Source organism: Methylomonas aurea (genome assembly GCF_024505045.1).
Classification (GTDB): domain Bacteria; phylum Pseudomonadota; class Gammaproteobacteria; order Methylococcales; family Methylomonadaceae; genus Methylomonas; species Methylomonas aurea.
Window position 1 is genome coordinate 1 of record NZ_JANIBM010000014.1, and the last position, 98,577, is coordinate 98,577.

Genomic DNA, 98,577 nt, shown 5'->3' on the forward strand with positions numbered 1-98,577 from the left:
CACGCTGGACGGCGTGATCGGCCCGCTGAACGAAGCAGTTGACGTGCTAAGTCTGGTCGAACAAGGCGACCTGACCCGCAGCATCAACGGCGACTACAAAGGCCAACTCGGCGACTTCAAAGACACCGTCAACAACACCATCGCCAACCTGTCGAAAACCATCGGCGAAGTGATCATGGCCGCCGACCAACTGACCAATGCCGCCGAACAAATCAGCTCCACCTCGCAATCGCTGTCGCAAGCGGCCAGCGAACAAGCGGCCAGCGTCGAAGAAACCAGCTCCAGCATCGAAGAAATGGCGGCCAGCATCAACCAGAACGCTGAAAACGCCAAAGTCACCGACGGCATGGCCGGCAAAGCCTCCAAAGAAGCGGTGGAAGGCGGCGCAGCCGTGAAACAAACCGTAGACGCGATGAAAGAAATCGCCGCTAAAATCGGCATCATCGACGACATCGCCTACCAAACCAACATGCTGGCCCTGAACGCAGCAATCGAAGCGGCGCGGGCCGGCGACCACGGCAAGGGCTTTGCGGTGGTGGCGGCCGAAGTGCGCAAATTGGCGGAACGCAGCCAAGTGGCGGCGCAGGAAATCGGCGAACTGGCGGGCAGCAGCGTGAAAACGGCGGAAACGGCCGGCAAGTTGCTGGACGAAATCGTGCCCAGCATCGCCAAAACCTCCGACCTGGTGCAAGAGATCGCGGCGGCGTCGCAAGAGCAATCGGCCGGCGTCAGCCAAGTCAACAACGCCATGAACCAAATGAACCAAATCACCCAGCAAAACGCCTCGGCCAGCGAAGAGTTAGCGGCGACGGCGGAAGAAATGACCGGCCAGTCCGAACAACTGCAGTCGCTGATGGCGTTCTTCAAAATCGGCCGCGGTGGTAGCGGCGCGGCGCGGCGCTCCCCAAAAGCCTCGCGGCGGGTGGAAAAGGTAAAACCGGTTTCGCATTCGAGCCCTGACTACGAAGGCGAGGCGGAATTCGACATGAGCCAATTCGAACGTTTCTAAGGGGGTGGGCATGGGGGCGATCGCGACTACATCCAACCAGTTGCCGACGGCAGCCGGATCTCTGGCTGCTGCAGGCCAATATTTGACGTTTGTGCTAGGCGGCGAGGTTTATGCACTGGGGATTTTGAATATCAAGGAAATTATCGATTACGGCCAACTCACCGAAGTGCCGATGATGCCGTCGTTCGTGCGTGGCGTGATTAATTTGCGCGGCAGCGTGGTGCCGGTTATCGACTTGATGGCCAGATTCGGCAAAGGCGTTACGCAAATAGCCAAACGCACCGGGATTGTTATTGTCGAAACTGCCGTCGGCGAGCATGATGAGGGGCATAACCAGGATATCGGCATTATTGTCGACGCGGTGAACGAGGTGGTGGACATCGGTCCGCAAGATATTGAGCCGCCACCCAGTTTCGGCACCGGTATCCGACCGGATTTCATTAGCGGTATGGCGAAACGGGATAACCGCTTCGTGATTTTGTTGAATGTCGGCAAAGTGCTTTCGGTGGATGAGATGGCGGACTTGGGGCAGACCGTTTTCGGACTTGCCCCGGAAGGAACAGGAGAATGAGGGGGATGGTAATGGCCGCCACTAACCATTTGTCCGGCACTGCTCCCGTCTTGCATCAGCATGAATTCGCCTGGATCAGGGACTTCCTCTACAAGCGCGCCGGAATCGTGCTGAACGATAACAAGCAGGCGATGGTGGTGGGGCGCTTGGAGAAGCGACTGCGGCACCACGGTTTGGACAGCTATACCGAATATTTCCGTCTGTTCGGCCGGCCGGGCTTCGAAAACGAAACCACCATGGCGATCGATTTGTTGACCACGAACGAAACCTATTTTTTCCGCGAACCCAAGCATTTCGATTTCCTGACCCAGCATATTCTGCCGCAACATTCGTCTGGCCGGACATTCCGGGTCTGGAGCGCAGCGAGTTCCAGCGGCGAGGAGGCTTATACCATGGCGATGCTACTAGCCAATCAAACCCGGTTCGGCCAGTGGGAAATTGTCGGAACCGATATCTCCAATCGGATCTTGGAAAAGGCTCGGCGCGGCCTATATCCGAACCATGGGGCGGAAAAGATTCCGCAAGCGCTGTTGAAGAAATATTGCTTGAAAGGTACCGGCGATTTCGACGGCTATTTTTTGATCGATCCGGCGTTGCGCAAGCGCGTCAAGTTCGTTTACGCCAATCTGATCGGTAACTTGCCTAACTTGGAAATGTTCGATGTGATTTTTCTACGTAACGTGATGATCTACTTCGACATGGAAACCAAGCAGCGTTTGCTGGAACGTATCACCAACTACCTGTTGCCGGGCGGCTACTTTTTCGTCAGCCATTCGGAGTCGCTAAACGGCATGAAGACCGATTTGCAAATCGTTACGCCGTCCATCTACCGCAAGGCGGCGAACGCTTGAATTCGGGCGCGGCATGAACAAGCCGGAATTCTTTCTAGAGATATTTTTACAGCCGGGCGAGCTGTATTTTGGCGACAGAGAGACTAGGATTAGGACGGTTTTGGGGTCGTGCGTGGCGATCACATTGTGGCACCCGAAATTGTATATCGGCGGTATGTGCCATTTCATGCTGCCGGGAAACCGCAGGCTGAATCGTCGCAAGGGACTTGATGGGCGTTATGCCGACGATGCGTTGTTGATGTTTATGGATGAGTTGAGAGAATCAAACACGGCGCCGAAGGATTACGAAGTGAAAATGTTTGGTGGCGGTGACCAGTTTCCTGGGCAAACTCAATCGGATCGAATTAGCGTACCGGACAGCAATGTGATAGCCGGCAGAACCTTGTTGGCCCATCACGGATTCAAAATTAAAGCCGAACACTTGGGCGGTACCGGCCACCGAAATGTGATTTTCGATTTGTGGAGCGGGCACGTCTGGATGCGGCACGTTTCGAAAGGGTTGGAGCGGGTGCGGGCATGAACGGAAAAAAAATCAGGGTGCTGATCGTCGACGATTCGGCGGTAGTGCGCCAAGTGTTGACTCAGTTATTAAACAAGTCGGCCGACATCGAAGTCATCGGTTCGGTATCGGACCCGATCTTCGCGATGGCTAGAATGAATCAGGATTGGCCGGATGTGGTCGTGTTGGACGTGGAAATGCCGCGGATGGACGGCATTACTTTTCTGAAAAAGATCATGTCGGTGCGGCCGACGCCGGTGGTGATTTGTTCGACCCTCACAGAAAAAGGTGCCGAAACCACGATGCAGGCCTTGTCGGCGGGTGCTACCGGCATCGTCACTAAGCCCAAGGCCGGCTTGAAAGCCTTTTTGGAAGACGATAGCGGCGACATTGTGCATGCGGTGAAAGCGGCAGCCATGACCGATATGCGGCGGATGAAGGCGATGACGATGGCGTCTCACGCCCGGCCAGCGAAACCGTTGGAAGTTACCCCGGCTGCCGCTGGCGCTCAAGCGTCGGCGATGGCGGCGACCACCGACCGCTTGGTGGCCATCGGCACATCCACCGGCGGAACCCAGGCTTTGGAAGTAGTGTTGACCCAGTTGTCGCGGATCGCGCCGGGTATCGTTATCGTGCAGCATATGCCGGAAAAATTTACCGACGCCTTTGCCGCGCGCTTGAACGGCATCTGCGAAATAGAAGTCAAGGAGGCGGTCAGTGGCGACCGGGTTATCCCCGGCCGTGCCTTGATCGCACCGGGCGGCAAACATATGACGGTCAAACGCAGCGGAGCGCAATACGTGGTCGAAGTCCAGGACGGCCCGTTGGTGAATCGGCACCGGCCGTCGGTCGACGTGCTGTTCCGCTCGGTGGCGAAATGGGCCGGCAAGAATGCGTTGGGCATCATCATGACCGGGATGGGCGACGACGGCGCGCGCGGCCTGAAAGAAATGCTGGCGGCTGGCGCCCGTACTGCCGGCCAGGACGAAAAAACGTGCGTCGTGTACGGTATGCCCAAGGAAGCGGTGAAATTGGGTGCGGTGCAACAGGAACTGCCATTGCAGGCAATTGCGAGCCTGATCGAGCAATACGGCAAGTAATTCGTTTCAAAAAACTCAAATTCCGCCGCCGTCTCGGTCATAATTGGCTTTTTATTTCCGGGGGCCGTCATGCGTTATTTACATACGATGGTGCGGGTGAAAGATCTCGCCGAATCGCTCGACTTTTACTGCAACAAATTAGGTCTGGCCGAGGTTCGGCGCATGGAAAGCGAAGCCGGGCGCTTTACTCTGGTGTATTTGGCGGCACCGCAAGACCGGCAAAGCGGTACAGGGAACGATGCACCGCTGCTGGAGCTGACTTACAACTGGGATACGGAAGATTACGGCGGCGGCCGCAATTTCGGCCATGTGGCGTTCGAAGTGGACGATATCTACGCAATCTGTCAAAAGTTGGCCGATCAAGGCGTTACCATCAATCGGCCGCCGCGCGACGGCTACATGGCTTTCATTCGTTCTCCGGACCAGATTTCCATCGAGTTGCTGCAAAAAGGCGCTGCATTGCCGCCGCAAGAGCCTTGGGCGTCTATGGCGAATACCGGCGTTTGGTAAGGCATAGGCCGTTGCTACCGTTAAGCCTGTACATTCATTTTCCGTGGTGTATCCGCAAATGCCCCTATTGCGACTTCAATTCGCACGCCGTTAAAGAGCCGATTCCGGAGCAACTTTATATCGACGCCTTACTGGCCGACTTGCGGTCGGACTTGAGTTTGCTGGCGACGCAGCGCGAAATCGGCAGTATTTTCATGGGCGGCGGAACCCCCAGCTTATTTACGCCGGACGCGCTCGATCGCTTGTTTGTCGGGATAAGGCAGCAGGTCGAATTGGCCGCGGATTGCGAGATTACGCTGGAAGCCAATCCGGGAACCTTCGAGAGCGCCAAATTTGCCGAATTCCGGGCCTTGGGCATCAATCGCCTGTCCATTGGCATCCAGACCTTTTCCGATCGTCACTTGCAAATCCTAGGGCGGGTGCATTCCGCCGCAGAAGCCGCTGCAGCGGTGGAGATTGCAGCAAAGGCCGGATTCGACAACTTCAATCTGGACCTGATGTTCGGTTTGCCGGAACAAACTCCCGAACAGATGCTGGCCGACGTGCAAACCGCGATCGATCTGGCGCCGACGCATATTTCGTTTTACCAGTTGACGCTGGAGCCCAACACCTACTTCCACAAATTTCCGCCCAGTTTGCCGGACGGCGATGCGATATTCTCCGCACAGAAACGCTGCCAGCAATTAATGGCCGACCACGGCTTCCGTCAATATGAAGTTTCGGCTTACGCCAAACCCGGCCGGGAATCGCGGCATAACAAAAACTATTGGCAATTCGGCGATTACCTCGGCATCGGTGCCGGCGCCCATGGCAAAATCAGCCGAAGTTTGCCCGCCGACATTGTGCGTACCGTCAAGCCGAAAAGCCCGGAGCAGTATTTGCGCGGCGGATGGGCCGCAAAACCGGAACCGATTGCGGTAAAACAGTTGCCGCTGGAATATTTGATGAACCAATTGCGCCTGAAGGCCGGCTTCGATTTGGCGCAGTTTCATGCCGCAACCGGTTTGGCTGAACCAAGCTTGCAACCTGGTTTGGCGATTTGTCTGGAACATGGCTTGTTAAGCCGCCAAGAAACGCGCTACACCTGCACGGAGCGGGGTTGGGATTTGCTGGATCTGGTCCTAGAAAAATTTATCGATTAGTGGGGCACGGTTATAATGAGCGCTATTTGATTTTGTAACATTCCCATCATGCTCGATTACCAGAAACAGTTTATTCAGTACGCCTTGGATTGCGGAGTGCTGAAGTTCGGCGAATTTCAATTAAAGTCGGGGCGGATCAGCCCTTATTTTTTCAATACCGGTTTGTTCAATACCGGCGCCCAACTCGACCAGCTAGGCCGGTTTTACGCGCAGACGCTGATTAATGCCGGCGTAGAAGTCGACGTGTTATACGGCCCGGCCTATAAGGGCATCCCGTTGGTCAGTACGACGTCGATCGCTTATTCCCGGTTGAAAGCCGACATCCCGTTTGCCTTCAACCGCAAGGAAGCCAAAGACCATGGCGAGGGCGGCACGCTGGTCGGTGCGCCGCTGCAAGGCAAGGTCTGGATTCTGGACGATGTGATTACCGCCGGGACTTCGGTGCGCGAATCGGTGGATATCATTGGCGCCGCCGGCGCGACCGTTGCCGGCGTCGTGATTGCGTTGGACCGCCAGGAAAAGGGCCAAAACGAGTTGTCGGCGGTGCAGGAAGTGTCGGCCCAATTCGGCGTACCGGTATTGGCGATTATCGGTTTGGCCGACATCATCGAGTTTATCGCTCAAGACCCGGCTTTTGCCGACAAATTGCCGGTGATTCGCGCTTACCGCCAACAATACGGAATTTGAGCCGCGACGCGCGCTACCGGCTAATGCTTGTGGATTATTGGTCTACACTTAGCCGTTACTATCAGCCCCCATATTGAGTACAGTCAGCACAAAGGCGAGCCATGAGAAATCTGGAATTTAAAGATCAGTTGCACGAGTACACGCATTGGCGCGAACAACTGATTCAGGGCATCGAGATGTATCGCGACTGGCGTAATCGCTACCGGTTCAACGATCCGCAAAGTACCGATACCTTGCTCAACATTTTGCAGGGCTTGCATAACGACCGCGTGACGTTGGCGTTCGTCGCCGAGTTTTCCCGCGGCAAGACCGAATTGATCAATTCGCTGTTTTTTGCCGAAACCGGCGTGCGTTTGCTGCCCTCCTCGCCGGGGCGCACTACGATGTCGCCCACCGAATTGTTTTGGGACGAAAAAGGCGGCAGTTACATCCGACTGTTGAATATCGAAAGCCGCTTGGAAGACATCTCGCTGATGGACTACAAGCGCAACCCGGACCGCTGGACCCAGATCGATTTGAACTGTGATTCCCCGACCCAGATGCAGGAAGCGTTCCGCGAGTTGATCGCGACGAAAAAGGTATCTAAGGATGTGGCCGACAAGCTCGGACTCTGGAACGAGCGCGAAGCCGCCGAGCAGGGCATCATCAATCCGGAATTCGTCGAAGTTCCGTGCTGGCGTCACGCTATGATCAGTTTCCCGCATCCGTTGTTGAAAGAGGGTTTGTGCATTTTGGACACTCCGGGCCTGAACGCGTTAGGCACCGAGCCGGAGTTGACCTTGAGCATGCTGCCGAGCGCCCAGGCTATCGTCTTCGTGTTGGCGGCCGACACCGGCGTGACCAAGAGCGATTTGGAAATGTGGAAGAGCCACGTCTGCAGTTCGCGCGGAAACCGCCGCCAGGGCTTGGCCGTGGTGATGAACAAGATCGACTCGATGTGGGACGATTTGGCCGGCGAAACCGGGTACGAGGCCGCGATCCAAAAGCAGATCGAGACTTCGGCGATGATCCTGAATCTGGAAAAAGAGGTTATCTTCCCGGTCTCGGCCAAGCAGGCGCTGCTCGCAAAAGTTAAAGGCGACGATGCTTTGCTGGAAAAGAGCCGGCTGCGGCAACTCGAGAATTACCTGTCCGAAGATATTTTGAATCAACGCCGCGATATTCTGAAAGGCGTGGTGGATAAGGAAATCGGTTTCCTGATCAGCGAGTCGGTCAAGTTGATGGAGGCCAAGATCAACCATGCCCAGAAGCAGTTGGAAGAGTTCAAGCAGGTTGATTTCGAAAACCAGGAATTGACCGGCAAGTTGATGGCGGAAACCCGCGACCGGCAAAACGCCTATATGGCCAACATCGAAAACTTTCAGGCCAGCCGGAAAGTGTTTGCCGTGCAGGCGAAAATGCTGATCGATTCGTTCGCCAAGGAAAAGATCGACGAGATCATTCGCCGTACCAAGGAGGACATGAGCAAAAGCCTGACCACCTACGGCATGAAACAGAACATGCGCAAGCTGTTCGACGAATTGCGCGATTTATTGCAGGATTCGGTGGATTTAACCGAAGAAACTCGGCGCCTGATCAAGGCTATTCATAAGAAATTCCAGGATGAATACGGCTTCAAGGAAATCGAGCCGCAATTGTTCTCGATCAAACAGCACCAATTCGAATTGGAGCAGATTTTCGAGGAAGGCGAAGCGTTCCGCAACAGCGCCAGAACCACAATGACCGAGCAAAGCATCGTGGTCAATAAGCTCTACAACACTTTGATCGCCAAGGCGCGCAACATACTGCAGCAGGCGCAACGCGATGCGATAACCTGGAGCAACAGCGTGTTATCGCCGTTAATGCACCAGATCAAAGACCATAAAAGACAGATCGAAAGCCGATTGGTCATGTTGCGCAAGATCAACGAGTCCAAAGGCGGTTTGGCGGAAAGTATCGCCCAACTGGAAGCCGAGTTGGGGCCGTTGCAAGCCCAGTACCAGGAGTTGCTGGATATCATGAAATCCGTGCATTTGGAGCCTGCGGACTAGCCGGTCTGGCGTTTCGCCAGGCCTTTACCATTCGATTCTGCTCGCGTTGAGCAAATCGTGGAGCCGCTGCCAGTCGAATAGCGGGCCAGGATCCTCCTTGCGTTGCGGGGCAATGTCGCTATGACCGGCAATCCTTTGCGCGGATAAGCCGGGATATGTCGCCAGCAGGGCTGTAACCGCGTCGGCCAATTTCGCGTACTGCGCATCGGTATAGGCTTGCGTGACCGAGCCTTCCAATTCGATCCCGATAGAGAAATCGTTGCAGCGTTCGCGGCCCCGATAATTCGAAACACCGGCATGCCAAGCTCGGCGGTTGAATGGAACGTACTGGCGGATACTACCGTCGCGGCGGATCAGCAAGTGTGCCGATACCTGTAACTGGTGGATCTCCCGGAAATAGGGATCGGCGTTAGGATCGAGCCGGTTACAGAACAACTGATCAATATACGGCCCGCCGAATTGTTCCGGTGGCAAACTGATGCAATGAATCACCAGCAGCGTGATGTCTTGTGCGTCGGGCCTGTCGTCGCAATTCGGGGACGGGACTTGGTGGGCTTGATCCAGATAATGGTCTTGGATTTTCATCGTTGTCGCTCCGGCAATCGCAGCATTGTACCGCGCCCGGATAGGCCACGGCCGTCCGGCTTTGTTTATAATGCTGCCATCGTTTCAGACCGCCAGCCACACCATGCAACCAAACCCTGCAGAAATAGAGCGCTATTTAGCCGAAGATATCGGCGACGGCGATTTGACCGCTAAAATCGTTCCGGAAGCGATACAGGCCAGCGCAACCGTTATTACCCGCGAGGGCATGGTGGTGTGCGGTACTGCTTGGTTCGATGCCGTGTTCGAACGGCTCAGCCCGCAGTTGGCGATCGAATGGCTATGTAGCGACGGCGATTGGGCGGCCGCCGATACGGTGCTGTGCCGTCTGAGCGGCCCGGCCAGGGCTCTGTTGACTGGCGAGCGCACTGCGCTGAATCTGCTGCAAACGCTGTCCGCCACCGCCAGCGTCGCCCGCGAATATGCGAATGCGGTGGCCGGCACCGGCTGTAAAGTGTTGGATACGCGCAAAACCTTGCCCGGATTGCGGCTGGCGCAAAAGTACGCAGTGCAGTGCGGCGGTTGTTTCAATCACCGGATCGGCTTGTTCGACGCCATTTTGATCAAGGAAAACCATATTTTGGCCGCCGGGTCCATTGCAGAAGCGGTGCGTGCCGCCAGGAGCCAGGCAAACGTGCCGGTAGAGGTGGAGGTTGAAAACTTGTACGAGTTCGAGCAGGCTTTGCTGGCAAAGCCGGATCGGGTGATGTTGGACAACTTTAGCTTGCCGGACTTGGTAGTGGCGGTTAGCCGCAATCAGGGGCAAGTCGAATTGGAAGCTTCCGGCAATATCACGCTGCAAAACATCCGTAGCGTCGCTGAAACCGGAGTCGATTTTATTTCGATCGGCGCACTGACCAAAAATATCAAAGCAGTGGATTTATCGATGCGCATCGATATGCGCATCGGCTAATCCGGTCTTGCAAGCGCACTCAGCTGACAGCGTTCAACATCTCGTTTTCATAGAGTCGCAATTTTTTCCAGTTGGCAAATTTGCTGTCGTCGAATTGAGCGTCGTGGTCGATGGCGTGTTCGTAGCAGCTACGGAACAGGCGGGCGGTTCTGAAGGCATGTAATTCGTCATCCGCAGTTACTGTTTCGACGTTGCCGACCTGGAAGGTTTTATTGCGCGACTTGCCGTCTTTCACCCAGAACACCGTGTAGCAAAGATAACTTTTGTCCTTGCGGTGGTCGAATTTAATGGTTCTGGAAACGCCAGTCACTCCGGTCGTGGTTTTGTTTTTCGGCGGTTTCAGAAAGCGGGTTTTACTGCCTTTAAGTACGACCAACATCTGGTCGCGCCAAGTGATGGCCGCCTTCAGCGATTTGGTTTTGCTGCCCCACAACTTGTGGGAAAAATAGCGGCTGCTTTCTTTGCCGCGGCGGACGATACGGACTTGGAAGCCGAATGCGTCGGGTTCAGTGATGTGTTTTACTTTTGCCATACGTCGTAAACCAGGTGTTTGACAACAGCCCGCATAGAGGTGAATAACAATGTACGCAGACCGTCTGTTATTTATGTAAGCCGTGGATTACACGTTAGCGCGAAATTTACTGTCTTGCAAGCGGAATTTGCGGGGATTATTAGGCGATTACCAACTAATTTAGTGTAGAATAGGGTTCAGCCTTCTCGCAGAGGCGGAAAAAATGTCTTAACCTTCTGTTTTATAAATAAATATGGAGAAAAATCGATGAGCGTTTTAGTAGGTAAGCAAGCCCCTGATTTTACAGTTCCTGCGGTGTTGGGCGACGGCCAAATTGTTGACTCTTTCAGCTTTTCTGAAGCAACTCGCGGCAAATATGCGGTACTTTTCTTCTATCCGCTGGACTTTACTTTCGTTTGCCCCAGCGAATTGATTGCTTTGGACCACCGTATCGACGAATTCAAAAGTCGCGGCGTCGAAGTCATCGGTGTTTCCATCGATTCACACTTCACTCACAACGCCTGGCGTAACACTCCGGTCAACCAAGGCGGTATCGGCCCGGTCCGTTATACCCTGGCGGCCGACCTGAAACATACGATCGCACAAGACTACGATGTCGAATCCGCTATCGGCGTGGCTTATCGTGGTAGCTTCCTGATCGACAAGTCCGGTGTTGTTCGTCACCAAGTGGTTAACGACCTCCCTCTGGGCCGTAACTTCGACGAAATGTTGCGCATGGTGGACGCGCTGCAATTCCACGAAGAGCACGGCGAAGTCTGCCCGGCCGGCTGGAACAAAGGCGACGCCGGTATGAGCGCCAACCCAGCGGGTGTGGCTGAATATCTGAGCAAAAATGCTGACAAATTGTAAGCATTAGCCGGCATCGGAAAACGGGGCGTATCGTTGCGGCGATACGCCTTTTTTTTGGCCGACAAAATAGCAGAGGCGACAGTGCTATAGCATAAATGAGGGGCAACTCCTGCCGGAATATTGTCTGTCGATACGGCCGGTGCTAAGGTGTCGACAATGGCATTCGACTTAACTCAACCGCAATCAGCCGATGGCGCAAATTACCGGAATACTGCTAGCGGCGGGCGCGAGTCGGCGCTTCGGCGGCAATAAACTCAGTCATACGCTTCCCAGCGGCTTAGCCGTTGCCGAGCAAGCCTGCCGCAATTTAGCCCAAGCGGTGGATCGGGTGTTGGCGGTGGTGCGTCCAGGGGCTGACGGCGTTGCTGCGATGCTGGAAGCGGCTGGGGCTCGGGTAGTCGTTTGCGAGGGCGCCGATAGCGGCATGGGTGCCAGCCTGGCTTGCGGGATTGCCGCCGGCGCTAGTGCCGATGCCTGGCTGGTCGCTTTGGCAGACATGCCTTGGATTGCGCCGCAAACCGTTGCTTTGGTAGCGGATGCGTTGCGAAACGGCGCGGCAATTGTTGCGCCCTGCCGGGAAGGTCGGCGCGGCCACCCGGTCGGATTTGCCAGGCATTTGGCCACCGATTTGCTCGCTTTGCACGGCGATAACGGTGCGAAAAGCGTGATCGAGCGGCACAGTTCGCAATTGCAATTGGTCGAAGTCGCCGATCCAGGTATTCTGCGCGACGTTGATATGCCAACCGATCTTGTCCAAGTATAAATAACAGCGTGATTCTCGACATACTCGATCTGCAACTTTTGTTGCGCGAACAACGCCGGCCTTACGCGTTGGCCACGGTCACCGAAATTTTGGGCTCTTCGTCGGCAAAGCCGGCGGCGAAAGCGTTGTTGGATCACAACGGTCAGGTCCTGGTCGGGTGGGTTGGCGGCGGATGTGCGCAGTCCATGGTGGCCCGAGCCGCATTGGAGTGTCTGAAAACCGGAGAACCGTGCGTGATCGATATCGATTTAAACGACGAAATATTCGGCGCCGGCATGCCTTGCGGTGGCGCGATGCGGGTGTACGTGGAGCCGGTGCTGCCCAAGCCGCAACTGTGGTTGCTGGGCCACGGCCGCATCGTCGAGGCGGTTTGCGAATTTGCCCATCGGCTTGGCTTCGACGTGATCGTCGACGATCCGCAAGCGTCCACCGACCGCTTTCCGGCTGCGACCAAGCTAATCGACGATGATCTCAGGTATCGGCAACTCCAACCCGGCCCCGGCGATTTCGTCGTGATCGCCACTCACCACAAGGGCGATTACGATGCGCTGAGCCAAGCTTTGCATTCCGAAGCGTGTTACATCGCCTTGGTTTCCAGTCGCAAACGGGCAAAGTTGGTGCTGGATCGATTGGCTGGCGAGGGCTTCCCGCAAGCTGCATTGGCCAAAGTCAGGGCTCCGGCCGGATTGGATTTGGCAGCGAAATCGCCGGAAGAGATCGCGTTGTCCATCGTCAGCGAAATGGTCGCGATTCGCCGCGGCGGCAGCGGCTTGCCGCTGAGTCGGGCACTAGCGCCGGCCTGATCCGCCGACCTTTACCGGTCGCAAACCGGCGTGTAACATCCTCGGCCAATTCCGGTCTAGCTACGATTGTTAACGCATCCAACGAACCCAGGGGAGCGCCAGATGACCATACTCAACATCAACGGCAAAAGCCGAAAAACCCGTTTGCCTCCCGACACGCCGTTATTGTGGCTGTTACGCGACGAATTGGGTTTGACCGGCACTAAGTTCGGTTGCGGTATCTCGATGTGCGGAGCCTGTACCGTGCATATGGACGGCCAGCCGGTCCGCGCTTGCGTGACGCCGATTTCGGCCGCAGAGGGCAAAGCCATCGTTACCATAGAGGCCATAGCTCAGGACGCCGTCGGCAAGAAGGTGCAGGATGCCTGGCTGGATTTATGCGTGCCCCAATGCGGATATTGCCAATCGGGCCAGATCATGGCCGCGACGGCGTTGCTGAAGCAAAAGCCGCAGCCCGACGATGCCGACATCGATAAAGCCATGAGCGGCAATATCTGCCGTTGCGGTACCTACCCTAGAATCAGGGCCGCGATAAAGCAGGCCGCTGCTAAAACGGAGGTGCAGCCATGAACCGCTTGGCTCAGGATTTTGAGACTGCCGGCAGCGGCCCGGCGGCGGGAAGCGACTTAGAAATCGCTAACGTCAGCCGCCGCGAATTTTTGAAGGATTTAGCCTTGACCGGTTTGGTGTTGGCGGTCGGCATGCCGCAGCTTGTGCAAGCCGACGAAACCGCCGCACCGGCGCAAGCCGAAAAATTCGGCGCCGAGGCGATGCCGCACGGTTGGGTCGACAACCCTTTGATATTCGTCGCGATTGCCGCCGACGGCGCCGTGACCATCGTCTGCCACCGCTCGGAAATGGGCCAGGGGGTGCGCACCAGTCTGCCGATGGTGGTCGCCGACGAAATGGAAGCCGATTGGGAGCGGGTCAAGGTGGTGCAAGCGCCCGGCGACGAGGCGCGCTTCGGCAACCAGGATACCGACGGCTCGCGCAGCACCCGCCACTTTTTTCAGCCGATGCGCCGGGTTGGCGCCGCCGCCCGGCACATGCTGGAAACCGCAGCGGCCCGACATTGGCGGGTGGCGATCAGCGAAGTGCGGGCCGAGCGCCACGCCGTTTTGCATATACCGACCGGCCGCACCCTGGATTACGGCGCATTGGCCAAGGCTGCCGCGAAATTGCCGGTACCGGCGCGCGATAGCCTGCGCTTGAAAACTGCCGACCAGTTTCGTTACATCGGCAAGGGCAAGCAAGGTTTGTACGACGGTCGGGACATCGTGTCCGGCGCGGCGCAATACGGTATCGATATTCATTTGAAAGATATGCTGTATGCCGTTGCCGCGCGGCCGCCGGTGCTGGGCGGTAAAGTGGTGAGCTACGACGCCAGTGCGGCCATGAAAGTCCCCGGTGTGGTTAAAGTCGTGGAATTGCCGAGCAGTCCGTTGCCGGCCGATTTCAATCCGCTGGGTGGCGTTGCGGTGATCGCGCGCAATACCTGGGCGGCAATCCAGGGTCGTAAGGCCTTAACGATCGAATGGGACCACGGGCCGCACGCCGTTTACGATTCGGCCGCGTACAAGGCCGAACTGGAAGCTGCGGCCAGGGCGCCGGGCAAAGTGGTGCGGAACGAGGGCGACGTCGATGCTGCGTTGCAAAATGCGGCCAAACGCCTGGAAGCCGAATATTACGCGCCGCATCTGGCGCAGGCGCCGATGGAGCCGCCGGCTGCGACGGTGCGTATCGCCAACGGCGCCTGCGAAGTCTGGACCTGCACCCAAGCGCCGCAACTGACTCGCGAGCGCGTCGCCAAATGGTTGAAATTGCCGGTGGCGAAAGTCACGGTGCACGTCACGCTGCTTGGTGGCGGATTCGGCCGCAAGTCCAAACCGGACTACGTGATCGAAGCGGCTTTGTTGTCCAAGGCAATGCGCGGCAAGCCGGTGAAGATGACCTGGACTCGCGAAGACGATCTGCGCCATTCCTATTTTCATACCGTGTCGCTGGAGCGGCTGGAGGCCGGCCTGGATGCCGCCGGCAAGCCGGTGGCGTGGCTGCACCGCACCGCGGCGCCGTCGATCTCGTCGACCTTCGGACCCGACAGCAAGCAACAAATGCCGGTGGAACTGGGCATGGGCGTTATCAATAATCCGTTCGCGATTCCGAATTTGCGGATCGAGAATCCGCCGGCCGCCGCCCATACCCGGATCGGCTGGTTTCGTTCGGTGTCGAATATCCCGCGCGCGTTCGCGATTCAATCCTTCGTCGCCGAACTGGCCGCCGCGGCCGGACGAGACCACCGCGATTTTCTGCTGGAGCTGCTTGGCCCGGATCGCCGGATCGATCCGCACGACCTGAAAGACATGTGGAACCAGGGCGAATCACCGGTTCTGTATCCGCTGGATACCGGTCGTTTGCGGCGGGTGATCGAAACCGCGACCCGCGAGTCCGGCTGGGGCCGGCCGGCTCAAGCCGGCCGCGGTTTGGGTTTGGCGGCGCATTACAGCTTCGTTACCTACGTGGCGGTGGTGGCTGACGTTGCCGTCGACGCCGGCGGCAGGCTCAGTATCCCGCGGGTGGATATCGCCGTCGATTGCGGGCCGCAAGTCAATCCGGAGCGGATTCGCTCGCAATTGGAGGGGGCCTGCATCATGGGTGTCAGCTTGGCGACGCTGGGCGAAATCAGCTTCAAGGACGGTGCGGTGGTACAGGATAATTTCCATGCCTACCAATTGACCCGGATCGACGACGCCCCGCGCGAAATTCGGGTGCATTTGCTGCCATCGGCGGAATACGACACCCCGCTCGGCGGCGTCGGCGAACCCGGCGTGCCGCCGATTGCGCCGGCCTTGTGCAATGCGATTTTCGCCGCCACCGGCCAGCGCATCCGCCAGTTACCGATTCGCGACCAATTGTTGAAGGATTGAAGCGCTAGCGGTTGCGGTCCAGTTTGCGGTAGCCGATCGCTTCGCTGAGATGGGGAATTTCGATTGCCTTTGCGTCGGCCATGTCGGCGATGGTGCGGGCCAGTTTCAGGATGCGATGGTAGGCGCGATGCGACAGGCCGAATTTCTCCATCGCCTGCTCCAGCAATTGGTGGCCGGCGTCCGTTAGTTTGCATACGGCTTTGACTTCGGCGGCGGTCAGTGCCGCGTTGGGCTTGCCGCTGCGGGCATCAGCGATTTGCCGGGCCGCGACCACCCGGCGGCGGATGGTTTCGCTGCGCTCTTCACCATCTGCCGCACCTTTGCGCAACATTTCCAGCGAAACTCGCGGCACTTCCAGGTGCATGTCGATCCGGTCCAGCAACGGCCCGGAGACTCGCGCCCGGTAGCGGGCGACTTGTTCCGAGGTGCAGCGGCAGCGGCCGGAGGCATCGCCCAGATAGCCGCACGGGCAGGGGTTCATCGCCGCAATCAGTTGGAATCGGGCCGGAAAATCGGCTTGGCGATTGGCGCGGGATATCGTGATATGGCCGGTTTCCAGCGGTTCGCGCAACACTTCCAGCACTTTGCGGTCGAATTCGGGCAGTTCGTCCAAAAACAGCGCGCCGTTATGCGATAGCGAAATTTCGCCGGGTTTGGGGTTACTGCCGCCGCCGACCAGGGCCGCGGCCGAGGCGGTATGGTGCGGTGCCCGAAACGGCGGTTGCCGCCAACGGCCGATATCCAGGCCATGGTCGCTGATCGAGGCGAGCGCGGCGGTTTCCTGGGCTTGTTGTTCGGTCAATTCCGGCAGAATGGTCGGCAGTCGCGCCGCCAACATGGATTTGCCGGTGCCTGGCGGGCCGAGCATCAGCAGGTTATGCTGACCGCTGGCCGCGATTTCCAACGCCCGCTTTACATGGTATTGGCCGTGAACGTCGGCAAAGTCGACGCTGAAGGTCGCGGCGGCGCTGCTTGTGCTTTCGGCGGGTGGCTCGATCGGTTTATTCCCGCTCAAATGCGCGCAAACTTCCAGCAAATGTGCGGCTGGCAGCAAGCCGGCGTCTTTGATCAAAGCCGCCTCGGCAACGCAGCCAACTGGCAGAATCAGTTGCCTATGCGCGTCGCGGCACTGGATCGCCACTGGCAGGGCGCCGGGTATCGGCCGCAGCTCGCCGCCCAGCGACAATTCGCCGATGCACTCGTATTCGGCCAACGAATTTTTCGGGATCTGGCCGGACGCGGCCAAAATTCCCAAGGCGATAGCCAAATCGAAGCGGCCGCCTTCTTTGGGCAGGTCGGCCGGTGCCAGATTGACCGTGATGCGTTGGATCGGAAATTCGAAATGCGAGTTGACGATGGCGCCGCGCACCCGATCCTTGCTTTCCTTTACCGCAGTTTCCGGCAAGCCGACGATGTTCAGCGTCGGCAAACCGTTGCTGACGTGGACCTCCACGGTTACCAACGGCGCGTCGATGCCGGACCGGCCCCGGCTGTAAACCACGGCCAGCGACATCGCTTATTCTGGCGACAGGCGCTGTTCCAGTTCGGCGACGCGTTTTTCCAATTCTTCGAGGCGGGCGCGGGTTTTCGCCAATACGGATTTTTGCACCTCGAATTCTTCGCGGCTGACTAGATCCAGTTTGGCCAAACCGCTTTGCAGCAAGGCGTGGACGTTTTTTTCGACATCGTCCTTCAGGTTGGTCAAACCGGGCGGAATGGCGCCGGCGATACGCTCGGCTAGGTTGTCAATGGCTTTGGGATCGAACATGGTCATCACTCTTGGTCAATAAAGGGGTTGGGTGTCGGTAAATGGTCTCGGCAAATCTTGTCGGTATCATCGCGGTCCAGCGGTTGTTCGGTCAAGCCGCATTGGTAATGGTGCTGTTCCACTTGGAAATAATGGCAGGAGCGGCATAAACCGAAACTTTTGGATTGGTTGACTTTTTGCAATAAGCCTAGCGCATTTTGCAAAGCCTCGCCGACGCTGTCCACTTCCTGGCGGCTGATGCGCGATTCGGCTTGCTTGAAGATATCCAACGGTCTCAGTTCATCGATCAAGCGTTTGCCGGCGGCGGTCAAACTTAGATGGAAAATGCGGCCGTCCAGCATGTCGACCGACTTTTCCAGATATTGTTTGCGTTCCAGGATTTGGATGCTTTGCGATACGGTGCCCTTGGTCAGGCCCAGATACTCGGCAACCGCGGAATGCGTATTGCTGTAGCGATTGCAGCGGGCCAAGTACTCCAGGACCTGGCCGTGAACCGGTTGTAAGCCGATGGTTGCGTATTTCCTGCGTTCTTCCGAACGCAACAGCGCGCTGATCCGCTCGATCAGCTTGAAGGTTTCTAATTCGTGCATCGGCCCGATTTTAACACAGGCCGGCCGGACAGCCTTTAACTGTGGCCGGCCTGTGTCGGATAATCGGACTAAAATCAGTCGAGTTTATCCATCCGATCGCTCCAACTCAGGTTGTCGCGGACGAAATAGCGGTATTCGGACCGCTTCTGCCGATTCAACACATACAACGAACGGCCGATGCCGCGGCGGCGGAAGCCGCCGTTTTCCTTGTCGACGATTTGGTCGCGCCAGGCGCCGAAATTGACGTAGGTGAAATTCTTGCGCGTCGGGCTGTCGATATCGGCCTCGGCTTGCAGCGGGATGTGGGTATGCCCCTCGCCGTGGATTTGAAAGCCCTGTTTCAATAAAGCTTCTTGAAAGGTTGGGAAGGCCAGCAGGTTTTTCAAACTGGCGCCGTCCTCGCTATACACCGAACTTGGCCGGACTTTTTCCAGCCAGTCCAGCACTTTCAGCACGCCGCGCACGAACTGCAATTGAATCCGCGACTGCAAAAGCGATTCGGTCAACTTCAGCCAATATCTGGCCAGCCTCAGACCCAGACGTTGCGAGCTTGGCGCGCTGGCCAGCGTGTAGTCCCAGCTCAGCCAGTCCTTCAATGCGCTGAACAACTCGTTTTCGATGATGGTGCGAACCCTGGCGTCGGTCGATGATCGGCTGGTTTCTTGCAAGATCCGGCTCACAGCGGCCGAGTTCGGTCGGTAAAGGTCCAATTCGTCCAGGATCCGCTTGATGCGTGTCAGATTCGGCGCTGTCGCCCCGGGCTCGTTGAATGCTTCAGCCAATTTGGTCTTGCTGTGCCAGATGAAGGTGGACAACACGCCGGCTGCCACCGTGTCGCCGAAACAGGCCTCGGTAAACGGCCGGTAATTAAGCTTTTGCCAGGCTTTGGCTGCCCAGCCGTCCTTGGTATTCCAGCCCGGAACATCGGCAGTCGCGCTAATCGCCAGAGAATTGCTGCGGTCGCGCCATTGGCCGTGAGTGACGAACAGCCGTAAATCGGCGTCGCCCCAGTAAAACGGCAGCCACGGCACGCTGTCGGTGGCTTTGAAACGATTGGCGTCGCCGAAATACATGTTGCCGATCCAGGCCCGGTATTCCGGTTTCAGACTGGAAACAGGCTGGCCCAGGCAGTCCTCGTAAAACCGCCGCAGCACCTCGGGATCGGCGAATATTTCCTTGTCGTGGTTGCCGAGCAATACCAGAACGTTAAGGTCCACGTTCGGGTTTTGATCCTTTAAGTCGCCGGGGAGCTGTTTCAGGTGGTAGAAAAATCCGCCCGACTGCTCTCCTTTTGCAGGTGGCCGGTCGTGTAGTAGCAAAATCCCGTCCATGATCTTGTGCAGGCATTCCTTGAATTGCGGATTGCTGCGTTGCCACGGGTAAACCCCGGCTTCAGCCCAAACCGAGGTACGGATCATATCCACGACATCGCCGTCCAATATCAGCGTCAACTCGTCGATGTCTTGATTTTGGCAAGTATCGGTCAAATCGGCGAAAAACTCCGCCCAGACCGTTTCTTCGGCACTTTGGTTACCGACCGTGCCGTCGGTGAAATGTACGTCGCTGATCACGACGCAAAGCCGGTTCGAGGCCTTGCCGGAACCGGCCGTCGCCGGCTGCAGCGTATCCAGCGTTAGTTGCAGGTCTTGTTCGGTGATTGTCATCGTTTGCTACCTCAATTCCGGTGTTTGTTCAAAAATTCGACGAAGCGCGGAAACACGTCTTGCGCGGCGTTCTTGCCCATGATCACGTCGGCATGGCCGTAATCCGGAATCACGGCCAGCTCGTGGCGGCCCGGTACGATTTTTTCCAGGCGCTGGTGGCAGACGATGTTGGAGTCGCGGAACAGGGCGTTGTCCTGGCCGGCGACCAGCAGGCACGGGGTCTGAATGTCGGCGGCATCGGCCAAGTAGTTGTCCGGCAGGCTACGGTAGCGCGGTTCGTTGGGCAGATACTTGACGGCGGTGTTGCCGGCATTGACCATTTTCAACACGTGGCGGTAGTAATTGACGGCACTGCCGCCGAACAGGTCACCGCAGCGGCGATGGGTGACGTCATGCAGATTCTCGTGTTTGTACAGCACCGGAAAACCCCAACCCCACATGAAACTCAGCATGTGGCATTCCGGCGAATCGCATTCGTGGTGGAAGGCCGAGATCGCCATCGCCAGCAATTTGCCGGCGCCGAAGCCGGGGTCGCGCCGCCAATGCGGATTCAGATAATCCACGCCCAACAGGTAATCGGCGGCCAACGGCCCCAAATACAGTTTGATTTTGGCCGGCAGCGGCACGCACGGCGTCAGCGATACGCCGTTGGCGATCAGGCTGCGGATGCCGGTCACGGCCTTGCCGAACAGGCTCATACTAAACGCCAGTGCGCCGAAACAATGGCTGATCACATGGATCCTTGCGTCCGGGCCGACGGCTTGGCGTACGGTCGAGATCGCAGCCGGCATGTCGTACAACGCCAGATCGTCGACGTTGTAACGGTGGCGTTGCAGGTTGTACGAATAGCGGTTGCTGATCCGGCCGTCCAGGGTCCAGACGTCGGTATAGCCCTGGTCCAGCAGATAGCTGGTCAGGTTGTAGTGTTCCGGCATGATGAACATGTCGCTGGCGGCAGTCAGGCCCGGAACCAAAACCACCACGTCGTTGCTCGGCGCCCGCTTGAAGCGCAACAGGCTCAAGCCCAGCCGGTCGGCGGTAGTGAACGGGTGGGTCGATATTTCGGCGTCCTTGACGCCTTCCAGCGTATACAACGGAATTTCGCGGACGAAGGCGCCCATTTTCGGCGTCAGCGCCGGTTTATAGACTTCCCACAAGGCGCCGAGGAAAAAGCCGCCGAAGCGTTCTACGGCGTGCAGCCGGTCGGCTACGCTATCGCCGCTGGCGCGGATCGTGGTCAATTGTTTGGCGAAGTCCATGATCTCGATGTGCAGGATACCGGTGGCGTAGACCTTGGCCTTGGCTTCCTGGTCGGTTTCGACGTGGCCTTTGAACAGATTGGTGAACAAGGTCGTGGTATCGGCCCACAGGTCTGGCCCGACGTTGTCCTGGATTTGTTTGGCGCCGCTCAGCGTCAGCTTTTGGCCGTTGCTGTCGGTGAAAAACAGCCGGTACAGCATTTGTTTGCGGTTAGCGTCGGCGCTGTCGACGAACAGGTTGAACACGCCCTGGTCGACAATGCGGCGGCCGCCGACCAGATCGCCCTCCACCCAGCCGATGGCGGCGGCTTGGTGGCGATCGTTTTCCAAAAAGGTATCCAGATCGTCGCTCTGGATAGTCAGATGAAACATGAAGTAATGGCCGTCGGCCTTGCCTTGGTCGTAACCGTCCTGAAACGCGGTTTGGCCCGGGCTGAGATAGCCTTTCATTTCTTCGGTGAATTCGAACGAGGTTTTTACAGTGGAGTCAGTCATGTCGGTGTCCTCTGGCGATGGGGTTATACGCCCAAGCTGGCGTCGGGTGCGATGCCGGTGATGCCTTCGGCGATCCACTCGGCGGTAGCGGAGATAGTGGCGATCGGATTGGCGCCGACTGCGCTCGGCAGGATCGAGCCGTCGGCTATGTATAGGCCTTGGTAACCGAAGGCCTGGCCGCGGCTGCGCGGGTCGGCGGAGACCACGCCTTTCTCCGCCGAGTCGGCCAGGATGCAACCGCCCAACGGGTGCACCGTTACGTTGTGTTTGACCGGCAATTCCCAAGTCGGCAACGGCAAAAACAGCTTACCTCTAATAAAGGTATTGAAGCGTTTGCCGGCGTCCAGGATGGCCTGGTAGAGGTTCATGCTGCTGTCTTGCGGCCAATCCAGGTCGATGCGGCCTTCTTGGTTCAGGGTCAAGCGGCCGTCGCCGTTATCCAAACCCATGCAGAGCAGTACGCCGCTTTTCGAAGACAGATCGTCTTTCAGGATTTCGTGTAGCGAAAATCCCAACGAACCGTTCCAGACCCCGCTGACCAGATATTTTTTCAGCCAGGCAATTAACGCCTTCGCCGCGCGGACCAGTTTGCGCAGTAAACTGGTGGGAAACGCTCCCTCGATATACCAGGCTAAAGTCGCCGGGTAGGAAGCGTCCTCCAGTATGAAGGCGCGATCGCGCTGGAAACGGTCGAACAGGTGGTAGTCGGTGTATTGGGTAATCACCGGGCCGTAGTTCGGGTCGGCTTCCTTTTTACCTTCGATTGCGAACGACAGAAAATCGCCGTTGCCGGAAAACCAGCGGCCCAGTTGCGCGCTTAATTTGGGCAAGGTGCGGTGAATGTCGCGGCAGCGCAGCAACAGCTCGTTGGTGCCGAAGGTGCCGGCCGATACGACCACGCGCCGCGCGGTAACGGTTTGCACTGTGTCTGCTTCCAAGTCGCGGAATTCGACCCGATAGCCGTATTCGCCGCCGGCTTGCGGATCGTCGCTGCCGTCGGCGCCGAGCGGGACGATTTTCTCGGCTTGGCGGTCGGTTTGGATTTGGCCGCCGTGGTGGTGTTCGCCGGCGTAGAGGTAGTTCAGGTCCAGCGTGTTTTTGGAATGGGTGTTGCAGCCGATGTCGCACTCGCCGCAATAGGTGCAGGAGGTTTGGGTGGCGCCGTAGCGGTTTTTCTCCTGGAGGCCGATGGCCAGCGGTTGCTCTCGGCCGTTGTAGCTGTAATCGTTGCCGAAAAATACGCAAATGTCGGCCAGCTTACTGGTGCGGTTGTCGTGGGCGGCGAATTCCTGAAACAGTTCGGTGCGGACGATTTTGCGGCGCGGATCGGTTTGCCAGGACGGTACCGGCCGCGCGCCCAGCACTTGCTTGGCCACCCGGTAATAAGGCTGTAACGTGTCTCGGTTTATCGCCGCGGGCCAGCCTTGTTCGAAGACGTGGGCTGGCGGCTCCAAAAACACGTTGGCGTAAATCAGCGAGCCGCCGCCTAGCCCGGCCGAAATCACCGCATCCATTTTTTTGTAGTTGCGGATGTCGAACAGCCCGCGCAATTTCTTGTCCTGAATGTGCTTGGGCCGCTTCACCGCATTGCCGTCGATGCTCCAGAAGCTGTCGGCAATTTGTTTCGGTGAGCGGGCGAAAGACGCCATCGGATAGCGCCGTCCGCGCTCCAGCAGCAAGACCTTGTTGCCCCATTTTTGCGCCAAGCGGCAAAAATTGATGGAGCCGCCGAAGCCGCTGCCGATGATGATGGCTTCGTAATCTAAATCCGGACCGGCCATTGATACCTCCTCGAGAAAGATTTTTTATTATTATTGGAATGGGCCGAGTCCGTCTGTTAACTAATTAACTTGTAAAAAGCCCAGTATTACAAAGCCTTGCACAATGGTCAGTCGACTCGGTCGAGCCAGTATAGACCAATTGGCAATTGACTTCGATGGTTAACTATGAAGCTCGCCGGCGCCGATTCCGGCCGGCGGCGCTATACTGCAGGCACGAATAGCAATCCGTCAGGAGCAAGGTATGAAAAAGATAGTGGTGGACAATCCGGTAGTGGAAATCGACGGCGATGAGATGACCAGGATTATCTGGCGTTTCATCAAGGACAAATTGATCCTGCCTTATCTGGAATTGCCGATCGAATATTACGATTTGGGCATCGAGCAGCGCGATGCCACCGACGACCAAGTCACGATCGATGCCGCCAACGCGATCAAAAAACACGGCGTCGGCATCAAATGCGCGACGATTACACCGGACGAGGCCCGAGTAAAAGAGTTCGGCCTGAAAAAAATGTACAAATCGCCGAACGGGACGATCCGCAATATCCTGGACGGTACCGTATTTCGCGAACCTATCATCTGCAAAAACGTGCCGCGTCTGGTGCCGAACTGGACGCAGCCGATTTGTATCGGCCGCCATGCCTTTGGCGACCAATATCGCGCCACCGATTTCGTCACCAAGGGCAAAGGCAAATTGACGATCAGTTTTAAACCGGACGACGGCGGCCCGGAGCAAAGCCATGAGGTCTATCATTTCGATGGCGACGGCGTGGCGCTGGCGATGTATAACACCGACGAATCGATCGCCGGTTTCGCCCGTAGTTGTTTCAACGTCGCGCTGGACCGGGGCTGGCCGCTATACCTGTCCACCAAAAACACGATCCTGAAAAAATACGATGGCCGCTTCAAAGACATTTTCGAACAGATTTACCAGGACGAATATAAAGCCCAATTCGCCGCCAAAGGTATTGTTTACGAGCACAAATTGATCGACGACATGGTCGCGTCGGCGCTGAAATGGAACGGCGCTTTCGTCTGGGCCTGTAAAAATTACGACGGCGACGTGCAATCGGATACCGTCGCCCAAGGTTTCGGTTCGTTGGGTCTGATGACATCGACGCTGGTAACGCCGGACGGCATGACGATGGAGGCAGAAGCCGCGCATGGCACCGTCACCCGCCATTACCGGCTGCACCAGCAAGGCAAGCAGACTTCGACCAATCCGATCGCGTCGATCTTCGCCTGGACCCGCGGGCTGGCCTTTCGCGGCAAACTGGATGGCAACGCCCAACTGATCGATTTTTGCCATACCCTGGAAAAGGTCTGCGTCGATACCGTCGAGTCCGGGCTGATGACCAAAGATTTGGCCGTGTGCATACACGGCGACGCGGTAGACGACTCGCAATATTTATCCACCGAGGCTTTTTTGGCGGCATTGCAAACGAATTTGGAACGCAGTTTGGCGTTGTAACCGGTTTCCGACCGGCCGAAACGGCGAAAAAATTTTTTCAGCCACGGATTTCGCCGTTTTTGCGTTATCGATTGATTTGCTTAATAAATATCGATTCGAAATTTTTTTGACTTGTTTCAGAACGTGATTCAGCACAACTAATCAGGCAAATTTCACAGTGTTTATCCGGAAAATGGTGCTATTATCGCGCGACCTGATTGGGAGTGCCGCCTTTTCGCCGTTCTGGCGATGCCGTTGCCGAACCGGGTACTGTAGCAATCCGATAAATGTTCTCCGCGGGAGTGGTTTGGCGACAAGGGGTGTTCAGGGAAAGTCCAGACTTTTCCGTAAAACCTGGCCGCCGGATAGAGGGGCTGACCGGAAACTTACAGTTGGAACGACCAACAATTTCCAGGAATCGCGCCGCCCACAGCCTCCTCGCGCTAGCAGGCTAAGGACGAATCCGAGCCTGGCTTAGCGAGACGAGACTTCATGACTTCTGCCAATCCCCACTTGCTTCATCTGAAATACCGCCCCGATATCGATGGCTTACGCGCCGTCGCGGTGCTTTCCGTCGTCGTTTTTCATGCTTTTCCCAATGGGTTGAAAGGCGGATTTATCGGTGTCGACATTTTCTTCGTTATTTCCGGTTACCTGATTTCCAGCATCATTTTTCAGAACCTGGAAAAAGGGACTTTCAGTTTTGGCGAATTCTACGCCCGCCGGGTCAAGCGCATCTTTCCTTCGCTGATTCTGGTCCTGGCCGCGAGTTACGCCTTCGGCTGGTTTGCGCTGTTTGCCGACGAATACAAAGAGCTAGGCAAGCATATCGCTGCCGGCGCCGGCTTTGTTTCCAACTTTGTGTTGTGGGGCGAAGACGGTTATTTCGATTATTCGGCGGAAACCAAGCCGCTGCTGCATTTGTGGAGCTTGGGGATAGAAGAGCAGTTTTATATCGTTTGGCCCTTTCTGATTTGGCTGGCTTGGCGGCGGAATTTCAACATATTGACCGTCACTGTTCTGGTGGCGCTGGTGTCCTTTTATCTGAACATGCGGGGGATACGCTTTGATAGCGTGGCCACGTTCTATTCGCCGCAGACCCGTTTTTGGGAGTTGTTGTGCGGCAGTATGTTGGCCTGGCTCGCGCTGTACCGGAAAGGTGCTTATGCGCCTTTCCGGGCCAAACTCGATGCCTGGTTGGCGAGCGTGGTGTATCGCGAGACGCACGAAGCGGACGGCAAGACTCTGGCCAACGCCTTGTCGTTTATCGGCTTGTTTTTGTTGGTTTACGGATTTTCCATCATCAACCGCAATTTTTACTTCCCCGGTAAATGGGCTGTGATTCCGATGCTGGGTGCGGTACTGATCATCTCGGCCGGGCCGCAAGCCTGGTTCAACCGGATTGTTTTGTCTAACCGCCTGGCGGTCTGGGTCGGCGTGATCAGTTTTCCGCTTTATCTGTGGCATTGGCCTTTACTGTCGTTTGCGCGGGTTCTGGAAACGGAAGTGCCCAGTGTCAATATACGTTTGGTCGCGGTGGCGCTGTCCGTGGTGTTGGCCTGGCTGACATACCGCTTGGTCGAGCAGCCGATACGTTTCGGCAAGGGTAATAAATCCAAAACGGTTGTGCTGATGGGGATGATGTTGATCATCGGCAATATCGGTTACTTCTCTTACTTGAAAGACGGCTTCGAGTTTCGCCAAGCCGACGCGTCCAGTAAGACCAAGTTGTTTGCAGACGTCAAAGGCACGGTGTTGTTTAATACGCCGGACGATTGGGTTGACGACATCTGCAAAGCGGAATTGGGCGCCAGTTACGACTATCTGATTTGCCGCTTTACGACTTCGACCCCGAAAACCTTGGTCGTCGGCGACAGCCACGCCGCGCAATTCGTTTACGACTCGATATCGAAAGGTGTCAACGATCTGGCGTTAGTGGCAGTAAATGGCTGTCTGCCCTTTGCCGATTTGGTCGCTATCAACCCGTACGAAGAGTTCTCGGAGAAAGCCTCGCGCTGCAAAGTCGTGATGCCGATCGTGCTAAAAGTACTCAGGGATTTTCCGTCGATCCAGCAAGTGGTGTTTGCCACCCGCGGGGCGATGTACGTTGACGGCTCTGGCTATGGCGACATCGAGAAGAAAAATACCTACCGCATCATCAAAGACCCGAACGACTTGCTACCGGAAAATTACAACCGATTTATTTCCGGCTATGTGGCGTCGATTAACGAGATTCTGAAATTCGGCAAACAGGTCATTTTCGTCGAGGACGTTCCGGAAATCGGCGTCGAAGCCAGAAGTTGCGTCGAAGACCGGCCGATAAAAATTACCGACAAAGTGCGGCCGGATTGCAACGTCCCGCGCAAATCTTTCGACCAGAGAAATACTAACTACCGCCATGCGGTCGGCTCGATCAATGCCGCGACCGAAAACCGGATCAAGATTTTCCCGGCCTACGAATATTTGTGCGACGAGTCGTCGTGCGGAGCCGGCCTGGAAGACGACGTTTCCTACTTTTACGACGACGACCATCTGTCCCTGCGCGGCAGCCATTATATTTTCGGCAAATTCTCCGAGTGGCTGGCAAAAGCGTCTTCTCCGTCCTCTAACAATTAGCTTTCCTTTAATTCTCCCCCCTAACGCGGCCGGCTCGGCGCCGGCCGCGCACTGTTTTTAGAGCAAGCCACCGCGTCCAACCGCAGCGGTCAGCGCACAATCAGCACGTCGCATTTCGAATCGGCCAGAATGTGGCGGGTTACGCTGCCGATCAACATTTCTTTGACGATGGATTGGCCGTGTTTACCCATCACGATCAAGTCCGCCTGAAACTCCGCTTCCTTGGCCAGAATTACCGCGGCCGGATTGCCCGGCTCGACCAGACGCATAAAGCAGTCCCGCCCGCTGGCAGTCTGTTGCATCAGATTGCCTATCCGGCTGTAGGCATGTTGTCTGGCCTCTTCGCAGTAACGCAGCAATTCCGCATCGAGTTGGTCGACGATATGGCGTTCGCCGGCGAACGGTAGCGTAAAGGCGTGAATCAGCCAAACTTCGGCGCCGGGTGCGATAAGCAATGCGGTTTTCAATGCTGCTGCGGAATGCGGCGAGAAGTCCACCGGCACCAGTACCCGGCGGTATGCTGCCTGTGCCGGTCGTTTCACGACCAACACCGAGCCTTGGTAGACCTGCAGCAGCCGGTCAGTTGTCGAACCCAGCAACATGTCGCGGATCGGGTTGGCGCCGTGGGCGCCCAACACCAGCAAATCGGCGCGTTCGGCGGCCGACAGGATTTCGTCGAATATCCCGCCGATTTTGACCCGCGAAACCGCGACCACTTGCGTTTTCAGCGCGATTTCGGCCCTGACCGCTTCAAGCCTATGCTGGGCGTCCGCCACGAGTTTGGCTTCGGCGGCATCGTGCGAACGAATCAATTCGGCTACCGAATTCAAGGAAGTCTCGTCTACTACGTGCAGTAACTTCAGCACGCCGTTATGGGTGGCCGCCAGCAGGGCGGCCTGGTGCGCCGCATTGTCGGCGTCGTTGGAAAAGTCGACGGCGGCCAATAGCGAGCGTGGGGCGGAAAACGGCCGTTGCTGCAGCGTCGGTAGCGATTCGGCGCGTGCGGCGGCCGTGGCTATGTGGCGTTTTAATCGTTTTGCGCCGCGGAGCACTGCTTTTTCGAACTCCGCCACGACAAACACGCTGGCTCCGGCTACTAAGACTCTTGTCCATTCTTCGATGGACAGATCGGTGGAACCGAATAAAGCCTGTAGCGGCTCCGCGTGGGTGTAGGCCAACTGCAGCAATGCGCAGGCCGCTATGGCGATCAGCACGTAGCGGTTGCCGAACAGTCCTTCCAGCGACAGAGCGGATTTGTAAATATACCGGCTGTTGAGCAGGTAGAACATCTCCGCGGCGACGACCGAACTGACCGCCATGGTGCGTGCCGTTTCCAAACTGGAGCCGCGTTCGATTTCCCATAAAAACAAACCGAGCGAGCCAGCCATGATCAACGCGGAAACCATCAGAACCCGCCAGGCGAAAAACCAGGACAACAAGGACTCTTCGGGGCTGCGCGGCGGTCGGCGCATCGCGTCGCGTTCCGGATGTTCGAAGGCCAACGCCAAACCCAGCGTGCTCGATGTGGCCATATTGATCCACAATACCTGAGCCGGCGTCAGCGGTAAGGTCAATTGGAACAGAATGGCCGCGATCACGACTAGCGCTTCGCCGCCGTTGGTCGGCAGCATGAACAGCACGAATTTGCGAATATTGTCGTAAATGCCGCGGCCTTCGCGCACCGCGTTGGCGATGGTGGCGAAATTGTCGTCGGCTAGGACCATGTCAGCCGCTTCCTTGGCGACTTCGGTGCCCTTCAAACCCATCGCCACGCCGACGTCGGCCCGTTTCAACGCCGGCGCGTCGTTGACGCCGTCGCCGGTCATCGCCACTACCTGGCCGCTGGCCTGCAAGGCCTGCACCAGGCGCAACTTGTGTTCCGGGCTAGCGCGGGCGAATACGTCGGCATCGTTGACGACCTCGCGCAATTGCGCATCGTCCATCGTTTCGATATCGGCGCCGGTCAGGGCCGAAAGATTGCGGCCGATACCGAGTTGCGCGCCGATGGCGCGGGCGGTATCGACGTGGTCGCCGGTGATCATCTTGATCTTGATGCCGGCGCGTTGACAGGCCGCCACTGCCGAAATCGCCTCGTCGCGGGGCGGATCGATAATGCCGACCAGGCAAAGCAATTCGAAACCGCCGTCCAGATCTGCGAAGTTGATCTCGGGCTGGCCGGATGCGGCGGGTTTGGCGGCAATTGCCAGCAGGCGCAGGCCGAGTGCCGCTGCTTCGCCGGCGGCTTGCTGCCAGTATTCGGCATTTAGCGGCGCGGCATCGGTGCCGTGTTGTCGGTTGCACATCGCCAAAATCCGCTCCGGTGCGCCTTTGGCGTAAATGGTCGCTTGGCTCTCGCGGTTTCGGTTCAGCGTGGCCATCAGCCTGTGTTCGGATTCGAACGGGATCACGTCGGCACGCGGATGGTTGCTGCGGGTCCAGGCAAGGTCGGCGCCGGTTTTGACGGCGAAGGCCAATAATGCCCCTTCGGTCGGATCGCCCTCTATCTGCCAGATGCCTTCGGGGTTTTTACGCAGTTCGGCGTCGTTGCACAATATTGCGGCACGGGCGATCTGCTGCAATTCCGGGTATTGCTCGCCGGTCGCCGGTTCGCCGTGCAAAAAGATGCCGCCCTCGGGAGAGTAGCCGGCGCCGCCGATTTCGAAAACCCTTGCCGTCGTGATCAGCCGCTGCACCGTCATTTCGTTTCGGGTCAACGTGCCGGTTTTATCCGAGCAGATGACGGTCACGGAGCCCAGCGTTTCCACTGCCGGTAAGTGGCGGATGATGGCGTTGTGTCTGGCCATGCGTTTCATGCCGAGCGCCAGCGTGATGGTCATGATTGCGGGCAGGCCTTCCGGGATTGCCGAAGCGGCCAACGCTACCGCCATCATGAACATTTCCTGCGGCGAATGACCGTGCCAGAGCACGCCGATTACGAATGTCGCCGCGGACATGATAACGATGACCAGTGCCAACCAGTGGCCGAAACCGGTGATCTGGCGCAGCAAGGGCGTGGTTACCGCCTGCACGTTTTCCAGCATCGTACTGATGCGGCCAAGTTCGCTATTGATGCCGGTGGCGACCACGATTCCGGTCGCCTGCCCGGACGCCACCAGCGTTCCGGAATAGAGCAGGCAGAGCCGGTCGGCCAGCAATGCATCGGCCGCTACCGGGTCTGGGGTTTTCTCCACCGCTTCGGACTCTCCGGTCAGGATGGCTTCGTTGACGCGCAGCCCCTTGCAGGTGATCAAGCGCAGGTCTGCCGGCACCTTATCGCCGGACGCCAGCAGGACCAAATCGCCGGGCACCAACGCGTCCGCTTCGGTTTCGATGCGTGCGCCGTTCCGGATCACGCTGGTGCGTAGCGACAACATATGCCGTATCGCGTCCATCGCTTGCTCGGCTCTACCCTCCTGGATGAAGCCGATGACGGCGTTGACCAGAACGGCGGCCAGCAGCACGCCGGTATCGACCAAGTCGCCGAGCAAAGCCGTTGTCGCTGCGGCCGCTAACATGATGTATATCAATGCGTTGTGGAATTGCATTAAAAAGCGTAGCCATGCCGGTCGGGCGCGCCGGCTCGGTAAACGGTTCCGGCCAAACAGCTTCTGGCGCTTGTGGGCTTCGTCGCTTGCTAGGCCGCGGCGGCGGTCTGTGTCGAGTCGTGCCAGAGCTTCGTCTGCGGATACAGCGTGCCAGTCGGTCTGTTTCAAATTAGCAAATTGTTGGGGGGACATAAGGCACTCCTGATGGAATTAACCGGGATTAAGACGTTGCCATCAAGCCCGCCGAGAACGTGCTCGGAGCGCTTAAGGGGGGGCGGTAACTTCCAGGACAGGAGGTTGCGATTACATCCCTATCGGCTTGATGGCGGCGCTCCTTGCCGCGGGTACCTGCCTGTCGAGCAACCGCCTCCTGATCGGCAGCTTACTTCCACAGTAGTTTATTATCGGTGTCCAGTCTATTCCGAAAAGCTTTCAGAAACCTTTCAATGGCTTTTGTTGCGATTTCGTAACCCATGAAACTGCGAAATTCCAAACTAGCGTAACTCCCCGAGAAATCGGTTTGTCAAATGCCCGGTTTCCTTTTAGAGTTTGTGCTGAGTGGCGCGAGGCCGGCCCTTCGCCATCGCGCTTAAATCGGCAGCGGCCGACAGACTTTATCGACTCGGAACAGACATGGAAGAACATCATCGCGAAAACGGCCGCTTTGGTTTATATGCACTAAGTTTGCTTTATCTGGCATTAACGGTGTGGTCAGCCGCGGGGGTCGGGCAATCGCCGGCGGCCGGCGACGCCTTGTCTTACCTGGCGCCGGCCGGGTTCGGCCTGATCGCATGGTACAGCGGCTACGCGGCGCTGAAACGTTACCGGGGCGGTTTCTGGTTTGTTGCCGGCAGCCTGCTGTTGGCTTTGGCGGTACTGATGCTGACGGTGCTGTACGAGGGTTACCGTACCGCCGATCCCAACACCATGTTAGGGGCTGGAGTAGTCGCCGCGCTGGCGACGGTGGCGGCTTTACCGCTACTTTGGCGCGGCCACCAGCGCCACCGGCGTTGGTGGCGGGCCGCCCACGGCTTTGCCGAATTCGAACTGGCGGCCGCGCTGAGTCCGGAGCCGGCCGCTTCTGCCGAAAATGCCCCGCCTTTACTCTATCCGCCGCAAAGCAGTTGGCGTTTGCTGTGGTTGATGCTGTTCAGCGCGACGCTGTATGCACCGTTTCTAATGTACCGAATTGCCGGCGATATCGCCGTATTGGCCGGCTCGCGCTTGAATCCGAGGCGCTGCGCCTGGCAGATGCTGATTCCGCTTTACAACTTCAACGTGTTCTACCAAGTAGCCGCGGAAGCCGGGCGGTTGGGGCAAGCGCGCGGGATGGCTTTCAAGATATCGCCGGCGCTGTTGGCCTTGCTGTTGGTTGTTGCGACTTTAGGTAATTTCGCGATGCCGCAGTTTTTGTTTCTGCTCAGTTGCGTGTTGGCGTCCATACCTTGGTTGGTGTTGAATGGCTGGATGAATCGACTGCGCACTGCGCAGCCGGCACAGTGGCGGGCTCCTCCCGGCCGTTATAGTTGGCGCCAACGCAGCGTGTTTCTGGCAGGCGCGCCCCTTATCGCAATGGCTTTGTTGGGCAGCAAAACCGAGTTCGCTTACTTCAGCGCCCCGGCTTTGGCGGCGGAGCAGCGGGTTTCCGGGCCAGGAGCCGATTATGTCTTGACGATACCCGACCGCCACTGGCGCGTGGTCGAGCGCGGGACTCTGTACCCCGATACCGACCTCGAGCTGGTCAATCGCGCCAGCGGCGAGTGGGTTGTGGTACGCATCAGCCCCAGCCAGCAGCAAACCCTGGACGGTTTCGTCGACCAGCGCCAGGCTTTGGTCGCCGCCAATTGGAACGATTACGAGATGCAGGAGGCGAGGCACTTCGCGGACGGCAGCGACAATATCCCGATGTCGTTGGCGCGTTACAACCACAAGGGGCCGGTCGCATCGCGGGATTCGCCGCTGCTGGTTGCGACCGTATTGACGCCCGAGCGGGTATTCGAAGTGGTCGCCCATGCAGGCAACCTGCCGAACGCCAGCGCGGCGCAATTGGTCGACAGTTTTCGGTTGGTTGCCGCCGGGGAGAGATCATGAGGGTGTTCTTGTTGGCCGCGCTGTGCTGGTGGCTCGGCTCGGCTTGTGCGGCGGCTGCCGGGCGCGATTTGAAATTGGCGGGCTATGCGCCGGATCTGGTGCGCTGGGCGCCGCTGGCGAAGCATCGGGACTACGCGGCGCTGGCGCCGGCGGCTGCGCGGATTGCGGAGCTGAAACAGCTCGGTTACGGCAGCGTGGCCGTCGACGAAACCCACCAGCTTTATCTCGGCCGCGACCGCCGGGTGGAGGAAACCGTCAGCGTCGCTCAGTTGTATTTGACGGCAAAAGGCATAGAGAGCGACGGCAACAACGGCTTTTGGCTGGACGCCAACCACCAGCGCGCCGAAATCGAAGCCGCTTATGTGGTGCAGCCGGACGGCGCTATTGCCGACATCGACCCGAGCACGCTGCAACTCAACAACCAGAATGTCTACAATATTTTTACCGACACCGTCTACGTGACGGTGCCGTTTGCCCAGCTCCGGCCGGGTAGTATCGCCGTGTTGCGCTATAAGATCGTGTCGGACCGCAATAAGTTACCGATGCCGTGGGCGCGCAACTTGTTTCCGGCCAATTTTTACCCGCTGGAACGTTTTCGCACAGAAGTCCGCTGGGACGCTGCGGCGCAGCCGCCAGCGTGGCAGACCGACTACCCGAAGCTGGATTGCCGGCAAGGCAAGCAGGAATTGGTTTGCGCGACGACGGCCGCCGCTGCGCCCCTTCCGGTCGACAACCAGATGCCGTCCGCTTTCGACGTTTTGCCGGTATTAGTGCTGGCCGAGTCCTCCAGTTGGGCGGCGGTCGCCGCCGGTATGGAGAAACTGGCCGAGCCGGCCTTGAGTCGCGACGGCAGCGTCGCAGACTTGGCGCTGCGATTGCGCGGCGATGCCCGCGATGTTAAAGAAATCGTCAGCCGCTTGAGTGGCTTCGTCTCGCGCGAGATCCGTTACGTCGGACTGGAACGGGGCAAGGGCGGCGTCATTCCCAGGCCGACCGCGGCGACGTTGGAACGCCGCTTCGGCGATTGCAAGGATAAAACCATGCTATTCGTCGATCTCGCGCGCAACGCCGGACTGGACGCGTATCCGGTGCTGGCTTCGACCGGACGGATGTCGCTGGCCAAACTGTTGTTGCCGAGCGGCGTTTACTTCAACCATATGCTGGCCTGCGTCAAATCGGTGCAGGCCGGCGAAATCTGCGTGGACTTGACCGATCCCGACACCGGCGGCGGCCATTTGCCTTACGCCTTGCAGGGTGCAGTGGCTTTGGCGGTCGGGCGCGATGCTATCGCGCCGCATAATCTGGCCAGCGAAACCTTCACCTGGGTGGCGCAAACCACGGCCGATAACCGGTTGCACGCGGACGGCAGCGTGCTGGAAAGCCTGGCTCGAACTTACGATACCCATTGGGCGGCGGAAGTGCGGCGGGCGTTGGCGGTCAAGTCGCAGGAAGAGCGCGTGCGCTGGCTGCAGGACGATTACCGCTCGGTGATGGGGGACAAAGCGAAACCGGCGTTCAGCGTCCAAGGATTGGAAACGCCCGATTCCGGCATAACGCTGGCGTCGACCGCCGAATACCGCAACGTGTTCGATCCGGCTTTGCTGAAAATCTACCGCGACTACGAGCCCTGGCTGAATTCGTTGGCGAAGGACGTCAGGTCCCGTAATCAATATTATCCGTATTCGTTCAAGGGCATCCATTACCGCAGCGAAATCCGCTACCGCTTGCCGGACGGGAAAAGTGTCGGCAACATCGGCCCGAAAGCCGATTACCTGTCGCGCTGGGGTTCCCTGCACCGGTATTACCGCCAGGACGGCGACAGCGTCACCGCTTACACCGATCTGCAAATGCCGCGGGCCGAAGTGCCGGTCGACAAATTTGCCGAGTTCAACCGCTTTCTGGAACTCGCCGGCCAGGAAACCCGGATCTCGTTCAGCCTCAGAGCCCGGAGTCCGGCGGCCAACTGAGCTCGGTTTTGCCGGCACTGCCGTTTTGAAAATCCTGCCGCGACACGGTAGGCTAGCAGGCAAAGCCCAATGGACCACGCCTCGTATGACTGGAAAAAAACTGCTAATCCCTTCCGCGCTGGTGCTGGCCGCCATTGCTTTTACCTATGCTCGCCGCCCGCCGCCGCTGGAAGTCGACACCTATACCTTGGCCGAGGGCGAAGTGCGGGCCAGCGTCTCCAATACCCGGGTCGGTACCGTCAAAGCCTGTCGCCGGGCCTACCTGGCGCCGGCCACCGGCGGCCAGGTTGCAGCGTTGCACGTCAAGGAAGGGGATAAGGTCGGGCAAGGTCAGGTGTTGTTGGAAGTCTGGAATCAGGACTTGAAGGCGCAGGTCGCATTACAAAAGGCGCAAATCCAAGCCAGTCGGGCCAGTGCCGATCAAGCCTGCCAATTGGCCGGCGGTGCCGAGCGCGAGGCGGTGCGGATGACAAAATTACAGCAGCGGAATAACGTGGTGTCGGAAGAGCAGGTCGATAAGTCGCAAACCGGCGGCAAGTCGCAACGAGCGGCCTGCCGTGCCGCGTTGCAGAATATCGGCGTAGCCGAAGCGCAATTGGGCGTCGCCGAAGCCGCGGTGCAGCGCACCCTGGTCAAGGCACCGTTCGATGGCACGGTTGCGGAAGTCAATGCCGAATTGGGCGAATTCGTCACGCCGTCGCCGCCCGGCATTCCGACGCTGCCGCCGATCGATTTGCTGGATGTCAGTTGCCTGACTGTGTCGGCGCCGATCGATGAAGTCGATGTGGCCCGGATTAGAACCGGCATGCCGGCTTGCGTCTCGCTCGACGCGTTTACGGACAAACGCTGTTCCGGCGTCGTGACCAGGGTTGCGCCTTATGTACTGGAAAAGGAGAAGCAGGCGCGGACCGTGGAAGTGGAAGTGACCTTGCGCGATCCGAAAGATCTGGCCGAATTGCTGCCCGGTTACAGTGCCGACATCGAAGTGTTGCTGGCCAGCAAGGACAAAGCGCTGCGTCTGCCGGCCGAAGCCATTCTGGAAGGCAATCGGGTATTGCTGGTCGGTGCCGATAACGTGCTGCGGGAACGCCGCTTCGAAGCCGGTTTGGCCAACTGGAATTACACCGAAGTATTGAGCGGGTTGCAGGCCGGCGATCGGGTGGTGCTGTCGCTGGGCAAGGAAGGCGTGACCGCCGGCGCGACGGTACGCGCCAAGCCATGATCCGGCTCAGCGGCATCGAACGCCGGTTCCAGGTCGGCGAACAGACCGTGCATGCCCTGAACGGCATCGATCTGGCCGTCGCCGTCGGCGAGTACGTGTCGGTGATGGGGCCATCCGGTTCCGGCAAGTCGACCTTGCTGAACATCATCGCCTTGCTGGACCAGCCTTCAGCCGGCCAATACTATCTGAACGGCCGCGATGTTACGCGCCAAACCGACAACGAATTGGCCCATACTCGACGCGATAACATCGGCTTCGTCTTTCAATTCTTTCACTTGATTCCGCGGTTGACCGCGGCCGAGAACATTGAGCTGCCGATGATTCTGGCCGGGATAGCCCCCAAACAGCGCCGCGAGCGGGTACGGCAGGCTCTGGCCGAGGTCAACCTGAGCGATCGCGCCGAACATCGGCCCAACCAATTGTCCGGCGGCCAGTTACAGCGTATCGCGATTGCGCGGGCCATGGTCATGCGGCCGCCGATTCTATTGGCCGACGAACCGACCGGCAATCTCGACAGCAAGGCTGGCCAGGACATCATTCATCTGCTGGAAGACCTGAACCGGCAGGGAGTGACGCTGATGGTGATTACCCATGACCAGCAAATCGGCGGACGCGCCGGGCGCCAACTGCGGCTGGTTGACGGCCGGTTGGTTGCTGAAGGGCTTTAGCGAAGAAACGGCAATAAAACGCCGAAAACGACGATCAGCGCCGCACCGAGCAAAGCGCTATGGGCCGGAATTTGGCCGAATAGCGCTATGGCCCAAACCAGGCTCAAAACCGGCGCCAAATAGCCGATCGAACTGACCAGCGCGGCCGGCGCCCGCTGATAGGCGCGGGTCATAAAATGTTGGGCGCCGCTGCCGAACAGGCCGACCAGCAATAGCAAGCCCCAGACCGGGTAGGCCAGCGGCAGCGTGGCGCCGAACGCCGCGAAATACGCCGCGTGCAATGGCAGTGCAACCAGGCAGAAATAAAAAATCACCGTTTGCGGCGGGTTGCTGCGGCCGGCCCGGGCCACCATCAGATAGGCCAGCGCCGACAACAGTCCGGAGAGTAAAGCCATGGACTGGCCCAGCAGATTGTGGCTGTCGTGAATATCGAACAACAAGGATACGCCGCTAAACGCGCCGACAATCGCCAACCAAGCCCGCAGCGAGTTGCGCTGGCCCAATATCGGCGGCCCCAACAGCGCGACAAACACACCGCTGCTGGCGGTCAAAAACGCGCTCTCGCCGGGGCCGATACGGACGATAGCGGCAAATGACAGCATCAACGCCGAAGCGCCGAACAGTCCGCGCAACCAGAGCGAGGGCCGGCCGTCGCCGAGCAGGGCCTTGGTCCGGCCGCGAAACAAAGCCGGTAACAGCAATATCAGCAAATTGGCCAGGATCCGGAAAAAACTGATCACGCCCGCCGGTAGTGTGGCATCGAATACGCGGATGGCATAAACGCTGGCATTCATCAGCGAAAACAACAGGCACGCCAGCACCATATCCAGCAGGCCGCGGCGAATTGCGGATTTGGCGGTTGGCGGCGGGAAAATAGCCTTCACGCCGTTCCTGGTTTATGCGGGACTGGCTCCCTCGCGCGGTGCGCTGGCGGGTTTGGCAATGTGGCGGGGCGAGATTCCAAAATATTTGCTGAAGGCAGCGCTGAAATTACTGGCGTGATTATATCCGACAAATTCGGCGACGGCATCGATATGGCCGGCGCGAGTTTGCAGCAAGCGGTAAGCCTTATGCATTCTAATATCCAGCACTATTCCGTACGGGGTATTATCGAAATAATGGTGGAATAGTTTCTTTAATTTGCATTGATTGGTTCCGACCCGTTTCGCTAACTGCGCGACCGGCGGCGGCGCGCGAAATTCGTTAATTAAAATAGCGCGCGCCGCGTAGGCCAGAGCTCGGTCTTTTTCGGTAAATCGGTAAGCGCTATCGGCAGTATATTGCCAGAGGTGGTGCATTTCGGCGGCTAATATCGACATGGCTTGGCCGTGTATGAACATGCGTTTCAAAGGCGGCGGAATATTGCATCCGGCTAATTGGTTGGCGGCGATTAAAGCCGAATTTGAGATAGGTTTATAACTTAATAAATTGACGCCGCCTTTATTAAATAAACGCGCCGCGGCATTTTCTCCAATATATTGGTCAAGCCGGGTTTTCGTCAGCGAAAAACGCAATTGCACCAGTTCGGTATCGGCCTGGTATTGGCGTTCGCCGTTACTGCAATTGAAGGCAGTGATCGAGGTGTAGCCTTCGCTGAAGACGATTTCATCGCCGCCGCGCTCGACGAAGCGGGAACGGCCTTGCATGCCCAACGTGACTACCAGGCGCGGTTCCTGCCGGTCGATCCGGGTCGCGACGGCCAGGTCCCGGTTCGGCCGGTAGCGGGTTTCGATAAAGCTTAGGTCGGCGTCGAGTTGAAATACCGCGGTATGGCCGCGGCCCAGCTGCTCCGGTAACGATTGTATTAATTGGTCCGGCAATTGTTGGGCCGGTAAATCCTGTTGATCGATTTTATAATGCCCGCTAGTTTTGGCGGCAGCTTCCAGCATAAATACCAGACCTTATTAAACTGTGTTATTTGGCGTAATTTTCGGCAGTTTTGTGGCGATTAATAGCGGGAAATGTTTATACCATAAAAAATTACCTGGGCTGATAGTTTGGCTGACGGCGATTAAATTAATTTCTCGGGGTTATTTAATGGGAAACCTATCCGTTCGTGCTTCGACAAATTCAGCACGAACGGATAATGCTCTGATTTATAAGGGTTGCCGTTCGCACTGAGTTAAGCGAAGTGCAATTTTTAGAGGTTCCCCTAATAATTGACGGCTGTGTCTTGGCGACAGGTTTCCAGTCGTGATCGTTACCGATCAAGTGTGAAGGCAGGCCTGAACGGTCCGCTATTTCGCAAAACCCGACTTGTTGGTCCGCGCGGCGTTTGCGGCGTGCGATGGCTCCGGCTTGGGGTAAACTGTCGCCAACACCGTATCGGCAAGGGTCATGCTGCAGCGAGATTTACTGATTCAGGCCGTCAAGGCCATCCGCACCCAACCGTTGCGCGCCGCACTGATCATTTTGGCGATGAGCATCGGCGTGGCGGCGGTCAACGTATTGACCGCGTTGGGCGACAGCGCCCGGCGCTATGTGGTGCATGAATTCGAATCGCTGGGTACGCATCTGGTCATCGTGCTGCCCGGCCGCAACGAAACCACCGGCGGCCATCCGCCGCTGTTCGGCGAAACGCCGCGCGATTTGACGCTGGACGACGCCGCGGCCTTATTCCGCAGCCGGCAAGTTGCCGCGATCGCCCCGGTCAGCATCGGTTCGGCGCCGGTGTCGGTGGCAGGACTGGAGCGGGAAACCAATATCATGGGTTCGACCCATTCGTTATTGCGGGTCCGGCATCTAGCAATGGCGCAAGGCGTGTTTTTACCGGAAGCCGAAGCGGATAAAGAGATGCCGGTCTGCGTAATCGGCAAAAAAATCGCCGACGAGCTATTTGCCCGGCGTAAGGCCGTGGGGGAATGGCTGCGCATCAACGACCGTCGCTTCCGGGTCGTCGGCGTGTTGGCCAAGGAAGGTCAGTCGATAGGCACCGGATTCGACGAGCTGGTGATCGTGCCGGTGGCCTCGGCGCAGGCCTTGTTCGACAGCCATTCGTTGTTTCGGATATTGATCGAAGCCCATTCCGAAGCGGCGATGCATAAAGCGGTCGACGAAGTGCGAGCGATCATCAAACTGCGCCACGAAGGGGAGGACGATGTGACCATCATTACTCAAGACAGTGTGGTCAATACCTTCGATAAAATCCTGACCGCATTGACCTTGACCGTGGCCGGCATTGCCGCAGTTAGCCTGGCCGTGGCCGGCGTGTTGGTCATGAACGTGATGTTGGTCAGCGTCAGCCAGCGTACCGCCGAAATCGGCCTGCTGAAGGCGTTGGGCGCGACACGCGGCCAATTGTTGCGCTGGTTTCTGGGCGAAGCTGCATTGCTGTCGTTGGCCGGTGCATTGTGCGGCAGTCTGCTGGGGCGGATCGGCATCGAAGCGCTGCAATGGTGGTTTCCGAACTTTCCGGTGGCCTTGCCTGCTTGGGCGATGTTGGCGGCACTGGCGGTGGCGCTGGCGACCGGATTGGTGTTCGGCGTGATGCCGGCCCGCAAAGCGGCGGCCCTGGAGCCGGTTGCGGCATTGAGTAGGCGCTGAGCGATGGTGTGGCAGGATTTGTTCAAACTCGCGCTCGGCAGCATCAGCAGTCATAGGCAGCGCTCGTTGCTGACGGCGTTGGGGCTGATCATCGGTATTGCCGCGGTCGTGATCTTGACCTCGATCGGCCGCGGCGTCCACGGCTTCGTCTTAGGCGAGTTTACCCAGTTCGGCACGCATTTGTTGGCGGTTTACCCCGGCAAGACCACTACTTTCGGTTTGTCCGGCGCGACCATCAGTACGGTCAGGCCGCTGACGGCGGCCGATGCCGAAAGCCTGCATTCGGTCGAATATGTGCTGGCGGCGATGCCTTTAGTACAAGGCAATGCCCGGATCGAAGCCGGCGACAAACAGCGGCGCAGCAATGTATTCGGCGTCGGTGCGGCATTGCCGCAAGTGTGGCGGATCGGCGTCGATATCGGCCGCTTTCTACCCGACGAAGGCGCCGATAACGCCAGGCCGTTCGCGGTCCTCGGCAGCAAGGTGCGGCAGGAATTGTTCGGCGACGCCAGCCCTTTGGGACAACGCATTCGTATCGGCAGCGACCGGTTCCGGGTAATTGGCGTGATGCGCAGCAAGGGGCAGATGCTGGGCTTCGATCTGGACGACATGGTGTTCATTCCCAGCGCCAGAGCGATGGAGATGTTCGATCGCCAGGGGTTGATGGAAATCGACGTGCTGTATCGCGCGGACGTCAGCGCCGAGCGAGTCGAGCAGGCTGTCAGGCAGCGGTTGTTGGCCCGCCATGGTGCGGAGGATTTTACGATCGTGACCCAGAACCAGATGCTGGAAAAAATGGATTCGGTGTTGAGCGTACTGACTCTGGCGGTGGCGGCTTTGGGCGGAATCTCGTTGTTGGTGGGCTCGGTCGGCATCTTGACGATCATGACTATCGCCGTCTCGGAGCGGGTGTCGGAAATCGGCTTGTTGCGCGCGATCGGCGCCGAGCGCGCCACGATATTCCGTTTGTTTCTTGCCGAAGCGGTATTGCTCAGTCTGGCCGGCGGTGCCGGCGGGGTGGGGTTGGGTGTCGGCGCCGTGAAATTGGTGGGCTTGTTGCTGCCGGCTTTGCCGGTGCAATTGGCCTGGAATTACATCGCGCTGGCGTTTGCCGTGTCGTTGGTGATCGGCGCTGTAGCCGGAGTAGCGCCGGCGATAAAAGCGGCGCGATTGAATCCGTTGGATGCCCTACGCGCCGAATGAGGTCAAGGCCGCTAAATTCGACCGTTACAGCTGATCCCGAAATTCCCGCACTATGCCATCGAATTATGGCGGCTTAGCACGCAGGCTAGTATTTCTCTGTTGGTTTCATGATAATTGCGCGCGGTCTGAGTGGCCGGATTTTTTAGAGCCTTTCTAAGCTTGGATCGCCGTTATGGCAACTGAGTCTACGAGAAAATCGTGGCTCGCTTGCTTTCAAAATACTTACATGGAACAGGATTAGTCATTTATGAGAACCATAACCAAAACTTCTTTAGCGATTATCGGCGGTTTGGCGCTGGCAGCGAATGCCGGAGCGGCCTGGAGTTCGCCGACGCAGGCCACGGCGTTGATCGACTGGAGTTCGTTAACGATCAAGACCGTCGGTTTGGGCGACGTCGCGCCGACTTACACGTTAAGCGGACTGGGCGGCAATTCCAACTCGAACACCAGCGACTGGTTGCGTTGGAGCAGCGATACCTCGACTTCTGGTAACGTGTTCGGCGCCGGGGTGGGCGGCAGCGGCCAAGGTAATGGTGCCGCTGGAGCGCAACGCAGCGCCAATTTCACGATATCCGGCAGCGGTTTTTTGATGTTGTCGGCAAACTATTCGCTTAGCGGCGAAATCACCGGCATCAACTGTTATGAGTATTATTCCTGCTACAACGCTAACACGGCTAATGCCAGCGTCAGTTTCGATTTGAGCAACGTCTCGGCGGGCGGCGCACAAAGCCACCAGTCTCACTCTGCACAGTCGCTGAGTTTGGGCAATTACTGGCAATCGCCGCTAACCTCCGACAGTAAGCAGGGCGTGCTCTCGGTGGGGGTTATCGTCAATAACGGCGACGTCGTGAGCTTTTCAGCGGCAGTTGCTGTTTGGGCGGCCGATACTTCAAGTGGTCAGGCCCAATTACCGGGTGGCGGCAGTGTCGTGTTGAGTAACGGTTACGGCTCGGTGACAACTACACTGGTGAATCCGCCTTTGCATTTTCAGTTGACGGCTGTACCCTTGCCGGCTAGCGCATCGCTGTTGGGTACCGCTCTGGTTGGCTTGTTGGGCCTTGGTCGTAAGCGGCAATCATTAGCCGTTTAACGCCACAGCCCCGCGGGGCGCCGTCTCAAATGGCGCTTCGCAGGGCTCCTGCGGCGGCTGATCTCGGCTATGCTTATCCGGCTTTCGATCATCCGAAAATGAGGCCATTATGTTGAACATCAATAACTACTACGAGCGGCTGGTCATCGACCGATTGTGGAAACTTGCCGAGCAGGCCGACCAGTCTTTCAGCCAGGCATTTCAGGAGGATGTCGCCTGTCTGGCCTTGAACCGATTGCCGCCGTGCTATGTACGAAATACCATCGATAAAGGGATTAACGTCAGCGAGGCGCAGTATCTGGAAATGGTTGCAGCGGTTGACAAGGCGATCGAGCAGGCGATGGGGTTGGTGTTACGCCGGCCGCGCCAGGACCGGGAGCAATGAGCCTTGAGGCATTGGTTGACGGTGTTTGGCTTCGGGGCTTGCGTTGTGGCGTGCGACGGTACGCAGCGGGATGCAACTACGGTTGATGCCGCATAAAAAAATAAGCCGGTTTACGATGCGCCGGTTGAGCCGTTGGATCAAGCCGAACAGGCGGAAAAGCAGGTGTTCGACGGCGCGGAGAAGCAGAAAAAGCAGGCTGACGAGCTGTGAGAATGGCCGGCCCCGCCGGATTGGAACCGACGGGGCGGGGTTTGTGGATTATTTCAATTTCGGGCAGTCGATATAGTCTGGATGCGCGGAAATAACCACGGCAACGCGGTGCTTTTGGTCCGCCGTGTTATCGGGTCCGCCCGCTTCGCCGATAGCTTTGACGATCAATTGCGACGCTCTGGCGCCGTTATTAACCAACAAATCGCTAACGGTTTTGGCTCTTCTTTCCGATAACGCTTGGTTAGCGGCCGGTTTGCCCACGGTGTCGGTGGATGCGGTGACAGTCGCTGTGGCATCGGGATGGTCGTGTAGAAAGTGGCCGATATGGCTGATCGTGTCTTCCTTGGTTTTAAACGGCACGTGGCTACCGGTTTTGAAGTAGGCCACGGTTTCATGAATGGTTTCCACGTGATGGTGATTTTGGGAATGTACTTCGGTCAGCCAAGCACACATTTCCTTTTCGGATTCCAAGCGATGCTGGGCGGCGGCGTGAGCGGCTTCCAACGCGGCTTGTTTCTCGTCGATGTTCCAGTAATAGCCTTTTTCCCAGTGTTCCAGAATCTCGTTAGCGGTTTCCAGATTTTCTTCCGCTAATTCCTCGTGCAACATGGATTGGCCGTAATGGCCGGCCATTGCCGCGTCGATTTCGGCTTTCAGAGCGGAAGTGTCTTGCTTAGGCGTGCTGCAAGCGCTGAGCGTTAACGCGATGGCCGCGGCAGGCAGATATATGTATTGTTTTTTCATGGTTGTATTCTCCTTAAACTCGTAGCGCTTAGCTTATTCGCCGTCGTCTAGCGGACCGTAATGGGTCCAGTAGCCGGGCAAATGCAGGCCGAAATAGCGGGTATCCTCGCTAAAGCGCTCCCAAGGGTAAGCCGGGGAAATAAACTCGTCGCTAGGGATAGGGGCGCTGATAAATTCCACCGCGCCGATCAACGTACGGTCAACCGTATGGGCCACGCCGCGCAGTAAACCCCAACTCATGCCCAGCAGGATGTTTTGGTCGCTGCTGATGTTGACGATGTTTTTGGGCAACTCGAGGATGCCGCCGGCCATGTTGAAAAAGCCTTGGCTGACTTTGTCGGTAAAACCGGACAAGTAACTTTGGTGACCGTCGGCATTGGCCGCCGGCGCCAGCAATATGCCGGTCAGAAGGCAGGTGGTAAGGAATTTGTTATTTTTCATTGTAGTATCTCCCATGGTGTTGCAATGATGATTCCGCTTAGCAAATTTAAGCATAGCAGTAAAATGCCAAAAACACTGGAAGCCAGACACTAACCCATGTTGGAGGCAATTGCAAACCTTAACGCCGATGGTGTGGCTAGGTTAAGGCTCGCTGTTTTTCGGCGTTGAGCAGGGTTGAGGCGGACGGGGCGGCGTTCTGAAAACGCGCGATTTAAACGGCGGTCGCGGATTAGCCGCCTATTTCCACCCGGTTGCGGCCGTTTTTCTTGGCCCGGTACAAGGCGTCGTCGGCAGTGCGGATGATGTCGTCCAATGTCATCGGCACATCGACTCGGCGGGTACAGAGGCCGATCGACAGCGTCGACGGAATGGTTAAATTCTGGTAGCGGAAGGTGTGCTTCAGCACAGTCATCCGGATGCGTTCGGCCAGCGCGACGGCGGCTTCGGCCGAAATTTCCCGCAGCAGCATGATGAATTCTTCGCCACCGTATCGCGCCAGCAAGTCTTCGTGGCGCATTTCGGCCTGCAAGATTTTGGCTAAATCCCGCAGTACCTGGTCGCCGGCCAGATGGCCGTAGTTATCGTTGGTCAGTTTGAAGTGGTCCGCGTCGCACATCATTACGGTCAACCGGCTACGGTTGCGTTTGCAATAGGAAAATTCCTGTTGGGCTCTGGAAATAAAGGCGTTGCGGTTCAAAACCTTGGTCATCGAATCGATATTGGCAGCCTCGTACAGCGCCTGCTCCGACACCGCTTCGCTGGGTAGCTTGTAATCGATTTTCAGGTAAGTATCGCCGATGCGGATCCGGTCCAGCAATTGCAACGGATGCCGGGAAATGCGCCGGTCGTTGACGTACGTGCCGTTGGTGGAGTTAAGGTCTTCCAAATGGACATGTCTGCCGTTGATGGAAAGCAGGCAGTGACGGCGGGAGATTTTCGGGTCGGCGATGGGAATGTCCGCACTGAGTTCTCGGCCCAGAATATGCTGGCTGGCGGTCAGAGGAAATTGCTTGCCTTGGTCTCTGCCGGACAATACCACCAAATATGGCTGCAAATCGGCGCTGTCGAGGCCGGTTTGGGTGGCGTTGCCGGTCAGCGTGTTCGAAAATGCGTTGAGGGTGGAATCGGGTGGCGTAGTCATTGCGCGATTCCGCAAGGTGGCGGCACACGCCCAGGCAGCGGCGCAGCGCGGCTAACGCGCTCGGCGCGTGGTTGATCAGGTATTAGAAGATTCCATGCCTGGCCCGATCGGTGGCGGAGAGATTCGGGGGCCGGCCAACAGCGGTTGTGCATGGTTGATTTCGTTATCTGCTTATCCGCTTACCAGTGTCGCAGATAGGCCGCTCGCTCGCAAGTTGCCGGCATTCGGACTCCAAAATGCCTGTTGCCGCGTTTTCGAATTGCGGCAACAGGCTAGCTTTATGCGAAAGCCTTTTTGAAAAACTCCGGCATCGCCAGACTGGCTTTATGGATATCGCTGTTGTAGTAAACGGTGTCGAAACCCTTATTCGTCGCATCCTGTTCGCGGAATGCGTTGAACGCGTTCTTGCCGGCCATCGTCGCGCTCCACCAGCCGGACGGGTAGATGCATTGCGGAAAGAATACGGTCTGGTAATGGTTAAAACCGCCGGCCCGCATCTCGTCGCGCATTTCCCGCAGGATGTGCATGTGCAGCAGAGCCGATTCGCTTTGCTGAACGACGATGCCGTTTTCGGTCAAGGCTCTGAAGCAGTCTTTGTAAAAGTCGGCACAGAACAAGCCCGCCGCCGGCCCGACCGGATCGGTACTGTCGACGATGATGATGTCCACGCTGTTCGGTGCTGCATCCTTGACCCATTTGATGCCGTCGATGAATTTCAGCTCGGCGCGCGGATCGTTGTTGGACTCGCACAATTCCGGAAAATAAATTTCGGACAGGCGGGTGACGCGCTCGTCGATGTCGATCTGCACCGCTTTTTCGACGCTCGGATGTTTCAGCACTTCGCGGAGTGTGCCGCAGTCGCCGCCGCCGATGATCAGCACGTTTTTGGGGGCGGGGTGGGTAAACAGCACCGGGTGGCTCATCATTTCGTGGTAAAAGAAGTTGTCCCGGGTTGAAACCATGGTGCAGCCGTCGATCACCATCAAATTGCCGAATTGTTCGGTCTCGTAGATTTCCAGAAATTGAAACTCCGACTGCTCTTCGTGCAATTTGCGTTTGATTTTTAATGAAAAGGCGGAGCCTGATGGCTCTTGCGCTTCGCTGAACCAGGTGGCGTCGAGCATGAGTTGTCCTCAAAAAGTCATAAAAGTCGCGGCATTATACTTTAGAATCCGTGCATCTTTATGACAGTACGGGGGAACCTGAGTGCCGGCACAAGCATGGTCGATTGAACAGGCAAGACAGCTCTATGCGATTCAACAATGGGGTGACGGTTATTTTTCGATTAACCAGCAGGGCCACGTCTGCGTCAAACCGCGTAGCGACAATCCGATGGAAATCGATCTGTTCGAAGTGGCTGAGGCCTTGCGCGGTAAAGGGTTGAATCTGCCGGTGCTGGTACGCTTCACCGATATTCTGCCCGACCGCATCCGTCGCCTGCAGCGCGCCTTTGATCAAGCCAGGACTACGCACGGCTACGTTGGTCATTACACGCCGGTATACCCGATCAAGGTCAATCAGCAGGGCAACGTGGTGGAGGCCATCCTGTCTGCCGACAATATCGGTCTGGAAGCCGGCAGTAAACCGGAATTGCTGGCGATTTTGGGTTTGGCCAAAACCAATGGCACCATTGTCTGTAACGGTTATAAGGACAGGCTTTATATCCGGATGGCGTTGATGGGCCAGCTGATGGGCTTGTCTGTGTTCATCGTCATCGAAAAGCCGTCCGAGCTGGAGTTGATCCTGGAAGAAGCGGCCAAACTGCAGGTCAAACCGTTGATAGGCCTGCGGGTGCGGCTGTCGACGATCAGTGCCGGCAAATGGCAAAACAGCGGCGGCGAAAAATCCAAGTTCGGTCTGCATGCCAGCGAAGTGTTGCAGTTGGTCGAGCGTTTGCGGCAGGTGCAGATGCTGGATTGCTTGCAACTGATGCATTTTCACATGGGCTCGCAGATCGCCAACATTCACGACATTAAATTGGCGTTGAAAGAAGCCGGCCAGTTTTACCTGCAATTGCGCCGACTCGGCGCCGAGATTAACACGGTCGATGCCGGCGGCGGGCTGGGCGTGGACTACGACGGCAGTGGTTCGCGGCGGGAATGTTCGATCAACTACAGCATGTCCGAATACGCCGATAACATTGTCCGCGCTTTTGCCGATGTCAGTCGGCAGCACGATTTGCCGCAACCGAACATCATCACCGAATCGGGGCGGGCCATTACCGCGCACCATGCCGTGCTGATTACCAATGTCACCGAAGTCGAGCGCTTGCAGGGAGCCGGTTTAGCTAGCACGCATTTCAACAACGTCAGCGAGGCGTACCACAATGCCCAATTCGACATGGCCGAAGCCCGAGCCCGTTTCGTGCAGGGCGACATCGATCTGGCGCAGTTGGCCGTGGCGGAACAGCGCTACGTCGGCTTGTGCCGGCGGATACAGATGCAATTGAACTTGGATAACCATCATCATCGCGAGATTTTGCAGGAGCTCGACGAAAAACTGGCCGACAAGGTGTTTTGCAATTTCTCGCTATTTCAGTCTATGCCGGATATTTGGGGTATCGATCAGATTTTTCCGATCATGCCGATTCACCGCTTGCAAGAGCAACCGGAACGGCGAGCGGTATTGCAGGATTTGACCTGCGATTCGGACGGCCGCATCGACCAGTATGTCGATCGGCACAATATCAGCAATACCTTGCCGCTACACACTATCGACGATGGCGATGATTATCTGATCGGTTTTTTCATGGTCGGCGCCTATCAGGAAATCCTGGGCGATATGCACAACCTGTTCGGCGATACCCATTCGGTGAATATCGAGCTAGAGGCCGGCGGTTACCGCTTCAGCGATTTCATGGAAGGCGAAGATGTCAGTGAGTTGCTGGATTACGTGCATATCGATACCGAGGCGTTGAAAGCGGCCTACCGGCGCAAGTTGGACGGCGCAGCGTTGACGGCAGAACAGAAAGTCAGCTTCGAACAGGAGTTGTCGGCCGGGTTGAATGCTTATACCTACTTGGAAAAATAGTTTCGTTAGGGTTACACAGGGCGGGTGCAGACAATGAAAACGGGATTTATCGGCTTAGGGGCAATGGGTCAAGGCATGGCCCGCAATCTGGCCAAGGCCGGTTACTTGTCAGCCGTTTATAACCGGAGTACGGAAAAGGCGGAAGCTTTGGCCGCGGAATTGCAAGTGGACGCTTGCCGTAGCATCGAACAGCTTGCTAGCGACGTCGAGCTGATAATGATTTGTGTGTCGGCCGACCAAGACGTGCTCGATGTGGTTGCTGCTATGTCTGACGGCATCAAGCCGGGCGCTGTCGTTGTCGATATGTCGACAGTCAGCGGCGAAACGGCCAAGACAGCGGCTGAAAGGCTGGCCGAAAAGCAAGCGGATTTTCTCGATGCGCCGGTTTCCGGCGGCGTAGAAGGCGCCAGAAACGGTACGTTGGCGATGATGGTCGGCGGAGACGCCGCCGTATTGGAACAGGTGCGGCCGATTTTGGCGGCGATGACGGCGCGCATCGAACACATGGGCGGCGTTGGCGCCGGCCAGGCCTGCAAGGCGGTCAACCAAATCATGTGCGCCGGCATCAATCAGGCCGTGACCGAAGCGTTGGCATTTGCCGCCGCTCAGGGGCTGCCGCTGGCACAGGTGGTCGATGTGATAGCCGGCGGAGCGGCCGGCAACTGGTTTTTGCAGCATCGCGGCAAGACCATGACCAACAACCAGTATGCGCCGGGTTTCAAGCTGGCGCTGCACCACAAGGATTTGCTCATCGCCAAACGCATGGCGGAGCAGGTCGGGGTAGCTTGTCCGCTAACGGTTGCGACTTTGGCGGACTATGCCAAGCTGATGGTGCAAGGTTTCGGCGACGAGGACATCTCGGCGTTGTATCGGTTAAAGCAGCAATGATCTTTCAATTAGTTTACAAGGTGTAACGATGAAAATTACGGTATTTGGCAGTGGATACGTCGGTTTGGTCACGGGAGCCTGCTTGGCCGAGGTGGGCAATCAAGTGCTCTGTATGGATGTCGACCAGCGCAAGATCGACCAGCTCAAACAAGGTGTGATCCCGATCTACGAGCCGGGTTTGGACGAAATGGTCAAAGATAACGTCGCCGCCGGCCGGCTAAGTTTTACCACCGACGTCAAGCAGGCTGTCGATTTCGGTTTGTTCCAATTCATCGCGGTTGGTACGCCGCCGGACGAGGATGGCTCGGCCGATTTGAAATACGTGCTGGCGGTAGCGAAGAGCATTGCCGAGCACATGAACGATTACAAAATCGTCGTCGACAAGTCCACGGTCCCGGTCGGCACCGCCGATAAAGTCAAACAGACCGTAGCTGAAGCGCTGGCGCAACGCGGGCAGAGTTTGGAATTCGATGTCGTGTCCAATCCGGAGTTTTTGAAGGAAGGTTCGGCACTGGACGACTTCATGAAGCCCGACCGCATCATCATCGGCACCGACAACCCGCGTACCGCCGAGTTGCTGAAAGCGCTATACGCGCCGTTCAACCGCAGCCGTGAACGGGTCATTACCATGGACATCCGCTCTGCGGAACTGACCAAATACGCCGCCAATGCGATGCTGGCGACCAAGATCAGTTTCATGAACGAACTGGCTAATCTGGCCGAGCGGCTGGGTGCCGACATCGAACAGGTGCGGCACGGCATAGGTTCCGACAGCCGGATCGGGTACAGCTTCATCTACCCGGGGTGCGGCTACGGCGGTTCCTGCTTTCCGAAAGACGTCAAAGCCCTGGAGCGCACCGCCCGCGACAATGGCTACCACGCCGAGCTGCTCAGCGCGGTCGAGAACGTCAACGACCGGCAAAAGCACCGCTTATTCGAGAAAATCTGCGCGCATTACCCCGACGGAGTTAAAGGCAAAAGCTTTGCGTTGTGGGGCCTGGCCTTCAAACCCAACACCGATGACATGCGCGAAGCGCCGAGCCGGGTACTGCTGGAGGCGCTGATCGATGCCGGCGCCGTGGTCCGGGCCTACGACCCGGAAGCCCTGCACGAAGCGCAGCGTATCTACGGCGACAAGGCTGGTTTGGTTTATTGCGCGAAACAGAATGAAACCTTAAACGACGCCGATGCGCTGGTCATCGTCACCGAATGGAAGCAGTTCCGCAGCCCCGACTTCGACGATTTGAGCCGTTTGTTGAAGGATAAGGTGATTTTCGACGGGCGGAATATGTACGAGCCTAAGTTGGTTAGACAGTTTGGGTTGCAGTATTACGCGATTGGGCGTTGACACATTCCGTAGCGCGCTGGTCGTTTTGGATCTGCCGATTCTCGTGACGGGCGATGCAGTTTCGTTGCGAAAAGCTATGCGGCTATAACCGTGGTATACACCCGCATCCTTAACAGAAGGCGGCAGAAGTTTCACGTGTCCGCTCATCGGTCGTAAATGGCTCCCAAGCTCAATCCGCAACAACTCGCCGCCGTCAAAACCGTGGACCGCCCCTTGCTGGTATTGGCCGGTGCCGGTAGCGGCAAGACCCGGGTAATTACCGAAAAGATCGCTTATCTGGTGCAACAAGGCACCGCGGCGCGGCATATCGCCGCTGTTACCTTTACCAACAAGGCGGCGCGGGAGATGAAAAGCCGGGTCGGCCGCCTGATCGACGACAAGCAAAGCCGCGGGCTACGGGTGTCGACGTTTCATTCCCTGGGTTTGGAAATTCTGCGTAAGGAACACAAGGCGCTGGGTTACAAGGCCGCGATCACTTTGTTCGACGAGCAGGACAAACTGAGTTTGCTGAAACAGCTGATCGGTCATGGCGCCGACGGCTGCGACATCGGCGCCGTCGAGAGTTACAACCATAAGATTGGGCAGTGGAAAAACGCGTTCGTCAGTCCGGAGCAGGCCTTGAGCCGGGCCGACGACGCCGAAACCGCCGCGGCGGCGCGCTTGTATCATCAGTTCAACCGCAGTTTGAAGGCTTATAACGCGGTGGATTTCGACGACCTGATCGGGCTGCCGGTGGAATTGTTTCAACGGTATCCGGAAGTTCTGGAAAAGTGGCAGCATCGGATTCGCTATTTGCTGGTCGACGAATACCAGGATACCAATATCACCCAGTACCAGTTGGTGCGGGCGCTGGCCGGCTCCCTGGGCCGGTTTACCGTGGTCGGCGACGACGACCAGTCGATTTATGCCTGGCGTGGCGCCCAGCCCGAGAATCTGAGCCAGTTGCAAAAGGATTACAGCCGATTGCAGGTGATCAAACTGGAGCAGAACTACCGCTCGGCCGGGCGGATTTTGAAGGTGGCCAACCAGTTGATCGCCAACAATCCGCATACCTTCGAGAAAAAATTGTGGAGCGAACTCGGCTACGGCGAGCCGTTGCGGGTGTTGAGCCATAAGAACGATCTGGCCGAGGCCAAGCAGATCACCGCCGAGATCGTTCACCACCGGTTCAAGACCGGCGGCAGCTACGGCGACTATGCCATTTTGTACCGCGGCAACCACCAGTCGCGACTGTTCGAGAAGGAGCTGCGCGAAAACAATGTCCCCTATTTCATCAGCGGCAGCGCGTCGTTTTTTTCCTTCACGGAAATCAAAGACGTGTTGGCTTATCTACGTCTGCTGGTCAACCGCGACGACGATGCGGCGTTCTTGCGGGTGATCAACACGCCGCGGCGGGAAATCGGACCAACTACGCTGGAAAAATTGGGCGCCTACGCCAACGAGCGGCATATCAGCCTGTTCCGGGCCTGCTCCGAACTGGGCTTGCAGCAGCGGCTGTCGGAAAAGTCGGTGCAGCGTCTGACCCGGTTCTGCGATTGGCTGCGGGACAAGGCGCTAAAGATCGAGCGCGGCGATACCTTTGCCGAGATCGAAAAGATGATCGACGAAATCCATTATCCACAGTGGCTGGACGAGAACAGCAAAACCCCGGCCTCGGCCGAGCGCAAGCTGAAAAACGTCTACGAATTGATCGAGTGGCTGCGGCGCATCGCCACCAAAGAGGAAGGCCGAGAACAGTCGTTGGCGGATGTGATCGCCAAGGTGATGCTGCTGGATATCCTGGACCGCAACCAGGAGGAGCAGGCCGGCGACCAGGTCAGCCTGATGACCTTGCATGCGGCCAAGGGTTTGGAGTTTCCGCACGTGTTTCTGATCGGCATGGAAGAAAACCTGCTGCCGCATCAGAACAGTATCGAAACCGGCAATATCGAGGAAGAGCGGCGCCTGGCTTACGTCGGCATCACCCGCGCCCAACAAACCCTGACCTTCAGTTATTGCACCCACCGCAAGCGCTACGGCGAACTGGCGGAATGCGAACCCAGCCGGTTTTTGAGTGAATTGCCCGAGGAGGATTTGGAGTGGGCCAACAAAAAGCAATTGGCCCCGGAGGAGATCAAGCAGCGCGGCAAGGCCAGCCTGGCCGCGCTGAAGTCGATGTTGGTCTGAAGCTTATTGCAACACCACGAAGAACGCTTCGCCGCCGCGTTGCAGGTTGACCAGCAACGGCGCGTTCGGATTGACCACCTGTTTCATTTCGTCCAGGTTTCTGACTCGGTAACGGTTGGCAGTGACGATGACGTCGCCGGGACGCAGGCCGGTCTTCCAGGCTTTGGAGTTTTGTTCCACTTTCTCGATCAAGATGCCTTCGACTTGATCTTTAGGCGTGACGCCGAGCGTGGCGCCGCTCAACACAGGATGCAGTTTGGCGCCTTCCAGTTGCGGCCGTTTCGGCTTGCCGATCGTGGCTTGCACGGTTTTGCGCTCCTCACCGCGCATGATTTCCAGCTCGGCGGTATCGCCGACTTGCAGCAGGCCGATCGCATTGCGGATTTGGGCGCTGCCGCCTTTCACATCCTGGCCGTTGATCGCAACGATGATGTCGCCCGGTTCCAGGCCGGCTTTTTCGGCCGGCGATCCGGCTTCGACCCGGCTCACCACTGCGCCGTGCTGGCTTTTCAAGGAAAAGGCCTTGACTAAATCCGGCGTCAGATCCTGGGTGGTGACGCCGAGCAGGCCGCGGCGTACCTCGCCGTGCTGCACCAAAGACTCCATCAAACGCATCGCCATGTTGGACGGAATTGCGAAGCCGATGCCGACGTTACCGCCGCTGGGCGCCAGGATCGCGGTGTTCATGCCGATGAACTCGCCGCGTAAATTGACCAGCGCGCCGCCGGAGTTGCCTGGGTTGATTGAGGCGTCGGTCTGGATGAAGTCTTCGTAGCCTTCGATGCCGAGGCCGGAGCGGCCCAGGGCGCTGACGATGCCGGAGGTGACGGTCTGGCCCAAACCGAACGGGTTGCCGATCGCAACTACGAAGTCGCCGACTTTTAATTGGTTGGAATCGGCGACCCTCAGCGCGGTTAGGTTGTCGGCCGGGATTTGGATCACTGCGACGTCGGCTTCCGGGTCGGTGCCGAGCAATTTAGCGGTCAGTTGGCGGCCGTCGGCCAGCGTGACGGTAATCTTGTCGGCTTTGTCGATTACGTGGTTGTTGGTCAACACGTAGCCTTGGTCTTTGTCGATGATCACGCCGGAGCCCAAGCTATTGCGCTGTTGCTGCCGCGGGTTGTTGGGGATATTGAAGAAGCGGCGGAAGATGGGGTCGTTCATCAACGGGTTTTCCTGCATCCGCACATTGGTCGATGTGGAAATGTTGACGACGGCCGGCATGCTTTGCTCGAGCATCGGCGCCAGCGACGGCAGGTTGGTGCCGTCCACTTGCAACGGCAATGCGGCGTTGGTTTGCCAACTACTCAAGCCAAGCAAAAATAGCAGAATCAGTTTGTTCATGGTCGTCTAAATCTCGGGTTGTGGGACGTTGGATTGCCGGCGTTGACAAGCCGGAGCCTAAATTTGTTTCCAAGAGTTTAATTAATAATCGGCTATCATAGGCCATGTTCTGTCGTTGGATTCCATTCACTTCAATCCGCACCTGACTCGTGGCTGTCGACATCCATTCCGCCGAGGGCCGGATTATCCGGCAGTTAATTCCGCTCTCCACGCTGCCGTTCAGTAAATTTGAGGCGATATGCGCGCAAATCAATATCGAATCCGCAGAAGAAGGTAAATTTTTATTTCAACGCGGCGACGAGCGCAACGAGTTGGTCTATTTGCTCGACGGCAGCGTAACTTTGCAGACCGAGGCGCTGAAAATCGAAACCATTAGTGCCGACAGCCCTTCGGCGCGGTTTGCGTTGGCGCACCAGATTCCGCGAAAGGTGAACGCAGTCGCTAATAGTAGAATTCGGTTTTTACGTTTGAATAGCGATGTGGTCAAATCGGCGCAAGACGGTAATTTCGAGGAAAACGAGAGTTTTATGGTGGTAGACGAGGTGGAGGACAACGACGACTGGATGACGACTTTATTGAAGTCGCCGGTGTTTCGGGCGTTGCCTCCGGCCAATCTGCAGAAAATTTTGATCGGCATGCAGGAGTTGCGCGTCGATACCGGGGAAGTGATCGTCAGGCAGGACGACCCCGGCGACTATTTCTACATCATCAAGAAAGGCCGGTGCCAAGTCAGCCGCCGACCGGCGCCGAATGCAAAAGAGATCAGGCTGGCCCAACTCGGCGACCAGGATACCTTCGGCGAGGATGCGCTGATTTCCGGCGAACCGCGCAACGTGTCGGTGACCGCGTTGACCGATGTCAGCCTGTTGCGCTTGTCCAAAGAGCTGTTTCTGACGCTGATCAAACAGCCGACGCTGAAATACATCGATTATAAGGAAGCGCAGGACTTGGTGGCCAAGGGTGCCGATCTGATCGATGTTCGCGAGCCGGACCAATACAAGCCGTCGCATTTGCCGCTGAGTATCAACATCCCGTTTTTTTCGCTGAGGATGCATTTGAAAACCTTGAATAGGCAGCATCCGATCGTGGTGGTTTGCCAGAACGGCAGGATGAGCGAGGCGGCGGCTTTCATCCTGATGCGGCACAAATTCAATGCGCTGATTTTGACCGGCGGTATTGATGCGATCGATCCCGCCCATTTGAAAGCGCCGTCTTCCTTCCCGATCGACGATGGCGTCGAAACCAGTAATTTTCGCGAAGTATCCAGCGAAGCCGGCATGTCCGCCGCTACCAGCCAGGTGTTCGCCGAGGCGTCGTCGTTACAAGACGACATGCTGAAGCTGCGCCGTTACTTGCAGCAACTGAAGACCAAGTACAATATTTTGGAAGCCGAGAAAAAGGCTTTGGAAATGAAGTATATGTCGCTCGCCAAATACGCGGAAAGCCTGAAGGCCGAATTGGCGGAACTGAAGAAAGCCGACAACCGGGGCTGACCGGGTATCCCGGCCGCCCGGAGGGCTAGAAGCGGATTTATTTGATTTTGGCTTCTTTGTACATCACGTGCTTACGGACGACAGGATCGTATTTTTTGATCTCCATCTTTTCCGGCATGGTTTTCTTGTTTTTGGTCGTGGTGTAGAAATGGCCGGTGCCTTCAGTCGAAACCAATTTGATTTTGTCGCGCATTGTCTGTCTCCTTAAACTTGTTCGCCGCGGCTGCGGATGTCGGCCAGAACCGCATCGATGCCGTTTTTGTCGATGATCCGCATGCCTTTCGAAGATACTCTCAAGCGTACCCAGCGGTTTTCGCTTTCAACCCAGAATCTGTGATGGTGCAGATTCGGCTCAAAACGGCGCTTGGTTTTGTTCATCGCGTGTGAAACGTTGTGCCCGCTCAGGGGGCGTTTACCTGTTACTTGGCATACTCTGGACATGACTACCTCAATGCGAGCTTTTGATTCAAAATAGCCGCGCTTTATATCAAAAAAACTTTTCCGGGTAAACCACAGCCCGGAAAATAAATTTGATAAAATCCGCCGCAATTCCACTCGTTTCGCTTACTACAGGACTTTATGGCAATCAAACTCGGCATGGTCATGGACCCCATCGGCCAGATCAATATCAAGAAAGACACCAGTTTTGCCATGTTGCTGGAGGCTCAGGCCCGCGGTTGGGAACTGCACTACATGGAACTGTCCGACCTGTTCATGCACAACGGCCATGCCTATGCCCGCAGCCGCCTGCTCGAAGTCAAGCGTGACGAGCGGCAATGGCATGCTTTCGGCGCCGAGCGGCAGATCGAGCTGTCCGAGCTGGATGTGATCATGATGCGCAAGGACCCGCCGTTCAACCAGGAATACATCTACGCCACTTATATGCTGGAACAAGCCGAGCGCCAAGGTGTGTACGTGGTCAACAAACCGCAGTCGCTACGCGATGCCAACGAAAAAATGTTCACTGCCTGGTTTCCGCAATGCTGCACCGATACTCTGGTGGCGCGGGACCCGCAAAAAATCCGCAATTTTCTGGCCGAACAAGGCGAGATCATTTTGAAGCCGCTGGATGGCATGGGCGGCGCCTCGATTTTCCATGTGCGCGAGGGCGACCCTAACCTGAGCGTGATTCTGGAAACGATGACCCGCCACGGCAGCAGTTACATCATGGCGCAACGTTATTTGCCGGCGGTCAGGGACGGCGATAAGCGAATTCTGATGGTTAACGGCGAACCGGTACCTTATTGTTTGGCGCGGATTCCGGCCAGCGGCGAAAGCCGCGGCAATCTGGCCGCGGGTGGGCGCGGCGAGGGCCGCGAATTGAGCGCGCGCGACCGCTGGATCGCCGAACAGGTCGGACCGACCTTGCGGGAAAAAGGCCTGGTGTTCGTCGGCTTGGACGTGATCGGCGATTATCTGACCGAAGTCAATGTCACCAGCCCAACCTGCGTCCAGGAATTGGACAAACAATTCGGCATCAATATCAGCGCGCAATTGATGGACCATATTGCCGTCCAGGTGCAAGGCTGAAATGCCGGCACCGCAGTTGACACCGACCCCGCTGTCGCAAGGCGACTCGTTGCTCACGGCACTGTTCCTGGCTGCAGTGGTGCATATCGCCATCGTACTCGGGGTCAATTTTACGGCGCCGCAGCCGCCAAAAGTGAACAAGTCGATGGAAATCACCGTGGCGCACACGCCGCTGAAAAAAGCGCCGAAAGATGCCAAGTATCTGGCGGCGGAGCATCAGCTCGGTGCCGGTGACCAAACCAAGAAACCGGAGCCTTTGCAGCATAGAGAAGCGGTTCCTTTGTCGCTGCCCAATCCGCCGCCGAAAAAAGCGCAGCCGCAACCGGCGCCGCTACCGGCAAAACCCGTGACCGAGAAAGTCCTGGTCCAGGCCAAGGCTCCGGTCAAGGTCGTTGTCGAGCCGGAACAGCCGGTACAGACGCCGGAGCCGGTTGAAGTACACGAAGTTGCCCCCAAATTGTCGCCTGAAGCCCTGCAGCAACAAATCGCGCAACTAGGCGAACGGATTCGTAACAGCCAGCAGAGTACCGAAGAATCCAAGATCAAGTTCGTGCATTCGATCAGCACCCACAAGTACCTGGCGGCGCAGTATGTCAAGGACTGGGAGGACAAGGTTGAGCGGACCGGCAATCTGAATTATCCTGAGGCCGCGCGCAAAAAAGGCGCCTCGCAAACCTTGACGATGGATGTCGGTATCAATGCCGACGGCAGTATTTACAGCATGCGGGTTGTCAAATCATCCGGTAATCCGGCCCTGGACGATGCCGCCAAACGCATCGTCAAGATGAGCGCACCGTTTGCGGCATTGCCGGACGAGTTGTTACGGGAAGTGAACGTTTTGGTGATTACCAGGGTCTGGAAGTTCTCGGACGAAACCGGTATGACCGCACGCTAGCCAATGAACGATGCCATGACAGACGTGACTTATTTGAACAATCAGTTTTTGATCGCGATGCCCGGCCTGGCCGACCCGCATTTCTTTCACACCGTTACCTACCTGTGCCAGCACAATGCGGAAGGGGCGCTAGGGATTGTGATAAACCGACCGACCGGCATGAAGTTGAAAGATATTTTCGAGCAGATGGGCATCAAATCCGAAATCGAAGCCGTGTTGAACACGCCGATTTTCGCTGGTGGCCCGGTGCAGCAGGAGCGCGGTTTCGTGATTCATAATGCCTGCGGACAGCGCTGGGATTCCAGCATCTCTACGGCGGAAAACATCACGTTGACCAGTTCCCGCGACATCCTGGAAGCCATTGCCGAAGGCAAAGGCCCTAGCCACTACCTGATCGCACTCGGTTATGCCGGTTGGGGTAGCGGCCAGTTGGAGAAAGAAATCATCGAAAACGCTTGGTTGAATACGCCCTGCGGCGAGGCCATCCTGTACGAGACGCCGATCAACCAACGCTGGAATGCTGCGGCCGGCCAACTCGGTATCGATATCAATCGTCTGACCACGCCGGCCGGACATGGTTAAAATCGACCCGCTGGCTGCCAAATTAAGCAGCGACGCCTATCTGGGATTTGATTTCGGCAATAAGAAAATCGGCGTTGCGGTCGGATATGCCGGCAGCGGCATCGCCAGTCCGCTGCAAACCATTCGCTCGTTAAACCAGGTGCCGGATTGGAACCGGATCGGCCAGCTCATCGCCGAATGGCGGCCGGCCGGATTGGTGGTCGGCATTTCCCGCCAGGCCGATGGCTCAGACAACGTGGTGACGCCGCGGATGCAGAAATTCTGCCGTCAATTGCACGGCCGTTACAATTTGCCGGTGCACCAGATCGACGAAGCGTTGACCACGTTTGCCGCCAAACAGATGCTATTCGACGAACTGCAGCTCAGTGCGACCAAGCTATGGTCGGTACAAGACCAACTTGCCGCCCAATTGATTTTACAAAGTTGGTTTGACCGATAAACGCGGATTTCGGTGCGGATTGGTTATGCCCCGCGGCCGGCCGCCAACAATAACAAGATGCTCAACCACACCATGTCTATCGATTCTTTGAATATCGACGTCCTGCTGGATAACCTGGAACTGGTCATACGCCAGCAGATCGTCGAACGAAAACTGCAAAATCCGTTGTTGATCGGAATTCACAGCGGCGGGGCCTGGATCGCTCGCCACATGCACTTGCGCTTGGGCATCAGCGAGCCGTTGGGTTTGCTGGACATCACCTTTTACCGGGACGATTTTTCCCAAATCGGCATGCACCCCAAGGTCAGGACCAGCCAGTTGCCGCCGCATCTGGAAGGTCGCGATATCATCCTGATCGACGATGTGTTTTACAGCGGTCGTACCAGCCGCGCCGCGCTGAACGAGATTTTCGATTACGGCCGCCCCAACCAGGTAGTGCTGGCGGTGTTGATCGAGCGCAACGGTCGCCAAATTCCGCTGCAGCCGGATTGCCGCGGCATTCGTATCGATCTGGCCGAGGGCCAGCGGATCAAGTTGACCGGTCCCGACCCGCTCGGCATCGAGATTCAAGATCTGGCCGGAGTCGCGGCATGACCCGGCATCTGCAACTGACCGAACAAGGCAGGCTCAAGCATTTTCTGACCATCGAAGGCCTGGATCGGGAGTTGCTGACCGAGATTCTGGACACTGCCGAATCCTTTGTCGGCATGTCCGAGCACCAAGTTAAAAAAGTGCCGTTGCTGCGCGGCAAGACCATCGTCAATCTGTTTTTCGAAAACTCGACCCGCACCCGCACCACGTTCGAACTGGCCGCCACCCGGCTGTCGGCCGACGTGTTGAATATGGATATTGCCCGTTCCGCGACATCCAAGGGCGAGAGCCTGCTCGACACGATCCGCAATCTGGAAGCGATGCAGGTCGACATGTTCGTGGTGCGCCACGCTTTGAGCGGTGCCGCCCATTTCATCGCCCAGCAGGTGGCGCCTCACATCAGTGTGATCAACGCGGGCGACGGCCAGCACGCCCACCCGACCCAGGCCATGTTGGATATGTTTACGATCCGGCAGCACAAGAAACAGTTCGAAGGTCTTAAAGTCGCGATCGTCGGCGATATCCTGCATTCGCGGGTCGCCCGTTCACAAATCCTGGCTTTAAACGCCTTGGGTGTAGCCGAAGTCAGAGTCATTGCGCCGAAAACGCTGTTGCCGGCTCAGGTCAAAACCATGGGCGTGACGCCGATCCACGACATGGACGAAGGGCTGGCCGATGTCGATGTGGTCATCATGTTGCGTTTACAAAAGGAGCGGATGAACTCGGCCTTTCTGCCCAGCGAAAGCGAATTTTTCCGTTGTTTCGGTTTGACCGAAGCCAAATTGCAGCGGGCCAAGCCTGATGCGATCGTGATGCATCCGGGACCGATCAACCGTGGCGTCGAAATTGCCTCCAGCGTTGCCGATGGCCCGCAGTCGGTGATCCTGCAGCAAGTCAGCAACGGCGTGGCGGTAAGGATGGCGATCATGTCGATGACCATGCGAAGCGGAGGTACTGCATGACAAAATTTCAGGACAGAAATTTTGCACCGCCAACGGCGGCCCGGCAGGGTGCCGCACAAGGAGGTGCGGCATGACCAAAATACGAATCGACCACGGCCGCATCGTCGATCCGGCCAACGGCATCGATGCCGTAGGTTCACTTTATATCGCCGACGGCAAAATCGTTGCGGTTGGCGAGGCGCTGGCCGATTTCGATGCCGAACAAACTATCGACGCGACCGGCCAGGTGGTTTGCCCCGGTTTCGTCGACTTGAGCGTGCGCCTGCGCGAACCGGGCCAGACCCAAAAAGGCAATATCCAATCCGAAACCCGCGCCGCGCTGGCCGCCGGCGTGACCTCGTTGTGTTTGCCGCCCGACACCAAGCCCTGCATCGACACGCCGGCCGTGGTCGAATACATCAAAGACAAAGCCGAGCAGGCCGGCTATGCGCAAGTCTACAGTATCGGCGCACTGACCCAACGACTGGACGGCAACGAACTCAGTGCCATGTTCGCTTTGAAGCAGGCCGGTTGCATCGCAGTCGGTAATGCCAGCGCGCCGCTTGGTAATTTGCTGATCTTGCGTCGGGCCATGGAGTACGCCAGCAGCCACGATTTGCTGCTGATGTTCCGCGCCAACGAAGCGTCGTTGTCCGGCAAGGGCTGCGCCCACGAAGGTGCGGTCGCCAGCCGCTACGGCTTGCCCGGCATTCCGGAAGCGGCGGAATCGATTGCATTGGCGCAGTGTCTGGAATTGGCCGAATTGACCGGCTGCCGGGTGCATTTCAGCCAGATCAGTTGCAAGCAATCGGTGATCAAGATCCAGCAGGCCAAGAAGTATGGTTTGAACGTCACCGCCGACGTTGCAATACACCAGTTGCACCTGACCGAAAACGATATCGAACCGTTCGACAGCAATTACCACGTCATGCCGCCGCTACGCGGCACGATAGACCGCCAGTATCTGCGCGAAGCGTTGGCCAACGGTACCATCGACGCCATTTGTTCCGACCATCAACCGCACGATCTGGATGCCAAGCTCGGCGCGTTTCCGGAAACAGAATCCGGCGTCGCAGCGCTGGAAACGCTGGTACCCTTGGGTCTGGCTCTGACCGATCAGCATCGGATCGGCCTGGCGCAAGTGATTGCCGGTCTGACCTGTAATCCGGCCCGAATCTTGGGATTGGCCGCCGGCACGCTGGCAGTCGGAGCCAGTGCCGATATCTGTGTACTCGACCCCGCTTTAGTCTGGCGGGTCGAGCGCCCGTCCTGGCGCAGCGCCGGCTGCAACACGCCATATTGGGGGCGGGACTTGACCGGGCGCGTGACCTACACCCTGCAAGGCGGCCGGATCGCTTACCGATTGCAGGATATTTCGGCAGTTAACCGGGTCTGACTCCTTACCCGTGACGGCGGGCAGCCCTCGCCAAGGATACAAACATGAGTTGCATCAAAAACCGAACCAGCACGTCAGCTTCGACCAGCATCATCGACGATTTGAAGGGCGACCAGTCCTGGCGCATTTTCCGGATCATCAGCGAGTTTACCGAGGGATTCGATGAATTGTCAGGACTGTGCGACGCGATTTCGATTTTCGGCTCGGCCCGCCTGAAACCTGAACATCCCTACTACGCCAAAACCGTGAAAATCGCCGACCTGCTTAGCAAGCAGGGCTTTGCCATTATCAGCGGCGGCGGTCCGGGGGTGATGGAAGCGGCCAATAAAGGCGCGATCGCCAACGACCAACCCTCCATCGGTTTGAATATCGAATTGCCGATGGAGCAAAAGCCCAACCCCTACCAGAACATCGCCTTGAATTTCCGCTATTTCTTCGTGCGTAAGGTCATGTTCGTGCGCTATTCGATCGGTTACGTCTGTATGCCGGGCGGCTTTGGTACGCTGGACGAATTTTTCGAGGCGCTGACCCTGATGCAGACTCACAAGGTCTACCCGATTCCGTTGGTGTTGTTCGGCAGCGATTTCTGGAACGGGCTGATGGACTGGATGAAGGCGAAAATGCTCGAATACGGCACCATTTCCGAAGAAGATTTGGCGCTGATCACCGTCACCGACGATCCGCACGAAGTTGTGAGAATCATGGTCGCCCATCGGGAATGGAAAGACCGGCAACGCAAAAATTAACCAATCCGCAACTTTTCGGCCCCCGGCGGGTCCGATCTCGGCTAATCCAAACAAACCAACTCAACATGACTGCAACAAGCCCCGATTCCTGCCAAGCGGCGCTGCAACAACTCAAACACCATATCAACAGCCAAATCATCGGCCAGGAAATACTGGTCGAACGGATGTTGATCGCGTTGTTGGCCGACGGCCATCTGTTGGTGGAAGGTGCGCCGGGTCTGGCTAAAACCCGTGCCATCAATGTCCTCAGCCAGGGCATACAGGCCGATTTTCACCGGGTGCAATTTACCCCGGACTTGTTGCCGGCGGATTTGACCGGCACCGAAATTTACCGGCCGCAATCCGCCACCTTCGAATTTCAGAAAGGCCCGCTGTTCCATAACCTGATTCTGGCCGACGAAATCAACCGGGCACCGGCCAAGGTGCAGGCGGCGCTGCTGGAAGCGATGGCCGAGCGGCAGATCACGGTCGGCAAAGCCACCTATCCGCTGCCGCAACTGTTCATGGTCATGGCCACGCAAAACCCGATCGAACAGGAAGGCACTTATCCGTTACCGGAAGCGCAACTCGACCGGTTTTTGCTGCACGTCAAAATCGATTATCCGGACGCCGGCCACGAGCAAGCCATTCTGCAGCTGGCGCGAGCCGAAGCCAAAGGCGCCTTGCAGGCCGGCGCCGCGCCGGCGGTAAAGATCAGCCAGCAAACCCTGTTCGCCGCTCGCGGCGAAGTGCTGGACCTGTATTTGGCTGACAGTCTGGAGCAGTATTTATTGCAGATCGTACTGGCCACCCGTAAACCGGCGGCCTACGGCCAGGACTTGGCCGGTTGGATCCAATACGGTGCCAGCCCGCGCGCCAGCATTGCACTGGACCGTTGCGCCCGGGCCAAGGCCTGGCTGGCGCAGCGCGATTTCGTCGATCCGGCCGACATCCAGGACATGGCCTACGACGTACTTCGCCACCGGCTGATTTTGTCTTACGAAGCCGAGGCCGAGGGCATCACTGCCGATTACGTGGTCAAGGAATTGATCGCCAGGATTGCCGTGCCCTGATGGATGCGCAATACACCGCCGATAACCCGCGGGTGGCGGTTACTCTGAAAGGGTTGGTCGATCTGGCCAAACCGGCCGCCGCGATCAGCCTGGGCCACGCCAATATCCGCGCCGCGCAGAGCGGCAATTACCTGTCGCACCTGAAAGGGCGCGGTATGGCGTTCGACGAAACCCGGCTGTATCAGCCCGGCGACGATGTGCGCCGCATCGATTGGCGAGTCACCGCCCGTACCGGAAAGCCCCACAGCAAAATTTTCAAGGAGGAACGCGAGCGGCCGATGTTCATCGCCGTCGATTACCGGGCGGCGATGGCTTTCGCTACCCGCGGCGTGTTCAAACGGGTGCAGGCCGCCCGCTTGGCCGCATTGCTGGCCTGGGCCGCATTGCAGCAGGGCGACCGCATCGGTGGCCAGATTTTCAGCGAAGCCGGTTGCCTGGAATTGCGGCCGCAAACCGGCAAACCGGCCTTACTCAGGTTTTTGAATGCTTTGGTAAAACCGGCCTATAGCGGCGATCCGGCAGATCAACTCGATATTCCATTGTCCAGATTGCTGCATCACGCCCGCCCAGGCAGCCGGGTTTATATCCTTAGTGACTTTCGCGGGTTGAACGCCGCCGCCGAACGGCATTTGGCCAATCTGGCCAAGCACTGCGAAGTGGTTATGGTTCACATCGCCGATCCGCTGGAAATCCGCTTGCCCGACAAGGGGCGTTACCGGTTTACCGACGGTTTGCGCGAAATTTTGTTCGACACTGCCGACCGGCAACGGGCACAGGTGTACCAACAACGGTTCGCCGATCGCCGGCGACTGTTGCAAAAATTATCCAGTCAATTACGCCTGTTGCTGATTCCGTGCAGCACACAGCAAGCGGCGCTGGACGTGCTGACCGGTGTCCGGCCGGAATATCGTTAGGGCTTCGGATCAACCATGACCGGTTCAGGCTATTCCCAGCGTTCCGCCAATGTGGCCGCTCCGGCTGCGCGGATGCGGCAAGCCGGTTTTTTGCGGTGGCCGGTTGTCGTCGGCCGCATCGGTTTGTTGGCAGTGACGATCTTTGCCGGCGGCTGGTTGGGCATGAAGCTGGTGATTCCACCAGGTTACTCCAGTCCGTTGTGGCCGCCGGCGGGAATCGCGCTGGCCGCATTGTTGATCTGCGGTCGCCGGCTTTGGCCGGGGGTCTGGTTGGGAGCCCTGCTGATCGAACTGGCCACGGCCACGAATTTTTCCGGCCAATTGAATACCTCCGGCATCGCCGCCGCGTTGCTGATTGCTTGCGGCAGTACCTTGCAGGCCGTTATCGCCGCCAGTTTGTCCGAAAAATACCTGCAGCCGGGGTTGCCGAAACTGGAAACGCCGCGCGCCATCCTGACGTTTTTTGTGCTGGCCGGCCCGCTGGCCTGTTTGGCAGCACCTAGTTTCGGTGTCGCCGCGTTATACGGATTGGGTTTGATGCCGGGCGACGAGTTGCAAAACTCCTGGCGTAACTGGTGGATCGGCGACAGTCTGGGCGTGATGGTGATCGCTCCTTTGCTGTTTTGCGCCTTCGGCCGGCCGCTGGCGTTGTGGCGGGCTCGGCGCTTGAGCGTGGCCTTGCCAATGCTGGGTACCTTACTGGCACTGGTGTTAGTGTTCATGCAGGTGTTTCGCGCCGAGCAAACCCGGATCCAGCAGGCGTTCGACAATCGGGCCGCCGCCATCGAAACTTTATTGGTGGAATATACCACCCATGTGGTCGATAGCAGTCTGGCGCTCAGGGATGTATTTCTGGCTTCCAGCGATGTCAGCCGCGAGCAATTCGCTCTGTTTGCCCGCGGTATTTTGGAGCGGCATCCGGAAATTCAGGCCTTGGAATGGTTGCCGCGCATCCGCCACCAGCAACGCGCGACCTTCGAAGCCAAAGTGCAGCAGGAAGGCTACGCCGGATTCCGCATTACCGAACGTGATGCCGACGGCGGGTTGGTTCCGGCGGGCGAGCGCACCGAATATTTTCCGGTGGCCTACGTCGAGCCGATGGCCGGCAACGAGCGAGCCTTCGGCCTGGATTCGGTCTCCAATCCGTTGAGCAAATTGGCTAAGGACGCGGCTAGAGCCAGCGGTAAACCGACCGCGTCGGCCGGCCTCAGTTTGATGCAGGTCGACGGCCCGGCGCCGGGGGTGTTGGTGTCGATTCCGGTGTTCAAACCGGCGGCCGGCATGCGCGATCAGGACTTCGCCGGTTTCGTATCGGCGGTGATTTTGCCGGCGCGCATGGTGGAAGTCGTTACCAAGGGCCTGAACACACAGTCGCTGGACATCAGCATCGAAGATACCGCTGGAACCGGCGTGTATAGGGAGTTGTTCGCCAAGCGCATGCCGGCCACGGTAAAGCAGAACTACGCGTTGCGGGACTGGCAAAAAATCTTCAAGTTCGTCGACCGGGATTGGCGGGTGACGATTTCGCCGAGCAGCCTGTTTATCAACGAACAGAGTTCTTCGGTGTTATGGATTACCTTACTCGGCGGGCTTTGTTTCACCAGTCTGATGAACATCATGCTGCTGATCGTCAGCGGCCGTACCGCCACGGTCGAAGCTTTGGTCGAACAGCGTACCCGCGATCTGGAAACGGCAGTGGCCGAACAAAAAGCCGCCGCGCAACAGGCGCGCGAATCGGAACTGAAATTGCGCACCATCGTCGATTCGCAGCCGGAATGCGTGAAACTGCTGGCGCGCGACGGTAGCCTGTTGCAGATGAACCGGGCCGGCCTGGACATGATAGAAGCGGATGATTTGCAACAGGCGCAAAGCGGTCGGCTGGAGGACCTGGTCGATGCCAAATACCGCGGCCAATTCATAAAATTGCTTCGCCGCGTGTTTGCCGGGGCATCCGGCAGTTTGGAATTCGAAATCACCGGGTTGCGCGGCGGCCAGCGCTGGCTGGAAACGCACGCGGTGCCGATGCGCGATGCCGACGGCAATATTACCGCCTTGCTCGGACTGACGCGCGACATTACCGAGCGTAAATTGGCCGAGGATGAGTTGAAACTGGCCGCCCGCGTGTTCAGCGAAGCTCACGAGGGGATTCTGATCACCGATGCCGACGCCAACATCATCGATGTCAACCCCACCTTTTGCGAGATTACCGGTTACAGCCGCGACGAGATCATCGGCAAAAATCCAAGCATTCTGCAGTCCGGCAAGTACGGCCCGGAATTCTATGCCGAGATGTGGCGCGAGTTGCGCCAGCACCAGCATTGGCACGGCGAATTATGGAACCGCAAGAAAAACGGCGATTTATATGCGGAATGGTTGACGATTTCGGCGTTGTGCGATGGCGAAGGCCGCATCACGCATTACGTCGGCCTGTTTTCCGACGTGACCCAAGCCAAACACCAACAGCAATTATTGGAACTGGTGGCGCATTACGATCCGCTGACCCGGTTGCCGAACCGGATCCTGTTTGCCGACCGGTTGAGCCAGGCCATAGCCCATAGTAAACGTGAAAAATCGCTGCTGGCGATTGGTTTTCTGGATCTGGATGGATTCAAACCGGTCAACGACATGTTCGGCCACGACGTCGGCGACCGGGTGCTGGTGGAAGTGGCGGAGCGTATCAAAAATACGATTCGCGAGGAAGACAGCGTATCGCGCCATGGCGGCGACGAATTTGCGTTGCTGCTGCGCGATATCGACACGCTGGAGCAATGCGAACAAGCCATCCTGCGCATCCACCAGGCGATTTCCGAGCCGTTCGTGATCGATGGCCAGCAAATCACGATCGGCGCGAGCAGCGGCTATACCTTATATCCGCTGGACGATGCCGATCCCGACGGCCTGTTGCGGCACGCCGACCATGCTATGTACCAGGCCAAATTGGCCGGCAAGAACCGTAGCCAGCTGTTCGACGCGACGCAGGACCAGCAAATCATGCATCGCCACCAGCAATTGCGCGATATCGAAGCAGCCTTCCTGAACGGCGAAATGTGTCTGTATTACCAGCCAAAAGTCGATATCAAGACCGGGCATGTGGCCGGTGTGGAAGCCCTGATCCGTTGGTTGAGCCCGCTGCGCGGCATGGTGCCGCCGCTGGATTTCTTGCCGGCTATCGCTTCCACCGATCTGGAAATCCGCATCGGCAATTGGGTGATCGAGCAGGCCTGCCGCGACCTGGCGGCCTGGCAGGGGCAGGGCTTGAGTTTGGACGTCAGCGTCAATATTTCCTCGTATCATTTGCTGTGGCCGGGAATTCAGGAGCACATCGCCGACACCTTGCGCCAGCATCCTCAACTCCGGGCACAGTCCTTGCAGCTCGAAATCCTGGAAAGCACGGCGCTGGACGATTTGAGCGCCGTGAACGGGATTATCAAGAATTGCCGCGAGCAACTCGGCATCAGCGTGGCGCTGGACGACTTCGGTACCGGATATTCGTCGCTGACCCACTTGCGGCATTTGTCGGTGGATACTGTGAAAATCGATCAAACCTTCGTCCGCGACATGTTGGACGACCCGGACGATTATGCCATCATCGACAGCGTAATCGACCTGAGCCAAGCCTTCAACCGCAAGGTGGTCGCCGAGGGCGTGGAAAGCCAGGAACAGGGTATCGTGCTGCTGTTGCTGGGTTGCCACTTGCTGCAAGGATATGCCATTGCCAGGCCTATGCCGGCCGCGCAGATCGCCGATTGGGTCGCGGCCTACCGGCCTTTCGCCGATTGGAATTTCTATGCCAATGCCGAGTTGACGCCGGAGCAGACCATGATCGCGATTAGGCGCTGCGACGCCCGCCAGTGGTTGCAACGCGTGCATGACTGCCTGTTTGCCGCCGGACGTAGGCCGTTGCCGGCCTGGCCGATCATGGACGGTACGCGTACTCATCTCGGGCGCTGGCTGCGCCAGGCCAAACAGGAGCGGCAGTATGGCGAAGACTGGTTGGAACGGCTGCAGCAATTGCAGCAAAATTTGCATAACCAGGCCGACCGCTTGAAACAGCAATGCGATGCCGGCGAGTTGGCGGCAGCCCAAGCCGGTTTCGCCGCTTTACAGGCGGTACAACAGGAAATCGACGAGCGCCTGATCCTGTATACTCAAGTGCCTTGAATTCGATAACGCCAACGATGGAACAATTGCCGTTAAGAGATATTCATTTGCCCGACGCGGTCAGTTTTTGGCCGCCGGCGCCCGGCTGGTGGGCCTTAGCGCTGCTGTTGCCGGCGCTAATCGCGGCTCTGCGTTGGCTTTACAAGAGAATCCGCCGGCGCGACGCCGTTAAAGCCGCCGCTCAATTGCTGCAGCAAATCCGTCGCGAGCATGCTGGCGACGCCAAACCGACGTTGGTTGCCTTGTCGGCATTGTTGCGGCGAGTGGCTTTGAGCACTGCCTCGCGCCAGGATGTGGCCAGCTTGAGCGGTAAGGCCTGGCTGGAGTACCTGGACCGCTCGTTGCCGGATGCGCCGTTCACGCAGGGGCCGGGACGTTGCCTAGCCGATGCCCAATACCGGCCGCAGCCGCCTGCTGAAGCTGAGCTGGACGCGCTGTTCGAATTATGCGAACGCTGGTTGAAGCAACAGGCGAAAAAATCATGATGACGCTAGTCTGGCCTTGGCTGCTGATTCTGATACCGTTGCCGCTGTTGCTGCGCCGCTGGTTGCCGGCCCAGGTTCCGGCGCGGCAGGCCGCGTTGAAGACGCCGTTTCTGGACGATTTCGGCAGCGATCCTGGGTATATCGTCGGCAGCGAACGGCGTTGGCCGCTGTGGCTGGCCGGTTGCGCCTGGCTTTGTCTGCTGTTGGCCGCGGCGCGGCCGCAATGGTTGGGGGAACCGCTGGAGCAGGCGGTCAGCGGCCGCGATCTGATGTTGGCGGTCGACGTCTCCGGCAGCATGCAGGAAGAAGACTTCCTGTTGGATAAACAGCGGGTCGACCGGCTGACTGCGATTAAGCAAGTGGCGGGTGAGTTCATCATGCGCCGCGCCGGCGACCGGCTTGGTTTGATCCTGTTCGGGACCCAGGCTTATCTGCACGTGCCGTTGACCTTCGACCGCAAGACCGTGCAGACCTTGCTCGGCGAAGCCTTTATCGGCATCACCGAAGACGAACCGAAAACGTCGATCGGCGATGCCATCGGCCTGGCGATCAAACGCCTGCAAGACCAGAAAGATGCCAGCCGCGTGCTGATCCTGTTGACCGACGGCGCCAACACGGCCGGCGAACTGGCGCCGCTGAAGGCCGCAGAACTGGCGGCCGAACACCGCTTGAAAATTTATACCATCGGCATCGGTGCCGACGAGATTTTGGTGCGCAGTCTGTTCGGCACGCGCCGGGTCAATCCATCGGTGGATTTGGACGAAAAAACCTTGACTGCCATCGCCGAAACCACCGGCGGACATTACTTCCGCGCTCGCAACACCGAGGAATTGGAGCGGATTTACCAAATGCTCGACCAACTGGAACCGGTGGAAAAAGACAAACAATACTTCCGGCCGCGTAGCGAGTTGTTCCATTGGCCGTTGGGCTTGGCCTTGATGCTGGCCGGCTTGATCGCGGCCGGGCGGTTACGGTGGAGCTGATGCCGGCAGAATTCCATTTTTTGCGCCCGCTCTGGTTTTTGGCCTTGCTGCCGGCAGCCTTGCTGTTGCTGAAGCTGGCCCGCCATCGGCAAAGCCGGGCGAATTGGACTGAGGTTTGTGATGCCGAGCTATTGCCGTTTGTGCTGCAGGATCAGCCGGCGGCAGCGCAGCGGCGTTATAGCCTGGTCGGCGCCGCACTGGCGGCCGTGCTGGCGATTGCCGCGTTGGCCGGGCCGACTTGGGAGCGCCTGCCCAGTCCGGCTTTTCGCAACGATGCGGCGCTAGTCATCGCCCTGGATTTGTCCAAATCGATGGACGCCGCCGATATCAAACCCAGCCGCATCGGCAAGGCCCGCTACAAAATCGCCGATCTGCTGAAACAGCGCAAGGACGGCCAGACCGCGCTGCTGGTCTACGGCGGCGATGCCTTTACCGTGACGCCGTTGACCACCGACACCGCCACCATCGACAGCCAGTTGCCGGCGTTGACCACCGACATCATGCCCAGCCCGGGCAGCCACACTTCCATCGCCATCGAACACGCCGTCAATTTGTTGCGCCAAGCCGGACTGGCCAAAGGCCATATCCTGCTGGTAACCGACGGCGCCGACGCCGACGTGGCGGAACAGGCCGAGCAATGGCTGGGCGGTTACCAACTATCGGTATTGGCAGTCGGTACCGCCGACGGTGCGCCGATCCAGGCGGCCGGAGGCGGATTTTTGAAGGATCGCAGCGGCAATATCGTGGTGGCGAAGATGGACGAAGTGACTTTGGCTACTCTCGCTCGTAACGGCCGCGGCCTTTATCAGCCGGTTACGGCCGGCGACGAAGACATCGAAGCATTGAGCCGGGTATTCAATTCCGCAGTAACCGATCCGCAAAATCAGGATTCCAATTTGCTGTTGCAGCAATGGGACGAAAAGGGGCCGTGGCTGGTACTGCTGGTATTGCCGTGGGCGGCTGTGCAATTCAGGAAAGGTTTGCTGCTATGGTGCCTGTTGAGTCTGGCGCCGCTGCCCCGTAACGGTTATGCGTTGGATTGGCAAAGCCTGTGGAAGACCCCCGACCAACGCGCAAAACAGGCCTTCGAGCAGCAACAATACCAGCAGGCGGCCGAGCAATTCCAGGACCAGGCCTGGCGCGCCGCCGCCCAATACAAGGCCGGCCAATACGAACAGGCCGCCGAAACTCTGAAAGACGCCAACAGCGCAGAGGGCCATTACAACCGCGGCAACGCGCTGGCCCTTGCCGGCCGCTTGCCGGAGGCGGTGCAGGCTTACCAGCAGGCCTTGCAACTCGATCCGCAGCACCAGGACGCAAAATACAACAAGGAATTGGTCGAGAAGAAATTGCAGGAGCAGCAGCAACAGCCGAACCAGGGCCCGGACCGTCAGCCGCAGGACGGCGGACAAGAGCCGCAATCGCAAGACCGGCAATCCCAGTCCGGCCAGGCAGACCGCGACCGGCAGAGCGAAGCGGCCAAGCCGCCGGAGCAGCCGGGCGAGCAATCGGCGGCGGACGAGCGCAAGCAGGCCGGGCAGCAACCAAAACAGCCGGAACAAAACCCCTCGGATAGCCGACAGACAACTCAGCCCGACCAAGCTCAAGACCAGCCCAAGGATGCCCAACCCGAAACGCAGCCGGCGCAATCGGCCGCCGAGGTCGAACGCAACGAAACCGAACGCGCCAACGAACAGCTATTGAAGCGCATCCCCGACGAGCCCACCGGGTTGTTGCGGCGTAAATTCAAGTATCAATACAGCCAACGCAATCGCCGGACTCAGGCCGAGAACCCCTGGTAAAGCGAAGCGCAAACCGTTCAACAGACTCACGAGAAGACGATGGATATTGGCCTGATAGTGTTTTTGATTTTGCTCAACGGCGTATTTGCCATGTCGGAAATGGCGCTGGTGTCGTCCGGGTTGGCCAGGTTGCAGAAATTGGTAGGGGAGAAGCGGGCCGGTGCTGCGACCGCACTGAAACTGCATAAAGACCCTTCGCGGTTCTTGTCGACGGTCCAGGTCGGCATCACCTCGGTCGGTATTCTCAGCGGCGCGCTTGGCGAGGACGCCCTGACCGAACCGTTGCAACGCTATCTGGCCCAATTTCCCTGGTTGGCGCCGTATGCCGACAGCATTGCCCTGGCGGCCACCGTGGTTGCCATCACCTATTTTTCGGTCGTGGTCGGCGAATTGGCGCCGAAGCGGCTGGCTCTATTAAATCCGGAGCGGATTGCGCTGGCCGTCGCCAAGCCGATGAATATGTTGGCTGCGTTCGCCAGCCCGCTGGTGTGGCTGTTGTCCTCGTCCAGCTCCTTGTTGCTGCGCTTGTGCGGCGCCCACCGGCCGGCGCAGGCGAGCGTGACCAATGAGGAAATCAAATTGCTGATGGAAATCGGCGCCGAGTCCGGCGTGTTTCATGCCAGCGAACGCCATCTGGTCGGCAATGTGATGAAGCTCGACGAGCAGCGGGTCGGCGCGGCGATGACGCCGCGCCTGCAGATTTATGCCGCCGATCTGGGCGACGGCGATGCCGAGGTGCGGCGCAAGATTGCCGAATGCCCCTATGCCAGAACCGTGATTTGCCGCGGCGGGCTGGACAACATCGTCGGGGTGCTGACCCGTAGCGAATTGCTGCAGCCGGCGATGAGCGGGGCGGCGTTCGAGCTCGCGCCGTTCGTGCGCACGCCGCATTACGTGCCGGAGACGATGACGCTGGTGCAACTGCTGGAGTATTTCAAATCCAACAAGGCCGATTTGGCGCTGGTCGCCAACGAATACGGCGATATCGAGGGACTGGTCACGTTGAGCGATGTATTGAAAGCCATCGTCGGCGAACTGCCCGGCGGCGACCTGGATGTCGATATTGCCGAACGTGCTGACGGTTCCTGGCTGGTCGACGGCGGCGTCTCGGTGCAGCGCTTGAAATCGCTGATCGGCATCAGCGGCGAGCTCCCAGGCGAAGCCGACAACGCTTACCACACGGTGGGCGGCTTCGTCTTGTTTTACCTGGAAGACATTCCGCGCGTCGCCGAAGCCTTCGAATACCAGGAATGGCGGTTCGAGATCGTCGACATCGACGGTGTGCGCATAGACAAAGTGCTGATCACGCCGCGGCCGGGCGAAGAGTAAGCGCCGCGGCGGGCCGGTTGCGGCCGCGCCGGGCAAGCAGATTAATGACAAAAGGAAAAAACCATGCAAGCGCAGCGATTATTAACCCTGATCTCAGCTTTAGTGTGCTGGGCCGCTCCGGCCGCGGCCGCGGACATGAAACCGTTGCTGGAAGCCTCGCCGGCGCTGATGAAATTGCTGACGATAGATGAAGTCAAACCCGGCGAAATGCGGGAGTCGTTGAGCCTGTCGGCGCGGGTGGATTTGGACCAGCACCGGGTGGCCCGGATCGGCGCCAGCGTGACCGGCCGCATCACCGAAATCAATGCGATGTTGGGCCAAAACGTCAAGAAGGGCGACCGGCTGGCGCTGTTGAACAGCACCGAACTGAGCCAGGCCCAATCGGATTACCTGAAAGCCACGTCGCAAGTCAATCTGCGGCGGATCACGGTGAAGCGCGCCGAACGGTTGCTGGAAAGCGGTGTGATTGCCGAGGCCGAGTTGCAGGAACGCCAGGGCGTGCTGGCCGAAGCCGAGGTGGACTTGCGCGCCGCTAGCGACCGTTTGCGGGTGATGGGCATGGGCGAGGCCGATTTGAAGCGGCTGGACAAGCAACGCAGCATCTATTCGTTTTCGCCGGTAACCTCCAGCATAGACGGCGTCGTGATCGAGCGCAACGTCGCCATCGGCCAGGTGGTGCAACCGGCCGACAGCCTGTACACCGTCGCCGATTTATCGCAACTGTGGCTGGTGGCGGAAATTCCGGAACAACAGGCGCATTGGGCGCGGCAGGGCGACCAGGTGCTGGCGGAAGTGCCGGCGTTGCCCGGCGAGAGCGTCAGCGGCAAATTGATCTACGTCTCCGATCTGGTCGATCCCGACACCCGCACCGTGACGGTCAGGATGGCGCTGGCCAATCCGCAGCGGCTATTTAAACCGCAGATGTTGGCAACGCTGAAAATCAGCAAGCCCGGCGCCCAATCCCTGCTGATCCCGAGTCCGGCGGTGGTGCGGGAAGACGATAAAGACCACGTCTTCGTGCAGACCGCCGACAACCGTTTCGAGTTGCGCCCGGTCAAACTGGGCCGCGAGGAGGCCCATAAACGTGAATTATTGGCCGGCCTGCGCCCCGGCGAAAAAATCGTCGTCAACGGCGCCTTTCATTTGAACAACGAACGCCTGCGCAGCGCGTTGGAGTAAGCCATGGTCAACCGTCTGATAGAACTGGCGCTGCAACAACGGATTTTGGTGGCGGTGCTGGCGGTGGCGGTAGCGCTATTCGGCGTCCGCGCGGTGCGCCAGTTGTCGGTGGATGCGTTTCCGGACGTGACCAACATTCAGGTGCAAATCGCTACCGAAGCCGCCGGAAAATCGCCGGACGAGGTCGAGCGGTTGGTGACCGTGCCGTTGGAGATCGCGATGGCCGGCTTGCCGGGGCTGGAAGAAATGCGCTCGCTGAATAAAAACGGCCTGTCGCTGATCACGCTGATCTTTACCGACAAGACCGAAGTCTATTTTGCCCGGCAGTTGGTGATGGAACGCCTGATCGAAGTCAAGCAGCAGATGCCGCCCGGCGTCAATCCGGTGCTGGGTCCGGTGTCGACCGGCCTGGGCGAGGTTTACCAATACACGCTGGACCGCGACGACGACGGCGAGCGGCCGTTGACCCAGGAAGAGTTGCAGTTTCGGCGCGAAGCGCAGGACTGGGTGGTCCGGCCCTTGTTGCGCGGCATACCCGGCGTGGCCGAGATCAATTCCCAGGGCGGTTACGTCAAGCAATACCAGGTTCTGGTCAACCCCAACCGCTTGCACCACTACCGGATTTCGCTGAACGAGGTGTTCGAGGCCTTGGCGCGCAACAACGCCAACAGCGGCGGCGGCGTGTTGCCGCACTATGCCGAGCAATATTTGATCCGCGGCGTCGGTTTGATCAACGACGTCAACGACATCGGCAATATTGTGTTGAAGGAGGAAGACAGCGTGCCGGTGCACATGCACGACGTCGCCGAAATCAAAATCGGCCACGAAGTGCGGGCCGGTGCGGTCATCAAAAACGGTTACACCGAATCGGTCGGCGGCATCGTCATGATGCTGCGCGGCGGCAACGCCAAGGAAGTGGTGAGTCGGATCAAGGAACGGGTGGCGGAAATCAATGCCAAGGGCATGTTGCCGGGCGGCCTGAAAATCGTGCCCTATTACGACCGCAGCGATCTGGTCGACGCGGCGTTGCATACCGTGACCAAGGTGTTAATGGAAGGCATCGTCTTGGTCGTCATCATCCTGTTTCTGTTCCTGGGCGACGTGCGCTCCAGTCTGATCGTGGTCGGTACGCTGATCGTGACGCCGTTGGTGACTTTCATCATGATGAACCAATTGGGTTTGTCGGCCAATTTGATGTCTCTCGGCGGTCTGGCGATTGCGATCGGCTTGATGGTGGACGGCTCGGTGGTGGTGGTCGAGAATGCGTTCCGCTTGCTCGGCGAACGCAAGGGGCGCGCCACCAGCCGGGTGCGGGTGGTGCAGGCCGCGACCCAGGAGGTGGCGACGCCGGTATTGTTCGGCGTCGGCATCATCGTCTTGGTATTTTTGCCGTTGATGACGTTGCAGGGCATGGAAGGCAAGATGTTCGCGCCGCTGGCTTATACCATCGCGATCGCGCTGTTGATTTCGCTGGTGGTGTCGCTGACCTTGTCGCCGGTGTTGTGCGCGTTTGCGTTGGAGGGCCACGACGGCGAACACGACACGCGTCTGATTGCGTTCATCAAGCGCTATTATCTGCGCTTGCTGGATTTTGCTATGGCCAACCGGCTGAAAGTGGTCGGCGCAGCCGTGGCGGCATTCGTCGGCTCGCTGCTGCTGTTGCCGTTACTCGGCACCTCGTTCATACCGGAAATGAAGGAAGGCTCCATCGTGCCGGCGATTAACCGAATGCCGAATATCTCGCTGGAAGAGAGTATCAACGTCGAGATGCAGGCGATGAAAATGGTGATGCAGATTCCGGGCGTCAAAAACGTGGTATCCGGCGTCGGCCGTGGCGAAAGTCCGGCCGATCCGCAATCGCAAAACGAATCGACGCCGATCGTGACCTTGAAACCGCGCGAGGAATGGCCGCAAGGCTGGACCCAGGACGACATTGCCGACGCGATGAGCGACAAGCTGGTCGAAAATCTGCCCGGCATGCAAGTGGTGATGGCGCAACCGATTTCCGACCGGGTCGACGAAATGGTGACCGGCGTGCGTTCCGACGTTGCGGTCAAGGTGTTCGGCGACGATCTGGCCGAGCTGAAACGATTGGCGGACGCGATTGCCGGGGTAGCTAACGGCGTCAGCGGTGCCCGCGATATCCGGGTCGAACGGCTGACCGGCCAGCAATATCTGAATATTACCGTGGACCGCCAGGCGATTTCCCGCCACGGCCTGAATGCCTCGGACATTCACGACGTGATCGAAACCGCGATTGCCGGCAAAGTCGCCACCGAAATTTATCAGGGCGAGCGGCGCTTCTCGGCCGCAGTGCGGCTGCCGGAGGCCTTCCGCAACAATATCGCCGCGATCGACCAATTGATGTTGACCTCGCCGAACGGGGCGCGGGTGCCGCTGGGCGACGTGACCAAAATCAGCCTGAACGACGGTCCCGCTCAAATCAGCCGGGAAATGGGCAAGCGGCGGATCGTGGTCGGCATCAACGTACGCGACCGCGATTTGGGCGGTTTCGTCGCCGAATTGCAAAAAGCCGTGGCCGACAAGGTCAAATTGCCGGAGGGGTATTATCTGCAGTGGGGCGGCCAGTTCCAGAACATGGAACGGGCCTTGGGCCATTTGCAAATGATCATTCCGGTGACGATCGCGGCGATTTTCTTTCTGCTGTTCATGTTGTTCAAATCGCTGCGCTTCGCGGCGCTGATCATCCTGGTGCTGCCGTTCGCTTCGATCGGCGGTATCGTCACGCTGTTTTTGAGCGGCGAGTATTTGTCGGTGCCGGCCTCGGTCGGTTTCATCGCCTTGTGGGGCATCGCGGTGTTGAACGGCGTGGTGCTGGTGTCCTATATCCGGGCCCAGCGCGAGAGCGGCTTGAGCCTGGAATATGCGGTACGCCGCGGCTGCGAGCAGCGTTTCCGGCCGGTGATGATGACGGCGACCGTGGCCTTGCTGGGTCTGGTGCCGTTTCTGTTTGCGGTCGGGCCCGGTTCGGAAGTACAAAAGCCGTTGGCCATCGTCGTGATCGGCGGCCTGATCAGTTCCACGTTATTGACTCTGGTGGTGTTGCCGGTGCTGTACGGTTGGTTCGACGATCGCCAGGATGTTCATAAACCGTTTTCGATGAGATGAGCGGATTTTTACCTATGCGTATTTGTGTGTCGCCCTGGTGGCTGTGGATATTGTGGTTTTGGCTGAGCGCCGTTGCCGCCGCCGAGATCGGCGTTGCGGTCGATCGCAATCCGGTCGGGTTGAACGAATCGTTTCAAATTACCTTTACCGCAACCGAACAGCCGGACGACAGTCCGGATTTCGAGCCGTTGCAGCAGGATTTCGAGATCGTCAACCAGCAACGCAGCAGCAGCGCGTCCTGGGTTAACGGTAAAAGCAATCGCAGCGAACAATGGATATTGACGGCAATAGCCAAGCGTAGCGGCGAGTTGACGATACCGGCGATCGCTTTCGGTGCCGACAGCAGTAAACCGCTGGTATTGACCGTGACCGAATCCGCGCAACCGACGGCGAAGGACGACGAATTGTTCCTGGAAGTCTCGGCGACGCCGGAACAGCCTTACGTGCAGGCGCAGGTGATTTACACGCTGAAACTGTTTCGCCGGGTGCAGATCACCCAGGCCAGCCTGAGCGAGCCGGAAATCAAGGATGCCCTGGTGGAAAAGTTGGGCGAGGACTCCACCTATGCTACCCAGATCAAGGGTGTCGATTATTGGGTGACCGAGCGTAAATACGCGATTTTTCCGCAGCAGAGCGGCCTGTTCACGATTGCGCCGCTGGTGTTGAACGCCGAATATGTCAGCGGCCGGCAACAACCGCGCTTCAACGGCTTTTTCAACCGGCCCAACACAGAAACCCGGCGCGTGGTATCGAAAGCCGTGACGCTAAACGTGCGCGCGGTGCCGGCCGAGTTCAAAGGCGCCTGGCTGGGCGCGGAATCCTTGGAGTTGAGCGAGAGTTGGTCGGATTCCAGTTTGCAAGCCAAGGTCGGCGAGCCGTTGACCCGCACCTTGACCCTGAAGGCCAAGGGCGCGACGGTCGGCCAGTTGCCGGAGTTGTTCGACAAAACCCCGATTGACGGCATTAAGACCTATCCCGACCAGCCGCTGTTGAACGAGGATAAGCAGAGCGACGGTTTGAGCGCGTCGCGCGAGGAGAAAATCGCCTTCATTCCGTCCAAGCCCGGCGAGTACAGTCTGCCGGCGCTGCGGATTCGCTGGTTCAATATCAAAACTCAAAAAATCGAGGAGGCGGCGCTACCGGCCGCCAAAATCAAGGCGGTGGCTGCTGCCGGCTCGGCTGCGCCGGTAGTTGCCGCTACCGAGGCCAAGCCGGCCGAATCCGGCCCGATTGCCGCGACGCCGATCAGCGTCTGTTCGGACAGGGAAACCAGGGTGTGGCAAGCGTTGTCTGCCGCGCTGGCGTTGGGTTGGCTGCTGACGGCGATCGGCTTGGTTAGGGGGCGCCGCGGCGGCGGCCGAACCGGCGCCGGCAACCCGGCTCCGGCCGAGAGTGCGCTGGAAAAAGCCTTGAAGCGGGCCTGTTGGGAAAACAACCCGCAAGCGGCCAAACAACTGCTGTTGCAATGGGGAAAGCAGCGCTACGGCAGCGACAGTCTGGCCGGACTGGCGAGTTGCTGCGGCGAGGCGCTGCGCGGCGAAATCAATAGCCTGAACCGGCTGTTGTACACCCCTGGCGGCCAGGAATGGCAGGGCCGGGACTTGTGGGCGGCATTCAGCGCAGAACCGCAACACGGCAACGATGCGGCCGACAACGGCGACGGTCTGGAGCCCTTGTTCAAAATCTGAGTTAACCGCGCCGCTCCAGGTGGGCCAGGGCCATGTACAGCGCGGCGATCGAGCGGGCTTCGCTGCATTCGCCGCTGGCCAGCAGGCGGTCGATGCTTCTCAACGGCCAGGGCACTACCTGTAATTCTTCCGGTTCGTCGCCTTCGAGTTTCTCCGGGTACAGCTCTTCGGCCAGGATGATGTCGATGGTGTGTTCCAGGTAAGACGGCGCCAGCGAGACCCGGTGCAGATGCTGCAGTTTGCCGGCGCCGTAGCCAATTTCCTCCTTCAGCTCCCGATTAGCGCCGCTGAGCATGTCTTCGCCGGCGTCGAGTTTGCCTTTCGGCAGCCCCAGTTCGTAGCGGTGGATTCCGGCCGCATATTCTCTGACCAGCAATACCGTTTCCGGATTCAGCATCGGTACGATCAGCACTGCGCCGTGCGAGCTGCTGCGCGCCAAGCGTTCGTACTGGCGGCGTTCGCCGTTGCTGAACTCCAGGTCGAGCGCTTCGATACAGAATTGGCGAGTTTTGGCCAGTACGGTCTGTTTCAGAATTTTCGGTCGTTTGGGCATGGTGGTTGGCGGGTTTGCGATTGTTGCCGTTGCCGGATCTGAGGTTACACCCTGAAGAATTCGACCGCGTTCTGCAATTGTTCGGCCTGGGCGTTCAATTCCTCCGCCGTTGCCGCCATTTCCTCGGACGCAGCAGCGTTTTGTTGCGTGACTTTATCGAGTTGTCGCATCGCCTCGCTGATTTGGCGCACGCCAACGGCCTGTTCGTCGGAGGCCGCGCTGATTTCCTGTATCAATTCCGAGGTCTTGGCGATATTCGGCACGACCTTGCCGATCATTTGTCCGGCTTGCTCGGCGATGGCGACGCTATTGGCCGCCAATTCGTTGATTTCGGCTGCCGTCGTCCGGCTGTTTTCCGCGAGTTTTCTGACTTCGGCGGCGACGACGGCAAAGCCTTTGCCGTGCTCGCCGGCCGAGGCGGCTTCGATGGCTGCGTTCAACGACAACAAATTGGTTTTGTAAGCGATGTCTTCGATCACGCCGATTTTCTTGGCGATTTGGTGCATGGCCTTGACCGTAGCCATGACCGCGTCGCCGCCTTGGCCGGCTTCGTCGGCCGAGGTTTTGGCCAGTTGTTCGGTGGCGCGGGCGCTTTGCGAATTGTGCTGCACCGAGGTGCTGAGCTGTTCGACGGCGCTGGTGGTTTCGTCGACGCTGGCCGCCTGTTGCGTCGTGGCCTGGCTGATCGATTGCGCGGTGGCGTTGACTTCCCGCGATGCGGCGCTCAGGGTTTCGGCATTGCTTTGGACTTGGCGGACGATGTCGGCCAGTTGGCCGGCCATGGTTTTTAAGTCGAACAACAGGCTGCCGCTGTCGCCGGGCTGGATCTCGATGTGTGTCGTCAGGTCGCCTTCTGCCATTTGCTTGACCGCCGCTGCGGCATAAGCCGGTTCTCCTCCCAGTTGCCGCATCAGGCCGCGCGTAATTAAATAAGCCGCACTGCCGCCGCACAGGACCGACAGCAGCGCCATCAGTTCGATGATGCGGACACTGTTGCTGACGGCGCTACGCGCTTCCTTGCCGGAAGCCGCCATCAATTCGGTTTGAAACGCGATCAAAGCAGTCGCGTTGTCGAAGTAGCGGGTCTGCAGTTGCCTGATTTCGCCGAGCAGATAGTCGGTGGCCTCCTGCTGCTTGCCCTGCCGGGCCAGCGCGATAAAGCGGTCTTGCGCCGCGACATACGGCGTCCTGGCGTCGAGTATGGCTTGCAATAAGCGGCGGCCCTCGGCGCTGTCGATTTTGGCGTCGAGTTTATCCAGATTTTCCTTGATTCTGGCGCGAGCTTCCTGAATTCGGGCGATTTCCTTGTCGATCGTCGTTTGGTCCTTGACGATCAGCGTGTTGCGCATCGAGCGGGCGATGACGTTGATGTTGTCAATGATTTCGTGGGTCCAGACCGTTTTCGGAAACTTATCGTCGACCATGTTTTCGATATTGGCCAACAGTCCTTTCAAGTTGCTTATGCTGACCAAGGCGACGATGGCCAGCAACAGCATCACGCCGCCGAATCCGAGTCCGAGCCGGGTTTTGACCGACAATTCTTGCATACTGGCTCCTGTGTCTAGTGTCTGGGCTAGGCTTGCCATTGTAAAACGTTGCCGGTAATGCGGATAGAGTCGAATTGGCCGATGCTGCCGCGGCCGGCGCCGCCGGCTTATAATCGGCGAAAAATTAACGGAGAATTTCAGCGATGTTGGACTGGCAGCAAATCGAAACGGTAATGTTGGATATGGACGGCACCTTGCTGGACCTGAATTTCGATAACCATTTCTGGCAGGAATTCGTGCCGTTGCGTTTTGCCGAGTTGCACGGTTTGGCTCTGGAGCAGGCCAAGCAGGAATTGGCGCCGCGCTTCAAGGCGATGGAAGGCCGTTTGGAGTGGTATTGCCTGGATTACTGGAGCAGCGAATTGCGTTTGAATATCGCCGGCTTGAAGCAGGAACTGGCCGGCCTGATTGCGGTGCATCCGCACGTGGTCGAGTTTTTGGACGCGGTGCGCGGCAGGCGGCGGTTGTTATTGGTGACCAACGCCCACCGCGATAGCCTCAATCTGAAAATGGAGAAAACCTGCCTGCACCGGTTTTTCGACGAGATCGTCAGTTCCCACGACTTCGGTTTTGCCAAGGAACAGCAGGGCTTTTGGCAAGCCTTGCAGGAACGGCACGTGTTCGAGAAGCACAGCAGCTTGTTGGTAGACGACAGTCTGGCCGTGCTGCGCTCGGCCCGGCAATTCGGCATTGCTCATCTGGTATCGATCAGCAAGCCGGACAGCCGGGGGCCGGTCAGACCGATTGCGGAGTTTCCGGCGATTGAGGATTTTCGGGCGTTGATGCCCGGTTTGCTGCCGGACGCGGCCGCTGTTCCCTAGGCTTGTGGTCCGGCCGGGGAGGGCGTTTGCCGTGCTGTACCACCCGTTCGCGCGGTTCGCGCCGTTCGGGTTTGGCGACCTGTTCGGCCAGCAATTCCGGTTCGATCGGTGCGACCGGTATTTTTTCGCCGATGTAGTCCTTGATGTCCGGCATAGAATAGGCGTATTCCTCGCAGATGAAGCTGATCGCTTCGCCGCTGGCGCCGAAGCGGGCGGTACGGCCGATGCGGTGCACGTAATCCTCGACGTCTTGCGGCAGATCGTAGTTGAACACGTGGGAAACGTCGGGAATGTGCAGGCCGCGAGCGGCGACGTCGGTGGCGATCAGCAGGTTGACCTGGTTGTCCTGAAACGCGGCGAGCAATTTTTGGCGCTTTTCCTGCGGTACGTCGCCGCTCAGCATCGCGACTTTGTAACCGTTGGCCTGCAGGTAGTCGTCCAGCCGTTCCGCGCAACGCTTGGTGTTGACGAAGACGATACTGCGTTGCGGCTGGTGGTGTTTCAATAAACCCAGCAGCAGCGGTATCTTTTGGTCGTTGGCCGGGCAATAGGCGATTTGCTTGATTGCTTTGGAGGTGACTTCTTCGGGTTCGATCCGGATCAAAACCGGGTTGTTCATGTGTTCGTAAGCCAGCTCGGTGACCTTGTAGGACAACGTGGCCGAGAACAGCAGGTTCAGGCGCTGGTCGGCCGGCGGCATCCGCCGCAGCAGGAAACGTATGTCCTTAATAAAGCCCAGGTCGAACATGCGGTCGGCTTCGTCCAGTACCGTGACCTGGATGTTGTCCAGCGTGAAAGCGCCCTGTTTGTAGAAATCAATGATGCGGCCCGGTGTGCCGATGATGATGTCGACGTTGGTCTTGATCTTTTCCAGTTGTTTTTGGTAATCGGTGCCGCCGTAGATCAATGCGAACTTAAGGTTCAGATATTTGCTTAAAACCAGCGCGTCTTTGTGAATCTGGATTGCCAGCTCGCGGGTCGGCGCGAGGATCAAAGCCCGCGGATTCTTGATTTTTTCGCTTTCGTCGTTGATCAGGTGCTGGAAAGTTGCGAGCAGGAAGGTTGCGGTTTTGCCGGTGCCGGTTTGCGCCTGGCCGGCGATGTCTTTGCCGCGCAGGGATAACGGCAGGGACTTGTCCTGGATCGGCGTGCAGTTGATAAATCCCGCTTCTTTCAGACCTTTGATGATGGAGTCGGACAGCTCCAGATTGCTAAATCGCGTTTCCGTTAAGTGTGTTTTTTTCATAACTCGCTAGAATAACTCAAAATGCGACGCGGTTGAAATCGATTGACAATTTCGGCGCAGCGAAACTATAGTCTTTGCTTTGCAAACTAACGGAGAATGGCGTGAGCGACCTAGTCCTTCATGTATCAGACGCTGATTTTAACGAAACTGTCTTAAAAGCCGGCTCACCGGTATTGGTTGACTACTGGGCCGAATGGTGCGGTCCTTGCAAAATGATTGCTCCGGTGCTGGATGAAATTGCAGCCGAGTACCAAGGCAAGCTGACCGTCGCCAAACTCAATATCGACGAAAACCCGAAAACCCCGCAGCACTACGGTGTGCGCGGAATTCCCACCTTGATGATTTTCAAGGGCGGCGAGGTGGAGGCTACTAAAGTCGGCGCCTTGACCAAATCGCAGTTGGCCGCGTTTATCGACAGCAACCTGTAACCCGGCTGCCACCGGGCTTGTCGAAAATGTTTTGATAAGTCCGGTTATTGCGCTAGAATTCCGCCCGCTTCTCGCACCCCGATCGCCCGAGTTTTTCCAACACACTTCTTCCGCCGTAAACAGCTTTCTGCTGTTTTGCATTTCTTCCAATTCCCTAAGTCAACATGAATCTTACCGAGTTAAAACTTAAACAACCGACCGAAATCATCGCAATCGCCGAATCCCTGGGGCTGGAGAACATCGACAGAGCCCGAAAGCAGGAGCTGATTTTCTCGATTTTGAAGAAACAGGCGAAGAGCGGAGAAGACATTTACGGTGACGGAGTGCTGGAAATTTTGACCGACGGTTTCGGCTTTCTGCGTACGCCGGGCTGTTCTTACTTGGCGGGACCGGACGATATTTACGTGTCTCCCAGCCAGATTCGCCGTTTCGGCCTACGTACCGGAGATACCGTCAGCGGCAAGATTCGGCCGCCGAAAGAAGGCGAGCGCTACTTTGCGATGCTGAAGGTGGAGAGCATCAACTTCGAATCGCCCGAGCAATCCAAAAACAAAATTTCCTTTTCCAACCTGACGCCGTTATTCGCCAACAAACGTTTCCGCCTGGAGCAAGGCAACGGTACCAGCGAGGACTTGACGGCCCGCATCATCGATTTGATCGCGCCGATCGGCAAGGGCCAGCGCGGCCTGATCGTGTCGCCGCCGAAAGCCGGCAAGACCATGATCATGCAAAGCATTGCCCATGCGATTGCCGAGAATAATCCCGAATGTTACCTGATCGTGCTGTTGATCGACGAGCGTCCGGAAGAGGTAACCGAAATGGAGCGTTGCGTTCGGGGCGAGGTGGTGTCCAGTACCTTCGACGAACCAGCTACCCGCCACGTGCAGGTCGCCGACATGGTGATCGAAAAAGCCCGGCGCATGGTCGAGCACAAGCACGATGTGGTTATTCTGTTAGACTCGATCACGCGTTTGGCGCGCGCCTACAACATGGTAGTACCCTCGTCCGGTAAGCTGTTGTCCGGCGGTGTCGACGCCAATGCCCTGGAAAAACCGAAGCGCTTCTTCGGCGCCGCGCGTAATATCGAGGAAGGCGGCAGTCTGACCATCATTGCCACCGCACTGGTCGAAACCGGTTCGCGGATGGACGAGGTGATTTTCGAGGAGTTCAAGGGCACAGGTAACATGGAGCTGCATCTCGAGCGGAAAATCGCTGAAAAGCGCATCTATCCCGCCATCAATATTAATCGTTCAGGCACCCGTCGCGAGGAATATCTAGTCGATCCCGACGAACTGCAAAAAACCTGGATCTTGCGCAAGATCCTGCAGCCGATGGACGAATTGGCGGCATCGGAATTTTTGTTGGGCAAGCTCAAAGATTTTAAAACCAACGCCGCGTTTTTCGATTCTATGAAGCGTTAATGCCTGCCGTCGGATCGGCGGACGGCATTCCGCGTGCCGTTCGCCCCGATTTTGGCTGTTTTCCCCCGTTTTCCATCCCCCGCTCCGGTCTGTTTTTCTCCTGCCAACACAGCAACCTAGTTCCAATCTAAGTTGCGTTCGCAATAGCACCGAAATATTTCTTGGTTGTGCGAGCGATTAATTTTGTTATATTGCGCCCCGACCTTAACGCGGAGAGATGGCCTTGCGAAATACCAGCAAATTTTTCATGCAGTTCGTCCGACTGGCGGGACCTTTCTGGTGTTCCGAAAACAAGGCTAGCATTCGCGGACTGTCGGCGGTGCTGGTCGCGTTAACCGTCGCCCAAATCGCCGTTTCGGTGATTATTACCGAGTGGAGTGCAGACTTGTTCGATGCGTTGGAACAGCGCTCGATGTCGCGCTTCTTTACCCAGATCGGTTTGATCGTGTTGATCTTTCTGGCGAACATTGCCATTACTGCGACGCATTTGGTGGTCAAGCGCCGCTTGCAACTCGGTTGGCGCGGCTGGTTGACCGACAAATTGATTGGCCAGTGGATGCGAGACGGCCGGCATTACTTGGTCACGCATATACCCGGCCAGCACGATAATCCCGACGGCCGCATCGCCGAGGATATACGGATATCGACCGAATATGCGATCGATCTGCTGCATACCATGTTCTACTGCTTATTGTTGTTGATCAGTTTTACCGAGATTTTGTGGACTTTGTCCGGCAGTGTTGCCTTGGACTTGGGGATTGCCGAGATTCCGATACAAGGCCATCTGGTCTGGCTGGCCTTGATATACGCCGCCAGTGCCTCGGTACTGGGCTGGTGGATCGGTCGGCCATTGACGACGGCGACCGATAACCGGCAAACCGTAGAAGCCAATTTCCGTTTCGCGTTGGTTAAGGCCCGTGAAAACGCCCAGTCGATTGCGTTAATTCACGGCGAGCGCCACGAAAATCCGCACTTTCACCGTTTGTTCGGCAATATCGTCGATGCCTGGAACCAACAAACCCTCGCTTGGCAACGGATCACGATGTTCAGTTCCGGCTACTCCATCCTGTCGATGGCTTTTCCGATCCTGGTGTCCGCGCCGCGTTTCATACTGGGAACCATCAGTTTGGGAGCCTTGATGCAATCGGCCCAAGCCTTCCAGCAAATGGTCGCCGCTCTGTCCTGGCCGGTGGACAATATGGGCAAGGTCGCCGAGTGGCGAGCTTCGGTAGAGCGCGTTCTCGGGTTAAGCAAGGCCCTGGAGCAGCTGGAGCGGGAAATCGCCAAACCTGATCCGCACCGCATCCGCATCGTCAAGAACGACAGTTCGGTACTGGCATTCCGCAATCTGTGCATCAGCCGGCTGGACAATATCGTTTGCGTGTCGATGTTGAACGAAGAGATTCGCGCCGGAGAACGGGTGTTGATAGCCGGCAACGCATTTTCCGGCAACAAATTGTTCAAGGCCATCGCCGGGTTGTGGCCGTGGGGCGAGGGTACGATAGAACTGCCTGACGACGAACCGATGTTCTTCATGCCGCCCAAACCGTATTTGCCGACCGGGAATCTGCGTGCCTCGATTTGTTATCCAGCCGACGCCGGCGTGTTTGATCCCGAGCTATTGGTCAGTACCATGCAGTTGGCCGGCGTCGGCGAATTGGTGGAACAATTGGATCAGCAAGCCGACTGGGACAAAAGCTTGGAGCGCGAGCAGAAGCAGCGCTTGGGATTGGTGCGGCTGTTGCTGCACAAACCGAAGTGGATTTTGATGCAGGAAGCCTTCGATTCGCTCGATCCGGACGGCGAGGTGGAAATGGTTAGCCTGATCCATAAAAAATTGCCGCAGGCGGCGATGCTGACGATCACCAAGCAGCCGACGATCCAAGGGTTGCATAAGCGCAGAATTACGCTGAATTAATCGGTTGTCGGCATGTTCGCACTTGGTGTCGGCCAAGAGTACACTTTACTTTGCTAAATTTTTTATACCCAAAGTGGGGAATTTGGTTTCTGAAACGTCTTAAAGGATAAGGAGCCCAAAGCATGGCGTAAATGCCCGGGTAGGCCTTACTACGCTCAGGTGGTTTTATGAAATCAAGACATACTCGCAGCAGCCCGGCGGAGATGCCGGCCGACAAGGCGGCGCCGGGTTTTCCATCGGCCCGATATTTCCAGGTTCATTTCGAATATCTCCACGAAACCATCGGCGAATTAAAGCAGCAGATCGAGACGGCGAACCGGCAAATTGCCGAATTGCAGCGGCGGCTGTTGGATGCGGGAACCGAGGACGTCGATCTGGAAAGTCAAGCCGGCAACGCCTTTACAACTCAAGATTGGCGTTTGTAACCGCTGCTGTTTGTTTCGACCCAGCGCTGCTTGCCATTAGCCAGCGTTTCGCGCTTCCAGAACGGCGCCCGGCTTTTCAGATTTTCCATGATGAAACGGCTGGCGTCGAACGCGTCGCCGCGATGTTCGGACCAGACAGCTACCAGAACCAGGGTGTCGTTGGGCTCGACCTGGCCGACCCGATGGACTAGCAAAGTGTCCAGCATCTGCCATTGGCTTGCCGCTTGTTCGACGATTTGCTGCAGTTGCCTTTCGGTCATGCCCGGATAATGTTCCAGGTACATGCCGCAAACCGAATCGCCCTGGTTGAAATCGCGCATCGTACCGACGAATACGGCCGTGGCGCCGTATTTCCCGGCTATCCCGGCCGCTTGCTGGTGGTCGGCGATTTCTTGCCAAGGATCGAAAACCGCATCCGATAATTTCACTGTCATACCGTTCAGCCTCCCGTGACCGGCGGAAAGAACGCCACTTCGTCGCCGTCGCTGACCAGGCTGTCCAGACTCGCATAATTCATGTTGATCGCCGCGAGCAGCGCGTTCGGCACCGGCAGATCCGGATTGGCCTGTTGCCATAGCTCCAGCACCGAAAGCGGCGCCGGAACGACTAGTTCGTCGCCGGCGCGGCCGACTTGGTCTTTGAGGCTTGCGAAGTACAGCACTTTGATCGACATTCTGTTCCACCGGGTAATACAATGCGCGCTGGTTTAATAATACGTCCCGCCATGTCCAATTCCCCGCTCACCCATTTCAACGCCGCCGGAGACGTCCACATGGTCGATGTCGGCGCCAAGGCGGTTACCCAGCGCAGCGCGGTTTGCGAGGGCTATATCGAGATGCGGCCGGAAACGCTGGCGTTGATTGTAAACGGCGCGCATAAAAAAGGCGACGTGCTCGGCGTGGCCCGGATCGCCGGGATCATGGCCAGCAAGAAAACGGCCGAGCTGATTCCGTTGTGCCATCCTTTGCCGCTCAGTCACGTTGAAATCGACCTACAGCCGCAGCCAAGCCTGAGCCGGGTTTATTGCCGGACATTAGTCAAGACCAGCGGCCAGACCGGTGTTGAGATGGAAGCGCTGACCGCGACGCAGATTGCATTGCTGACCATCTACGACATGTGCAAAGCCGTCGATCGCGGTATGGTGATTCAGGGTGTGCGGCTGTTGGAAAAAAGCGGCGGCAAGTCCGGCGACTGGCGGGCGGAGGCCGCCGCTCCCTAGTATTCCGGTTTGGCTTGCGGGCTCCGGTTCAGGATTTTCTCGTCTATGGTTTTGTGCAGCAAGCGCAACAACTCGGCGGAGCCGTCTTCGTCGCTCTCCATCTCTTCCGGTTTGGCCAACGCTGCGTTGACGCGGATGCCGCCGGTCTCCTCCTTCAGTGTAATCAGATACTCGGCTTCGGCGTAATGGTTATTCAGCAAGGTTCTGATCAGGCTCAGATCCTTGCCGGCCGTATCGGGATCGTAACGCACTTGGAACCGACCGTCCTGCTGGTTTTTGTCGAGGATTTCGATGTCAGTGATTTTCAGCGCTGTCGCAAGCATTTCCCAAGCCCGCTCTTCTCGGGTTTTCAGAACCAGCAGCGGTTTGTCGCCGTCGGTGAACGCCATCAGCCCGGCCAGGACCGATTTCGGTTTCAGATCGTCGACGTCGATCGCCGGTTGCGGGTTAGTGTGTTCGATCGGCAATACCGGCGGCAACTCCAGATGGTGGGTATCGCGATATTTCTCGGGGGTTTCGCCGCAGGCGGCCAACAACAGGCACGGAAGCGCGTGGCGGACTCGTTTCAACATAACCGGGTTCACTCGCAAAAATAACGCCTGTGTTCCAACACCGGGAACGACACCCGCATTTTTTCCAGCCGGCTGATGTCGATTTCGCCGCAGACGAAGCCGGGGCCGGTCTTGTAGCAATCGAGCACTACGCCCCATGGATCCACGACCATGCTGTGGCCGTAGGTTTGCCTGCCGTTCATGTGAAAGCCGCCCTGGTTGGGTGCCAGCACGTAGCACAGGTTTTCGATGGCTCGCGCCCGCAGCAATACTTCCCAGTGCGCGGCGCCGGTTTTGGCAGTGAAAGCCGACGGAATCACTAAGATATCCAGGCCTTTTCGCGTCATGGGTCGGAAAAATTCCGGAAAACGCAGGTCATAGCAGACGGCCACGCCGAGGCGGCCGAACGGGGTGTCGATCACGCAGGAACCGTCGCCGGCTTCCACCGAATCGGACTCGCGGTATTCCTCGGCGGTATCGGGCACACTGACGTCGAACAGGTGCACCTTGTCGTAGCGGGCGACGCGTTCGCCTTGGTCGTTATAGATCAGGCAGGCCGCACGGACTTTATTCGGAACCGAGGCCTGTACCGGCATCGTGCCGCCGATGATCCAGACGGCGTATTTTTTTGCCGTGGCGGCCAGAAACTCCTGAATCGGCCCCTGGCCGTCGGACTCGGCAACCTTGACCTTGTCGTATTCGTTCATGCCCATGATGGCGAAGTTTTCCGGTAAAGCCACCAGTTTGGCTCCGGCTTTGACCGCTTCGGCGATTTGTTTTTCAGCTTCGAGCAGGTTGGCGCTGACTTGCGGACCCGAAGCCATTTGAATGGCGGCACATAGTGTCATGAATAGTCCCTGGTGTTTTTAGTTGATTGCGTCGAATGGGGCCAAGCGGCCGGCCCGCAATTGGGCGGTCATTTGCCGAGCGAATCCAGCCACTCGAAGCCGGTCAGGCTGCGCCAAGCTTTCTTCACCAAACCGTCCTGATCGTGCAGCGGCGTGACTTCGACATTGCCCCACGGCCCGCTCAATTTGTATTGCGAGCCGAAGAAATATCCTTCTTTGTAATCGTCGGTCACCGCCTGGGTAATTATAGCGGCGATGCCGCCGACGATTGTACCAGCAATGGGAAGCGCGCCGGAACTCTTGGGCACCACCGCCACCCGCTGGTCCAGGGTCTTGTTCACCAGGTCGGCGCTGCCGGCGATACTGAGTTTGGCCGAGACGGCGTCGATCACCAAGTCGTCGGAATAGGCCAGACCGTTACCGATTTTGACGGTGCCGGTAATCGTATCGAAGGCCAGACCCTGGCGATAAACGTCGCTGAAATCCAGGCTCAGGCGTTTGGCCCATTGTTCCATCGCGATCAGCCCCAGCAAGCGGCCGAAGCCGGGTTCGATGCTGGAGATACGGCCGTCGCTGAGCTTGAGCCGGAGCTGGCCGTTGATGCCGGCCAGAGAAAATTGCTGCGGCCCGCCGCGCCAACTGCCGTTGAAGCCGATATCGGCGTCGGTGCCGCGAAAGTCGTCGGTAAAGCCCAATTGCGACAGGAACAGGCCGAAGCCTTTCATGTTCAATTTGCCGGTGAGTTGGGTGGAACTGGCGCTGCCCAATTTCAACCAGTCGGCGCTAAAGTCGATGGTGCCGGCGACGCTGGCCAGTTGCACGTGCTTGAAATGAATGCCGTTGATCAGTCGTTCGGTGCGCAGTTTCAGATTACCCAAGTCCACGTTCCGCCATAGCAATTGCTTGCTGTCGATATCGATCAGCGGCAAATCGCCGACGGCCGCTTCTTCGGCGTCGCCGAAATTCAGCCCTTCCATGGCCGTCAGATTCAGGTGCTCCATTTGCAGACGGATGCGTTCGGTCCCGCCGCGCTGGTCCGGAATCGTGAAACGACCGCTGGCCATCGCGCTGTCGATGCTGCCTTGCCAGGCCTGGTCAGCATGTTGCATCCGGCAGCGCACCGCGCCTAATGTATGTCCTTGCCAGATCAATTCGCCGGTGTCTAGCACCAGTTCCTTTAGCGCGGGCAGGCGCCTTTGGTTGTCGCCGTCGCCGAACGCGGCCAGCGCTTCGGATAATTTGAATTGCGGTTGGCGGATTTCCAGCTTTAGGCCGGGGTGGTCGAAAATGTCCGAGCCGCCTTCGCCGTAAACGATATGCGCTGAATGCAGCCCGTTACGCTGGCCGTCGATTTGCAGTGTCGCCTGCACATTCCGGCCGTAACCGATATGCAACGGCACGAATTCGCCGTCGTCCAGCAAAAAACGTAAATTCAACGCGCGTTCTTCGCCTGCGGTCTTGCTCAGTCCTTCCGGCGCATCCAGGCTGACGCCTTGCAGATTGCTGGTAATTTGCAGGACGTCGGGCTGATCTGTGGCATAAGGCAGAGACAGTGCGACTTGGTAGTTGAAGCCGCCTTTGGCGGCCTGGGTTTTCAAAAAAGGGAACTGCTTTTGCAGGCGCTCGACGTCGGTGACGCCGCTGATCAATAATTGCGTCGCGTTCTGGTCGCTTTGCAATTGGCCGCGTATCGGATAGCCCAGGGTTCTGGCTTCGAGCGGGCTGCTGCTGACGCGGTCTTCGGTGAAGTGCAGTACGCCGCCGATGTTGTCGACCATAAGATCGACCGGCTTCAGCAGCAGGCGCGCCTTATCCAGATGGGCATCGACTTTCACCGTGGTCGGCAGGGTGTCGTAATAGGCGATTTTCAGATCCAAGTCGACTTGGGTGTCGCCCTCCGGCGCCAGTACTTTGGCCAGCGGATCGGTTTTGACGTGCAGCGGGGTTTTTTGCAGATATTGCAGGCTTTGCGGCAGCTTACTGTGTACTTGGCCCCAGACGTAGACGTAATCGCTGTTGGCTAAATCCGGAATCGTCACGACGGCCTGATCGATATCCACATCTTCGCTACGGCCGCCGTCGATGGCAACTTGCAGGTCGGAGCCGAGAAACTGCACGTCGGCATGCACCGCGCGCAAATGCGGCCACAAGGCATTGAACTGGATTTCGCCGTCGTCTATCGCAAACACCACTTCGAAACGGCCGGCGCCGTTGCTGAACGGAAAGTCCGCCAGCTTGCCCTGCAACAGCATTTCGCCCTTGTCGATATGGCCGCCGATAAAGGCGTCGTCCAACCAGGCTACGGCGTCCTTGCCCATGATTTTAGCCGGCAGGTAGCGCGGCACCTTGCTGATGTCGGCGAAATTGCCGAAGCGGGTGCGCATGTCCAGTACCGGACTGCCGCCGTTGTTCGGGATGCTCAATCGCAGCCGGGTTGTGGTTTGGAAGTCGGCGCTGTCCAATTGCAGGCCTTCGCTGGAAAATTGCCAATCGCTGCCGGTTTGCAACCAGTCCAGCCGCCCAGTCAGGCGGGCGATCTCCAGTTTGTCGCGGAACAGTTCCGGCGCGTCGAAACCGGCGCGTTCGGTGGCGAATACCAATTGCCCTCCTTGGTCGCCGGCACTAATGCTGCCGCGCAAGCCTTGCAATTGCGGCATGCCGTCGACGGCGTCGATGCCGAGTTCGGCAAACCCGCCATGCAGGGCGTAATGCTGTAGCGTGCTGTCGCTGTAAAACGCCGCGTCGCGCAATTCGCCGCGCGGATTCAGCTTCAACCAGCGTTCGTAGCCGGCGGCGTCGGCCAGAAACGGCGCGGTCAAATGGTCCAGCGCCTGCAGATTCAGGGTTTCGATACGGCCGCCGAGATTGCCTTGGGCGTCGCGCTGCAGGTAAAACTCGCCGCCGTGCCAGCGTTGGCGATTGCTGACCGCATTCATGTCGTAAACGCCCCAGCGCTGGCGGCCGTCGGTTTCGCTCCAGGCCAGATTGCCCTCGAAGGTGTCCAATTGCAGGGATTTGTTGCCTTGTTTGCCGATTTTGATCTGCTGACCCTGAACGTAACCGGCAATCCGGTAAGGCGTCGAGTCGCGCCAATCGCTCCACAGCCGAATATCGCCGGAACCCGAATACAAATGCAGTCCGGCCGGTAAGTCTTCGATCAACCAGGCCGGACCTTGCAAATTGTCGCCTTCGACGTAGAGCCGGCCGTTGATCGCATCGGCCTGGAAAATATTGCCGTGCAATAGTGCGGAAATCCGCAAGCTGTCGCCCAACGAGTCCGGCAACCGGCTGATCAAATGGATTTCGTGGTCTTGTTCGGCACGGTGGTTTTCGATGCGTAAGTCGAAGTTAGCGATCGTCACCGGCGGCCGCTGCCGTTTCAAGTCCAGCCAAGTGACCTGGCTTTGCAGGATTTCGTATTGGCCGCCTTCCAGCAACCACAGCGGTTGCTCGTCGCTGCTATGCAGGCCTTTGATGCGCAGGGCGCCGTCGGCATCGCGGATGATGTCTAGTTTGGCGCCGACCAGCGTGACCCAGCCGGAGGCCATCGCATCCTGGGTGAACAACCATTCCAGCAAATTGATGCCGATCCGGACCTGTTGCAAACTGATCGCCGGTTTGGTGCCGGCTTCCGCGGCGTCTATCGTGATGTCGCGCAGTATCAATTCCGGGCTGAAGCCGCGCATTTTGGCGCTGAGCCGGCCTATGTGCAGCGGCACGCCGCTGATGCGGCGAATTTCGCTTTCCAGCCGTTGGCGGTGGTCGGCGATGTCGATCAGAAACAGCCTGACCGCGCTCAATGCCAGCGCCGCCGCGATCAGCGACCAGAACAGCAGGTGCCGGGTGGCCCGGCTGACATGGCGGTGGATAACCAAAGCTTTGGCCTATAACAACACCACGTCGTAGTGTTCCTGGTTGTATTCGGCTTCGGCGCGAATCTTGATCGCCACCTTCAAAAACACTTCCAGCTCGGCCAGCATGTCGGCTTCCTCGTCCAGCAGCATTTCCACCACCTGCTCCGAGGCCAGTACCAGAATCTGCTGCACGCTGTATTGGCGCACCACGCGGATGATTTCGCGGAAAATCTCCAGGCAGATCGATTCGGCGGTTTTCAGTACGCCGCGGCCGCCGCAAGTCGAGCAAGGCTCGCACAGAATGTGTTCCAGGCTCTCGCGGGTACGCTTGCGGGTCATTTCCACCAAGCCCAGCGCCGACACCTCGGTGATCTTGGTTTTGGCGTGGTCTTTTTCCAGATTGCGCTGCAGCGCGGCCAACACTTGCTTCTTGTGCTCGTCGCTTTGCATATCGATGAAATCGATAATGATGATGCCGCCCAAGTTGCGCAGCCGCAGCTGGCGGGAAATGGTTTGCGCCGCTTCCAGGTTGGTCTTGAAGATGGTTTCTTCCAGGTTGCGGCCGCCGACGTAGCCGCCGGTATTGACGTCCACCGTCGTCATCGACTCGGTCTGGTCGAACACCAGATGGCCGCCGGACTTGAGCTTGACCTTGCGGTCCAGCGCCTTGCTGATCTCGTCCTCGACGTTGTAGATGTCGAACACCGGCCGCTCGCCGGAGTAATGTTCGATCACCGAGACGATTTCCGGGACGAAGGTCTCGGCGAATTCGACCAGCTTCAAAAAGGTTTCCTTGGAATCGACCCGGATTTTTTCGATGCCGTCTTTGTACAAATCGCGCAAGGTGCGGATGCTCAGCGGCAGGTCTTCGTGGATCAAGGATTTGACTTTGGCCTTTTTGCTCTTGTCCAGGATGGACTCCCAGAGTTTGTGCAAGAAGGTCATGTCGGAATACAGAATCACTTCCTCGACGCATTCGGCGGCGGTACGGGCGATGAAGCCGCCCGGCACCTGGTGTTTTTGCTGGTAGGCCTCGATGCAGGCCCGCAGCCGGGCGCGTTCGGACTCGCATTCGATGCGCTGCGACACGCCGGAGTTGCCGGCATAAGGCATGTAGACCTGGTAGCGCGACGGAATCGAAATGTCGGTGGTGAGCCGGGCGCCCTTGTTGCCGAGCGGGTCCTTGGTGACTTGCACCACCAGTTTCTGGCCTTCCTTCAGGTAATGTTCGATGTTCTCCGAGCCTTTTTCGGCCAATTCCTGGCTGCTGAAGTCGGACAAATGCAGAAAGGCGGCCTTGTCCAGGCCGATGTCGACGAAGGCGGCCTGCATGCCCGGCAATACCCGGCACACCTCGCCCTTGTAAATGTTGCCGACCAAGCCTTTCTGGCGGACGCGCTCGATGATCAGTTCCTGCAATACGCCGTTTTCGATGACGGCGACCCGGGTTTCCGGCGGCGTCACATTGATTAATATTTCTTCGCTCATTGAATTACTTCTATGCCGGCTTGGCTCAACAGTTGTGCGGTTTCGAACAGCGGCAGGCCCATCACCCCGGAAAAACTGCCGGCGATCGACTCGATAAACACGCTGGCCAGCCCCTGAATCGCATAGGCACCGGCTTTATCGCAAGGTTCCCCGGTTTGCCAATAGGCCACGATTTCCTGGTGGCTGAGGGGGCGGAAACGCACTTCGCTGACGCTCACGGCCTGCCAATGGTTTTGCCCGCTACGCAAGGATACCGCGCTATACACCTGGTGGCTGCGGCCGGACAGCCGGCTCAGCATTTCGATGGCATGTTGCAGATCGTCGGGCTTGCCCAAAATCCGGCCGTCGCAAATCACGCTGGTGTCGGCGGCCAGTATCGGCAAGCGGCTGTCGCTTTGCGCCGCACACACGGCCGATTTTTCGGCGGCGACCCGCTCGACGTAGGCGGCCGGGGCTTCGCCGGGGATCGGGGTTTCGTCGATGTCGACGGCCATGACGGCGTGGCGGATGCCGATTTGGGCCAGTAATTCGCGGCGGCGCGGCGACGCCGAGGCCAGGATTAGTTGAGGGTTCATGCCGTTAACGGTGGTAAGGATGGTTGTTGAGCAGACTCCAGGCCCGGTATATTTGTTCGGCAACGACGATACGCACCAGCGGATGCGGGAAGGTCAGCGGCGACAGGCTCCAGGATTCGCGCGCCAACTCTTTGACCTGCGGCGCCAGGCCTTCCGGGCCGCCAACCATCAGCGCAACCGGCTGGCCGTTGCCGAGCCAGCGCTGCAAAGCCTGCGCCAGATCAGAGGTAGACCAGGGTTTGCCCGGAATATCCAGCGTCACGACGTGGGCGCGCGGCGGCAAGGCGGCGATCATCCGTTCGCCTTCGTCGCGGGTAATCCGGGCCAGGTCGCCGCTTTTGCGCTTGTCCGGCGCGATTTCGCGCAGTAGCAACTCGCACTCGCGCGGCAGCCGCTTGGCGTACTCATTATAACCTTGCTGTACCCAGTCCGGCATTTTGCTGCCGACGGCGATCAGATGAATTTGCATGGCGGGGAGGATACACAGAAGCGGCAAAGCTGACAACGCAGGGCGGCCGGCAGAGGGCGACGCCGCGGTTAAATTAAAGCGCCAAGTCGTCCAATGGGCTGACAACACCTTGGCCGCCTTGATTCAGCACATGGGTGTGAATCATTGTGGTTTCCAGCTCGCTATGTCCCAATAAGGCTTGAATGGTGCGAATATCGGTGCCGCGTTGCAGCAAGTGCGTAGCAAAACTGTGGCGGAACGTATGGGCCGATACTCGCTTGTTGAGGCCGGCCTGCCGAACCGCCGCTTTAATCGCCTTATTGATTAGCGATTGGTCTACATGATGGCGGCGAGTCTTGCCGGATAAAGGATCGACCGATAACGAACGGGCCGGGAACACATATTGCCAGCCCCATTCGCGCTCGGCATTGGGGTATTTCTTGGTCAGTGCATGAGGCAGATACACTGCGCCGAAACCGGCTGCCAAATCCTGATCGTGAATTGCCTTGACCTTCTCCAGATGATTTTGCAGCATCGGCACCATGGCCGCCGAAAACGTCGTCACCCTGTCCTTATCGCCCTTGCCGGAGCGCACGGTAATCTGCCTGTAGGCGTAATCGATATCCTGCACTCGCAAGCGGACGGCTTCGGAAATGCGTAAACCGCTACCGTACAAAAACTTGACCACCAATTGCGCGACGCCTTCCACCCGCGGCAAAACCTGCTTGATCTCGTCCACCGACAGCACCACCGGAATATGACGGCTGGATTTGGAGCGAATCGCTTCGATACGCTTGAGCAGTGGGACACCCAAAACCTGCTTGTACAAAAACACCAGTGCATTCATGGCTTGGTTCTGGGTGGCGGACGCCACCTGGCGCTCGGTGGCCAAGTAGCTCAAAAACGCCTCGATCTTGGCCTCGGCATCCTCCAGCAAAGCAGCCCTTTCGCTCAGCCGATGAAACTTGACGAATTGCTTGATCCACTCGCAATAGGTGCGCTCGGTATGCAGCGAATAATGCTTGAGCCGCATAATGCGGCGCACGTCTTCCAGCAAGGTTGGCGATTTTGTGCTTGACATCAAATTATTAACGAATATAGTGAGGCGCAAGCTGATTATAGAGGCAAATGTGCCCGAATTTATGGCAAATATCCGGTTATCAAGGCAGATGTGCCCGGTTTGGCGGTTATCAGGGCAAAAGTGCCCGAAATGGCCGGCAATATCAACTTGTCGGGCAGATTTGCCTGATAATCAATAGTTAGGCACCAGCAAGCGAGGCCGCAAAAAAAACGGGGTTCAGGGATTAAGTGCGGTGGTCAACGTGTGCCATTGCCAACCCAAAACCCGGCATTCATGCCGGCAAGATAAAGAGTGACAAGTAACGGAATTTAGGCGGCGCAAAAAGCCGCCGAAAAGTAAAAATGTTTCACGGGTTTTAACTCGTACAAATAAGAACGGTTATCA

At 57.9% G+C, this 98,577-nt stretch carries 84 protein-coding genes; 54 read left to right on the plus strand and 30 right to left on the minus strand.

Annotation, left to right across the window (positions count from 1 at the left end):
• The 9 genes from NP603_RS12585 to NP603_RS12625 form a co-directional block, all read left to right on the plus strand.
• A partial coding sequence (locus NP603_RS12585; RefSeq protein WP_256611232.1) for a methyl-accepting chemotaxis protein occupies positions 1-1,009 on the plus strand: 1,009 nt, incomplete at its 5' end.
• Between the two features lie 10 nt (positions 1,010-1,019).
• Positions 1,020-1,580 carry a chemotaxis protein CheW gene (locus NP603_RS12590; protein WP_256611233.1) on the plus strand — a complete coding sequence of 187 codons (561 nt, stop codon included), beginning with the start codon at positions 1,020-1,022 and terminating at the stop codon, positions 1,578-1,580.
• 11 nt (positions 1,581-1,591) lie between these two features.
• Positions 1,592-2,431: a CheR family methyltransferase gene (locus NP603_RS12595; RefSeq protein ID WP_256611234.1), complete on the plus strand. Its 840-nt coding sequence runs from the start codon at positions 1,592-1,594 to the stop codon at positions 2,429-2,431.
• 13 nt (positions 2,432-2,444) lie between these two features.
• Complete coding sequence (locus NP603_RS12600; protein WP_256611235.1) at positions 2,445-2,951, plus strand: chemotaxis protein CheD; 507 nt, start codon at positions 2,445-2,447, stop codon at positions 2,949-2,951.
• Complete coding sequence (locus tag NP603_RS12605) at positions 2,948-4,030, plus strand: protein-glutamate methylesterase/protein-glutamine glutaminase (RefSeq protein WP_256611236.1); 1,083 nt, start codon at positions 2,948-2,950, stop codon at positions 4,028-4,030. The genes NP603_RS12600 and NP603_RS12605 overlap by 4 nt, the downstream gene beginning before the upstream one ends.
• 69 nt (positions 4,031-4,099) lie before the next feature.
• Positions 4,100-4,540: a VOC family protein gene (locus NP603_RS12610; protein ID WP_256611237.1), complete on the plus strand. Its 441-nt coding sequence runs from the start codon at positions 4,100-4,102 to the stop codon at positions 4,538-4,540.
• A gap of 11 nt (positions 4,541-4,551) precedes the next feature.
• Positions 4,552-5,682 (plus strand): radical SAM family heme chaperone HemW, encoded by a 1,131-nt coding sequence (hemW, locus tag NP603_RS12615; protein ID WP_256611238.1) that lies wholly within the window; start codon positions 4,552-4,554, stop codon positions 5,680-5,682.
• A 48-nt stretch (positions 5,683-5,730) separates the two neighbouring features.
• Positions 5,731-6,369 carry an orotate phosphoribosyltransferase gene (pyrE, locus tag NP603_RS12620; RefSeq protein WP_256611239.1) on the plus strand — a complete coding sequence of 213 codons (639 nt, stop codon included), beginning with the start codon at positions 5,731-5,733 and terminating at the stop codon, positions 6,367-6,369.
• Between the two features lie 101 nt (positions 6,370-6,470).
• Entirely contained in the window at positions 6,471-8,399 is a 1,929-nt protein-coding gene (locus tag NP603_RS12625; RefSeq protein ID WP_256611240.1) for a dynamin family protein, read from the plus strand.
• Between the two features lie 24 nt (positions 8,400-8,423).
• Here NP603_RS12625 and ampD read toward each other — a convergent pair whose 3' ends face one another.
• Positions 8,424-8,984, minus strand: coding sequence for a 1,6-anhydro-N-acetylmuramyl-L-alanine amidase AmpD (gene ampD / locus NP603_RS12630; RefSeq protein WP_256611241.1), 561 nt, complete (start codon positions 8,982-8,984; stop codon positions 8,424-8,426).
• 70 nt (positions 8,985-9,054) lie between these two features.
• Between ampD and nadC the strand changes: the two genes are divergently transcribed.
• Positions 9,055-9,915, plus strand: a complete 861-nt coding sequence (nadC, locus tag NP603_RS12635; protein WP_256611242.1) for a carboxylating nicotinate-nucleotide diphosphorylase — start codon at positions 9,055-9,057, stop codon at positions 9,913-9,915.
• A gap of 19 nt (positions 9,916-9,934) precedes the next feature.
• Here nadC and NP603_RS12640 read toward each other — a convergent pair whose 3' ends face one another.
• A complete protein-coding gene (locus NP603_RS12640; protein ID WP_256611243.1) occupies positions 9,935-10,447 on the minus strand; it encodes a hypothetical protein in 513 nt (170 codons plus the stop codon).
• A 246-nt stretch (positions 10,448-10,693) separates the two neighbouring features.
• On the opposite strand from NP603_RS12640, the gene NP603_RS12645 reads away from it, so the two are divergent.
• The 5 genes from NP603_RS12645 (at position 10,694) to NP603_RS12665 (ending at position 15,786) form a co-directional block, all read left to right on the plus strand.
• Positions 10,694-11,296 carry a peroxiredoxin gene (locus tag NP603_RS12645; protein ID WP_256611244.1) on the plus strand — a complete coding sequence of 201 codons (603 nt, stop codon included), beginning with the start codon at positions 10,694-10,696 and terminating at the stop codon, positions 11,294-11,296.
• A 190-nt stretch (positions 11,297-11,486) separates the two neighbouring features.
• Positions 11,487-12,059 (plus strand): nucleotidyltransferase family protein, encoded by a 573-nt coding sequence (locus NP603_RS12650; RefSeq protein WP_256611245.1) that lies wholly within the window; start codon positions 11,487-11,489, stop codon positions 12,057-12,059.
• A gap of 8 nt (positions 12,060-12,067) precedes the next feature.
• The gene (locus NP603_RS12655) at positions 12,068-12,862 is read left to right on the plus strand and encodes an XdhC family protein (RefSeq protein ID WP_256611246.1); all 795 of its coding nucleotides are present in this window, start codon (positions 12,068-12,070) and stop codon (positions 12,860-12,862) included.
• Between the two features lie 102 nt (positions 12,863-12,964).
• Entirely contained in the window at positions 12,965-13,432 is a 468-nt protein-coding gene (locus NP603_RS12660) for a (2Fe-2S)-binding protein (protein WP_256611247.1), read from the plus strand.
• Positions 13,429-15,786 (plus strand): xanthine dehydrogenase family protein molybdopterin-binding subunit, encoded by a 2,358-nt coding sequence (locus NP603_RS12665; protein WP_256611248.1) that lies wholly within the window; start codon positions 13,429-13,431, stop codon positions 15,784-15,786. The genes NP603_RS12660 and NP603_RS12665 overlap by 4 nt, the downstream gene beginning before the upstream one ends.
• 4 nt (positions 15,787-15,790) lie before the next feature.
• On the opposite strand, the gene NP603_RS12670 is transcribed toward NP603_RS12665, so the two are convergent.
• The 6 genes from NP603_RS12670 to NP603_RS12695 all read right to left on the minus strand — a co-directional run bounded on the left by NP603_RS12670 (position 15,791) and on the right by NP603_RS12695 (position 23,343).
• Positions 15,791-17,299 (minus strand): YifB family Mg chelatase-like AAA ATPase, encoded by a 1,509-nt coding sequence (locus tag NP603_RS12670; protein WP_256611249.1) that lies wholly within the window; start codon positions 17,297-17,299, stop codon positions 15,791-15,793.
• Positions 17,300-17,302: 3 nt separating this feature from the next.
• Positions 17,303-17,554, minus strand: coding sequence for a ubiquinone biosynthesis accessory factor UbiK (ubiK, locus tag NP603_RS12675; protein ID WP_256611250.1), 252 nt, complete (start codon positions 17,552-17,554; stop codon positions 17,303-17,305).
• Positions 17,555-17,559: 5 nt separating this feature from the next.
• Positions 17,560-18,144, minus strand: a complete 585-nt coding sequence (locus NP603_RS12680; RefSeq protein ID WP_256611251.1) for a MarR family winged helix-turn-helix transcriptional regulator — start codon at positions 18,142-18,144, stop codon at positions 17,560-17,562.
• Positions 18,145-18,218: 74 nt separating this feature from the next.
• Positions 18,219-19,808: a metallophosphoesterase family protein gene (locus tag NP603_RS12685; RefSeq protein WP_256611252.1), complete on the minus strand. Its 1,590-nt coding sequence runs from the start codon at positions 19,806-19,808 to the stop codon at positions 18,219-18,221.
• A gap of 11 nt (positions 19,809-19,819) precedes the next feature.
• Positions 19,820-21,562: an alpha/beta fold hydrolase gene (locus NP603_RS12690; protein WP_256611253.1), complete on the minus strand. Its 1,743-nt coding sequence runs from the start codon at positions 21,560-21,562 to the stop codon at positions 19,820-19,822.
• A 23-nt stretch (positions 21,563-21,585) separates the two neighbouring features.
• Positions 21,586-23,343: a GMC family oxidoreductase N-terminal domain-containing protein gene (locus tag NP603_RS12695; RefSeq protein ID WP_256611254.1), complete on the minus strand. Its 1,758-nt coding sequence runs from the start codon at positions 23,341-23,343 to the stop codon at positions 21,586-21,588.
• 241 nt (positions 23,344-23,584) lie between these two features.
• Here NP603_RS12695 and NP603_RS12700 point away from each other — a divergent pair, with 241 nt between their 5' ends.
• Both NP603_RS12700 and NP603_RS12705 read left to right on the plus strand, forming a co-directional pair.
• Entirely contained in the window at positions 23,585-24,814 is a 1,230-nt protein-coding gene (locus tag NP603_RS12700; protein ID WP_256611255.1) for an NADP-dependent isocitrate dehydrogenase, read from the plus strand.
• A gap of 471 nt (positions 24,815-25,285) precedes the next feature.
• Entirely contained in the window at positions 25,286-27,409 is a 2,124-nt protein-coding gene (locus NP603_RS12705; protein WP_256611256.1) for an acyltransferase family protein, read from the plus strand.
• Between the two features lie 89 nt (positions 27,410-27,498).
• Here the strand turns inward: NP603_RS12705 and NP603_RS12710 are convergent, their stop codons facing one another.
• Entirely contained in the window at positions 27,499-31,146 is a 3,648-nt protein-coding gene (locus NP603_RS12710) for an HAD-IC family P-type ATPase (protein WP_256611257.1), read from the minus strand.
• Between the two features lie 441 nt (positions 31,147-31,587).
• On the opposite strand from NP603_RS12710, the gene NP603_RS12715 reads away from it, so the two are divergent.
• The 4 genes from NP603_RS12715 to NP603_RS12730 all read left to right on the plus strand — a co-directional run bounded on the left by NP603_RS12715 (position 31,588) and on the right by NP603_RS12730 (position 36,902).
• Positions 31,588-33,045 (plus strand): hypothetical protein, encoded by a 1,458-nt coding sequence (locus NP603_RS12715; protein WP_256611258.1) that lies wholly within the window; start codon positions 31,588-31,590, stop codon positions 33,043-33,045.
• Positions 33,042-35,012, plus strand: coding sequence for a DUF3857 domain-containing transglutaminase family protein (locus NP603_RS12720; protein ID WP_256611259.1), 1,971 nt, complete (start codon positions 33,042-33,044; stop codon positions 35,010-35,012). Before NP603_RS12715 ends, NP603_RS12720 begins: the two co-directional genes overlap by 4 nt.
• An 85-nt stretch (positions 35,013-35,097) precedes the next feature.
• Positions 35,098-36,234, plus strand: a complete 1,137-nt coding sequence (locus tag NP603_RS12725; protein WP_256611260.1) for an efflux RND transporter periplasmic adaptor subunit — start codon at positions 35,098-35,100, stop codon at positions 36,232-36,234.
• Positions 36,231-36,902, plus strand: a complete 672-nt coding sequence (locus NP603_RS12730; protein WP_256611261.1) for an ABC transporter ATP-binding protein — start codon at positions 36,231-36,233, stop codon at positions 36,900-36,902. Before NP603_RS12725 ends, NP603_RS12730 begins: the two co-directional genes overlap by 4 nt.
• On the opposite strand, the gene NP603_RS12735 is transcribed toward NP603_RS12730, so the two are convergent.
• Positions 36,899-37,786 carry a DMT family transporter gene (locus tag NP603_RS12735; RefSeq protein ID WP_256611262.1) on the minus strand — a complete coding sequence of 296 codons (888 nt, stop codon included), beginning with the start codon at positions 37,784-37,786 and terminating at the stop codon, positions 36,899-36,901. The genes NP603_RS12730 and NP603_RS12735 overlap by 4 nt on opposite strands.
• 12 nt (positions 37,787-37,798) lie before the next feature.
• Entirely contained in the window at positions 37,799-38,791 is a 993-nt protein-coding gene (locus NP603_RS12740) for a helix-turn-helix transcriptional regulator (protein WP_256611263.1), read from the minus strand.
• Between the two features lie 448 nt (positions 38,792-39,239).
• Between NP603_RS12740 and NP603_RS12745 the strand changes: the two genes are divergently transcribed.
• The 4 genes from NP603_RS12745 (at position 39,240) to NP603_RS12760 (ending at position 43,123) form a co-directional block, all read left to right on the plus strand.
• Positions 39,240-40,445 (plus strand): ABC transporter permease, encoded by a 1,206-nt coding sequence (locus NP603_RS12745; RefSeq protein ID WP_256611264.1) that lies wholly within the window; start codon positions 39,240-39,242, stop codon positions 40,443-40,445.
• A gap of 3 nt (positions 40,446-40,448) precedes the next feature.
• A complete protein-coding gene (locus NP603_RS12750) occupies positions 40,449-41,648 on the plus strand; it encodes an ABC transporter permease (protein WP_256611265.1) in 1,200 nt (399 codons plus the stop codon).
• Between the two features lie 247 nt (positions 41,649-41,895).
• Positions 41,896-42,738: a VPLPA-CTERM sorting domain-containing protein gene (locus NP603_RS12755; protein ID WP_256611266.1), complete on the plus strand. Its 843-nt coding sequence runs from the start codon at positions 41,896-41,898 to the stop codon at positions 42,736-42,738.
• A gap of 109 nt (positions 42,739-42,847) precedes the next feature.
• Positions 42,848-43,123 carry a late competence development ComFB family protein gene (locus NP603_RS12760; RefSeq protein ID WP_256611267.1) on the plus strand — a complete coding sequence of 92 codons (276 nt, stop codon included), beginning with the start codon at positions 42,848-42,850 and terminating at the stop codon, positions 43,121-43,123.
• A gap of 258 nt (positions 43,124-43,381) precedes the next feature.
• Here NP603_RS12760 and NP603_RS12765 read toward each other — a convergent pair whose 3' ends face one another.
• The 4 genes from NP603_RS12765 to speE all read right to left on the minus strand — a co-directional run bounded on the left by NP603_RS12765 (position 43,382) and on the right by speE (position 46,783).
• Positions 43,382-44,077 (minus strand): OmpA family protein, encoded by a 696-nt coding sequence (locus NP603_RS12765; protein ID WP_256611268.1) that lies wholly within the window; start codon positions 44,075-44,077, stop codon positions 43,382-43,384.
• Between the two features lie 33 nt (positions 44,078-44,110).
• Entirely contained in the window at positions 44,111-44,518 is a 408-nt protein-coding gene (locus NP603_RS12770) for an exosortase system-associated protein, TIGR04073 family (RefSeq protein WP_256611269.1), read from the minus strand.
• Positions 44,519-44,747: 229 nt separating this feature from the next.
• On the minus strand, positions 44,748-45,659 hold the full coding sequence (locus NP603_RS12775; protein WP_256611270.1) for a GGDEF domain-containing protein: 912 nt from the start codon (positions 45,657-45,659) through the stop codon (positions 44,748-44,750).
• A gap of 278 nt (positions 45,660-45,937) precedes the next feature.
• Positions 45,938-46,783, minus strand: a complete 846-nt coding sequence (gene speE, locus NP603_RS12780) for a polyamine aminopropyltransferase (protein ID WP_256611271.1) — start codon at positions 46,781-46,783, stop codon at positions 45,938-45,940.
• An 82-nt stretch (positions 46,784-46,865) separates the two neighbouring features.
• Here speE and speA point away from each other — a divergent pair, with 82 nt between their 5' ends.
• The 4 genes from speA (at position 46,866) to rep (ending at position 53,091) form a co-directional block, all read left to right on the plus strand.
• Positions 46,866-48,689, plus strand: coding sequence for a biosynthetic arginine decarboxylase (gene speA / locus NP603_RS12785; RefSeq protein WP_256611272.1), 1,824 nt, complete (start codon positions 46,866-46,868; stop codon positions 48,687-48,689).
• Positions 48,690-48,722: 33 nt separating this feature from the next.
• Complete coding sequence (locus NP603_RS12790; protein WP_256611273.1) at positions 48,723-49,577, plus strand: NAD(P)-dependent oxidoreductase; 855 nt, start codon at positions 48,723-48,725, stop codon at positions 49,575-49,577.
• A 28-nt stretch (positions 49,578-49,605) separates the two neighbouring features.
• Positions 49,606-50,925, plus strand: coding sequence for a UDP-glucose dehydrogenase family protein (locus NP603_RS12795; RefSeq protein WP_256611274.1), 1,320 nt, complete (start codon positions 49,606-49,608; stop codon positions 50,923-50,925).
• Between the two features lie 156 nt (positions 50,926-51,081).
• Positions 51,082-53,091, plus strand: a complete 2,010-nt coding sequence (rep, locus tag NP603_RS12800) for a DNA helicase Rep (protein WP_256611275.1) — start codon at positions 51,082-51,084, stop codon at positions 53,089-53,091.
• A gap of 3 nt (positions 53,092-53,094) precedes the next feature.
• Here rep and NP603_RS12805 read toward each other — a convergent pair whose 3' ends face one another.
• Positions 53,095-54,435, minus strand: a complete 1,341-nt coding sequence (locus NP603_RS12805) for a DegQ family serine endoprotease (protein WP_256611276.1) — start codon at positions 54,433-54,435, stop codon at positions 53,095-53,097.
• Positions 54,436-54,584: 149 nt separating this feature from the next.
• Here NP603_RS12805 and NP603_RS22030 point away from each other — a divergent pair, with 149 nt between their 5' ends.
• Positions 54,585-55,928, plus strand: coding sequence for a cyclic nucleotide-binding domain-containing protein (locus NP603_RS22030; RefSeq protein ID WP_256611277.1), 1,344 nt, complete (start codon positions 54,585-54,587; stop codon positions 55,926-55,928).
• Between the two features lie 37 nt (positions 55,929-55,965).
• Here the strand turns inward: NP603_RS22030 and rpmG are convergent, their stop codons facing one another.
• Together rpmG and rpmB are read right to left on the minus strand one after the other, a co-directional pair.
• Entirely contained in the window at positions 55,966-56,121 is a 156-nt protein-coding gene (gene rpmG, locus NP603_RS12815) for a 50S ribosomal protein L33 (protein ID WP_054762382.1), read from the minus strand.
• Between the two features lie 11 nt (positions 56,122-56,132).
• Entirely contained in the window at positions 56,133-56,369 is a 237-nt protein-coding gene (rpmB, locus tag NP603_RS12820) for a 50S ribosomal protein L28 (RefSeq protein ID WP_140912129.1), read from the minus strand.
• 138 nt (positions 56,370-56,507) lie between these two features.
• On the opposite strand from rpmB, the gene gshB reads away from it, so the two are divergent.
• The 18 genes from gshB to NP603_RS12910 all read left to right on the plus strand — a co-directional run bounded on the left by gshB (position 56,508) and on the right by NP603_RS12910 (position 79,770).
• Positions 56,508-57,458 (plus strand): glutathione synthase, encoded by a 951-nt coding sequence (gene gshB / locus NP603_RS12825; protein WP_256611278.1) that lies wholly within the window; start codon positions 56,508-56,510, stop codon positions 57,456-57,458.
• Position 57,459: 1 nt separating this feature from the next.
• A complete protein-coding gene (locus tag NP603_RS12830; protein WP_256611279.1) occupies positions 57,460-58,353 on the plus strand; it encodes a TonB family protein in 894 nt (297 codons plus the stop codon).
• Between the two features lie 15 nt (positions 58,354-58,368).
• Entirely contained in the window at positions 58,369-58,935 is a 567-nt protein-coding gene (locus NP603_RS12835) for a YqgE/AlgH family protein (RefSeq protein ID WP_371928846.1), read from the plus strand.
• Positions 58,928-59,374, plus strand: a complete 447-nt coding sequence (ruvX, locus tag NP603_RS12840; protein WP_256611281.1) for a Holliday junction resolvase RuvX — start codon at positions 58,928-58,930, stop codon at positions 59,372-59,374. The genes NP603_RS12835 and ruvX overlap by 8 nt, the downstream gene beginning before the upstream one ends.
• 72 nt (positions 59,375-59,446) lie before the next feature.
• Complete coding sequence (pyrR, locus tag NP603_RS12845) at positions 59,447-59,968, plus strand: bifunctional pyr operon transcriptional regulator/uracil phosphoribosyltransferase PyrR (RefSeq protein ID WP_256611312.1); 522 nt, start codon at positions 59,447-59,449, stop codon at positions 59,966-59,968.
• The gene (locus NP603_RS12850; RefSeq protein ID WP_256611282.1) at positions 59,965-60,927 is read left to right on the plus strand and encodes an aspartate carbamoyltransferase catalytic subunit; all 963 of its coding nucleotides are present in this window, start codon (positions 59,965-59,967) and stop codon (positions 60,925-60,927) included. The genes pyrR and NP603_RS12850 overlap by 4 nt, the downstream gene beginning before the upstream one ends.
• 70 nt (positions 60,928-60,997) lie before the next feature.
• On the plus strand, positions 60,998-62,302 hold the full coding sequence (locus NP603_RS12855) for a dihydroorotase (RefSeq protein ID WP_256611283.1): 1,305 nt from the start codon (positions 60,998-61,000) through the stop codon (positions 62,300-62,302).
• 44 nt (positions 62,303-62,346) lie between these two features.
• Positions 62,347-63,048: an LOG family protein gene (locus tag NP603_RS12860; RefSeq protein WP_256611284.1), complete on the plus strand. Its 702-nt coding sequence runs from the start codon at positions 62,347-62,349 to the stop codon at positions 63,046-63,048.
• 65 nt (positions 63,049-63,113) lie between these two features.
• Positions 63,114-64,100 (plus strand): AAA family ATPase, encoded by a 987-nt coding sequence (locus tag NP603_RS12865; protein ID WP_256611285.1) that lies wholly within the window; start codon positions 63,114-63,116, stop codon positions 64,098-64,100.
• On the plus strand, positions 64,100-65,014 hold the full coding sequence (locus NP603_RS12870) for a DUF58 domain-containing protein (protein ID WP_256611286.1): 915 nt from the start codon (positions 64,100-64,102) through the stop codon (positions 65,012-65,014). The genes NP603_RS12865 and NP603_RS12870 overlap by 1 nt, the downstream gene beginning before the upstream one ends.
• Before the next feature lie 15 nt (positions 65,015-65,029).
• Positions 65,030-69,175, plus strand: a complete 4,146-nt coding sequence (locus NP603_RS12875; protein ID WP_256611287.1) for an EAL domain-containing protein — start codon at positions 65,030-65,032, stop codon at positions 69,173-69,175.
• A 17-nt stretch (positions 69,176-69,192) separates the two neighbouring features.
• Positions 69,193-69,660, plus strand: a complete 468-nt coding sequence (locus NP603_RS12880; protein ID WP_256611288.1) for a DUF4381 domain-containing protein — start codon at positions 69,193-69,195, stop codon at positions 69,658-69,660.
• Positions 69,657-70,643: a vWA domain-containing protein gene (locus NP603_RS12885; RefSeq protein ID WP_256611289.1), complete on the plus strand. Its 987-nt coding sequence runs from the start codon at positions 69,657-69,659 to the stop codon at positions 70,641-70,643. The genes NP603_RS12880 and NP603_RS12885 overlap by 4 nt, the downstream gene beginning before the upstream one ends.
• Complete coding sequence (locus NP603_RS12890; RefSeq protein ID WP_256611290.1) at positions 70,643-72,445, plus strand: VWA domain-containing protein; 1,803 nt, start codon at positions 70,643-70,645, stop codon at positions 72,443-72,445. Before NP603_RS12885 ends, NP603_RS12890 begins: the two co-directional genes overlap by 1 nt.
• 39 nt (positions 72,446-72,484) lie before the next feature.
• Positions 72,485-73,774 carry a hemolysin family protein gene (locus NP603_RS12895; RefSeq protein WP_256611291.1) on the plus strand — a complete coding sequence of 430 codons (1,290 nt, stop codon included), beginning with the start codon at positions 72,485-72,487 and terminating at the stop codon, positions 73,772-73,774.
• A 63-nt stretch (positions 73,775-73,837) separates the two neighbouring features.
• A complete protein-coding gene (locus NP603_RS12900; protein ID WP_256611292.1) occupies positions 73,838-74,953 on the plus strand; it encodes an efflux RND transporter periplasmic adaptor subunit in 1,116 nt (371 codons plus the stop codon).
• Between the two features lie 3 nt (positions 74,954-74,956).
• Positions 74,957-78,082, plus strand: coding sequence for an efflux RND transporter permease subunit (locus NP603_RS12905; RefSeq protein ID WP_256611293.1), 3,126 nt, complete (start codon positions 74,957-74,959; stop codon positions 78,080-78,082).
• A gap of 14 nt (positions 78,083-78,096) precedes the next feature.
• Entirely contained in the window at positions 78,097-79,770 is a 1,674-nt protein-coding gene (locus tag NP603_RS12910; RefSeq protein ID WP_256611294.1) for a BatD family protein, read from the plus strand.
• 1 nt (position 79,771) lies between these two features.
• Here NP603_RS12910 and nudE read toward each other — a convergent pair whose 3' ends face one another.
• On the minus strand, positions 79,772-80,323 hold the full coding sequence (gene nudE, locus NP603_RS12915; protein ID WP_256611295.1) for an ADP compounds hydrolase NudE: 552 nt from the start codon (positions 80,321-80,323) through the stop codon (positions 79,772-79,774).
• Positions 80,324-80,367: 44 nt separating this feature from the next.
• On the minus strand, positions 80,368-81,870 hold the full coding sequence (locus NP603_RS12920; RefSeq protein ID WP_256611296.1) for a methyl-accepting chemotaxis protein: 1,503 nt from the start codon (positions 81,868-81,870) through the stop codon (positions 80,368-80,370).
• A gap of 143 nt (positions 81,871-82,013) precedes the next feature.
• On the opposite strand from NP603_RS12920, the gene yrfG reads away from it, so the two are divergent.
• A complete protein-coding gene (yrfG, locus tag NP603_RS12925) occupies positions 82,014-82,691 on the plus strand; it encodes a GMP/IMP nucleotidase (protein ID WP_256611297.1) in 678 nt (225 codons plus the stop codon).
• On the opposite strand, the gene rhlB is transcribed toward yrfG, so the two are convergent.
• Positions 82,606-83,937, minus strand: coding sequence for an ATP-dependent RNA helicase RhlB (rhlB, locus tag NP603_RS12930; protein WP_256611298.1), 1,332 nt, complete (start codon positions 83,935-83,937; stop codon positions 82,606-82,608). The genes yrfG and rhlB overlap by 86 nt on opposite strands.
• Positions 83,938-84,038: 101 nt before the next feature.
• Here rhlB and trxA point away from each other — a divergent pair, with 101 nt between their 5' ends.
• From trxA to NP603_RS12950, 4 genes are all read left to right on the plus strand, one after another.
• The gene (gene trxA / locus NP603_RS12935; RefSeq protein ID WP_140912070.1) at positions 84,039-84,365 is read left to right on the plus strand and encodes a thioredoxin TrxA; all 327 of its coding nucleotides are present in this window, start codon (positions 84,039-84,041) and stop codon (positions 84,363-84,365) included.
• A 164-nt stretch (positions 84,366-84,529) separates the two neighbouring features.
• Positions 84,530-85,786, plus strand: a complete 1,257-nt coding sequence (gene rho, locus NP603_RS12940) for a transcription termination factor Rho (RefSeq protein ID WP_256611299.1) — start codon at positions 84,530-84,532, stop codon at positions 85,784-85,786.
• A 247-nt stretch (positions 85,787-86,033) separates the two neighbouring features.
• Entirely contained in the window at positions 86,034-87,704 is a 1,671-nt protein-coding gene (locus NP603_RS12945) for an ABC transporter ATP-binding protein/permease (protein ID WP_256611300.1), read from the plus strand.
• A 167-nt stretch (positions 87,705-87,871) separates the two neighbouring features.
• Complete coding sequence (locus NP603_RS12950; RefSeq protein ID WP_256611301.1) at positions 87,872-88,129, plus strand: hypothetical protein; 258 nt, start codon at positions 87,872-87,874, stop codon at positions 88,127-88,129.
• Here the strand turns inward: NP603_RS12950 and NP603_RS12955 are convergent.
• Together NP603_RS12955 and NP603_RS12960 are read right to left on the minus strand one after the other, a co-directional pair.
• Positions 88,111-88,563, minus strand: coding sequence for a molybdenum cofactor biosynthesis protein MoaE (locus tag NP603_RS12955; protein ID WP_256611302.1), 453 nt, complete (start codon positions 88,561-88,563; stop codon positions 88,111-88,113). The two genes, NP603_RS12950 and NP603_RS12955, sit on opposite strands and share 19 nt — an antisense overlap.
• 5 nt (positions 88,564-88,568) lie before the next feature.
• The gene (locus tag NP603_RS12960; protein WP_256611303.1) at positions 88,569-88,802 is read right to left on the minus strand and encodes a MoaD/ThiS family protein; all 234 of its coding nucleotides are present in this window, start codon (positions 88,800-88,802) and stop codon (positions 88,569-88,571) included.
• Positions 88,803-88,853: 51 nt separating this feature from the next.
• On the opposite strand from NP603_RS12960, the gene moaC reads away from it, so the two are divergent.
• Positions 88,854-89,348 carry a cyclic pyranopterin monophosphate synthase MoaC gene (gene moaC / locus NP603_RS12965; protein WP_256611304.1) on the plus strand — a complete coding sequence of 165 codons (495 nt, stop codon included), beginning with the start codon at positions 88,854-88,856 and terminating at the stop codon, positions 89,346-89,348.
• Here the strand turns inward: moaC and bamC are convergent.
• The 7 genes from bamC to NP603_RS13000 form a co-directional block, all read right to left on the minus strand.
• On the minus strand, positions 89,345-89,920 hold the full coding sequence (gene bamC / locus NP603_RS12970; RefSeq protein WP_256611305.1) for an NlpB/DapX family lipoprotein: 576 nt from the start codon (positions 89,918-89,920) through the stop codon (positions 89,345-89,347). The two genes, moaC and bamC, sit on opposite strands and share 4 nt — an antisense overlap.
• 8 nt (positions 89,921-89,928) lie before the next feature.
• The gene (locus NP603_RS12975) at positions 89,929-90,747 is read right to left on the minus strand and encodes a carbon-nitrogen hydrolase family protein (RefSeq protein WP_256611306.1); all 819 of its coding nucleotides are present in this window, start codon (positions 90,745-90,747) and stop codon (positions 89,929-89,931) included.
• Between the two features lie 68 nt (positions 90,748-90,815).
• On the minus strand, positions 90,816-94,622 hold the full coding sequence (locus tag NP603_RS12980; protein WP_256611307.1) for a YhdP family protein: 3,807 nt from the start codon (positions 94,620-94,622) through the stop codon (positions 90,816-90,818).
• A 9-nt stretch (positions 94,623-94,631) separates the two neighbouring features.
• Positions 94,632-96,089 carry a ribonuclease G gene (gene rng, locus NP603_RS12985; protein ID WP_256611308.1) on the minus strand — a complete coding sequence of 486 codons (1,458 nt, stop codon included), beginning with the start codon at positions 96,087-96,089 and terminating at the stop codon, positions 94,632-94,634.
• The gene (locus tag NP603_RS12990; RefSeq protein WP_256611309.1) at positions 96,086-96,664 is read right to left on the minus strand and encodes a Maf family protein; all 579 of its coding nucleotides are present in this window, start codon (positions 96,662-96,664) and stop codon (positions 96,086-96,088) included. The genes rng and NP603_RS12990 overlap by 4 nt, the downstream gene beginning before the upstream one ends.
• A 4-nt stretch (positions 96,665-96,668) precedes the next feature.
• Positions 96,669-97,133 (minus strand): 23S rRNA (pseudouridine(1915)-N(3))-methyltransferase RlmH, encoded by a 465-nt coding sequence (gene rlmH, locus NP603_RS12995; protein WP_256611310.1) that lies wholly within the window; start codon positions 97,131-97,133, stop codon positions 96,669-96,671.
• 73 nt (positions 97,134-97,206) lie between these two features.
• Positions 97,207-98,193: an integron integrase gene (locus NP603_RS13000; RefSeq protein ID WP_256611311.1), complete on the minus strand. Its 987-nt coding sequence runs from the start codon at positions 98,191-98,193 to the stop codon at positions 97,207-97,209.
• Between the last annotated feature and the right edge of the window lie 384 nt (positions 98,194-98,577).

What these genes read in the sequence shown, in the direction of transcription:
- NP603_RS12590 (WP_256611233.1), top strand. Translation starts at nt 1,020, where the DNA reads ATGGGGGCGATCGCGACTACATCCAACCAGTTGCCGACGGCAGCCGGA.
- NP603_RS12595 (WP_256611234.1), top strand. Translation starts at nt 1,592, where the DNA reads ATGGCCGCCACTAACCATTTGTCCGGCACTGCTCCCGTCTTGCATCAG.
- NP603_RS12600 (WP_256611235.1), top strand. Translation starts at nt 2,445, where the DNA reads ATGAACAAGCCGGAATTCTTTCTAGAGATATTTTTACAGCCGGGCGAG.
- NP603_RS12605 (WP_256611236.1), top strand. Translation starts at nt 2,948, where the DNA reads ATGAACGGAAAAAAAATCAGGGTGCTGATCGTCGACGATTCGGCGGTA.
- NP603_RS12610 (WP_256611237.1), top strand. Translation starts at nt 4,100, where the DNA reads ATGCGTTATTTACATACGATGGTGCGGGTGAAAGATCTCGCCGAATCG.
- pyrE (WP_256611239.1), top strand. Translation starts at nt 5,731, where the DNA reads ATGCTCGATTACCAGAAACAGTTTATTCAGTACGCCTTGGATTGCGGA.
- NP603_RS12625 (WP_256611240.1), top strand. Translation starts at nt 6,471, where the DNA reads ATGAGAAATCTGGAATTTAAAGATCAGTTGCACGAGTACACGCATTGG.
- ampD (WP_256611241.1), bottom strand. Translation starts at nt 8,984, where the DNA reads ATGAAAATCCAAGACCATTATCTGGATCAAGCCCACCAAGTCCCGTCC.
- nadC (WP_256611242.1), top strand. Translation starts at nt 9,055, where the DNA reads ATGCTGCCATCGTTTCAGACCGCCAGCCACACCATGCAACCAAACCCT.
- NP603_RS12640 (WP_256611243.1), bottom strand. Translation starts at nt 10,447, where the DNA reads ATGGCAAAAGTAAAACACATCACTGAACCCGACGCATTCGGCTTCCAA.
- NP603_RS12645 (WP_256611244.1), top strand. Translation starts at nt 10,694, where the DNA reads ATGAGCGTTTTAGTAGGTAAGCAAGCCCCTGATTTTACAGTTCCTGCG.
- NP603_RS12650 (WP_256611245.1), top strand. Translation starts at nt 11,487, where the DNA reads ATGGCGCAAATTACCGGAATACTGCTAGCGGCGGGCGCGAGTCGGCGC.
- NP603_RS12660 (WP_256611247.1), top strand. Translation starts at nt 12,965, where the DNA reads ATGACCATACTCAACATCAACGGCAAAAGCCGAAAAACCCGTTTGCCT.
- NP603_RS12665 (WP_256611248.1), top strand. Translation starts at nt 13,429, where the DNA reads ATGAACCGCTTGGCTCAGGATTTTGAGACTGCCGGCAGCGGCCCGGCG.
- NP603_RS12670 (WP_256611249.1), bottom strand. Translation starts at nt 17,299, where the DNA reads ATGTCGCTGGCCGTGGTTTACAGCCGGGGCCGGTCCGGCATCGACGCG.
- ubiK (WP_256611250.1), bottom strand. Translation starts at nt 17,554, where the DNA reads ATGTTCGATCCCAAAGCCATTGACAACCTAGCCGAGCGTATCGCCGGC.
- NP603_RS12680 (WP_256611251.1), bottom strand. Translation starts at nt 18,144, where the DNA reads ATGCACGAATTAGAAACCTTCAAGCTGATCGAGCGGATCAGCGCGCTG.
- NP603_RS12685 (WP_256611252.1), bottom strand. Translation starts at nt 19,808, where the DNA reads ATGACAATCACCGAACAAGACCTGCAACTAACGCTGGATACGCTGCAG.
- NP603_RS12690 (WP_256611253.1), bottom strand. Translation starts at nt 21,562, where the DNA reads ATGACTGACTCCACTGTAAAAACCTCGTTCGAATTCACCGAAGAAATG.
- NP603_RS12695 (WP_256611254.1), bottom strand. Translation starts at nt 23,343, where the DNA reads ATGGCCGGTCCGGATTTAGATTACGAAGCCATCATCATCGGCAGCGGC.
- NP603_RS12700 (WP_256611255.1), top strand. Translation starts at nt 23,585, where the DNA reads ATGAAAAAGATAGTGGTGGACAATCCGGTAGTGGAAATCGACGGCGAT.
- NP603_RS12705 (WP_256611256.1), top strand. Translation starts at nt 25,286, where the DNA reads ATGACTTCTGCCAATCCCCACTTGCTTCATCTGAAATACCGCCCCGAT.
- NP603_RS12710 (WP_256611257.1), bottom strand. Translation starts at nt 31,146, where the DNA reads ATGTCCCCCCAACAATTTGCTAATTTGAAACAGACCGACTGGCACGCT.
- NP603_RS12715 (WP_256611258.1), top strand. Translation starts at nt 31,588, where the DNA reads ATGGAAGAACATCATCGCGAAAACGGCCGCTTTGGTTTATATGCACTA.
- NP603_RS12720 (WP_256611259.1), top strand. Translation starts at nt 33,042, where the DNA reads ATGAGGGTGTTCTTGTTGGCCGCGCTGTGCTGGTGGCTCGGCTCGGCT.
- NP603_RS12725 (WP_256611260.1), top strand. Translation starts at nt 35,098, where the DNA reads ATGACTGGAAAAAAACTGCTAATCCCTTCCGCGCTGGTGCTGGCCGCC.
- NP603_RS12730 (WP_256611261.1), top strand. Translation starts at nt 36,231, where the DNA reads ATGATCCGGCTCAGCGGCATCGAACGCCGGTTCCAGGTCGGCGAACAG.
- NP603_RS12740 (WP_256611263.1), bottom strand. Translation starts at nt 38,791, where the DNA reads ATGCTGGAAGCTGCCGCCAAAACTAGCGGGCATTATAAAATCGATCAA.
- NP603_RS12745 (WP_256611264.1), top strand. Translation starts at nt 39,240, where the DNA reads ATGCTGCAGCGAGATTTACTGATTCAGGCCGTCAAGGCCATCCGCACC.
- NP603_RS12750 (WP_256611265.1), top strand. Translation starts at nt 40,449, where the DNA reads ATGGTGTGGCAGGATTTGTTCAAACTCGCGCTCGGCAGCATCAGCAGT.
- NP603_RS12755 (WP_256611266.1), top strand. Translation starts at nt 41,896, where the DNA reads ATGAGAACCATAACCAAAACTTCTTTAGCGATTATCGGCGGTTTGGCG.
- NP603_RS12760 (WP_256611267.1), top strand. Translation starts at nt 42,848, where the DNA reads ATGTTGAACATCAATAACTACTACGAGCGGCTGGTCATCGACCGATTG.
- NP603_RS12765 (WP_256611268.1), bottom strand. Translation starts at nt 44,077, where the DNA reads ATGAAAAAACAATACATATATCTGCCTGCCGCGGCCATCGCGTTAACG.
- NP603_RS12770 (WP_256611269.1), bottom strand. Translation starts at nt 44,518, where the DNA reads ATGAAAAATAACAAATTCCTTACCACCTGCCTTCTGACCGGCATATTG.
- NP603_RS12775 (WP_256611270.1), bottom strand. Translation starts at nt 45,659, where the DNA reads ATGACTACGCCACCCGATTCCACCCTCAACGCATTTTCGAACACGCTG.
- speE (WP_256611271.1), bottom strand. Translation starts at nt 46,783, where the DNA reads ATGCTCGACGCCACCTGGTTCAGCGAAGCGCAAGAGCCATCAGGCTCC.
- NP603_RS12790 (WP_256611273.1), top strand. Translation starts at nt 48,723, where the DNA reads ATGAAAACGGGATTTATCGGCTTAGGGGCAATGGGTCAAGGCATGGCC.
- NP603_RS12795 (WP_256611274.1), top strand. Translation starts at nt 49,606, where the DNA reads ATGAAAATTACGGTATTTGGCAGTGGATACGTCGGTTTGGTCACGGGA.
- rep (WP_256611275.1), top strand. Translation starts at nt 51,082, where the DNA reads ATGGCTCCCAAGCTCAATCCGCAACAACTCGCCGCCGTCAAAACCGTG.
- NP603_RS12805 (WP_256611276.1), bottom strand. Translation starts at nt 54,435, where the DNA reads ATGAACAAACTGATTCTGCTATTTTTGCTTGGCTTGAGTAGTTGGCAA.
- rpmG (WP_054762382.1), bottom strand. Translation starts at nt 56,121, where the DNA reads ATGCGCGACAAAATCAAATTGGTTTCGACTGAAGGCACCGGCCATTTC.
- rpmB (WP_140912129.1), bottom strand. Translation starts at nt 56,369, where the DNA reads ATGTCCAGAGTATGCCAAGTAACAGGTAAACGCCCCCTGAGCGGGCAC.
- gshB (WP_256611278.1), top strand. Translation starts at nt 56,508, where the DNA reads ATGGCAATCAAACTCGGCATGGTCATGGACCCCATCGGCCAGATCAAT.
- NP603_RS12830 (WP_256611279.1), top strand. Translation starts at nt 57,460, where the DNA reads ATGCCGGCACCGCAGTTGACACCGACCCCGCTGTCGCAAGGCGACTCG.
- NP603_RS12835 (WP_371928846.1), top strand. Translation starts at nt 58,369, where the DNA reads ATGACAGACGTGACTTATTTGAACAATCAGTTTTTGATCGCGATGCCC.
- ruvX (WP_256611281.1), top strand. Translation starts at nt 58,928, where the DNA reads ATGGTTAAAATCGACCCGCTGGCTGCCAAATTAAGCAGCGACGCCTAT.
- pyrR (WP_256611312.1), top strand. Translation starts at nt 59,447, where the DNA reads ATGTCTATCGATTCTTTGAATATCGACGTCCTGCTGGATAACCTGGAA.
- NP603_RS12850 (WP_256611282.1), top strand. Translation starts at nt 59,965, where the DNA reads ATGACCCGGCATCTGCAACTGACCGAACAAGGCAGGCTCAAGCATTTT.
- NP603_RS12855 (WP_256611283.1), top strand. Translation starts at nt 60,998, where the DNA reads ATGACCAAAATACGAATCGACCACGGCCGCATCGTCGATCCGGCCAAC.
- NP603_RS12860 (WP_256611284.1), top strand. Translation starts at nt 62,347, where the DNA reads ATGAGTTGCATCAAAAACCGAACCAGCACGTCAGCTTCGACCAGCATC.
- NP603_RS12865 (WP_256611285.1), top strand. Translation starts at nt 63,114, where the DNA reads ATGACTGCAACAAGCCCCGATTCCTGCCAAGCGGCGCTGCAACAACTC.
- NP603_RS12870 (WP_256611286.1), top strand. Translation starts at nt 64,100, where the DNA reads ATGGATGCGCAATACACCGCCGATAACCCGCGGGTGGCGGTTACTCTG.
- NP603_RS12875 (WP_256611287.1), top strand. Translation starts at nt 65,030, where the DNA reads ATGACCGGTTCAGGCTATTCCCAGCGTTCCGCCAATGTGGCCGCTCCG.
- NP603_RS12880 (WP_256611288.1), top strand. Translation starts at nt 69,193, where the DNA reads ATGGAACAATTGCCGTTAAGAGATATTCATTTGCCCGACGCGGTCAGT.
- NP603_RS12885 (WP_256611289.1), top strand. Translation starts at nt 69,657, where the DNA reads ATGATGACGCTAGTCTGGCCTTGGCTGCTGATTCTGATACCGTTGCCG.
- NP603_RS12890 (WP_256611290.1), top strand. Translation starts at nt 70,643, where the DNA reads ATGCCGGCAGAATTCCATTTTTTGCGCCCGCTCTGGTTTTTGGCCTTG.
- NP603_RS12895 (WP_256611291.1), top strand. Translation starts at nt 72,485, where the DNA reads ATGGATATTGGCCTGATAGTGTTTTTGATTTTGCTCAACGGCGTATTT.
- NP603_RS12900 (WP_256611292.1), top strand. Translation starts at nt 73,838, where the DNA reads ATGCAAGCGCAGCGATTATTAACCCTGATCTCAGCTTTAGTGTGCTGG.
- NP603_RS12905 (WP_256611293.1), top strand. Translation starts at nt 74,957, where the DNA reads ATGGTCAACCGTCTGATAGAACTGGCGCTGCAACAACGGATTTTGGTG.
- NP603_RS12910 (WP_256611294.1), top strand. Translation starts at nt 78,097, where the DNA reads ATGCGTATTTGTGTGTCGCCCTGGTGGCTGTGGATATTGTGGTTTTGG.
- nudE (WP_256611295.1), bottom strand. Translation starts at nt 80,323, where the DNA reads ATGCCCAAACGACCGAAAATTCTGAAACAGACCGTACTGGCCAAAACT.
- NP603_RS12920 (WP_256611296.1), bottom strand. Translation starts at nt 81,870, where the DNA reads ATGCAAGAATTGTCGGTCAAAACCCGGCTCGGACTCGGATTCGGCGGC.
- yrfG (WP_256611297.1), top strand. Translation starts at nt 82,014, where the DNA reads ATGTTGGACTGGCAGCAAATCGAAACGGTAATGTTGGATATGGACGGC.
- rhlB (WP_256611298.1), bottom strand. Translation starts at nt 83,937, where the DNA reads ATGAAAAAAACACACTTAACGGAAACGCGATTTAGCAATCTGGAGCTG.
- rho (WP_256611299.1), top strand. Translation starts at nt 84,530, where the DNA reads ATGAATCTTACCGAGTTAAAACTTAAACAACCGACCGAAATCATCGCA.
- NP603_RS12945 (WP_256611300.1), top strand. Translation starts at nt 86,034, where the DNA reads ATGCAGTTCGTCCGACTGGCGGGACCTTTCTGGTGTTCCGAAAACAAG.
- NP603_RS12950 (WP_256611301.1), top strand. Translation starts at nt 87,872, where the DNA reads ATGAAATCAAGACATACTCGCAGCAGCCCGGCGGAGATGCCGGCCGAC.
- NP603_RS12955 (WP_256611302.1), bottom strand. Translation starts at nt 88,563, where the DNA reads ATGACAGTGAAATTATCGGATGCGGTTTTCGATCCTTGGCAAGAAATC.
- NP603_RS12960 (WP_256611303.1), bottom strand. Translation starts at nt 88,802, where the DNA reads ATGTCGATCAAAGTGCTGTACTTCGCAAGCCTCAAAGACCAAGTCGGC.
- moaC (WP_256611304.1), top strand. Translation starts at nt 88,854, where the DNA reads ATGTCCAATTCCCCGCTCACCCATTTCAACGCCGCCGGAGACGTCCAC.
- bamC (WP_256611305.1), bottom strand. Translation starts at nt 89,920, where the DNA reads ATGTTGAAACGAGTCCGCCACGCGCTTCCGTGCCTGTTGTTGGCCGCC.
- NP603_RS12975 (WP_256611306.1), bottom strand. Translation starts at nt 90,747, where the DNA reads ATGACACTATGTGCCGCCATTCAAATGGCTTCGGGTCCGCAAGTCAGC.
- rng (WP_256611308.1), bottom strand. Translation starts at nt 96,089, where the DNA reads ATGAGCGAAGAAATATTAATCAATGTGACGCCGCCGGAAACCCGGGTC.
- NP603_RS12990 (WP_256611309.1), bottom strand. Translation starts at nt 96,664, where the DNA reads ATGAACCCTCAACTAATCCTGGCCTCGGCGTCGCCGCGCCGCCGCGAA.
- rlmH (WP_256611310.1), bottom strand. Translation starts at nt 97,133, where the DNA reads ATGCAAATTCATCTGATCGCCGTCGGCAGCAAAATGCCGGACTGGGTA.
- NP603_RS13000 (WP_256611311.1), bottom strand. Translation starts at nt 98,193, where the DNA reads ATGTCAAGCACAAAATCGCCAACCTTGCTGGAAGACGTGCGCCGCATT.